Origin of the sequence: Pedobacter frigidisoli (assembly GCF_004331675.1) — a bacterium.
Taxonomy (GTDB): Bacteria; Bacteroidota; Bacteroidia; order Sphingobacteriales; family Sphingobacteriaceae; genus Pedobacter; species Pedobacter frigidisoli.
Map to the genome: position 1 here is coordinate 1 of NZ_SJSN01000002.1, position 115,343 is coordinate 115,343.

A 115,343-nucleotide genomic window follows, 5' to 3' on the forward strand; every position below is an offset into this window, starting at 1 on the left:
ACTACTACGTCGATAGGCTACAGATGTAAAGGTGGCGACACCATAGTCGAGTAGTACTAATCATCCGAGGCTTTCAAAGGCAACATACTGTTGTTTGCTCCTCTAACTAACTTCTTCCAATAATATGTCATTTAAGCTGATAAGCTTATCTAAAGAAATTTAGGTGCCTATATCGGTGGTGTCCACCTCTTCCCATTCCGAACAGAGAAGTTAAGCCCACCAGAGCCGATGGTACTGCGGTAACACGTGGGAGAGTAGGTCGGTGCCAAATCTTAAAAGCCCAAGAGGCGTTTAACAAGAGCCCCGTCAGCAACAGCTGATGGGGTTTCTTCGTATATAAGGGTTTTTTAAGGCTCCCACGTATTATCTTATAGGGCGCCCACGACATGGATGGTAGCTCACGTCCCGGCCAACCAGGCCCGATGGGACGGAAATCCCTTTTGTTGTGCGAGCCATTCCTCCCACCACCTGCTATCCACAAAAGGTTGGAGGTACAGCGGGACAGGACTCAAAAACATGCTACTGATAGTGCCCTTCACATCAATGGCTAATATTTGTTCTTTTATATGGAGAAAGTACTTGTATAACCCTAACTTCGGCCTACATAAATTATTGGCAGCTGTGCAAACGTTTATAATTTACATGACTGAGACTCTCTTAGAGAACAGCTTATTACTTACCTGCCTTACTAAAAGATTAAAAGGCAGTATAGCAGGAACTAAATGCTTACGGTTTATTGGACGCCATAAATAGTAGCCCAATTTATCTCTAGTTAATTCAGTTGATTAGTAAGAAGACAGTTTTTATAAGAAAATTGCAACGGTAAGATTAAAACTCTTATGGAATAATAAGAGTATTTCGAGCTAACCAAACGGAATATTTACACCCTTATAAAAAATATTTAAACAAAAAAGCCATCATTTCTGATGGCTTTAGTTAGATTTTTTGAAGTACTCGGGGCGGGAATCGAACCCGCACGCCTTTGAAAGCACAGGATTTTAAGTCCTGCGTGTCTACCAGTTCCACCACCCGAGCATTAGTCTAATCCGAATGTTCGGTAAGATTAATGTTTAAAATAAATGCTTTCTGGTAGGAAAGCATTTAGAGCGAAAGACGAGATTCGAACTCGCGACCCCGACCTTGGCAAGGTCGTGCTCTACCAACTGAGCTACTTTCGCAATTTAATACATAAACTGTATTCCTTTTGGGATTGCAAATATAGAAAATTAAGTTTCTATATCAAAAAATATTTGAAACTATTTTAATGTTAAGTTTACTTCATTCTTATTACTAATTATTGAGTCCCTGTATCGAAATTAGCCAAAGTATAAAAATAATGTCAAAATAATCAGCACAAACCGTCTAATATAATATATGGTATATAATTGAAAGGATGCCGATATATCATTAATTCACGTTTTTTATTAAAGCATTTAACTTTTTATTTGATCTTTCATAAGCAGTTAATTGAATTTATTACAGGCGAGCCTGCTTTTTTTTATTCAGTATTAAATTTGTTTAATAAGCATTTTACTCTAAAAACTCGTTTTTGAAAGCTAACAGAAAAAGCCATCATTTCTGATGGCTTTAGTTCGATTTTTTGAAGTACTCGGGGCGGGAATCGAACCCGCACGCCTTTGAAAGCACAGGATTTTAAGTCCTGCGTGTCTACCAGTTCCACCACCCGAGCATTAGTCTATTCCGAATGTTCGGTAAGATTAATGTTTTAAAACAAATGCTTTCTGGTAGGAAAGCATTTAGAGCGAAAGACGAGATTCGAACTCGCGACCCCGACCTTGGCAAGGTCGTGCTCTACCAACTGAGCTACTTTCGCAATAACAAACAGATATGCCGTTTCGTTTTGGTGATGCAAATATAGACAGATTTATATTTTTGTCAAGGGATTTCTTATTAAAAATTTAATATTTAGTTTAAATTGCTGGCTTTCAGTGCAAGTAAAATTAAATCATTTTCAAATCCTCTTCCCTGAAGATAGGTCATCAGCTTATATTTTCTTTTTAATGGATTCGATTCGGTTAAAGTGTTGTCCTTTTTTATCGCAAGATTTTCTAAAGTTTGCATGTAATCATCATCATCCAAACTGTATAGCGCTTTTTGCAAAATCCTATCGGGAACGCCCTTCAATTTCAAACCTTGTTTTATCTTAACACGGCCCCACTTTTTAATGTTGAATTTGCCTGAAGCATAAGATTTCGCAAAACGTTCTTCATTAAGGAAATTGTTCGTAATCAAGTCTGATAAAATCTCTTCGAGTTCATCGCCTCGCATTCCCCATTCCACCAATTTGTAACGAACTTCCTTTTGCGAGCGCTCCTGATAAACACAAAAACTTTCTGCTTTGGCTAAAGCCTGTTTTTTATCTAATATTGCGCCCTCTTGTTTACCACTTTTCATAATTAATTACTGAAATTCGTAAAAATAAAAACGATTACCGTATTTTTCTGAATATAATAAAATGCAGAACCCCATATATACCATTTCTAAGATTGCTGAAATTTTAAATGCTGATGCCAGATTAGTTCATAAACAGGTTATTATTCAATATTTAGTGATTGATAGTCGCTCAGTTTTGGTGCCAGAAAATTCTTTGTTTTTTGCATTGTCTTCGCATCGCGACGGGCACGAATTTATTAAAGATGCATATAGTAAGGATATTCGGAATTTCGTTATTACAGAAGAAAAATACATTAATGAATGTCCTGACTGCAATTTTATAATCGTTGATAATGCATTAGCTGCTTTGCAAAAATTGGCAATTGAACATCGAAATCATTTTAATTTAAAAACGATTGGCATCACGGGAAGTAACGGGAAAACAATTGTTAAGGAATGGCTATATCAGCTTTTAGCAGCAGATTATAATATCGTTCGCAGTCCGAAAAGCTACAATTCACAAATTGGAGTGCCGCTTTCTGTTTGGCAAATTGATGCTGATAATACATTAGCCATTTTCGAGGCCGGCATTTCTGCAGTGAACGAAATGGAAACCCTAGCTGAAATCATTCATCCTCAGATTGGTATTTTAACCAATATTGGTGAAGCTCATGCGGAGGGTTTCACTAGTAAAAGAGAAAAACTCACTGAAAAGTTAAAATTATTTAAAGGCTCGGATTTGTTTATTTATTCTCCGGATTATGTGACTGAAATCAATTTCAAAGATTTACCCGGGAAAAAGCAGTTTAGCTGGAGCAGTAAACAAGGCGCTGATTTACGAATTATCGCAGTTGAGCCCATTGAGGGAAATTGTTATTTACGGGCAATTTATGAGGATATGGAAATAGAATGCATGTTGCCTTTTAAGGATAAGGCATCAATAGAAAACGGAATGATTTGTTGGGCAACATTGCTGGCTCTGGGTTATTCGGCAGAAGAGGCAGATTTACGTTTAGAAAAATTGAGCCATGTAAGTATGCGACTGGAACTCAAAAATGGCATTAATCAATGTTCTATCATTGATGATTCTTACAGCGCAGATATTTCTTCTCTGGCTATCGCCTTGGATTTTTTAAACCAACAAAATCAACATCCTAAGAAAACCGTAATTCTATCCGAGCTATTTGAAACCGGACAAGATGATTTGGATTTGTACACCGAAATTGCAGATTTGCTGGCGCAGAAGAAAGTAAATCGCTTAATAGGAATTGGAACTCATATTGCTAAATATGCTCAACTTTTCAAATTCGAAACTCAATTTTTTGAGGATACAAATGCTTTTATGGAGGCTTTCCCGGGCTTGCAATTTAGCCACGAAACTATTTTGGTAAAAGGAGCTAGGCGTTTTGAATTTGGAAGAATCAGTAAACTTTTAACCCAAAAAATTCATGATACGGTTTTAGAAATCGACCTAAATGCAATGGTTGGGAACTTGCAGTTCTATCGTTCCAAAATTAAACCCGGCGTAAAAATTATGGCGATGGTTAAGGCTTTTTCTTATGGAAGCGGCAGCTTTGAAATTGCGAATTTATTGCAATTTCACAAGGTAGATTATTTGGCGGTAGCCTATGCGGATGAGGGCATCGCCCTGCGAAAAGCCGGCATTACTTTGCCCATTATGGTGATGAGTCCTGAAGAATCTGCGTTTGAAGCGATTATCACACATAATTTAGAACCCGAAATTTATAGTTTGGAGATTTTGAATAGTTTCATAAACGCACTTTCAGATTATGATTTTGATTATCCAATCCATATTAAAATCGACAGTGGTATGCACCGTTTGGGTTTTGATAATGGTGAAATTGATGAATTATCAGAACTATTAAAAGATTCTCAACGTGTAAAGGTTCAGAGTATATTTTCGCATCTGGTAGCCAGCGGAGAGGCCGAACATGACGGCTTTACGCTGCACCAAATCGTAAAATTTAAAATCATTGCAAACGAATTAATAGATGTTTTAGGTTACAAACCAATCCTCCATATTGCGAACACTTCAGGTATTAGTCGTTGGCCCGACGGACAAATGGATATGGTGCGTTTAGGAATTGGATTGTATGGCTTCGATTCTGCCTTGGCAAATAACCGCGGACTACAAACTACAATGGTATTAAAAACGACAGTTACGCAAGTTAAAACATTGGATGCAGGAGAAACTGTTGGCTACAGCAGGAGAGGTGTAATGCCTAACGGTGGTAAAATTGCAACGGTTAAAATCGGCTACGCAGATGGTTACAATCGTGCTTTCGGAAATGGTGTCGGTAAAATGCTCATTAATGGTAACTTAGTTCCAACCATTGGCTCCATTTGTATGGATATGACAATGCTGGACATTAACGGTATTGATGTAAAGCCAGGCGATGAGGCAATCGTTTTTAATCAGGAACATAATATTATGGAATTGGCTAAACAAATCAATACCATTCCATACGAAATCCTGACAAACATTTCTCAAAGGGTAAAGAGGGTTTATTTTTATGAATAAAACAATTGCTAAATTGTCATATTGCTGAATTGCCGGCGATGCTTATAGAATTTATTGATATTTAAATATTAAACAATTGAGCCATCAAACAATTTAACAATTCTAATCTATTAGCCTTATTTTTCATAAGTTTGCAGCATGAACAAAGTCGGGAAAGCTATTTTAAACTATTTAATTAAAGGTTTATTAATTGTTGTACCCATTGCTGTGAGTATTTTTATTGTAGTTTGGGCAGTTACTACTGTAGATAGCTGGTTAAATGTCAATAATATACTTGGTGTAAATCCTCTAACTGGTGAAAGCAGAAACATTCCCGGTTTAGGCCTGCTTACCGTTTTAACCATCATTTTATTAGCCGGAATCTTCGTAACTAATTTAGTTACCGAGCCGATGTACAATTGGTTTCAGCGAATCATGCATCGTTTGCCATTACTTAATTTTATCTATTCATCTATAAAAGATTTAACTGAGGCTTTTGTAGGCGATGAAAAAAAATTTAATCATCCGGTGATCGTAGAAGTGGAGGGAGGCCTAAGAAAAATTGGTTTCCTCACGCAAAATGATTTACATAAACTCGATTTGCCTGACGATGTAGCGGTGTACTTTCCGCTTTCTTATTCCTTTGCAGGTCAGCTTTGTATCGTAAAACGAGATAAGGTTAAAGATTTAAATATGAGTGCTGCAGATGCGATGAAATTAGTCGTAAGTGGTGGGGTGAGTGGACTTTAAATTATTCGTCTTTCAGTATAGCTTTTGTTTTTGTCTTGGCCAGACGGGCTTTTTTCTTTTTGACAACAAAAAGAAACAAAAATTGCCGGCTGAAAATTTTTCTATTAAAGTCAGTAGTTCGGCTTGGACCGTATATCCCGAAAAATTTGTTAGGCCGGATTGGAGTTAAACGTAGATGGAATGGTAAGGCTTTTTTGGGTGGATATGCAAAGTTGGAAATTTACATGGACTTTATTTTTTGCTCCATGCTTTCCCTCTTTGGAGGGGGCAGGGGGAGGATTTTGATCTATTGCTCATTTTGACCTCTTGCTATTTTGCGTTAACGATGAAAGTGGCATCCTTTTTGGCTTTTTCTGCCAAAAAGATAAAACGGACAGCGTGTAAAAACGCCCAAATAATGCTAAAAAATCCCCCTACCCGTAAATAATATAAACATCAAAATAACAAATGCGAAAAGTATTCTGGTGTAATATTCTCTGATAAATAAACCCGTCAAAATCAAAACATCATCATCAACATTGCTATGAATCAAGCCATTTCCTGTTGAAGAATTATAAATAACTTGTTTGTCTTTATGATTATTTATCGACCAGCGGCTTAACCAGCTATTTTGAAAACTCCAATCGAATTCCTCACCTGAAGTGAAAAATATTTTTGCCTTAAAACTTAACCAATCGTAGCGGATTATTGCCAAAACTTCGTTTTTATTATTGAGGATTTTGGTCTCTGGATTTGAGTATCCCTCGCTTTTTAAAAGATAAATTCCACCCTGTGTTGTAGCTATTGCCGAGTTTTTAAGCGAACTAAAATTGATAGAAAATTTCAGCAATGAATTGCCAATTACTTGATAATTGCTATCAAATAAACCTTTTCTCCAATTTAGTGTTTGCTCCATATTTTCAGGATGTTTGAATTTTATCTTTTGAACTTCTTATAAACAAAAAAGAGCGATTTTGTTTTGTAGTGGTTAGAGTTAAGTATTCAATACATGTTACAGCCAAATTATAAGCGTACAAAAAAAGTGCTTACGTAAACAAGCACTTTTTTGGAATTATTGAATTTTAAATAATTGATTTATTGAATGAAAACCCAAAGGTAAAATCTAATAATTATGGTTTAACTTTTTTAACCTGCTAAATCCTGACAATCTTATAATCCTTTAATCCTGTTTAAAATCCTTTAATCCTGGTCTAATCCTGGTTAAAAATTCGGTTTAAGTACATACTTATCATAGAACCTGAAGATATGTTCTGCGGCCTCTTCAGCGGTATCTACAAGGCGGAATAAATTCAAATCTTCTTCATGAATGTTATGTTCTTTCTGCAACATAGTTCCTTTAATCCAATCGATTAATCCGCTCCAGTAATCTTTACCTAAAAGAACAATCGGGAAACGGGCAATTTTACCGGTTTGAATTAACGTCAGCGCCTCAAAAAGTTCATCCATTGTTCCAAAACCTCCAGGTAAAACCACAAAACCCTGACTATATTTCATAAACATTACCTTACGAACAAAGAAATAATCGAACTCCAACAATTTATTATGGTCAATATATTTATTGTGGAATTGTTCAAAAGGCAATTCGATATTTAAACCTACCGATTTACCGCCGTTGGTATAAGCGCCTTTGTTTCCGGCCTCCATTATACCTGGACCACCGCCTGTAATCACTCCGTAACCACGGTCTGTAAGTAATTTACCACACTGTTCTGCTAACTGATAGTACCTGTTTGTTTCTGCTGTACGGGCAGAACCGTAAATGGTAACACAAGGGCCAATTTTTGCTAGTTTTTCAAAACCATCTACAAATTCGGCCATTATTTTAAAAATCTGCCAGGAATCTGTTACTTTAATTTCTTGCCAATCTTTATTTTCAAAAGCACTTCTAATTTTTTCTTCACTCGTCATATATACTGTATTCTAATATTAAAATTTGGTTTGCGCATCAGTTTTTTTGCTGATGAGAAGCAAGCCGATAAATGTGATTAAACCGTTAATTAAAATCAGTTCAACACTAAAAACATAGCCGCCCAATATTTCTTTGGAATAGCTTGAAAGCAAGTAACATAAAAAAGGCGATAAAATGCAAACTATCGGCACTAATTTATCATGTAAACCACGCTTTTTTACAAACAAACCAAAACTGTAAAGGCCTAAAAGTGGTCCGTAGGTGTAGGAGGCGATGGTAAAAATTAAACTCACCACCGATGAACTGTTCAGCGCATTAATTACAATGATGACCAAAAACATCAAAATAGAGAAAGCAACGTGAACCGTGTGGCGCTTTTTAACGGCGTCTTTTGCATCAATATTTTCTTTCTTTGCCATCCCTAAAAAGTCCACACAAAATGAGGTTGTTAAAGCCGTTAGGGCCGAATCTGTCGTAGCGAAAGTTGCAGCCGTTAAACCTAACATAAAAATTATTGCCGGCACTGCGCCTAAATTATTTAATGCAATTTCGGGGAATAGTAAATCTGTTCTCGGCTTTCCCGTGATGTGGTCTAATGGAATATCGATACCATTTTTAGCTGCGAAAATGTATAATAAAGCACCTACACTTAAAAAGAAAACATTTAAAATAACAAACACACCCGTAAAGGTGAACATGTTTTTTTGCGCCTCTTTAATAGTGCCCATGCTCAGGTTTTTCTGCATTAAATCCTGGTCTAAACCTGTCATGGCAATGGTTACAAAAATACCACCGATAAATTGTTTACTGAAATACCATTTGTTGGTTAAGAAATCATCCCAAAAGAAAATCTTCGAATAACTACTGCTTTTGATGGTTTCAAATGCCTGAGGGATATTTAAATCCAAACTGCTGCAGATAAAATAAATGGATAAGAAAACCGATAAAACCAGGAAAAACGTTTGCAAAGTATCGGTAATGATAATGGTTTTTAAGCCGCCTTTAAACGTGTACGACCAAATTAAGGCTAAAGAAATTAATACGGTTAACCAAAACGGAACGCCATAATTATCGAAGATAAAACGCTGTAAAACGATTACCACCAGGTACAATCTGGTTGCCGAACCCAATGTTCTGCTCAGCAAAAATATCGATGCTGCTGTTTTGTAACTGTAATGCCCTAAACGTTGCTCAATGTAACTGTAAATGGATGTTAATTTCATCCGATAATAGAGCGGCAGTAAAACGGTACAGATGATTATGAAACCGACGGCATTCCCTAAAACGAACTGAAAATATTGAAATTGGTTGCCTGCAGGTGCACCAACTTCTCCCGGTACAGAAATAAAGGTTACGCCCGAAAGTGCAGTTCCAATCATTCCAAAGGCCACTAAATACCATTTGGAGTTCCTATTTGCAACGAAAAACGAGTTGTTATCCGATGAATCTTTCGAGGTTACAAATGAAATAATTATCAGCACTAAAAAGTATCCGATTAAAAAGCACAAGAGGATGGTTGGCGACATAGTTTTGTTTTAAGCTGCTAAATGTAAAGAAAACGATTTTTATAATCAATATTTTGATTTGGAAATCAGGTTTCGGTTTCCATCGGTTAATTAGCCCCGTCATTCGCTTTACTCACCCGAAAAAACCTGTAACAAGCAAGCATACCTATGAAAATAAAGAAAGATGCTTAAATCGGGTTTCGTGCCCGCTGCTGCCGGGTTTAGATTAATCGGTTTGCCTTACTATTTTAAACCTGACAGGAGCGGAAATACTTTTGGTTGCAACAACCTTGAATGTGCTGTCATGCTGAGGCACGAAGCATCTGCCACCGATGAAACAGATTATTCATTCTAGATTGTTGTTTTCATAGGAATTCATTCTTGCTTCGCAGGTCTTCGTTCCTCAGAATGACAATGTTTAACAAAAGATTGTAGCAAATGGCAGGACTGATATAGCCGAAGAACTACTAATACTGCTTTCCAAAAAATAAATTTGTCTTGTTTTCAGGAACAATTTTTATCAACCATTTTGCATATTTTTGCATCATGAATTTTTCATCCAAACTGCTTGAAGATGCAGTAAACGAATTCTCGAAATTACCTGGTGTTGGGCAAAAGACGGCGTTAAGATTGGTATTACACCTTTTAAATAAGGAACAGGAGGAGGTTAACCAGTTTGGAAATACTTTAATAAAACTGAAACAGAACATTAAAAACTGCAGTATTTGCTATAACATTTCCGACCACAGCATTTGCGAAATTTGTACTTCGCACAAGCGAGATAAGGAAACCATTTGCGTGGTGGAAGATACCCGCGATGTAATGGCGATTGAAAATACAAGCCAATATTTCGGCGTTTACCATGTTTTAGGAGGGTTAATTTCGCCAATGGACGGCATCGGGCCAGCAGATTTATACATCGATGGTTTGGTTCAAAGGGTTTCTATGGGCGAAATTAAAGAAGTGATTTTAGCATTGAGTCCGAATATGGAGGGCGATACGACATTGTTTTATCTGTACAAAAGACTGAAAGAATTTAACATTCCCATCACGACAATTGCCAGAGGAATTGCTTTTGGCGGCGAACTGGAATATACCGATGAGATTACTTTGGGCCGTTCGATTATTACCCGAGTGCCTTACGAAACTGCAATGATGAAGTAAATGAGCAAGAAGATTTTTATTTTCGGTTGGTTAATGATTTTTGCTTTTGCCTTAAATGCGCAAGTCAAAATTCATTCTCATAATGATTATACCCATCAAAAACCTTTTTATGAGGCCGTTGCAAACAAAGTTTTTTCAATTGAGGCCGATGTTTTTGTAGTTGGCGATTCCTTAAGTGTTGCGCACAGCAGAAAGGAAATTAAATCCGGAAATACTTTGGAGAATCTTTACCTAAAGCCTATTGCGGCTTTATCTAAAACCAAAGCGTTTTACAGTTTTCAGTTGATGATTGATTTTAAAGACAGCTGGACGTCAACTTATCCGATTTTACAACGAGCCTTAAAATCTTATCAAAAGTATTTTTCCAAAGAAAATAAAAAGGTAACCATCGTCATCAGCCGCAACCGACCGGCAGATTCCACTTTTCATACTTTTAAAGATGTAAGTTTTGATGGCTTACCGAATGTAAATTACGCTCCCGAAGATTTGAATAAAGTAACGATGATTAGCGATAATTTTGCGATATATTCAAAATGGAAAGGTTTTGGCGAGATTTCGGAAGCAGATAAAACTAAATTAAAGACCTTGATTGATAATGCCCACAAAATCGGGAAACCTTTTCGTTTTTGGGGTGCACCGGATACTGAGACTAGTTGGAAGTTGTTGCATGATTTAGGCGCCGATATCATCAATACTGATAAAGTTACGGAGGCTACAACATATTTTAAAACAAATTAGATGGCATCAAGTCTTGATATTTGATTCTCTATACTCAATACTAAAAATGAACTTAAAAGATAAAGTTGTCATCATCACAGGCGCATCAAGCGGAATTGGAAAAGCCTGTGCTGAAGAATTTGCGAAACGTGGTGCAAATTTGGTTTTGGCTGCCCGTCAATATGTTACGCTTTGCGAAATCACAGCCGATTTAGAACAGAGATATAATATCAGAGCCGTTGCAGTACAGGCCGATGTGAGTAAAGAAGCAGATTGTGAGTTGATTATCAAGCAAACTTTGGTTTCTTTTCAGAAGATTGATATTCTAGTGAATAATGCAGGTTTATCTATGCGTGCTCTGTTCAATGATTTAGACTTATCGGTGCTTAAAAATTTGATGGATGTGAATTTCTGGGGGACGGTTTATTGCACAAAATATGCTTTGCCTGAGATTTTAAAAACCAAAGGAACGGTTGTTGGGATTTCTTCAATAGCCGGCTACCGTGGTTTACCAGGGAGGACGGGTTATTCTGCATCAAAATTTGCGATGAATGGTTTCATGGAATCGTTACGCACTGAACTTTTAAAAACAGGTGTTAACGTTTTAGTCGCTTGTCCGGGTTTTACAACTTCAAACATTCGTGTTGCAGCTTTGGCAAAAGATGGCGTTGCACATGGCGAAACGAGTATGGAAGAGGGAAAAATGATGACATCGGAAGAAGTGGCAAGCATCATTGCTGATGGCATTGAAAAACGTAAACGTACTTTGATTATGACAGGGCAAGGGAAATTAGCGGTATGGATGAATAAATTGTTTCCTGCTTTTGTAGATAAAAAGGTTTTCGATTTGTTTGCGAAAGAAAAGAATCCGCTGATGGAGAAGTAAAATGTAAGAGGGATGATGGAAAATGGGAGGGAAGATGTAATTTCATCGAAAGTCAATAGGCATTTTGAACCATCATCCATTTTACATCATCCATCTTCCATCCTTAACAAATCCACCACCCCAACAATTTCGTTTGTTTACTGTTGAATGGATAAGCCATTTTGAATATGATAAAATACCTCGTTTTTGTGATGCTCTTGTTTCAAACGATTATATCTTCAGCGCAGGTAAAAACAGCGAAAAACATTAATTATGCCGGCAATACTGAGGAAAAAAACACCCTTAATATTTTTTATAAAAATGATTCGGTAAAAAATAAGCCCGTTATAATTTTCATTCATGGCGGTTCATGGAGTAGTGGGAAGAAAGAAACTTATTGGTGGTTGGGTAGAAACTTTGCAAGGAAAGGCATCGTTACCGTAATTATAAATTATCCATTAGCACCAAATGCGCAATATGAAAAAATGGCCGATGATTGTGCGCTCGCTGTAAAATGGGTTAAGAATAATATTGCAAACTATACTGCAAGTGCTGATAAAATTTTTGTAATGGGTCATTCTGCAGGTGCACATTTGGGAGAACTTATTAATGCCGACCCGAAATATTTTCAGCATGCAGGAATTAAAAATCCAATTAAGGGAATGATTCTAAACGACCCTTTCGGATTAGATTTATATGAATATTTAATGGAAGCTGAAAAGGATGATTACTATTACGATTTCTTAAGAACGTTTACGGATAAACCTGAAGTTTGGAAATTAGCCTCTCCGTTGGATTATGTAAATAATATTAAAAATCCGCATTTATTTTTTTATGGAAGCAAAACTTATGGTGCCATTAAGTTGCAAACACCTAGATTGTACGAAAAGTTAAAGGCCAACAATATTCCTGTAGAAATAAGGGAAATTAAAGGTAAAAGCCATGTTCCTATGATTAGTCAGATGATATTTGGTGGGAATGACTTGTATAAGGATATTGTGGAGTTTATTAATAAGTTTAATTGAAGCTATAAGGTTTTTAAAACCTTATAGGATTGGAACAATCGTTTTCTAAACTAATCAATCATCATTTTTTCGGTATGGTCAAACAGACTAAAGTCCATAACCGTTTTGCCCTCTTCGTTATGGTAATGCATGATTTTAAATTTAGCATTCCACTCGATGTCTTCATCCTGGTAGCTCGTTCTGGTGTGGATGGTTTGTGCAAAAGTATCGTCAAAAGCTCTTAAGATTACAAAAATCTCCACTTCGGCAACTTTTAGTTCGTCTAACGTTTTCTCAAACATCGGGCTATCTTCTGTAATGGGATGTACTAATGTCCAGTTTAAAGAAAGCACACTGATTTTACTGCGTTCTAATTCCAAAGGATAAAAGCTGCGTTTGAGTTTGCCGTCAATAGTTTCGTTAAAAGTCATGAACATTTGGGCTTCCACATCAATTAAGGAGTTCTTCCTCAAATTCGCCAAGCGACACATCAACCCCGTGCGACCTTGATATGGCGCTATAACCATACGCTTACTAAAAGTAACTTTCGAAGTTGGTCTGCTAAAACGGCCATATAGTAATCCCGTTGCCAAAGCAAAAGCCAATAAACCCAGCATACTTTCAAATGCAGCCAGAATACTGGTAACGAAACCTTGCGGTGAAATGTGACCGTAACCAACTGTAGAAATGGTTTGTGCTGAAAAGAAAAACGCATCGAAAAATTGGTCGCGGAGGGTTGTGCCCTTAGCGCCATCTAAGTTTTCAATACCCACAAGGTTATAAGCAACGGCAAATAGCGTGTTCACAATGAGATAAGTGATTAAAATGACCATAAAGAAACGAGGCCAGCTCATGGTCACCAATCGGGTATAAGTATCATCAAACTTAAACCAAGGCAAGCCCGTCCGCTCTATATTCGGTGTTCCGTCGGTATTCAAAACACGTTGATTTTTGAGTACGGGAGCGGAGCCGAAACCCAAATCATCATTAAACTGTACTTTTCTCTTAAAGAAAGCCATATATTTTTAGAAAGATTTTGGAATTATAAAAAAGTATATCAATATTTGTTCTGTACAAACATGATAATTAAAAACTTAAATAACAATTGGTGGTGGCATAACGAAATTCGTTAGGCAAATTCTGTTGTTATATATTTTAAAATATTTTATAAACGATGAAAAGGATTGCCCAAAAAGCAATCCTTTTTTTTTATCACGCTTTTTTGCATCGAGCAAATTATTAACCACAGATGGAAAGGATGAACACAGATAAATAATAAACATGCGAAAATCTGTTTTTATATGTGGTAAGAAAAAAAGGAACATAAGGAGATATTATCGCATCGAAACGAAATGATAATTGGTCCGTGGAGACACGAACCAAGGCTTGAAGAAAATGATTAACCACAGATGGGAAGGATGAACACATATAAAATATTTAAAAAAATCTTTGTGTATCTGTGTTCATCTGTGGTTAAAATAAAAGGAAAATGAAAAGATACTATCGCATCGGTTCGTGTCATCACGAAACGAAATGATAATGGGTTCGTGGAGAAACGAACCAAGGCTTGAAAACATCAATATGAAAAGAATATTAAACCATTTATTTGAAAATAAGAGTTTCAGCAGGGAAGAGGCAAAGAATATCCTGATTTCTATTACACAGGGCGAATTCAATTCTTCCCAAATTGCTGCTTTTATTACGGCTTACGCCATGCGAAACATCACAGTTGATGAGTTACAGGGTTTCCGTGATGCGATGTTGGATTTAGGTATTAAAGTAGATTTCTCTGACTTCGAACTAATCGACCTTTGCGGTACCGGGGGCGATGGAAAAGATACTTTTAACATTTCTACACTTTCTTCTTTTGTAGTGGCAGGGGCAGGGCATAAAGTGGCCAAGCATGGAAATTATGGTGTTTCTTCAGGTTGCGGTTCATCAAATGTGATGGAATATTTGGGTTATAATTTCACAAACGACCAGGATATTTTAAAACGTAATCTAGATAATGCGGGGATTTGCTTTTTACATGCGCCTTTGTTCAACCCCGCGATGAAGATTGTAGCACCGATTCGTAAAGACTTGGGTATCAAAACATTCTTCAATATGTTAGGGCCAATGGTAAATCCATCTCAACCTAAATATCAAATGGTTGGTGTTTTTAGCTTAGAACTGGCTCGTTTGTACAATTACCTATATCAGAATACGACTAAAAATTACACCATCGTGCATGCCCTTGAGGGTTACGATGAAATCTCTCTTACTTGCGATGTGAAAACTTTCAACAATAAAGGCGAAAGTATTTTAACGCTGAATGATATGGGTTTTGAAAAGGTTGCTACCAATGATATCAAGGGCGGCGATACGGTAGAATCATCAGCGAAAATCTTTATGGATGTGCTAAACGGAGAGGCAACTGATGTTCAAAATAATGTGGTGCTTTGTAATTCGGCTTTGGCAATTAAAACCATAAAACCAACGGCAAGTTTTGCAGATTGTTTTTACGAGGCTGAAGAATCTTTATCAAGCAAAAAAGCTTTAGAAAGTTTTAAAAAGTTGGTTGCATAATGAAAGACCTAAAATTAAAAGTTTGCGGAATGAAGTTGGCAGCAAATATTGCTGCGGTTGCAAGCTTACAACCTGATTATTTGGGTTTTATTTTTTATGAGAAATCGCCAAGGTTTATCAGCGATGTTTCAGCAGAGCTGATTAAATATATTCCGTCAGAAATTAAAACGGTAGGTGTTTTTGTTGATGAGGATTTGGAAACTGTTAGCAAAAAAGTAAATCTATATCAGTTAAAAGCTGTTCAGTTACATGGAAACGAATCGCCAGAATATTGTGCAGCATTGAAAACTTCGTTTAATAGTTTGGAAGTGATTAAGGCTTTCGGTGTAGATGAAGATTTTGATTTTGCCGCATTGAATGATTATTTGAGTGTAGTGGATTACTTTTTGTTCGATACCAAAACGAAAGCGCATGGTGGTTCTGGAAAAACATTTGATTGGGCGATTTTGGATAGTTATGAATTGGATAAGCCTTACTTTTTAAGTGGCGGAATTGATTTGGAACATGCAGCAGCAATATCAAAAATAGATGATTTTAGATTATATGCATTAGATATTAATAGCAGGTTTGAAATTGAACCTGGAGTAAAGGATGCGGAGAAGATAAGGGAGTTTGTAGCGAAGCTTGGTAACTAGTTTTTGCAGCATGCAATTCCCCTCTTTTAGAGGGGTGTCCGAAGGACGGGGTGTTACCTTTGTCCTGGCCGGACGGGCTCTTTTCTTTTGACCGCAAAAGAAACAAAACTCCCGGCTCAAAATTTTTCTTTTGAAGTTAGTGGTTTGGCTTGGACTGGCTAACCCGAAAAATTTGTTAGGCCGGATTGGAGTAGAACGTAGGTGGAGTGGTGAGGCTTTGTTAGATGGAATAATAAGTGGCGAAGAAATAAAAGCATAAATAAAGGATTCATTGGCGTCGGTTTCAACCGACGGATTGATAAAAAATATTATGAAATACAAAGTAAACGAAAAAGGATATTACGGAGATTTTGGTGGAGCGTACATCCCGGAGATGCTTTACCCGAACGTAGAGGAATTGCGTCAAAACTATTTAAAGATTATTGATGATGCCGATTTTCAAAAAGAATTTCATCAATTATTAAAAGATTATGTTGGGCGCCCGTCGCCACTATATTTGGCTAAAAGATTATCTGAAAGGTATGGCGCAAACATTTTCCTGAAAAGGGAGGATTTAAACCATACCGGAGCACATAAAATTAACAATACCATCGGACAAATTCTTTTGGCCGAAAAGCTAGGTAAAAAAAGAATCATCGCCGAAACAGGGGCAGGTCAGCATGGCGTTGCAACGGCTACCGTTTGCGCTTTGCGTAATCTGGAGTGTGTAATTTACATGGGCGAAGTGGATATCGAGCGACAAGCACCAAATGTTGCCCGCATGAAAATGTTGGGTGCAAAGGTTGTTCCTGCAAGTTCGGGAAGTAAAACCTTAAAAGATGCCACTAATGAGGCTATGCGTGATTGGATAAACAATCCTGTTGATACGCATTACATTATCGGTTCGGTGGTTGGTCCGCATCCTTATCCCGATATGGTTGCTTTATTTCAGTCCATTATTTCAGAAGAAACTAAAAAACAGTTAATAGAACAAACCGGTAGCGACCAACCTGACTATGTTTTGGCTTGTGTAGGTGGTGGAAGTAACGCCATGGGTATGTTCTATCATTTCATGGATGACGAAAATGTTAAGCTTATAGCTGTGGAGGCTGCGGGTAAAGGCGTTTCAAGTGGATTCTCTGCCGCAACAACTTACCTAGGTAAAGAGGGCGTTTTACACGGCAGCAGAAGTATCTTAATGCAGACTGAGGATGGTCAAGTTGTAGAACCGCATTCAGTTTCTGCCGGTTTAGATTACCCCGGAATTGGCCCTCAACATGCACATTTGTTTAAAACCGGTCGCGGGCAATACGTTTCTATTACCGATGAAGAAAGTTTAGATGCCGGTTTATTACTAACTCAATTGGAGGGAATTATTCCTGCAATTGAAAGCGCTCACGCTTTAGCCTACTTAGAGAAAATGGAATTTAAACAAGGCGAAAATGTGGTAGTTTGCTTGTCGGGCAGGGGCGATAAGGACTTAGATACTTATATAAAATATTTTAATTTATAACCTCTAAATCCCCTAAAAGGGACTTTGAGGTAATTTTTTACACAATTAATAAAGCCCCTTTAGGGGTTTGGGGTATGAATAGAATCAAACAACTCTTCCAAGAGAAGATAAATATATTATCAATTTATTACACAGCCGGTTATCCAAATATTGGCGATACGATTCAAGTTGCCGAGGCTTTAGAAAAATCTGGTGCGGATATGCTAGAGATTGGTTTCCCATATTCAGACCCTGTGGCTGATGGTCCAGTGATTCAGGCAAGCAGCAAGAAATCTTTAGACCAGGGCATGACACTTAAACTGCTCTTTGAACAATTGAAAGATTTGCGTAAAAACGTTACCATTCCTGTTTTATTGATGGGTTATGTAAATCCTGTTTTGCAATTCGGTGTAGAGAATTTTTGTAAAGCCTGTGCTGAAGTTGGCGTTGATGGTTGCATTGTTCCGGATTTACCAATGGTAGAATATGAGGAGTTTTACAAAGGTTGTTTTGAGGAACACAATTTAAGTAATGTGTTTTTAATTACGCCTCAAACAGCTGATGAACGTATTCATAAGATTGACGGATTAACCAATGGATTTATTTATCTGCTTTCTTCTTCTGCAACAACAGGTAAAAACTTGGAAGTTGGTGATACTACAGAAACTTATTTCAGCAGAATTAAAAATATGAATCTTAAAAACCCAACGATGATTGGTTTTGGTATTAGTGATAAACAAACTTTTGATAAAGCTTGTTCTTATGCCAATGGAGCAATTATTGGAACTGCTTTCGTAAGAGCAATTGAGAATGGCAATATTGAGGAAAGGGTAAGTGAGTTTATGAATAAGTTTAAAGGTTAAGCATGTACCGCAAAGCACACAAATTTTTTTGTAAAGAACGGTAAGTTTTAAAAAAGCAGAATTAAGCATGCAAAAGATAGATAGAGATAAAGAAGTTCTCATTGATTATTCTATCAATATGGCAAAAGTTTTTATAAGAGAATGCCAAGAATTTTATCCGTTTGCAGCAACAATAGGAATTGATGGTGAACTTATCCCATTACTTAATTACGATGGAAATGAGTTTTCCTCAAGCGTAGATGTACTTTTGGATTTAAACAACCTATTGAATTCGCAGTTAGGAAACACAAAAAGAGCTTATGCTTTAGCATATGATGTTTCGATAACAAAGAATGAAAAGAAAAGCGATGCTCTTGCTGTCAAAATAAAGCATTTAGAATCAGAAGAAGTTGTAATATATTATTTTAGCTATGTTTCAGGAGCGGATAATAATGTTGAGATTTTAGATTCATGGGGAGAGATACAATAGTTTAAAAACTAAGGAATATCCAATTCTAGTCGTAGCGCCTCGCTACGACTTTTTTTTATTGTGTCCTGGCCGGACTGGCTTTTTTCTTTTGACCACAAAAGAAACAAAACTCCCGGCTGAAAATTTTTCTTTTGAAGTTAGTGGTTTAGCTTGGATAAGCTAACCCGAAAAATTTGTTAGGCCGGATTAAAGTAGAACGGGGATGATGTGGTGAGGCTTAGCTGGATGGAAAGGTAAGGTGTACGAGCAAATTGTGATAAATCGTCATTTCGACCGAAGCGGAGAATCTTTAAATAAACTTGGCACAAGGTCAAAGATTACTCAATTGCGCTGCGCTTCATTCGAAATGACGACTTGTTGCATTTTTATCTTACCCAATTCTCATAACTCATTTTAAACTTTACTTCGCTTTTATTTACCATTCCGACACTTTTCCACCTTTTTTTTTGTAAAACTTTTCTGCTCTGGTATTCGAGGCAGTTCCTAGCCAAACAGTTTGTTTTGTTTGACTGAAGTACCAATCCATCATCAATCGATGCAGCGCTTTGCCGACGCCTTTGCCCTCAAATTCCGGTCTTAAAAATAAAGCCCAGATATCGTTCTCTCCCAAATCCACGATAGAGAAGACTACGATTGCACCATCGATTTCACAAACCCAGCCTTTGCCACGTTGAATGATAAACTCCTCGCAGTCTGTATCCGTTACGAGCACAGGGTTAGACAAGTTGTTTTCTTTGACTGTATGTCTGACGATTTGGATTTGTGGTATATCCGATATTTCTGCCTGGCGGTAAATCATAAAACTAAAATATTAAATGTATTTTCATTATCGTCATTTCGACCGTAGCGGAGAAATCTTTGTCTTAGTGATTGGTGTCTCACTAACCACGGATTAATGAGCGTTTCGGTTGGTGAGAAACCAACCTATAGAAAAATGTTTATTAGCGATTTGTAGCTCCCTTTTTATTTCAAGTTGCATTGATGGTTTATTTGTTCCTTGCAATTACCCAATTTTTCTAAACCCGACCGACATGGAAATACTTTTTATTGAAGCTACTTTGAATATGCTGTCATGCTGAGGTACGAAGCATCTGCAACCGATGAGACAGATGCTTCATTCTTCAGCACGACAGAAGTTAAAAAGATTGTAATAAAGGGCGGGACTGCTGTTTCAAAAGAACTACAGGCATTGCTTTCCAAAAAAGAAAAAATGTCTGCTTGTCACAATTTTTGTGAGCGACTAAAATCTTTCAAAAAAATAATCATTCTTAAAATCTTGCTTAAAAGTGCCTATAGTCTACATTTAGTACTGACCAAATTTCATTTGACAATTCGATGATTGTTGATTTCTGAAATGGTTCTACATTTGCTTAACGGTGTTAGATTATTTACACTTAATAAATTCCGTCATGGGAAGTAAAGAAAGAATTCTACGTTTAAAAGATGAAACCAGAACAAACATTCTGGATGCTGCCTTGAACATTGTTCAAACTGAGGGTTGGCAGGCATTGAGTATGCGTAAAATTGCCGACCAGATTGAATACACCGCACCGATAATTTACGAATACTTTTCGAACAAAGAGGGAATTTTGCTTGAATTAACAAGAAGAGGTTACCTGATTTTGGCGAAAGATATTCGTGAAGCCAGAGACAAACATGAATCTGCTGAAGATAAAATGGAAGCCATGTGGGTTGCTTACTGGAACTTTGCTTTTGCCAACAAAGAATTTTATCAACTGATGTACGGCGTTGACATGGTTTGCTGCAATGTGAAAAGTGCAATGCCTGAAGCAGAAAATGTTGGCTCAATGTTAGGCGATGTAATTGAATCTTTGTTCGTGAAAAAACCGGTTTCTGAAGATGATATCTGCATGAAGTATTATACCTATTGGTCGATTATTCATGGTTTGATTTCCATTAATCTGGTTCGCCCTAATGGAAGAACAACCGATGAGCTTAATCAACAAATTTTAAAAGATGCCATTAAAGGTATCACACTATCTATAAACAATTAAAATTTTTTTACCCGATAATTTAACACTGTTAGATTATTTATACACTTTAAATCCACTATAATTTTTAATCATATGAATGCTATCCATCGTCTTTTTATTTTACTTAACAGTGTTAAACAGTTTAACCAAGTTAAGTCACTGTTAATTATTACTACATTATCCATAATTTTGGTGAGCTGTAAATCATCTCCAGACCAAACTGCTGCAGCGCCACCACCGCCGGTTTTGCCTGTAAGCCTTGTTAATGAAAGCACAGAAACTACATTTATCGAATATCCTGCATCGATACAAGGTGCGGTTGATATCGATGTTCGTCCGCAGGTTAGCGGCTATTTGCAAAGTGTTTTGGTTAATGAGGGTGCTTATGTATCTGCCGGACAAACACTTTTCAAAATCAATGAAAATTCTTATCGTGAGGCTTTAAATAATGCCAAAGCAAGTTTACATGCTGCCGAAGCTGCCATTTTAAATGCTCAGTTGGAAGTTGATAAATTAACACCATTGGTTCAAAATAAGGTTGTTTCTGAGTTTCAATTGAAGACTGCAAAAACCGCTTACAAAATTGCTCAAGCCAATGCCGAGCAAGCCAAAGCAAGTGTTGCATCGGCTCAAATTAACTTAGGTTATACCAATGTTAAAGCAACAGTAAGCGGCTATATCGGTCGTATACCTAAGAAACAGGGAAGTTTGGTTTCGCCAACTGACCAAATTGCTTTAACTCAATTATCTGATATCCACGAAGTGCATGTTTACTTCGCTTTAGCGGAAAATGATTTTAACAGTTTCAATGCGAATTATCCGGGTAAAAGTCCTGCAGATAGAATTAAACATCTTCCGGCAGTTGAATTGGTTTTGGCCGATAATTCCATCTATCCAATCAAAGGTAAAATTGATATGATTGACGGTCAGTTCGATAAAAATACCGGTGCCATTACTTTGAGAGCAAGTTTTCCTAATGCTAGTGGAACTTTACGTTCGGGAAATACAGGTAAACTTCGCTTAGGTTTAAAACATGATGATGCCATTTTAATTCCTCAATCGGCAACCGTTGAAATGCAGGATAAAGTTTTCGTATTCGCACTGAGCAAAGGCAACAAAGTGAGCAAAATGCCAATCACGGTTGTAGGTAAAAGCGGAAATAATTACCTGGTTAAAGATGGTGTTAAATCGGGCGACCAAATCGTGCTGAGCGGTTTAGACCGTTTGCAAGAGGGTCAAGTAATTACACCTGAGAAAGCGACAGATAAGGCAGCTCAAGTAGTTCATAAATAGAAAGAAGTCCGAAGTCAGAAGAGAGATTAAAGACCAAAGTTGAAAGACTAAAGCTTAAATACCAAAGACTAAAGCAGAAAGACTAAAGCTGAAAGACCAAAGCCTAAACTTTAAGGACCAGGGAGTTGAAAGCTTAAAGTTAAAAGAAAATAAAATTAAGTAATAGGTTATGCGTTCTGCGCTCCCTCCCCTCTGGGGAGGGTTGGGGTGGGGCTTAAATAAAAAAAAATGTTCAAGATATTTATACAAAGGCCCGTATTGGCAACCGTTATCTCCATATTGTTGGTGATATTGGGGGTACTTGGTCTAACAAAATTGCCTTTACAACAGTTCCCTGATATTGCGCCGCCATCAGTTTTGGTTACGGCTGTTTATCCGGGAGCAAATGCCGAAACGGTTTTACGTTCGGTAGCGCCATCGCTTGAAGAATCGATAAATGGTGTAGAAAACATGACTTACATGAGTTCTACTGCAAGTAATGATGGTTCGTTAGCGATTACAGTGTTCTTCAAATTGGGTACAAATGCCGACCAGGCTGCAGTTAACGTTCAAAATCGTGTGGCGCAAGCGACAAGTCAGTTACCTGCAGAAGTGGTGCAGCAAGGGGTAACCACTGCCAAACAACAGAACAGTTTCATCATGGCTATTGGTTTATACACGGAAGATGAGGCGAAATACGACCAAACTTTCGTAGCCAACTACGCCCAAATCAATATTATTCCTGAAATCAAACGTATTCCAGGGGTAGGTTCAGCATCAATTTTTGGTGGCGTAAAAGATTATTCGATGCGTGTATGGTTAAATCCAACGCAAATGGCAACTTATCAGGTTACGCCAAACGAAATCATGCGGGCCATTCAGGATAAAAGTTTGGAGGCTGCTCCGGGTAAATTCGGAGAGAAAAGTAAAGAAGTTTTCGAATACGTAATCAAATATAAAGGTAAACTAACCAAACCTGAAGAATATGAAAATATTGCTATACGCTCCAATGCCGACGGTTCTATCCTGCACCTGAAAGATGTTGCAAGAATTGAACTTGGTGCTTATTCTTACAACAGTATTACCCGTATCAATGGCAAAAAAGCCATTGTAATTGGTATTATTCAGTTGGCAGGTTCCAATTCGAACGATATCCAGGTGGCGATTAATAAACTGATGGAAAAGCAAGAAAAGACTTTTCCGGCGGGCATTAAAAAGAATATTTTCTATAGTACAAAAGTTTCTTTAGACCAATCGATTGAACAAGTTGAGCATACTTTGGTGGAAGCCTTTATTTTGGTTTTCATCGTGGTGTTCTTGTTTCTGCAAGATTTCAGGTCGACATTAATTCCTGCAATTGCCGTTCCTGTAGCCATTTTGGGTACATTCTTCTTTATGCAATTGTTCGGATTCTCCATCAATTTATTAACCTTATTCGCTTTAATTCTGGCGATTGGTATTGTGGTGGATGATGCGATTGTGGTCGTCGAGGCGGTACATGCCAAGATGGAGCACAAACATTTAGGCCCGAAAGCGGCTACCCACGAGGCGATGCACGAAATTACTGGTGCCATTATTTCCATCACATTGGTTATGGCAGCGGTATTCTTACCGGTTGGTTTTATGGAGGGTTCGACAGGGGTTTTCTACCGTCAGTTTGCCTTTACCATGGCGATTGCGATTGTAATTTCAGCGGTTAACGCATTGACTTTAAGTCCGGCGCTCGCAGCCTTATTCTTAAAAGACAATCACTCTAATCATAATGGAAAACCTGAGGAGAAACCAAACTTTAAACAACGCTTCTTCAACGGATTCAACCACAGTTTCAACTCTTTAACCAACCGTTATGTTGGCGGCTTAAAGTTTTTGGTTCGCCACAAATGGTTGAGTATGGGTGGCTTGGCTTTAATTACTTTGGCTACAGTTTTCATGGTGAAAACTACACCTGCAGGCTTTATTCCAACGGAAGACCAGGGCTTTATTGCTATTGCAGTGAATACACCATCGGGAACATCGCTAGACGGAACACAAAAAGTAATGACGCAGGCAGAAGATGTGTTGAGCAAACTAGATGCATCAAGAGACGTAATCGCAGTTTCGGGTTTCAACTTGCTGACCAATTCTACCAGTCCGTCATCAGCTGTTGTTTTTGTATTGCTTAAACCAAACGAAGAACGAGGCGCCGTGAAGAACATTGAGGAAATCATGAATCAAGTGCGTGGAAAATTAGGGGCCATTTCTGGCGGTAGTTTCTTTGTATTTAGTTTTCCAACAGTTCCGGGTTTCAGTAATGTGGAGGCTTTGGATATGGTTTTACAAGATAAAACAGGCGGTAAGCTGGATAAATTTAGTGGAATCTCTCAACAATTTATAGGCGAGTTGATGAAACGCCCAGAAATTGCCGTGGCCTTTACCAGTTTCAAAGCAGATTATCCGCAGTTACAATTGGATATCAACGATGAAAAAGCAGACCAATTGGGTGTAAATGTGAAAGACATTCTGCAAACGATGCAGACTTATTTTGGTAGCGCACAGGCTTCGGATTTCAATCGTTTCGGTAAATATTATCGTGTGGTTGTTCAGGCTGATGTTCAGGACAGGGCAGACCCATCATCAATCGACCGGGTATTTGTAAAAAGCAATCGTGGTGAAATGGTACCTTTGAATACTTTGGTAAAACTGAGTCGTATTTATGGTTCGGAAACGGCATCAAGGTATAATCTTTTCAATTCGATTTCCATCAATGCGATTCCAAAACCAGGCTTTAGTTCTGGTCAGGCCATTAAAGCGATTGAAGAAGTGGCTGAAAAACAATTGCCAGCAGGATATAGTTACGAATTTTCAGGTCAAACACGCGAAGAAATTTCTTCAGGTGGACAATCGACCGTGATATTCTTATTGTGTTTGGTATTCGTTTACTTCCTGCTATCTGCACAGTATGAAAGTTATATCTTACCATTGGCGGTAATTTTATCTATCCCTGCCGGAATATTTGGCGTATTCGTTGCCATCGGTTTAACAGGAATTCAAAACAATATTTATGTTCAGGTGGCACTGATTATGCTTATCGGTTTGCTTGCTAAAAATGCGATTCTGATTGTAGAATTTGCGGTGCAGAGAAGAAAAGCGGGACAACCTCTGGTTTCATCAGCTTTGGAAGCTGCAAAATCGAGGTTACGACCGATTATCATGACTTCATTGGCTTTCATCGTAGGTTTAATCCCGATGATGGGGGCAACAGGACCGTCGGCTCAAGGTAACCACTCCATTAGTATTGGTGCTGCAGGTGGTATGATTTCAGGTGTAATTTTAGGATTGTTCTTCATTCCGGTACTCTTTGTCATCTTCCAATCTATCCAAGAAAAATTATCAAAAAAATCACAAGAGGTTGTTCAACATTATCATGAGGAAGAACCTGTAAATCACGTTGTATATGAAACGGTTTAATAGTATTACCATCTTGCTCCTTGCCTTAATCTGGAGCGGATGTTCGGTTTCTAAAGATTTATCCTTGCCTAATGTTGTGCCGGGATTGTTTAGAAACACTACACCTAAAGACTCATCGAGCATTGGCACCTTGCCCTTAAAAAGCTTTATCAGTGACCTTACGGTTCAGAATTTAATCGATACCGCATTGCTGAAAAATTACGATATGCAAATTGCGTTGAAGAATATCGATGCGGCGGAAGTGTTGTTCAAACAATCAAAATTGGGTTATTTACCTGAACTAAAGTTGCAAGTTGCGGCAAGTTCAAGTCGCCCATCTGATAACAGTTTAAACGGATTAAGCTTGAATTCATTTACAGGTTCTACCCATATCGAGGATTATACCGCAAACCTTGGTGTGTTTTGGGAGGCCGATATCTGGGGGAAAATCCGCAATCAAAAAGCTGGCGCTTTAGCCAGTTTTTTGCAGACCGAAGAGGCTCGTAAAGCAGTTCAAACCCGTTTAGTTGCTAACGTTGCACAAGGTTATTATAATCTTTTGATGCTTGATGCGCAATTAGAAATCGCAAAGAAAAACTTAAAGCTAAACGATAGTACGCTTAGGATTATCAATTTACAGTTTGATGCTGGTCAGGTGACTTCCTTGGCGATACAACAAGCGGAAGCGCAACAATTGATTGCCGCCGGATTGGTTCCTCGCCTGGAGCAAAATGTAACCTTACAGGAGAATGCTTTGAGTGTTTTAATCGGTACCTTGCCTAAGGCAATAACCCGCACTAGTCGTTTGGATAAAATGAATCTACCGACAGATTTGAATGCCGGTTTTCCATCGGCTTTGCTAAGTCGCAGGCCGGATATTAAATCTGCTGAACTGGCACTGAACGTAGCTAATGCTAAAGTTGGTGTGGCAAAAGCAAGTTTATATCCGTCGTTAATCATCACCGCAAGCGGCGGCGTAAACTCATTCAAAGCCAGCAATTGGTTTAGCATGCCGGCATCGTTGTTTGGTTTGGTTTCTGGAGGCATTACACAGCCAATTTTTCAAAGAGGCCAGCTGAAATCTAATTTAGAACTGGCTAAAATCGATAGAGAGAAAACGGTAATTCAATTTCGTCAATCGGTAATCAATGCAGTAGGAGAGGTTTCTGATGAATTAACCAAAGTGGAGAAATTGAAAACACAATATAGCATTGCCGCTAAAAGAGCGCAAACTTTACAGCAAGCATCTAAAAATGCAAGTTTGTTGTTTAAAAGCGGCATGGCGAACTATTTAGAGGTGATTACCGCTCAAGGGAATTTATTGCAAAGCGAACTGGAACTAACTACGATTAAAACAGAGCAGCTGAATGCGGTTGTTGGGTTGTATCGATCGTTAGGTGGAGGTTGGAACTAAATTCCCCATTACAGCCTTCCAAAGTAGAAGAAAGAATTATTCGATAGGAAACACGCAGATAAACACTTTGCTCTAGTTAATAATTAATGTTTAAACTAAAAGTTAGAAAGGCTACGAAACAGAAGAGGCAGATTAATCTCTGTCTCTTCTGTTTCATTAGAAGATGAAGCCTACTTTATAACTGCCTCAAATGGCATTCTGGCTTGAATTCCTGAGCTGGAAATTACTTTTTTCATTTGTTGATAAAGCATATAATTGTCGCCTAATTCCTGTTTGGTGTAATAGGTTTTAATTCTGTCAGTACTTTCATCCATAAAAGATTTCAATGGATCTATTACGTCAGGATATTCTACAACTTTATACTCTTTCAGTTTTGCCTTTTTTGCTGCGGCTTTAATTGCATCGTTAAAACTTCCTATTCTGTCTGCCAATCCAATCTGAACGGCATCAGTTCCAATCCAAACATGGCCGCCACCAATGCTATCAATATAAGCCTTGCTTTTCTTTCTTCCATCAGCCACGCGACTAACAAAACCACTGTAAATTCTGTTCAATTCATTTTGGATAATAAATCTTTCACCTGCTGTCATCGGACGATTTGTGGCCATTATATCCGCATATTTACCTGTCTTAACGCCATCAAAAGTAATACCTAATTTATTGGTCATTAGGTTTTGGAAATTCGGAATAATTCCGAACACACCAATCGAGCCTGTTATGGTATTTGGCTGAACAAAAATACTATCTGCCGCACAGCCAATGTAATAACCGCCTGATGCAGCAACATCGCCAAAGGATGCAATAACTGGCTTCTCTTTTTTAGTTAAAACAATCTCTCTCCAAATCACATCAGATGCCAAAGCACTACCACCTGGAGAATTAACACGGATTACAATCGCTTTAATATCATCATCTAAGCGTGCTTTTCTAATTGCCCTCGAAATACGTTCCGATCCAATTTGATTATCAGATCCCTCGCCACCGCTAATTTCGCCATTGGCGTAAATTATGGCAATTTTATCTTTGCCAGAACCAGTGTCTGTATTGTTTTTTGCGTAATCGTTAATGGTAACCGAGCGAATATTTTCGCCTTTGGTTCTGCCCGATAAGCCTTTTAATTCTTCTAAAATCTGATCTTTATATTTCAATCCATCAATCATTTTAAAATTAACGGCATCTTGTGGTTGCTGAACTTTATAATTATCGGCAATGTTATATAAACTGTCTTTTTGAATATCCCTACTTTGAGCAATATCGGTTAAAAATGTATTGTACAAACCGCCAACATAGGCAGTAACCTGCTTTCGGTTATAATCACTCATTTTATCAAGAATGTATGGCTCTACGGCACTTTTGTAATTTCCTACACGGATAACCTGCATCTCAACCCCAACTTTTTCAAGTGTTCCCTTAAAAAAAGTAAGCTCAGAACTAAAGCCCTTAAATTCTAGGGCACCTTCGGGGTTCAGGTAAATCTTATCAGCAACTGAAGCTAAATAATACGCCCCTTGCGTATAAACTTCGCTGTAGGCAATAATTTTCTTGTGTGATTTTTTAAAATCGATTAAAGCATTTCTAACCTCACGCATGGTTGCAAAACCCGCATTTGGGCTGCTTACATTCAGGAATATACATTTAATATTATCGTCTGCTTTGGCTCTCTGTAGCGATTTCAATAAATCGTTTAGTCCAATTCCCTCTTTTTCCTCGCCACCAATAATAGGAATGTTACCAAAAGGATTTTTTGGTGTACGTTCTGTTATCGCCTGATCAAGATTTAAAAATAGAACTGAATTGTTTGTTACGGTTACTGTTTTATCGCTATCTATCGAAGAAATTGCACCTACTATAACTACAAAAATTATAATTACAATAATAATGGATGATAGGAAAAAGCCTAGCATGGATGCAAATAGATACTTAAAAAAATCTTTCATTTAAATGTTTTAGTTTTGTAGGGTAAAGATATAAAAATACCCGATGCTTAATATGGCTTTAGAGTACACAACTGCTTATTTGTTACTAGGTGGTAATTTGGGTAATAGGGAAGAGAGCTTGCTCAGCGCAATTAAGCTAATAAACGATAATATTGGGGAAATTGAGACAACTTCTTCCTTGTATGAAACTGCAGCTTGGGGTAAAACAAACCAACCATCATTCCTAAATCAAGCTGTTGCGGTAAGAACAAAATTACCAGCTATGGAGGTGTTGGATAAAGCTTTGGAAATTGAACAAATTTTGGGCAGAATTAGAAAAGATAAATGGGGCGAAAGGTTAATAGACATCGATTTGATACTGTTTGGCAATGAGGTTATTAACATCGAAAATAAACTCCAGGTGCCACACCCACACATGCAAAGCCGTAAATTTGTAATGATACCGCTGTATGAAATCGCACCAAATGTAATACACCCAATTTTGGGGAAAACTATTGGGGAAATCTGCAAAAATATTACAGACAATTTGGTCGTTAAGAAATTGTAAATTACTAGCTTTGTTTTATGCAAGATGAAAATGATAATCATCCCTTAGATTTATCATATCTTACAGAAATGGTTGGTCATAATCCAGAATTTATGATCGAAATTTTTGATACGTTTATTGAACAAACTCCTTTCTATTTAGCAGAATTGGAAGATGCTTTATCCATCGAAAACTGGGATAAGGTTGGCAATTGTGTGCACAAAATTAAGCCTACGTTTAGTTATGTGGGGCGTAATGATGTCAAAGATTTTGTTCAATCAATAGAAAATAATGCCCGCAACGAAATTGCTGTAGAGCAAATTCCGGCAGATGTAGAGCGATTGAAAGAAATTTTGGTGGAGATTTACGCCCAATTGGAAGTGGCAAAAAAAGACATTCAATCAAAATTATAGATTGTTTTTTCGAAAAGCGGGGGTCGGTTTCAATGGGTTATTGCGGTCCTGCTTTGCACTATATCTTTTTTGTAGATAAGTAATAATAGTCATCCCATGAATATTGGCTACAGGCATATCTTCATCGGAAGACTACAATACGGAAACAAAAAAGTATATCGCTACAATCAGGCTTATTTTACTCAATTTTCTGCGACTATTAAAGCCTAACCAGCGTTTCTTGCTATCCCTCTAAAATGTAATATTGATAGCGCTATATAAAGCACCAAAACAAAAGGAATTGCCGCAAATTGTAAAACTGCAATTAAAATTGCTGATAACATCAAAAAGATAAACTTGATTTTATTTTTCGCCCAGCTTAAATCGCTAAACTTTAGAGAGAAAATTTTTATTTCGCTTACTAATAGAAAACTCGTAATTGCTATGATCGCAATAAGTAAAATAGTAGAGCCAATTACTTGAGGATAATCTGTAGCAATAAACGGCAATGAACAAATAAATAACGTATTCATCGGTGTATTTAAACCAATAAAATCATCTGTCTGTCTTAAATCGTTATTAAATTTCGCTAAACGAAGAGCAGAAAAAACAGTAATGAGGAAGCCTAAATATGGCAGATATTCTGAAGAATAATCACTAACTTTTAACAACTGAAACATAATTACTCCAGGCAAAAAGCCAAAGCTTACCATATCAGCCAACGAATCTAAATCTTTTCCAATTGCCGATTTTACATTTAATAAACGGGCAACCATCCCATCAAAAAAATCGAAAATACCGGAAAGAATTACGAAGTATGCTGCGGTTTCTAATTCGCCTTTAAATGCAAAAACGATTCCAATACAACCAGAAAATAAGTTTGCACAGGTAATCGCATTAGGGATATGCCTTTTCATATATGGAAGATGGAAGAGGGAAGATGGAATGGAATACTTTTTCCATTTACCATCTTCCATTTTACCTAGTTAGCTGTTCATCGAAATTAAAAATTCTTCGTTGCTTTTTGTGCCTTTTATTTGTGCTTGTACAAACTCCATTGCCTCTTGACTATTCATATCTGCAAGGTGATTACGTAAAATCCAAACACGTTGTAAAGTATCTCTATCAAGCAATAAATCATCTCTACGTGTACTCGATGCTATAATATCAATTGCAGGGAAGATACGTTTGTTCGATAATTTACGATCTAATTGTAACTCCATGTTACCTGTACCTTTAAATTCTTCGAAAATAACCTCATCCATTTTCGAACCTGTATCGGTTAAGGCCGTTGCTAAAATAGTTAATGAACCGCCGTTTTCGATGTTACGAGCCGCACCAAAGAAACGTTTAGGTTTATGTAAAGCATTGGCATCAACACCACCCGATAATATTTTACCCGAAGCCGGAGCTGTTGTATTGTAAGCTCTCGCTAACCTGGTAATCGAATCTAAAAGGATAACCACATCATGACCACTTTCTACCAATCGTTTTGCTTTTTCAAGAACGATGTTGGCAATTTTTACGTGGCGCTCAGCTGGTTCGTCAAAAGTAGAGGCAATAACCTCAGCTCTTACGCTACGGGCCATATCTGTTACCTCTTCTGGACGCTCATCAATTAAAAGGATAATTAAATAAACCTCTGGATGGTTTTTAGCAATGGCATTGGCAACTTCTTTAAGCAAATTAGTTTTACCTGTTTTCGGTTGCGCAACAATTAAACCACGTTGTCCTTTACCAATCGGGGTAAATAAATCCATAATACGGGTAGAGTAGTTGCTGTTATCCGTAAATAAATTTAATTTCTCCGTAGGGAAAAGTGGTGTCAAATAATCAAATGGAACACGGTCACGAACTTCAGCAGGGATTCGTCCGTTGATGGTTTCTACACGAACCAAAGGAAAATATTTTTCACCCTCTTTCGGCGGACGAATACTACCCTTTACTGTATCACCCGTTTTTAAGCCAAAAAGTTTAATTTGAGACTGAGATACATAAATATCATCAGGAGAAGTTAAGTAATTATAATCTGCAGAGCGTAAGAAACCGTAACCATCAGGCATAATTTCTAAAACACCCTCATTTGTGATTACATTATCGAAATCTAAGTTAGAATAACTGTTTTCATTTTTATGATGATTGCCGCCGCTTGGTTGCTTTTGTTGCCTATTATCTTCGCGTTGAGGCTTTTCTTGTTTTTCTCTTGGCTCTTGTTTTTGTCTCGGAGCAACTGATACAGGTTCTGCACTTTCTTCAATCAAAGCAGAAATTGGTTTACTGCTGCCTTCTTCCGATTCAATAATTCTGTCTGGCTGTTTTTCAGCTTGTTGCTGCTGATGTTGGGGTTCATCAAACAAAGTAACCGAATCTCTTCTTCTTTCGATTGGAGCTGCTGGTTCATCTTTACTTAACCTCGCCCTTTTTTTAACTGGTTTCTCCGCGGCTGAAGTCGGAGCAGCTGATGCGACAACCTTTGGTGGTTTTTCTGCCTTTGGAGCTTTTGCCTTTGAAACTGGCACAGCAGCAATTTCAGTTTCAACAATTTCAGTTTCGCTATAAGGGTCTGCACCTGCTTTAGCGGCATTTATAATTTCTTGCTGATGTAAAAGCACTTCAACAAGATCGATTTTTCTAAGAGAGTCGGCAGCTTCAATGCCATAGCTTTTTGCTAGCTCACGTAATTCTGGTGTGAGCTTATCATTTAATTCTGTTTTACTAAACATTCTAAATATATATGTTTCAAGAAATTTTTCATTTGTTTATAACGGATGTTTCCTGCTATAAATCTGCACAGACCTAAATATTTGTGTTAGTGTTAGCCTGGCTTTCATTGTGTATAAATTCTTATGGTTATAAAACTAAAATGAGTGGATTAATGGAATACTCAAAATGTTTCATATTGTTTACGTACTGAATAAAAACGATAAATCGCATTTAGAAAATGGTAACAAAAAACAAGTCTTGATAAAATTTTTCTGGGATATTCAGATAAACGATTGAGAAATTATGTTGCAATTGTATGTATTTGAAACGTAAACTGCAAACAAAAGTTTAAAATGTTTATAAAAACATTTAATGTGAAGATTATTTTGTCGCTCTAAAAAATTAAAAAACCTCATATTTGCAGCAAATAAGCCCTTATATGACTAAGCAACAACTTTTCGAGCAGATACAAAAAAAGCGTTCATTTTTATGTGTTGGATTGGATTCTTCGTTAGATAAAATCCCAAAACACCTGTTAAAGTATGAAAATCCAATTTTGGAATTCAACAAACAGATTATCGATGCCACAAAAGATTTATGTGTTGCTTATAAACCGAACACCGCTTTTTATGAGTGTTATGGTAAAAAAGGTTGGGAAACTTTAATCGAAACCTGGAAATATATTCCAAAGGATATTTTTTCAATCGCTGATGCAAAACGTGGCGATATTGGTAATACTTCTGCGATGTATGCTGAAACTTTTTTCAATGCGCAGTCATCAGAAATGAGTTTCGATTCAGTTACGGTTGCGCCTTATATGGGCAGCGATTCGGTTACGCCTTTTTTAACTTTTAAAGATAAATGGGTCATTCTGTTAGCCTTGACTTCAAATACCGGTCATTCTGACTTTCAATTACAAGAAATCGGAGGGGATAAACTTTTCGAAAAAGTATTAAAAACATCACAAAAATGGGCTAACGACGAACAAATGATGTATGTTGTTGGTGCAACTCGTGGCTCTGCCTTTGCTGATGTTCGAAAGTTAGCCCCAAATCATTTTCTCTTAGTTCCCGGCATTGGCGCACAAGGTGGCGATTTGCAGGAAGTTTGTAAGTACGGATTGAATTCGCAATGTGGATTATTAATTAACTCTTCTCGTGGAATTATTTATGCAGGCCAAGGAGAGGATTTTGCAGAAAAGGCTAGGGAAGAGGCTTTGAAGCTGAAAAAGGAAATGGAGAGGATTTTGGTTGGAGCCGAACTTGTATAATTGTGTTAAACCACAAAGACACGGAGAACACTAAGGGATAATAGTGACTTTGTGCTCTTTGAGTCCTTTGTGGTCAAACTTCATTTCTTTGCGTAAAGCATAGCGTCCTTTGCGGTTAAACTCACCAGCCATGAAATCCAAAATAGATTTAAAACTTATACTCGCATTAACAGGAGTTGCCCTGATTTGGGGAACAACCTACTTGGGTATTCGAGTTGCAGTAGAAAGCATTCCGGCTTGGTACGTAACCGCCATTCGCCAAACCATCGCGTCATTAATTATTTTAGTGATTCTAATTAAACAAAAAGAATTAAAATGGATTGGATGGAGCAGTTTTAAGCGACAAATATTGCTTTCTATTTTAATGGTGGTTATTGCGAACGGTATGACAACCGTTGCCGAAAAAACCATTCCGAGTGGTTTAACATCTTTAATTAATGCAACTTCACCATTATTGGTTTTTTTAGGATGTGTTTTCCTCGGAATCCAGAAACCAACTTTGAAAGGTTTTGTAGGTGTATTTATCGGTTTCCTGGGGATTGTCTTTATTTTTAGAGATGGCATAAGCGATTTAATGGAACCAAATTACCGCAATGGGATTTTATCATTAGTTATAGCCGTTTCGGGTTGGACAATCGGTACGATTTATTCTAAAAAACACAGCGGAAAACCTCAATATATATTTCTGAATCTTTTCTATCAATTTGTGTTTTCTGCGATTGTTCAATTCGGTCTGGCTTTAATTTTTTCAGGCAAAGCTGATGTAAGTTCATGGAAAACTGAAAGTATTTTTGCGGCAGTTTACTTGGCGATATTTGGTTCTGTTTTAGGCTACTTCTGTTATCATTACGCATTGAAGAAAGTTTCTGCATCAGAAGTTTCTATTCTTACCTACTTCAATACCATTATTGCGATATTTTTAGGCTGGCTAATTCTAAACGAACACGTTGATATGGATTTAATCGTGGCAACAGTTTTGATTATTGCAGGGGTTTTTATCACGAATTATAAGAAGAAAGTGGAAGTAGATTAAAATTATTATATTTAATTGAAGTTTCAGGTATCAAAATATTTTAAAATATGAACTTTCACTCACTTATTGAGCACATTAAGCAGTTATCTCAATCAGATAAGAATAAGATTATGGCAATTTTAAAGGAGAATAGCCTGCCTGTAGTCGAAGAAGAACATGCTACTTATTTAAAAACTTCAACTAAAAAAGATGATTTTGAGCAGAAATGGAGGAAAAGTTTAACTGCCGAACAATTTAAAGAGGCAGTGGTTCAACATATCGATACTTTACCTTGGAAGTAATTGTAAATTTCCATCCCTCTGTTTTAAAATATTTTAATGATTTAATTGATACATTATTCTATGAAAATTATTTCTCTACAGAGACAGTGCTGTAGAGTATGTTGCTAAGTTAATTTTTCATGTTGAAAACCAAATTCATAAAAAGAAACATAATATATGTCCGTTATTAGTTTCTGTTCATGGCAATTATTTTGTAAGCTTCAATCTTAACGCTAAGACGACATGGTATTTCGTATTTGATAAGATAGATAATCGTTATCTTATTACATATGTTTTTAATAATTATTCCAAAGAGGCAAAAAAAATAAACCAAAACCTTTAGGAATATTTGTTTATCTTCAAGAATGAACTTTCCGGAAGATTTTCTTCATTACGTTTGGCAATTTAGGTCGTTTGATAACAACGACTTAAGAACTGCTGATGGTGAAGATTTGAAAATTATCCATCAGGGTTTTCTAAATAAAAATGCTGGTCCCGATTTTAATAACTCGAAAATTCAAATTGGCGAAACCGTTTGGGCTGGAAATGTAGAAATTCATATAAAATCTTCCGATTGGTTAAAACACAATCATCAAAGTGATGCCAGTTATGAAAACGTAATTCTTCATGTGGTTTATGAAAACGATGTTGAAATTAAAAGAATTGATGGTTCGATTTTGCCTGTTTTGGAACTTAAAAACCGAATTGCGGATGAGTTGATTCAGAAATATGAAACGCTGTTTTTCACATTAACTGATTTCCCCTGCATCGCTCAAATTCAACATGTAGATAGGTTAATTGTAGATTCTTTTTTATCCAGAACTTTAATTGAAAGGTTTGAGCAAAAATCTCAAGTGGTAGTTGAAACACTCAGCGAATTAAATGGCAATTGGGATGAAACTTTTTACCGTTTTATGGCTCGTAATTTTGGTTTCAAAGTAAATGCTTTGCCTTTCGAGCTTTTTGCAAAAGCAATTCCGCAACAGATTTATGGAAAACATAAAGATAATTCCTTACAAATTGAGGCCTTGGTTTTTGGTTCTGCTGGTTTTTTAAATGATAACTTTGAAGAGGAATATCCAGCGGAGCTGAAAAAGGAATTTCAATTTTTGCAGAAAAAATACAACATCAAACCCATCGAAGTTTCCATTTGGAAATTTATGAGGATGCGTCCACAGAACTTTCCAACCTTACGATTGGCGCAGTTTGCAGCATTAATTCTCAAAGCAAATCATTTGTTCTCAAAAGTGATGGAAATAAGTAGAGTTGCAGAATTACGCAGATTGTTTGAGAATTTGCCTGTTAACGATTTTTGGAAAACACATTATCACTTCAAGAAAGAAACAACAGAGGTAAGCACTCAAATAGGAAAAACATCAGTAGATAATATCTTGTTGAATACAGTTGCTTTATTTTTATTTGCTTATGGCAGACACACAGGGACACCATTTTACATCAGCAGAGCAATAAAGTTGTTGGAAAGTTTGCCTGCAGAGCAAAACGCCATAACTGATAAATTTACCTCAGCGGGCGTAGTAATGGATAATGCGTTTTCATCGCAAGGCATTTTGCAATTGAAAAAGCAATATTGCGATGAGAAAAAATGTCTATCTTGTGGGATAGGTATTAAGATTTTAAAACAAGCTTAAATTACACCAAACTTTCTACCCATTAATCGGTTTTGATAATTATGGAATTTCCACACGAACTTAAAGAACTTTATCCCGATAAAATTGTCGAGGTTAGAGGAAATGCTGATGCTTTAACGGTGATTTTGAATATTGGCGTTGATATAGAAAAGTTTAAAAATGAATTGAAGAAAAAATATTCAGGTTTGGAAGACCCACAAACGCTCTTTATAAAACACGAAAATAAGCAGGATTTTGAGAAACTGATTTTGGAGTAAAATGCTTCACCATTCAACGTAATTTTTTGTTTAGAAGTTTTAACCGAATATTATCCCTAAATTAGAGTTTGAAAAAGACTAATTATTCCGCTTTCTTTAATTTATATTGAAATTAAGATTTAAATAAGCTTACAATGTTCCAGAGAATTATAACTTATTTCGAGCAACAGAGTTTTGGGGTTTCTACGTATTTGGCAAATAAGTTGAATATGAGCACCGCAAAAGTTCGTTTATTCTTTATCTATTCATCATTTCTGGCAGTCGGTTTCCCGATATTATTTTACTTTTTAGCCGCCGTAGTTTTGGATATCAGAACTTATATGAAGAAGATGCGGTTGAGGATTTGGGAGTAAAATGTAAGATGTATAATGTGAAATGGAAAATGTGCTTCCAAGACTCACGACTAAATACTCCGAACTCACGACTAAATTAATCTTCTCTCAAAATCTCTGCAATTTCATTAAAGCCTTTTTCTGCGGCTAAATCTGCTGGGAGTTTTCCGCCCTCCATACGCAAACTAACTTCTGCGCCGTGCTCCAAAAGCAGAATGATTAATTCTATGTTTCCTAATTGTGCGGCGGTGTGTAAAGGTGCTAAACCTGCTTTTTGGCAAACATTTGGGTAAGCGCCATTATCTAAAAGCATTTTGGTGATATTAATATTATTTGCCGCAACGGCCGAATGAATAGGGAAAACATTAAATCCGTTTTTCGATGCCAAGTTCACATCAGCGCCTTTTAGCACTAAAAATCTGGCTAAATCTTCATGTCCGAAATAACAGGCTAGCCCTAACGGCGTAAAACCATCTTCAGAGAAATCGTTAATACTATCTGGTTTTTGGAAAATAAGTAAAGTAGCGGTATCGAATTTTCCAACTGCGCAAGCTTCAAATAATGTTAAATCATCTGTGAATTCTGAAATTAAGTTGGCAATATCCTGCTTTTTGTAGTAGCAGGCTAAAAGTAATGGAGAAATATTGTGCGAAGTATTATTATTGGCTAATTTTGGATTTTGAACCAAAATCTCTTTTACTGCCTGTAAATTTCCTGCCTCAATCTGTTCCTCGAGTTGCGCTATACTCATACGTTTGATTTTATTTCAAATAATCGATTTAAATTAACAAAAAATTAATAGTGTTTAGAAATTTTTACTGAAATATATAGATTGTAAAGCAATTTGCACAGAAAATATCGCTTACAAGAACTGGATTTTCGAAATAGCTTAGAACCTTAGTTAAATAAACCCGACAGAAGCGGAAATACTTTTTCGTTGTTACAACCTTGAATATGCTGTCATTCTGAGGTACGAAGAATCTGCAAGCTATGAAATAGATTCTTTGTACCTCAGAATGACAGAAGTTTGAAAAAGATTGGAGCAAATGGCGGGGCTACAGAACCTAAAAATTACAAAACATACATTTTCCAAATAAAAAAATCCCGTTTTACCTCTCCAGATAAAACGGGATTAAAACCTAAAACAAAATCCGTTTCATTTGACAAAACGTACAACTTGTGTGTTGTTAAGATAATAGACGATATTTTCTGTTTAAGGTTTAATGTGCGATGAATAATTTTTAATTTGAGGCAACTTATAAAAACTGATTAGATACAACTATATATTTTATATTTGTTGTTTAATATATTATAGAATAGAAAATGGCGGTAAGGGGAAACCAATTTAAAACCAACACATTCAGAGATAAAGGTGCTGAAAATGCATCGGGTAGGCCGTCTTCGAGTCGCCAACCGAAAGAAAAAAGAGAATATTTGCCAAGTTTCGACTTGCAGGATGGACGTGCAATTAAAATTGTAGGTCTGTTTTTTGTTATACTGTCACTTTACTTTTTAATTGCTTTTACGTCGTATTTATTTACCTGGCAAGATGACCAGAGCTATGTAATTGATGCAAATGGGGGTTGGGGCAATTTGTTTAAAACTGCTGAAGAGTTAAAGGATTCGGGCGTAATTATTCCCGTGGTACAAAACTGGTTAGGTAAATTTGGTGCTTTGTTATCGCACCAGTTTATTTATGAATGGTTTGGTATTGCATCATTTCTGTTCGTTTTGGCATTCTTTATTATCGGTTACAGATTATTATTTAAAGTTAAAATCCTTTCAATTTCTAAAACTTTAGGTTATAGCTTTTTCTTTCTATTATTTATCTCATTAACCTTTGGATTTGCACACAGTTTTTGGGCAGAATCGCCACATTATTTAGAGGGAGAATTTGGTTATTGGAGCAATAAATTATTGGGTGCACAAATTGGTGCTGCAGGTGTTGCAGGTTTAATAGCTTTTGCAGGCTTAACGATTTTAATTATTGCTTACAACATCGATTTTAAATTTCCAGAACGTAAAGAAAAGGAGGTTTATTTAGATAATGAAACGCCGGATTTTGTAAATGAGGTAAGGGAAAAATTTGCGCAGAATAAAGAAGTTGAAGAAAGAACAGAATCGATTGAATTTCCTGTTCGTGATAAACCACCTTTAAATAACGAACGCAGACAGCAAAATGTAGTCATTCAGCCAAGCCGTTACGAGGGAAAAGAAGAAGAAGACGAGGTTATTGCACCTGTTACTTTATCGCCTTTGGCTACAAATTTACCAATGGCAGCTTCTTCAGTAGCTTCGGCAATGCCTTTAGTTGTAGAGCCCACCATTCAGGATGAAGAAGTAGAAAAGGAACCTAGTTTTACCATTCAAAAAACGGAAGAAGATAAAAAATCGGAAGACTTGGTTGAGCAATTTGGCAACTATGATGAAAAGCTGGATTTAGCAGGGTACAAATATCCAACCATTGATTTATTAGAAAATTACGGCACCAATAAAATTTCTGTAAATGCAGAAGAATTAGAGGCCAACAAAAATAAAATTGTAGAAACGCTTAATCATTACAATATCGAAATCGATAAGATTAAGGCTACAATTGGTCCAACGGTTACACTTTACGAGATTATTCCGGCACCTGGTGTAAGGATTTCGAAAATTAAAAACTTGGAAGATGATATCGCACTTTCTTTAGCGGCTTTGGGTATTCGTATCATTGCGCCAATGCCGGGAAAGGGAACAATTGGTATTGAGGTTCCGAATCAACACCCAGAAATGGTGCCAATGCGTAGCATTTTGAATACTGAAAAGTGGACTCAAAATACCATGGATTTGCCAATTGCTTTGGGTAAAACCATCAGTAATGAAGTTTTTATCGCAGATTTGGCTAAAATGCCTCACTTATTGGTTGCGGGGGCAACCGGTCAGGGTAAATCGGTTGGTATTAATGCGATTTTGGTCTCCTTGTTATTTAAGAAACATCCGGCGCAGTTGAAATTTGTATTGGTCGATCCGAAAAAGGTAGAACTAACTTTATTCAATAGGATAGAGCGCCACTTTTTGGCAAAACTTCCAGGAGAGGCTGATGCAATTATTACCGATACTAAAAAGGTGGTAAACACCTTAAACTCTTTATGTATCGAAATGGACCAGCGCTACGATTTATTGAAAGATGCACAGGTTCGTAACTTAAAAGAGTACAACGAAAAATTCATTAAGCGTAAGCTTAACCCAAACAACGGACACCGGTTTTTGCCATTCATTGTTTTAGTGGTAGATGAGTTTGCCGATTTAATGATGACGGCCGGTAAAGAAGTTGAAGCGCCGATTGCTCGTTTAGCGCAGTTGGCTCGTGCCATCGGAATTCACTTGGTTTTGGCTACCCAGCGTCCGTCTGTTAACATTATTACAGGTACTATTAAGGCCAACTTCCCAGCGAGATTAGCCTTTAGGGTTTTATCGAAAATCGATTCGAGGACTATTTTGGATAGTGGTGGTGCCGACCAGTTGATTGGTCGTGGAGATATGCTTTTATCTACAGGCAGCGACTTAATCAGGCTACAGTGTGCTTTCGTTGATACACCAGAGGTGGATAGAATTTCTGAATATATTGGCAACCAGCGTGGCTATTCTGATGCTTATCAACTACCTGAATATGTAGATGAGGCAGGCGAGGGAAGTAAGGCAGATTTCGACCCGAATGAGCGTGATAAGTTTTTTGAAGATGCTGCCAGACTGATTGTTATGCATCAACAAGGTTCTACTTCGCTAATACAACGTAAATTGAAGCTTGGCTATAATAGGGCAGGTAGAATTATCGACCAATTAGAGGCTGCGGGTATTGTTGGTCCATTTGAGGGAAGTAAAGCCCGTGAAGTTTTATATCCTGATGAATATTCTTTGGAACAGTTCTTGAATAGCATGAATAGCAAGGATTAGATTAAACCAATATGAAAAAATCTACTCTAACGTTTCAAAAGAAAATTTAAAAAAGACAAGATGAAGAAATTATTTTCAGCATTAATGGTTGTAGTTGCTTTTACGACATCAACCTATGCTCAAACTGATGCGAAAGCTAAAGCAATTTTAGCTGATGTAAGTAAGAAATATAAATCGTACAATATTGTAAAAACCGATTTCACTTTCACTTTAGATAATCCAAAAGCTAAGGTTAAGGAAACTCAACAAGGCACTTTATATGTTAAAGCCAACTCAAATAAATACAAAGTGGCGATGACCAATCAAGAGTTGTTTAGCGATGGTAAAAGCCAGTGGACTTACTTAAAAAAAGATAAAGAGGTTCAGGTAAGCAATGTAGATAATAGTGGTGATGCCATTAATCCTGCTAAAATTTTTACTGTTTATGAAAAAGGCTTTAAATACATTTACACAGGCGAAGAGAAAGTTGGTGCTAAAACTTACCAAATGATTGATTTAACACCAGTTGATGCAAAAAAATCAATCTTTAAAGTTCGTTTAAGTATCGATAAGGCTGCTAAACAAATTGCAAACGTAGTTTTGTTTGATAAAAATGGAAATAAATACACTTACAATGTGAAAACTTTTTCACCAAATGTAAATGTACCGGAAACTACTTTTGCATTCGATGCTAAGAAATATCCTGGTGTTGAGGTGGTAGATTTAAGATAATTTTCTTTTTCGCTTGGCGGGATAAGATTTTTAAAGGTTCAGTTGGATACAGCTGAACCTTTTTTGTTGATGCCATATTGCCGTTGCGTTCATTTTAGAATCTTAAATTATAATAACTATTTTTTTGAAAAGCAGTTGCCATAATTCTTTTGTCAAATCAGTCCCGCCATTCGCTTCAATCTTTTAAACTTCTGTCATGCTGAGGTACGAAGCATTTGTTTCATCGGTTGCAGATGCTTCGTGCCTCAGCATGACGGTTAGTTCAAGGTTGCTGCAATTTAAAAGTATTTCCGCTTTTGTCGGGTTTAGTTTGAAATTTTTGTAAAAAGAACTTCGTCAGTTTAGCGATTGTAAAGATTCACCAACTAAGAAATATAAAATTATTTAAGCTCGATACAATTACTAGGTTTTTTTATGTTTTAAAATATGCTTAAATGGCTAACGTGGTAAAAAAATCATGCTTGTATTTATGATTGATGCTTAGATTTCTCTAAGTTTGTTTTAATGTCATTGCCACTAACAAACCATACCTTAGAGAAATTAGAGCAATTGCTTTTTGCAATGGGTTTTAAGGTTCGTTACGAGAAAGGTAACTTTAAAACAGGTTCATGCCTGCTTGAGCATAATAAAATCATCGTGGTAAATAAATTTTCTAATTTAGAGGGTAAAATTGCCGCTTTAGTCACTTTAGTTAAGCAAACGAATCCCGATGAAAATATGTTAGATGAAAAGCAACGTCAATTTTTTCACTCTTTACAACAAACCGAATTATTTTAATGCAGATACAAATAGTAGATTACATAGATAGAAAGGACAATTTTTTACGATGAAAGTTACTTTTTTAGGTACAGGTACATCACAAGGCGTTCCTGTAATTGCATGTAATTGTGAAGTTTGTATTTCTACAGATAAGAGAAACAATCGATTAAGAACTTCTATTTTAATTGAAACTGATGATAAGACCATCGTAGTAGATAGCGGTCCTGATTTTCGTTATCAACTTTTGCGAGAAAAGGTAAAAGATTTAGATGCAGTTCTTTTTACTCATGAACACAAAGACCATATTGCAGGTTTGGATGATATTCGTCCATTTAATTATTTGCTACATAAAGTTATAAATGTTTACGCAACAGAGCGTGTTCAAACCGCTTTAAAGAGGGAGTTTTACTATATTTTTGCCGAAACTAAATATCATGGTTTGCCACAAATTCAACTTCATACTGTAAATAATGGAGAGGATTTCAAAGTAGGGGAGACCACCATCATTCCATTTGAAGTGATGCATCATTTGCTGCCGATTACAGGTTATAGAATTGGCGATTTCACTTACATAACCGATGCCAAAACCATTTCTGAGTCAAGCTTCGAGAGAATTATAGGGACAAAAATATTGGTAATCAATGCATTGCAAAAGGAACCACATATTTCACATTTTACCTTAAAAGAAGCAATAGAATTTGCACAAAAAATTGGTGCAGAAACCACTTATTTGACACATATCAGTCACAATTTAGGTTTACATACAGAAGTAGAAAAGGATTTGCCTGCAAACATCAGGTTAGCTTATGATGGTTTAAAAATTGAATTGTAAATCACTGGTTGCTTAATCCAAAATTAAATTATATTTGCAACATAAACTCAGGTGGCGAAATTGGTAGACGCACCAGCTTGAGGGGCTGGCGCCTGTATGGGTGTGGGAGTTCGAATCTCCTCTTGAGTACTAAAAAAATTTTAGTTCGAATTCAAAGGCTTGAGTGAAAACTCAGGCCTTTGTTATTTATTTAAATTTCTATATTCTTTTAGTTATATAGAAATTCGTTTGCTTTTTAAATACGTATTAATTTATCAATGAATTTCATATCGGATCTGGTAAAGGTAATTAATTCAATTAGTGAGCTTTATTCACCCTTTATTTGGGATATGATGTTTGAAACATTCTATTACAGGCCAAGTATTATACAAGAAAAACTTGGGGCGGATCGTCAGGATGAATATCCTTTTTTGGAAATCTGCTTAGGGTAATTGGTTTTCCATTCAAAAAAGAAAACTTACCAAATCCCTAAGGCTTACAATTTTTAATGTAGAATGGCTACGAAAGTCTAGCACATCACCACTTTAATCATTTAAAGAATTATCTATAACGGATACCAAATCAGAAAGTTACAACGCCACTATTCTAATTTATTTTTAAGGTGTTCAGAAGCATTTTTTTTGCAATTGAACACCTTGATTTTTATAGTTCATTAAGGGAATTAATATTGACTTTTTCTTCTAGTCATCATCATCCTTTTTCTTCTTCTCCAGAATAACAAAAGCACTTCTCTTAGGTGCTGGCATAACCGAATTTTCACCTTTAACAGATTTCCATACTACTTCATTTAAATCCAAATCAGGGGCAGAATCTTCTTTTGCAAAATTGAAAAATTCTGAACGTCTACTGCTTTCATTTACGGCAACATTTCGGTTGTTTAAATTTATAGCTGGTTTTATTGCGTTATAAGGTGTAAAATCTGGTTTATTGGTAAAGCACTCAAATAATGGAACTGCTGCAGCATCGTATTGGCTCATTGGGGGCAAACCCAAAATAAGTTCCATTGTTCTTAAAAAACCGGATGTAGAATACATGGTATGCACAGCTGTGTTCCTTTTTACATAAGGGCCAACAACATAAGCTGGAGAGCGGTGTGCATCAACATGGTCAGGGCCGTTTTGGGCATCATCTTCTAAAATAAATACAACAGACTCCTTCCATACTGCGCTCTGTGATAGTTTCTCGAGTATTCGACCAACAGCAAGATCATTATCTGCTACGGCAGATTGTGGAGATACTTTTCCTTTTTTCTGTCCGCTGGTATGATCATTCGAAACCCTTAACGTACTAAATTGTGGAACTGCATTGGCAACTAATAAGGAATCAAAATCCTTAATCCAAGCATCGGCTCGTACCTGATCGGTAATATCCATATCAAAGCCTGGAGAGTTTGTGCACATGTGGCCCTGCAAAGATTTAATATTCGCTTTTGCGTAATCACCAAATTCACCATAACTGCGATAAGAAACACCAGCACGCTGGCAATAATCCCAAATGAAGCCACCTTTTGGATAAGTTACTGGTCTGCCACCTTCGTAATTTGTTGTTCCACCACGGGCACCGTAACTTGTTGGCCAGGTTTTTTCGACCACATCTGTTGCATAGGCCGCCATACTCCAATTGTGTCCATCGGCGCTAACCTCGGCATCAACATAGAAATTATCTAGTAGCACATAATTCTCTGCAAAAGCATGCTGATTGGGCGTAATGCGTTTTCCAAAAAGCGTTAAAGAAGAATCACCATTTCCTTTTGGCATGTCGCCAAGTACCTGATCGTAAGTTCGGTTTTCTTTAATGATATAAAAGACATGTTTAATGGGCGATTTTTCACCTAGCTTACGTGGAATTGGGTTGCCCTCCTCACCATCTGCGGTAATGGCCTTTTTATCGGAAAAGGGTGTATTTGCGTAAACTTGGCTAGTATATGTTTTTAATTGCTCAGGCTTTGGCACATCTATAAACGAGATCGAACCCTTAAATAAACCTGCAATATACTGTAGTCTATTATTGGCTGTACTTCCCATTTGGTAGCCACTATTATCGGCTTTTGAAATTGGCTGCGGGCCTTTTGGATTTGCCAAAGAAGTATTTCCTTTTCCGTTGGTAACCATAATTTTGGAACCAATAACCTTAACACTTGTAGGATACCAGCCAACTGGAATAAAGCCTTGACTTTGACTTGTGCCTGGCTTGCTCACATCAAAAACCGCCAAGCAGTTATTATCGGCATTGGCAATATATAGCGTTTTTTCATTAATACTTAGCGCCAACCCATTTGTAGTTGATCCAGTAAGCTGGGTTGCATAAAGTGTTGTAGCGATGGTTTCTATAACCTTATTATTTGTTGTATTAATTACCGAAACCGTATTGTCATTTGCATTTGCAACAAAAAGATAATTGCCTTTTTTATTCAATAGAAGCTCATTCGGGTGATCGCCAACTGGGATAGAGGCAATTATCTTTTCTTCTGCTATGTTTACGATAGCAACTGCTCTACCGCCCCAAAGAGAGATGTATAGTTGTGTTTCGTCAGGAGAAAGCGCACAACTATAGGCAATTGCAGGCAGCTGAATTTTTTTTAATATTGTCTTTTTCGTTGGATCTATAATGTAGAGGCTGCTATCCTCTTTCGTTACCGTAAACAGTTTTGTGTTGTTTTTGTTAACTGCAATTCCAGCTGGGCTTATTTTACCTTTGGGCCAAACCAAGCCTAGTTTGATGGTATCGCTTTCCGCTAGTTTATTCTCACGGATATTGAAGTTGATAATGAGGTTATCGTTTCCTCCAGAAACATACAGGTGTTTTTCATCTTTGCTAAAAGCGAGACCGTACCAAGATTTCTTCAAAATTTTCTCATCTAAAATTTGTTCTGTTTTAGAATCAATTAGCTGGATCGACTGTGTACTTTGACCGTTATTGGTAACTGCAATAAATTTCCCTGAAGCACTAACTTGCATGTTTAAAGGCAGATCGCCTAATTGTAGAGAATGGCCAGCAGGACTTAACTTCCAGCCATTTGGCAAGAGAATTTGTTTGGTACTTTCGATCTTTCCCGGCCATTGTGCAGATACACTTTGAAAGGCAAGAATGAACATCGATACGAATAAATATTTTTTCATTTTAGAATATTTTATTTTAACGTAAATCAAAATTAACTAAAGCACGGATGGTATATCCGTTTCCAGAAGCTACAGATCCAATTTCACGAATGGCTTCTGAAGGGATTACTGAACTTCGTGTTGCATAAAAGACTGGTCCTCCCGATAAGGAAAAAGCTAGTTTCGAATGATTTGGTGATAAGTTAATTGAGGGGCCGATCATTACCTTTGCACCACCTTCTGCTTCATCTTTCTCCCAAAAACCCTCCAAATCCTGTCCAATGGCTTCAAATCCTAAATACCATTCATCGCTAAGGCGATGTTGAAATCCCATTGCAGAAATAAAATCAAGTTTATCGCGAGATTTATCAAATGCTTTTTCAAAACGTAAGTTACCAACTAATCTCCAGTTTTGCTTATCAAAGGAAACCGTTATTCGGCTAATTGCAGCGCCTACGTTAGACCAATCTCTACTAAGGCCAAGTCCTGCGCCTAATCTAAAACCATAGGCATCCTTTCCTCCAATAAGGTCTCTAATAACTTCTGCCTGTTGCGCAGAGCTTATTCCACCACCATTTGCAAAACCAACAGAGGCTGTTGCATATAAGGTAAACCTACTTCCCAGGTAACCTTTTACTCCAAACTGTTGGCCAAGACCATTATAACCAAATTGGCCTGATGCATGCTCGGCATAACTTCCCGAGTAATGAATGTTCCATTTCTGGTTTTCAGAAGTTAGCGTATTCACTGAAAATAAAAAGGGTTGGGCAGTTTGCGATGATGAAGAAACAGACGGCTGAAGAACCGTTTTATTCTGGGCTTCGGAAAAGAAAAAGCTGAAGAAACCAATTGCAGTTAATAGTGTTTTTTTCATGTTGTAATGAATGCTAAACCTTTAAGGTTGATAATCGCCCAAAAATAAGTTTGCTACATTAAGTTAATATTAATATGAACTACTGAACATAAATATTACACAGCCATATTTTTATCATATGTTGAGGTGCTTTCTTTATTAATTTACAGATTTTTTTATAGACTACATGTAATATAGGTTTCAACGGATAGGAGATTGTTTCATATTTCGCTTTGTTACTTAATTAGGCTATTCTGTGAATTTTGTTCCTAGCTAACTGCCTGAAACTTTCACGCTGAAACATTAACCTAAAGACTTTAATAGCTTAACACAAGCATTGAAATAAAAGATAACCTTTGTGCCAATGAAAAATCAGGATATGAATAACGAGCAGGCACAAATTAATAAAGATTTACAAACGTTTATAGAGAAATTCGACCCACGAAAGTATAAGATGACTAAAGCTGGTGTAGAAATTAGAGGTATTATTGATATGTATAGAAATTTAACTCATGCAAGAATGATCATTACAAATCTAGAACTTAATCTTACTGTTATACATACTGCCGACATGCTCAGCTATGGCGGTTTTCAGGTAAATGTAAATTAGGGCGAGGATTTTATTTTCGCTGACTAGCTATCATACCATAAGTATAATTGGGCATTGTTAAATTAATGTTATTTTAGATTTAACCTTAACATATCAATAATTTAACATTGAGGTTTGAATTGGCTAACTTCGTGGCGTGAATTTCCCTTTATACATCTATTACGAGCTTTTGATCCGTTTATCTGCTATTGATTCCGAATTAGGAGAATATTTATCAACCTCTCAAAACCAAAATGTTTGCATTCTAAGAACCACTAATGGAACAATTCTAGTTCCTACGGCGATTTTAATAAAACAATTTGAGTCTCCCGATCTAATTACGACTAATGAACTTGTGGAGTTGGCATCTGGTTTTAAGGCAAATTACCTCTAAGCAACGAAATATTAACAATAGTTTAATTTTCTAATTATATCAGCCGCTTAACTTTGTGATGTAAATATTTGGTTAATATTACAGGTTTAGTTAGTTGATGAGAATAAGCTATAATGGATTTTATGGCTTATTTTGTTTAAAAGGTAAAAAAAATCGGATTGAAAGTTTGCGATAAATCCCTCAACAGAAAATATAAAGCCGTATTAAATCGATATGTATTAATCATGTAATACCAAAATAGCCTTAACTGATCTATTCATCACCTGATTTACCGTACTGCTTGTAAAAAGGCGATAGATAATGTTGTGATGATGTTTAACGAGGCACAAAATATCGGTATGGTTGTTTTTAATAAAATCAATTATGCCATTTGGGGCACTATTATCTCTAATGTAATTAAATTCTATTTCTGTATGAGGAAGCAATTCCCTAATTCTTTTCTCACCAGTTTGTATGTGCAAATCATCCGATTTTTCTGCAACATAAAGCACCTGCATTTTTTTGGTGCCCGATGCTCTTAGCATTTCATTTAATGCGTTTACATCTTTATTGGATAATTTTGTCTCATAATCCGTTGCCAATGTAATAATAGGTGAGCTTGGGGAATTACTTTCCAATGGAACGATTAACGTTGGTATTCTCATTTTTGTTACCACACTACTTGCGTTGCTGCCTACAATACCACTAATTCCTGTTGAACCAGTAATGCCCATAACTAGTAATTCGACTGGTTTATCTTCTATATATTTTGTGATAACAGTCTTTAAAAATCCAACATCACAAATGGTTGTTGTTTTAATTTCTGCTAAATCTTGTCTTGCAGCGATATTCTCTGTCCATGCCTTTAAGGCCGCTCTTTTATTGTTGTAGTAAGAATCTATAAATATTGCGTTATATGTGCTGTTGTTAATTCCTTCGGTAGGGTGAATGGCATGAATGGCTACAACTTCCATATTTAAGATTTTCGCCATGGCCAGTGCATAACAAAGCGCATTATCTGCACTAAGCGAAAAATCTGTTGCTACGAGTATTTGTTTCATTTTTTTGGATTACTAAATTTATCTAAAACTATTTAAACAAACAGATGGAAAAGCATGAATAACAATATTGCCAAAACTATCGATACGGGTAAGGTTAAAACCCATGCAAGTCCAATGTTTTTTAAGGTATTGCTGTTAAGGTTTCCTTTTCCGCCAGATGCTACCATTGCGCCGGCAATGCCGCTTGATAGAACGTGGGTAGTGCTAACTGGTAATCCAAATGCTGTACTTAACCCAATTGTTGATGCAGCAACGATTTCGGAAGTGGCACCCTGCGCATAATTTAAATGTTCGTTTCCGATTTTTTCGCCGATGGTAACTACTATTCTTTTCCATCCTATCATGGTGCCAAGGCCGAGGGATATCGATATAAGTAAAACAACCCAAAGTGGCGCAAACTCCACTAATTTGGATAATTCATGCATATTTTTAGAAAGTATTTCCTCATCAGCTTTGTTCAGGATTATTGTTTTATCTTCCTTAACCGTTTTTATAGATGAGATTACCTCTTCAATCTGTTTGCGGAATTTATAAGTATTGTGCTTATCTGTCTCGTTTTTTAAACCGAGATGGAATTTAGCTTTCTCTATTTTGCTCGTGAAAGATTTGATATTGATCTTTTTGCCCTGATTTAATACCGCAACTTTTTGAAGAACCTGTTCGGTTTGATTAAGTTGTAAAAGTACCTTATCGTTAGCGATGGAATGGTTTACGGCAAACCTTGCTGGTAAAAACGCAATTAAAATTAACATTAGCAATCCAACGCCTTTCTGTCCATCATTACTTCCGTGGAAGAAACTTACTAGCGTACAGGTTGTGATTAAGATTCCTCGGATAATTAATGGAGGTCTATCGTTTTCGCCATGTGGAATATGAAATAGTGCATGATATTTTATTACATGTTTAAGAAAGTACATTAATAACATAGCGAGGCCAAATCCAATAATGGGTGATAATATTAAGGATAGACCAATTTCTTCGGCTTTGCCCCAATTTACTCCGTTTCCACCATAGTACCAGGTAAAAGCTAAACCAGCACCAATCATTGCACCAATCATGGTATGTGAACTAGAACAGGGGATACCTAAATACCATGTGCCGAGGTTCCACGCAATGGATGCCAATAATACGGCAAGAACCATACAAGCGCCGACACCAGTTGGTAAATTCATTAATGCATCGAGGGGAACGAGTTTTAAAATTCCCATCGCAACAGCAATACCTCCAGTAAAAACACCCATAAAATTCCAAAAACCCGACCATGGAATGGCTATAACTGGCTTAAGCGCTTTGGTATATATAACCGTTGCTACGGCATTGGCGGTATCGTGAAAGCCGTTTACGAATTCAAAGCCGACTACTGCAATTAAACAAACAATAAATATTATTAGTAAGGGTGTACTTAAATCGGTGTTACCAATAAAAGGGAGGGCTGTGCAAAAAAGCGGCATAATAACTGTTGAATATCCTATACAAAAAATGGTAGTTGTATTTACCAAATAACAGTATTAGTACTCGTTTAAAAGTATGTTTTATGTTAACTAATTGTTATCATATTTATTGCTTTTAATTCGGTTTACTATTTTAAAGGTGTGATGAAATAGAAAGCTAAAATCAATTATAGATTAAATATATAAAGGCGCCATCATTCTCCAATAATGAGGTCGATGGGCATTGCTACCCCAGGTGTGAAATTGGTTTGAAACACCTTTACTCCAGAGTAAATTACTTAAATGCTGATTGCCATTTAAAAATGGATCTGTTTCTCCTACGGCAAGAATAATTTCAAGATTTTTAGTAGATGTTAATAATTCCTGATCATTAAGATTAGCGATGTATTGGGCGGGCATATTGAAATAAACTTCATCGCTCCTAAAGCCACTAAGCAAATCCTTAAAGTCTCCTGGTGCATCCGTAAGATCGTATCTTCCGCTAATGCCTACTGCTTTTTTAAATAACCAAGGGTGTTTTAACGCCAAATTCATTGCATGGTAAGCGCCCATACTACAGCCTGCTGTTTCTATAAAACCTCCAGTATTCTTCGATTGGATAAATGGAATTACTTCTTCAAGTATGTATTTCTCATAACTTAAATGGCGATCGATTCGAACAGATGGGAATGCATTCTCGTTGTAGAAACTTTCTGCATCGATGCTATCTACGCAAAATAATTGAATTTCTCCATTGTTGATTTGCGTACCGAGCGATTCCACAATGCCCCAATTTTCATAATCATAAAACCTTGCCATTCGTGTGGGAAAAAAAAGAACTGCCCTGCCTTGATGACCAAAAATAAGCAGCTCCATGTCTCTTTGTAGGCTATTGCTAAACCACTTGTGGTATTCCCTATTCATTAATTTAAACTTTATGGAAAATTAATAATTTAATGTTAGTATGATATTAATTTCTGGTAATGATTAAAGCAGTTTTTGATTGACGATTTTACGCCAAAGTTGATAACCTTCTTTACTTAAATGGAGTCCGTCATGATCATAATAAGCTGGATTTGGCTTTCCCGATTTATCAAGCATTTTTTTAAATACATCGATAAATCTCCAATTTCCATTTAACTTAATGATCTCACTTTCGATTAAATTATTAGTGTATTTGAATTGATCAGCCATGTGCCAACGCAATAAACTTGGTTTTAGGGAAATAAAAAAACAGGGGATGTCTCCAAATCGTAAGTTCACTTTAGCTAATAACTGCTGAAAAAATATAAAAATTTCTTCAGGGTTCCTACCATCTCCCAAATCATTGTCTCCTGCATATACAACAAGCATTTTGGGTTTATAACCTATCATAATACGTTCAAAAAACCATACACAAGCCTCTAATGTCGATCCGCCGAAAGCAAGGTTAGTTACTTTTCTGTCTGTAAAATCTTCTTCGAGCGTATTCCATAACCTGATGGATGAACTGCCGTAAAATATAATTCCAGGGTTTGCTCTCTCTTGTTCATTTCTTTTTTCGAGTGCTTTCACCTCTTCTTCGTACCAAAACATATTGTTAAAGATAAATAAGATATGGACTTGTTAAAATGCACTTTAAGTTAAGTTTTTGTAAGCTCATTTATTTGGTTATAAGAGAGCGACATAAGGTGCTTTGTTAAGTTAATGGTTTCTGAATAGTTGTTGGACACAAAATCGCTTAACATTTTATTAAACTAAGGCACCTTTTTTAACAATTAAATAATCCTATCTAACCAAATTCCTAACGCACTCGGTACATCTTTGTGGCGCATTCTAAATGCTGGAATAATTTGCTAAGAATGTGTTTCCAAACAATCATAACTAATCATTCATGAAAAAAAATTACAAATTCAATTATTTGTCTTTGATCGGAAGGTGGCAATTTCTGGCCATTTTTCTACTTGCCTGCTCATTAAACGTTTTGGCCCAAGGGAGCAAAACAATAACCGGTAAGGTTATCGATGAAACCAATCAACCTGTTCCAGGGGTTACTATCAGAATTAAGGGCGTTAATGGCGGTACATCAACCAACTCAGATGGTATTTACAATATTCAGGCTAAAAATGGCGATGTTCTTGTTTATTCCATGCTTGGTGGTATTAGTAAGGAGATTATAGTTACCAATCAAACTACAATTAACGTAACGTTAATGCCTGATAATCAAACCCTAAAGGATGTAGTTGTTATTGGTTACGGTACAGCTAATAAAAAGGATTTAACAGGGGCGGTTACCTCCATTAAATCAGAAGAGTTTAATCAAGGTGTTATGGTTAATCCAGCTCAACTCTTACAAGGTAAAGTAGCGGGTTTAAATGTTACTAAAAGCGGCGATCCAAATGCTAAACCCTCAACCATTTTGCGTGGTCCATCAACTTTAAGGGAGGGCGCTGCACAAGAGCCTTTTTACGTTATTGATGGTGTTCCAGGTGCATCAATTGATTTACTTGCACCTTCTGATATTGAAAACATCGATATATTAAAAGATGCATCATCAACAGCAATCTATGGTTCGAGAGCTGCAAATGGTGTAATTATCGTAACAACAAAACGCTCGAAGAATGGCCAGGCCCGTTTATCTTACAATGGATATGCGGCAGTTGAAAAGGTATCAAAAAAATACGATATGTTATCTGCGCCAGAATTAAGACAATATCTTGCCGATAATAAACAAATCTTAAACGCAGTTGATGATGATGGTTCTGACACCAATTGGCAATCACTTTTAGAGCGTACAGGTTATACTCAAAACCATAATCTTTCTTATGGTGGCGCTGGTTTGGCATCAGATTATGGTGCGAGTGTTAATTATTTGGATAACCAAGGGATTCTTAAAAACACCTCATTAAAGCGTACGATAGTAAGGGGTTACATCAATCAAAAGTTTTTTAACGATCGATTAAAACTTGGTTTAACCATCACCAATAGCAATTCGAAAAGCTCGGATATTTATCAATCACAGGCGCTTCCGAACATGCTTTTCTATTTACCAACCGTAAGCCCGTTTAATACAGACGGCACATACAAGGAAAACTATAATCGTACGGGAAGTGGTACACGTAACCCTTTATCAATAGTAGATAATAATCGCATTGATAACCTGAATAACAAAACTTTGATAAATGGAATGGCACAGCTAAATATTCTTGATGGACTAAGATTTACGGCGAGTGTTTCCTCACAAAGAGATCAAAATAATTACAGTACTTATTTAAACAGCCAATCTGGTTTGGCGAGGGGTGTAAACGGACAGGCACAAAAAGTTGATGTCTTAAATAAAAGCCAAGTGCTTGAGGGTTACTTTAATTACGATAAAACCTTTGGAAAACACAGTTTAAAGTTACTAGCAGGTTATTCGTGGCAAGAAGATAGAACAAATGATGGTTTTGGCGTTACCACACAGAATTTCTCTAATGATAATTTAGGATATAACAACCTATTTCTTTCTAACCCAACCTTACTGTCGCAAATTGCCTTTACTAATGCACCAATCTCTACTTTGAGGTTAATTTCATATTATGGTAGGGTTCAGTATAATTATAATGAGAAATATCTATTTCAGGCATCTTTAAGAGATGATGGTTCTTCGGCTTTTGGTAGAAATAATCGTTGGGGCTTATTCCCTGCGGTATCTGCCGGATGGAGAATTATTGGTGAGGATTTTATGAAAGCTGTACCGGTTATCAGTGATTTAAAGCTTCGTGCAGGTTACGGTGTTTCGGGTAACAGTTTAGGTTTCGATGCCTTTTCTTCTCTACTGATTTACGGCACACTTTCGGGTAGCAATAAGTTCTTAAACAATGGCAACATCAGTAATGCCATCGGTCCTGTTAGAAATGAAAACCCCGATTTAAAATGGGAAAGCACTGCAACCACCAACATTGGGCTGGATTTTGGATTATTTAAGGATAGAATTACTGGATCGATTGATTTTTATATCAAACAAACGTCTGATTTGATTTACGATCGTTACGAAGTTTCTACCACTCAGTTCTTCTTGCCAACCATTACTGCAAATGTTGGTAAAATCAAGAATACTGGTGTAGAGTTCGCTTTAAATGCGGTTGTAGTGAAAACCGATGATTTCAAATGGACAACTTCGCCAAATATTGCGCACAATAAAAATGAGGTAGAAACCTTATCAGATGATTTCTACAAAATTGCAGCCATTCAAACCGCACAACTTGGGGGTAAGGGCCAATCTGGAAACTACAGTCAGCTTATTCAGCCAGGTTATGCATTGGGTACCTTTAACTTATGGAATTATGCAGGTAAAAATGCCGCAGGTGTAAGTACCTACATTAATGCTGCGGGACAAACAATTGCAACGCAACCATTAACAACCGATGCCAAGATTGCAGGCGATGCACAGCCAAAATTAATTTACGGCTGGGCGAATAGCTTCAGCTACAAAAATTGGGATTTGAACTTCCTTGTTCGTGGCGTATTGGGAAATAAAATATTGAATGCAACAGCCGCATCGTTAAATAATCCTGCTGATGCTAAGTTGCAAAACATACCTAGGTTTACCATAGGCGAATCTTTCAGTGATATCAACGCTTACTTAATTTCCGATCGTTTTCTGGAAAGTGGCTCATATTTGCGTTTAGATAATGCAACGCTTGGATATTCGATCAAGCCCAAAACAATATCGATTAAGGCAATTAGATTATATGTTACGGCTAACAATCTTTTTGTAATTACTAATTATACGGGTATCGATCCAGAAATTAATATTGGAGGTTTAACGCCAGGTATCGATAACAATAATTATTATCCAAAAACAAGAACATTCAGTTTTGGTGTAAGTGCATCATTCTAAAAAATAAAAAATGAAACCAGCAGGAACGTACCAGTAAATAACAGCAAAATATGTTCATGCTAGCCTCATCATCTTTAAAAAAAAATAATATACTGATGAAAAAATTTATAATCTTATTAAATATTCTTGCTTGCCTGATTGTTCTTGAATCTTGTAGCAAGCTTGATGTTGATGTAGAATCGCAATATGTAAAGGATAATTTTCCTATCACCAATTCCGATTATGCTGCGCTTTTTGGTACCATGTATTCTAATCTTTCTTCTCAATACGGAGTGCCTTATTGGAGAATGCAGGAACTTTCTACCGATGCGGCAATTATCCCAGCACGTGATGGAAATTTTGATGATGGAGGTCAATATCGTCAGCTTCATTACCATACATGGACGATCGATCATCCAAATGTTAGGGATATCTGGCAGTGGGGTTTTGGTGGTATCAACAATTGTAATCGTTTAATAAACCTTACCAACGAATCTTCAGTTTCTGAAGCCGCAAAAACAAGTAGTCTGGCAGAAGTAAAAGCAATGAGGGCTTTGTACTATTACTTTATGATGGATTTATATGGTAATGTGCCAATCATCGACACTTTTCCGGTAAGCACACTTCCGGGAAATCAAACCCGCGAAAAAGTATTCGAATTTATTGAAAGAGAACTTTTAGCAGTGGTTACACAATTGCCTGTAAAAGATAATAACAACCGTATTTTGGTTTACGGCAGACCAACACAGGCTATGGCTTATGCCTTATTGGAGAAAATGTATTTAAATGCAGAGGTTTACACAGGGAAAGCAAGGTATGCTGATGCGGTTATAATGGCCGATAACATTTTGAAAAATACCAATTACGCTTTAGACACAAAATACAGCGATATTTTTGACGTAAATAACGGCCCACAGATTAACGAAACGATTTTTGCAATTCCTTACGATCAGCAGATTCCTGGAAATCAAATTACAAGATTTGGGTTTTATCCTGCTTTAGCACCTGCTTATGGAATAAATGTAGGTTTCAGTATTGCAATGAGCACTACACCAGATTATTATAACCGATTTAATTTAACCAACGATATTCGCAATAGCTTTTGGCTTATTGGAAAGCAATATGCGCCAGATGCTAACCGCAAGCCAGATTTAACTAAACCAATTTTAGTTGCCGGGACAACTAACCAAATTGAGATTACACCAGATTTGATTTTGAAACCTGGTAAGCCAATGGATTTAGGTAACACTGTAGCCGACCAGGCAAAAGGGGTACGTTCTGTAAAATATTGGCCTGATGTAAATGCCATTCAAACAACCAGATTAAATGGGAATGACATGCCAGTTTTACGCTTGGCCGATGTAATGTTAATGAAAGCAGAAGCGATTTTAAGAGGTGCAGCAGCAACAACCGTTAATAGCGAATTACAAACTCCTTTAGTTTTATTGAATAAAATAAGAAGTCGTGCGGGTGCCACAGCAGCAACAACGGTTACCTTAAGTGCCTTGCTTGATGAAAGAGCTCGCGAATTTAGTTGGGAAGCTTGGAGAAGAAATGATTTGATCCGTTTCGGACAATTTGAGATTGAGTATCCATTACCGAACGATGTGCTTACCATGAACAAGGATATAACGAAGCGAATTTATCCAATTCCTGCCAATGAGTTAAAGTTAAACGCAAACTTAAAACAGAATCCTGGCTATTAATTTCATCCAAAACGAAAAATATGAGACTGATTACCTGTGTTGGTTTATTGCTGGTTTTGCCTGCCATTGCCTTAATTTCTAAAAAGGAAGATTTGCCGATAAATCAAATTCAGGTTATCGGTTCGCACAACAGCTATAAACAAGCTATCGATCCGGCTTTATTCCGAGTAATTAAAGCTTCTGATTCTGCAGCAGCAGCTAGTTTGGATTATGAACACATCCCCATGGCTGAGCAGCTGAACATGGGTTTGCGTAACCTAGAAATTGATGTTTATGCTGATGAAAATGGAGGTAAATACGCACATCCAAGGGGTTTTGAGCAGGTTAAAGGTCAGCCAGAGTTTGATAAGCAGGCCGAAATGGAGCAACCGGGTTTTAAGGTTTTACATGTTCCCGATATAGATTTTCGGTCTTCGGCGCTTACTTTCAAATCCGCATTGCAGCAATTAAAAAAATGGTCGGAAGCTAATCCTGAACACTCGCCGGTTTTCATCACCCTGGAGGCAAAAGATGATTCGATAAAACGAAAGGGATTTACCCAGTCGGAAGTATTTACCACTAAAATTTTTGATAAACTGGATGCCGTAATTCTTGAATATCTGGGTAAGGAACATATTATTATGCCCGATGTGGTTAAGGGTAAATTCAAAACACTAGAAGATGGTGTTTTGAATCAAAATTGGCCTAAACTGAGCAAAGCAAGTGGGAAATTTGTTTTTGTTTTGGATGCGACTGGTAGAAAGCGCTCCACTTATATAGAAGATCATCCATCATTAACTGGAAGGGTAATGTTTACCAATGCAGAGGCTGGAACACCCGAAGCCGCACTAATGATTAGAAATAATCCAAAAGATACCCAAATTCCTGAACTCGTGAAAAAAGGTTATATCATTAGAACCAGAGCTGATGCAGATACCAAGCAAGCCAGAAGAAATGATCGGAGTGATTTTGAGGCGGCATGTAAATCCGGTGCTCAAATTATTACCACAGATTATTATAAAAGGAGTACGCACTTTAAATCAGATTATGCCATCAGCTTTGCCGATGAAAAATACTTTAGAGCGAATCCCTTATTCAAAAAATAAGAAGACACATGAATAGAAGATCGTTGTTAAAAGGAGGTTTGTTAACCGGTTTAGGTTTGCCTTTTGTAGGCCTAAAAGATGTTGCTGCCTTACCACTTGGTGGAGCTAAAAAAGCCAAGAATATAATTATGATGGTGAGCGATGGCATGAGTATTGGCACGTTAAATTTGGCCGATTTATATGCTAACCGTACTTTTGGTAAAAGCAGTAAGTGGCTTGGCTTATATAGAGATAATAAAGCCGTGCGGGCATTAATGGATACCGCTTCTGCAAATTCTATGGTTACCGATTCTGCTGCTGCAAGTTCATCTTGGGGTGGGGGTATGCGGGTAAAAAACGGTTCGCTTAATGTTGGCGTCAATGGCGAAAAGCCTCAGCCAATACTTCAAAAATTTAAGGAAAAAGGTAAGAAAGTGGGTTGCGTAACTACGGTGCCAATTACCCATGCAACACCCGCAGGTTTTTGTGTTAACATTAATAGTCGCGGCGGGCAAGATATCATTGCCGAAATGTATCTCGCTCTTAAATTCGATGTGATGATGGGCGGAGGACATAAATATTTTGGGGAGAAAAGAGCAGGCGGAAATCTGATTCCGAAATATTTAACACAAGGTTATAAAGTTGTAGAGAACAGAACGGAGATGCTTGCTTTGGATAAATCAAAGCCTGTTTTGGGTTTATTTGCCGAGGATGGTATGCCTTATGAGGTTGATCGCCTACATGATCAGGAGCTTATAAAAAGCACACCAACCTTAGCCGAGATGACAATGAAAGCCATCGAACTAATGAAAGATAATAAAGATGGCTTTGCATTGCAGGTGGAGGGTGGTAAAGTTGATTGGGCTGCACATTCTAATGATTTAAGTGGTTTGATTTTCGATCAGCTTGCTTTTGATGAAGCGGTTGGAAAAGTAATAGAATTTGCCGAGAAAGATGGTGAAACATTAGTAATCATCACTACTGATCATGGTAATTCTAATCCGGGTTTATTTTATGCAGATGAAGCAAATAAAAAATTCGATAGTCTTCAAAATTTTAAACACAGCAACACTTGGCTTTTGGCGCAACTAAATCAATCTTTCAGTGAGCAAAAAATAATTGATTTAATCAAGGAAAATCAAGGTTTTGAGATGAAGTCTGAAGATGTAAAATCGCTTATCGTACACTTTAAGGAAATAGTACCCGGGCAACTTTACAATGAGTCGAATCTTCCATTTTATGAATACGGGAAAATTTTAGGCAAATACACCGATGTGCAGTGGGCAGGCATGAACCACACAGGTGACTATGTGGAATTGACCATGTTTGGGCCCGGTTCAGAAAATTTAAGGCCTTTTGTTAAAAACTACGAACTGCATAATTTTATGCTCAAAGCTGCAGAAATGCCAGAAGCATTTCTTGTAAAATCTTAATTAGCCACACAACAACAAATAAATAATTAAGCGCTTGCTCATGGCAGGCGTTTTTTCTAACATCAAATTTCAAAAGTTGATAATGCATTCCCGATCAAAATATTTTTTCGTATTAATTTCCATTGTTTTCTGTTTGAATGTTAATTATGCCCGTGGGCAAGAAAACAATGATATACAACCCATTAAACCAGCAGCAGGAATTTGGCTAAAAGGCGATTTGCATGTACATTCTAGGCATAGTACAGAATCATCAAATAATTCCATTTTAAAGATTATCAATTTTTCAAAATCTGTAAAAATGGATTATTTATGCATTACCGATCACGATAATCATGTGGATGGCGATGTCGCCCATCATACCTGGGCAGATCCAGAATTTAAATCAGATTCATTGCTTTTGCTTTACGGTGCGGAATGGACAACAACCAGAGGACATGGCAATGTTTTTTCTGCTAAACCATATAATCATCAAAATTTGTTCGATGTGAGAGATCAACGTGATGTAAATATTGGAAAAGTTAAAAATTCGCTGGGTGTGCATTTGTCAGCCAACCACCCCAGTGGAAAAGATAATTTTGGTTTTTCTTATGATTTGGTAAAATCTATAGAAATCTGGAATTCAGCTGTTTGGCCTAAAAATGCAAATGCCATTATGATTTGGGATGATATGCTTTCTTCAGGAAGAATGATTACTGGCAGGGGAGGAAGTGATACACACCATGGTACGCCAACAGCATCAGAAAAACCAAGTGCCAATACCTATCAGGCAGAATTTAATTACGTTGGAACGCCAACTACCTGGGTTTTTGCAAAAGAGCGTAGTTTAAAAGCAATTATTGATGCCTTGGATTATGGCAAGGTTTCCGTAAGTTCAAATCCTTTTGCTCCACGTGTAGAATTTTATGCCGATACTAAGGAGAATGGAAAGTTTGAGATGATGATGGGCGACAACAGGATTTCAACCGGAAAGCCTGTTAAATTTCGAGTTCAGTTGATTGGGAATACGCTATTTGATACAAATTATACCGTTACAGTTATAAAAAACGGAAAAAAAATTAATTCGTATCAGGTTAGCGGTAAGGTGCCTGCTGTCGAATTTACCGATACACCAGATGTAAAAGTTCGTACCTATTATCGTGTAACTGTAGAAGGAACGAACACGGCTTATCCTCAAGTACCAAAATCTGTTGCATTGAGCGAAAATATGGTTGGTTTATCAAATCCGATTTACTTTAATTTTGATCCGAAGTTTTAACCTTATATTTTAAATGCACTTATTAAATATTTGCTAACAGCACTGTTAATATTGAGGTAAAATTGCTTTTTTAACTTTAGGAAAATTTTATTCACTACCATCCAATGAAAATTTTAATCAACATTTTAGTTGCTTCAATAGTATTTCCCTTAACACTATGGGCACAAACAAATACTGTTAGTCGCGGCCATAGTCATAACGATTACCATCAAAATATTCCATTGTTGCAGGCTTACTATTCTGGAATGGGCTCTGTAGAGGCAGATGTTTTTTTAAAGAACGGCGAACTCTTTGTAGCACACGAAAGTGCAGAGATTAAAGCAAGCCGAACTTTAACCAAGTTGTATCTATTACCGCTTGCTTCCTTGTTTAAAGAAAATGGCAATCAGGCCTTTAAAAACAGCAACCAAAAGCTTCAATTGGTTATTGATATTAAGGAAGACCATTTGAATGTGCTCAATAAACTCATTTCAGAATTGAAGCAATTTGGAGATGTATTTAATTCAATTACTAATTCTAATGTAATTAAAATTGTGATTAGTGGCGATATGCCTATACCGGCAAATTTTAAGAGTTGGCCAAATTATATTTATTTTGATGGCAGACCGGAAATCAAATATACACCTGAAGAGTTAAAGCGCATTGCAATGATAAGTCAGGATATAAAGAAATATTCTGCTTGGAATGGAAAAGGGATGCCAACTCCAACAGATTTAGCTAAACTGAAGAAAGTTGTTGATGATGCGCACCAGGCCGGCAAACCGTTTAGGTTTTGGGCAACAGTGGATAACGCTAATACCTGGATTGTGCTAAGTCGTTTAGGTGCCGATTGGATAAATACCGACCATCCTGCGCAGCTGGCTGAATTTTATTCACATCAGGAGAAGTTAACCTATACTAACCCTAATCCGTATCCGGTTTACACGCCGAATTATAAATCTGATGGCATAAATAAAAAGGTTAAGAATGTAATTTTATTAATTGGCGATGGAATGGGGCTTGCACAAATTCATGCAGGGTTGGTTGCTAATCATGGAGATTTAAATATCAGTAGAATTAAGAATATTGGTTTTTCGCAAACGGCTGCTGCAAATTCAGATAATACGGATTCTGCTGCAGGAGCTACAGCAATGGCGACTGGAGAGAAAACTAACAACCGTTATATCGGCATGGGAACCGATAATAAAAACAGGACAAACCTTGTAGATACACTAAGTGGCTTTGGTATTAAGAGTGGCATTATCAGTGTTGGCGATATTACTGATGCCACACCAGCTGCTTTTTATTCACACCAAACCGAGCGAACAATGAGTAATGAAATTGCAGCTGATTTGCTAACATCCAAAACAGATATTTTAGTTGGCTCAAATCAAACAGCTTTTTTAAGTAATAAAAAAGATGCTGGCCTAATGGATAAATTAATAAAATCGGGCTTTACGCTGAACAAGAATTTTGCAGATTTTTCTAAACAAACCTCTGGCAAACAATTGGTTTTGATGGAGAATGATGAAACTCGCTCCATGTTGAAAGGTCGCGGAGATATTTTAAGGCAATCTCTCTTAAAAAGCGTTGAAATACTTAATAAAAACCCCAAAGGGTTTTTCATAATGGCAGAAGGTGCACAAATAGATCACGGAGGGCATTCGAATGATTTGCCTTATGTAGTTACTGAGATGCATGATTTCGATAAAACGATTGAATCTGCATTACGTTTTGCTGATCAAAACGAAGAGACACTGGTAATCATCACCGCAGACCATGAAACAGGGGGCTTGACCCTTTTGGATGCTGAAACCAAGAGCGGAAAAATTACTGGCCATTTTAGTACCGATGATCACACCAATATTATGGTGCCAGTATTTGCATATGGTCCACAATCTGGCGAATTCCGAGGGATGTATCCAAATACAGATATCTTTAAGAAGATAATGATGCTTCTAACGAAATCTAAATAGTCCATCAAATTCATATTTGAAGATACCCGATTCTAAAATTAAATACACAGTACGTTTTCCAACAAATGCCTATTTTACCTCAAATTTAGGTTGTGAAAAGCTTCGGGCATCTCATAAAGTTAAACTGAAAACATTCCAGTTTTGCATAAGGAATATTATCATTTATTTACACAAACACAATAACGAACGTTCTTGGTTTATAAAGTCTATCTGCTGATATAGATTTTTTAGTGGGTTAATGATCATTATACATCTTTATGGCCTCGGTTTTTTTTAAGAATTCTCTTTTATAAAAGATGTTTATTTTAGCTTATTGTTGATAAATGTCAATTATAGAGGTGCTTTTTGCTCTTCAGTTTTAAACTCGCTTGTAAAAAAGGGTGTGATTTGTGATATTGCGCTTCATTCAACTAAGCTAAATTATCCCATTATGCCAGTCTCTCAACACGGAAAATTTGTTCGCGTACAAAACACCTATATTAAAATTGATAGTATTGTAATTGTAAGGCCAAAGGATTTGGTTCAATATGATCATGAAGATCGAATATTAAGCAAGGATTTTCCAGAGATACACATTGAAACTACAAAAGGCTCGTTTCCGTTTTTATTTCAAGAATTCGATCAACGGGATCTAGCGTTAGATACACTCTTAGGCATCATAACAAATTCAGAAGATCTTTAGCTGAATTACTACTATCAGTTGTATTTTAAGTTTATTTATTCTTAACATATCAGCACCAACAACTCCAAATACTAAACCGGTTTGGCAACAATTTAGAGCCAATCCTTGTTATGGGTTAAATGCCGAATATGGAAACTAGGATCAATAATTATTATACCGGCACAAGTGGCTTGCTCTTACCAGTGCCAAATAAACAGTTTTATCCCGAAGAATTTAAGGAGAAATCGAGGCTCTGTTATTATGCTTCTTTGGTGAATAGTATTGAGATTAATAGTTCCTTTTACAAAATTCCACAAGCAACTACGTTAAGGAAATGGGCAGGTGATGTGCCAGAAAATTTTCGTTTTACATTTAAGCTTTTTAAGGAGATAACGCATACTCCTGATCTACGTTTCGATGCCTCGCTCTTAAATAAGTTTATGGAAACCATTGCAGCAGTTGGAGGAAAGAAAGGTTGTCTTTTGGTTCAGTTTCCACCAAGCATACGAATTAATCATTTGCCTCAAATATCCAATCTTGCAGCGATGTTAAGGGATAATGATCCATTAAAAGAATGGAGTATAGCAATGGAATTTAGGCATTCATCGCTTTATGTAAGTCAGCTTCGAGAACTTTTAGCTGCTTTCGATATAGCAAGCGTAATCCATGATAAGGGAACGGCCAGCAGTCCGATGGACATGAGCGATGCCGATTTTGTTTACCTTAGATTTCATGGGCCTGACGGAAATTACAAAGGCAGTTATTCAGCCGATATTCTCGCAGAATACGCCAGCTATATTGTCGATTGGATGATAGAGGGAAAAAAAGTCTATGCCTATTTCAACAATACTATGGGCAATGCACATGGCAATCTTAATACCTTATGTGGTTTTGTTAAAACAGGACTTTCCAATGAGGATTAGGTATAAAATCTAGATAGTATTAAGATCACCTCGATTTTAAGGTAGATTTTTATGTTCTCGAATTGTGTTTTAGTTAGGATGCTATTTTTCTGCCACCAACAAAACTTGTGTTTCTAAGTTTATATCGATAGCATCAAATAAGCAAAACTATTGCAAAAACTTTAGGTTGTATAAATACTACAAACTAGAGAACATACCATGAAAACAAAAGAAAGTGGAAGCGATGCAAAATTTGCGACCAAAACAACCTCGAAAGAATCTCCAGCCTTAAGTGCACTTTTTAAGGATTCGATCGCAGACCTATATTGGGCTGAAAATCATTTGGTAAAGGCACTCCCTAAAATGATTTCTGCAGCAACTGCACCAGAACTTAAAAATGCAATCGAATCGCACCTTGCGGAAACAAAAGTACATGTGGAAAGGCTAGAGCAGATTTTTGAACTTTTAGGCGAGAAAGTAGTAGCAAAAAAATGCGACGCAATGGAAGGGATTACCAAAGAAGCAGAAGGTATTGTTGAAGAAACCGAGCCAGGAACCGCCACCAGAGATGTCGGGATTATTTTAGCCTCACAAAAGGTAGAACATTATGAAATCGCTAGCTACGGTGGGCTATACCAACTGGCTACCACTTTAGGTTTACCCGAGGTTGCCGAACTTTTGGAACAAACGCTTGCAGAAGAAAAACTTGCTGATATCAAATTAACCGATATCGCAGAAAATGAAATTAATTATAAAGCAGCTGAAGAAGCTTAAACGTAAAGATATGGCAAAGAAAACTTCTGAAAAAAGTGCTGCTCCTGCACAACAGGAAAACGATAAAACAACAAAACTAAAATCATTTGTTGCAAATTCAAATGGTGAGTTTATGACTACTAACCACGGTTTGAGGATTAACGATGATCAGAATTCATTAAAAGCAGGGGAAAGAGGTGCAACGTTGCTCGAAGATTTTATCCTAAGGGAAAAAATTACCCACTTCGATCATGAGCGGATTCCAGAACGTATTGTTCATGCAAGAGGTTCGGCTGCCCACGGTACTTTCCAGGTGTATAAAGATATGTCGGAAATAACACGTGCCGCATTTTTGTGTGATCCAGGAGCCGAAACACCTGTTTTTGTAAGATTTTCAACGGTAGCAGGATCTAGGGGATCGAGTGATTTGGCTCGTGACGTTCGTGGTTTTGCCGTGAAATTCTATACGCAAGAAGGAAATTTCGATCTTGTAGGCAACAATATGCCTGTATTCTTTATCCAAGATGCCATTAAGTTTCCAGATTTAATACATGCGGTAAAGCCTGAGCCAGATAACGAAATGCCACAGGCAGCATCTGCACATGATACCTTTTGGGATTTTATCTCTCAAATGCCAGAATCATCTCACATGATGATGTGGGCAATGAGCGATCGTGCCCTGCCAAGAAGTTACCGAATGATGGAGGGCTTCGGTGTGCATACCTTTAGATTTGTTAACGCGAAGGGTGTAGCCAGTTTCGTTAAATTTCATTGGAAACCATTATTAGGTGTGCATGCTGTTGCTTGGGATGAGGCGCAGAACATTTCTGGTAAAGACCCTGATTTTCACCGTAGAGATTTGTGGGATGCAATTGAGGCCGGTGCCTTTCCAGAATGGGAATTGGGTGTGCAAATTATACCTGAAGAGGATGAGTTTAAGTTTGAATTCGATCTCTTAGATCCAACTAAACTCATTCCTGAAGAACTTGTGCCTGTACAACGTATTGGTAAAATGACGCTTAACCGAAACCCAGATAACTTTTTTGCCGAAACCGAGCAAGTAGCTTTTCATGTTGGGCATGTAGTACCGGGAATAGATTTTAGTAATGATCCACTATTGCAAGGCCGACTTTTTTCTTACACGGATACACAATTAATTCGCCTTGGTGGACCTAATTTTCACGAAATACCAATTAATAGGCCTGTTGTTCTCGTACATAATAATCAAAGGGATGGCCACATGCGCCAAACCATAAATAGAGGCAAAACGAGTTATGGGCCGAATGATATTGCGGCAAATGATCCACAGCAGGCAAAGGCTTCTGATGGCGGTTTTGTAAGTTATAACGAACGAATTGATGCGAAAAAAATTAGAGCAAGAAGTAGAAGCTTTTTTGATCATTTTTCTCAGGCAAGATTATTCTTTAATTCTCAAAGCGATCCAGAGAAGAATCACATTATCGATGCCTTAAGCTTTGAGTTGGGTAAGGTTAAGGCAATTTCTATTCGAGAACGGATGTTGGCAATACTCTCTCAAATAGATAAGGGTTTAGCTGCAGAAGTGGCTTTTGCCTTAGGTCTTCATATTCCAAAAATTCCGCTCGAAGAACTAAATAACAGCATTCCTGCAGATGGAAATAGAGCTGATTATGCTTCGAAAAATCCAGAGGGAAGTTTAGCTAAATCGGATGCATTAAGTATGCTAGGTACTGTTAAAGATACCATTAAAACTAGAAAAATAGCCATTCTAGCGGCTGATGGTGTGGACGAAGTATCATTGAGTAAGGTTAAGGATTTGCTAATTGCCAATGGTGCGGTTGTACATATTATTGCTCCAAAGCTTGGTAATATTATCGCTAAGGGTGATACAAAAATCAAAGTTGATGAGAGCTTCCTTACCGCGGCATCTGTACTTTACGACGCTGTTTATGTGCCTGGAGGTGGAAATTCAGTTGCAACTTTAGAAGCTGAGGCTAATGCAGTTCACTTTTTAAATGAAGCGTTTAAGCATTGTAAGGCAATTGCAGCTGACGATGAAGCAATTCAGGTACTAGAATCGACCTATTTCTTTAAAAAACTTCCTGCAGAATATTCAACAGAGACGGTTTTGAGAGAAGGCATCTTAGTTTCTGGCGACATTAAAAAACTGGGTAATACCTTTGTGCAGATGATTGCCATGCACCGCTTTTGGGAAAGGGAAAATCCAAGGAAAATTCCGGCATAGGATTACAAAACATAAATTAGTGAAAGTCGTTTGGCTTTCACTTTTTAAATTTTTTGATATGGAAGAAGAAAAAGGATATTTAGCTACAGTGCCTTTACAGCTTACTGGCAGCCAAATGGATATTGTTGAAAAACGTTATGCAAGTTCTGATAGTGAAGCTATTGATCTTTTTAAAAGAGCATCTTCACGATTATTAACAGTAAATAAGTGGGGAGATTATGCTGGAATATCCTCTTTTCTATTGATGGATGCTCACGGGATTCGAGTCGATCGACCTGCGCAAAAAGAAGATTATATCAGAATTGATATTCCAGGGCCTGGAACCGAAGCTGGAATGGGCTACGATTGGGTAAAAATTGAGGACATAACGAATACACATGAAGAGAATAGGCAAGTACTTTCTATGACGGTAAGACCTTGCAGTCACCCAATTTCTGAAAAGGAAGAAATTGCACATTTTCTTAAAAGTGAGGCAACTTCCACCTTTGTAATTACCCTAAGTGATTTATGTATTTCTGCTGAGGAGCATGGAAGAAACGAAATGCCAAACACAAGTAATGGTAGTTTTTTTGATAAGGGTAGAAATTACGTAGTTGGAATGGCAGCTAAACTTGGCTTATCTTACCCGCAATGGAAGAGTTTGGTTAAGGCGCTTTTGCAAGACTAAGTTGATTTGTTGCCGCTTGTAATAAATCTATTCCTTTTTCATTTCCTTGCATTGCGGCAAAATCGATCGCCATTTGTCCGCGAATATCTTTTAAATCAAGGTTAGCACCACTTTCAATTAACAATTTTAACACATCATTTCTACCAAACATTGCGGCGAACATTAGTGCCGTTCCACCATTTCCATGTTGAAGATTAAGCGCTGCCCCTTTATCAATTAATAGTTTTGCGATTTCTAAATAGCCTTTAAAGGATACACCCATCAAAGCTGTATTCCCTCCTTTATCGGCTGCATTGATTTCTGCACCAGCTTCTAATAGTAGCTTTGCAGCCTCAATCTGATTATTGTAACAGGCGATAATTAATGGAGTATAACCCTTTTCATCTCTGTAATTAAGATCAACATTTCTACGGATTAGTTCTTTTATTACCGCTATTTCTCCTTTTCTTGCTGCTGGGATGATTAACTCATTTATGTTCTCCATGAATACACAACTGTTTTTTGATGAGAAAGTTTTCTTAAAGGATGGAACATTATATTAATCTCTATTTATGGTTTAAATTATATTCAGAATCTGTATATCGGAATTTTAGTTCAACCACATTTGCATCATAAAACTAAAAACAGATCCTTTTCCAACCTCACTATCAACCCATATCTTTCCCCCATGCCTTTGTATAATTTCGTGGCAAAGGTAAAGCCCAATTCCAAAGCCCGAAACTGTTCCAGACATGTTTGATTCTATTCGGTAATATCGCTGAAATACTTTCTCAAAATCTTCAGGTTTAATTCCTATCCCATGGTCAGTAACACTTAATTTTACCTCATTTCCTACTTGTATGCAGGCAACATTTATGGTGCTACCGGCAGGAGAATATTTTACGGCGTTACTTATTAAATTGCCAATTACCTGTGCAATTTTGTCGCGGTCGGCATTTACCATGGTAAATTCTACTGGCTCAAAAATAATGTGGTGACGAGTAATGGTAGGCGTAATATCTGCACTTATCTCGGTTAGTAGTTCCGCCATGTCAAAAGGCTGTTTCTCAACGCTGATTTTACCCGATTCGAGCCTCGATACATTAAGAAAACCATTAATCATCTTATTCATCTTCCTAACCTGGTTTATAGCCTTATCCATAATAAGCGTACCCGAATTATCGCCTTTACTGTTTGCGGTTTTTTGTAGTAGTTGAACGTAAGCACCTATCGAAGTTAAAGGTGTTTTAAGTTCGTGGCTAACCATTCCTATAAAGTCATTTTTTCGTTGCTCATCTTTCTTAAACTCCGAAACATCCATAACAACGCCGGTGAACGATGAAAATTGTCCTGATGGATCAGTTTTAAGGTTTCCAATTGCCCTCAACCACCTCATTTGATTATCGTGAAAACCAACTACAGGATAGGTAACATCGTAATTTCCACCTCCGTATATTGCTTTTTCAAGTTTTTGGGATACGAATGATCTATATTCCTCAGTAATTTGCGCTAAAGCTTGTTCAATTGTTATTTCTTCGTCGGCACGATACCCAAAAAGCTCACGTAACCGAACAGATGTGATAAATTCTCTGGTAACCGAATTAATATGCCATGTGCCAAAATCTGCTGCTTCAATAGCTAACCTTAAGGCAACCTCGCTATCTTCAAGCATATGGAAAATTTTTTCCATTTCTTTTTTCGATTCTTCAATATCCTCATTTGCTGCGCTTAACTCCTCATTTGCTGCTGTCAATTCCTCGTTTACGGCACCGAGCGAATCGGTTAGCTCTTGCTTTTCAATCTCAACAAGCTTTCGCTCTGTGATATCCATCATTACGCCAGCAAATATTGTAAAGCCCTTATTTCCGCTAACGCTGCCTACGGCCCGTAACCATCTTTTAATCCCATCATAATGCCCTGTAACCATATAAGTTAAATCGGAAGTGCCACCTTCGAGCATGGTTTTATTGATCGATTCAAGAATCGATTTTCTGTACTCAGGATTAATTTGTTCAATTACATCTGTTAAGGTAATTTCTTCATCAGGATAAAATCCAAATAAAACCTTTAATCTATCTGAAGCGATAAGCGTTTGGGTTTGGGTATCTATAGTCCAGGTGCCAAAATTAGCGGCATCTACTGCTAGTTGAAGTTTTTGTTCAGTTTCTTGCAGCCTAAGGTTCGATTCAACCTTATCTGTTACGTCTGTTGCGGTATGGAGTATGCTATTGATGTTTCCATTCGCATCAAAAATGGGTCTGTAAATAAAATCATAATAGGAAACTTTCATTTCGTTGTCGATAAAAAATTCGGCCAACTCATCTTTTCCCGTATAAATTTCGGCAGTTTCCCAAACTCGTTTGAGTATATTAAGAAAAGGTTGATTAACCAGTTCGGGTACAGCCTCTCTAAGCGGTTTGCCAATAACAGATCTATTTTTACCCCAAAAACGAAGCATTGCATCATTGGCAGCTTGGATGATTGTGTTTTCGCCAGTGTATATAGCCGTGGCATTTTCAGAGAGTGCCAACACATCTAACAACTGATCACTGGTGAACCTTAATTTTTCTAAATCCATAATTCGATACCGCCAAACGCTATAGGAAGATAAAAAAGAAAACAAGGTTTAAATTAAAATGTTTGATTGTTTAAACAAACTGAGCAAATAAATGTGCTTGAGTTTTTATAATTATCTTGCTCACGAATAGAATCAATGTATATTTCTTAAATTGATTTAGTTGGAAGATCGATATTCATTTGGCGAAACACCAACATGCTGTTTAAACGAACGACTAAAATGTTGCGGATATTTAAAACCCAGTTCATAAGCGATCTCACTAACGGATTTTCTTATGTCGAACATTTTTTCCTTAGCAATATCCATTAGTTTTAACTGAATATATTCCTGTGCCGATTTTCCTGTGTCTTTTTTAATCAGATCACCGAAGTAATTTGCCGAGAGGTTCAACTGTTCTGCACAATAGCCAACAGAGGGCAATCCAAGCAATTGGGGTTTATCTGATAAAAAATATGAATCGATCAGGTGCTCGAATCGCTCCAATACACCTTGATGAGCAGTTTCTCGGGTGAGGAATTGACGATCATAAAAACGGATGCAATAATTCAAAAACAATTCCATGTTGCTCACAATTAGGGTTTTGCTATGCTTATCAATAGATTGAGATAATTCATATTGGATTTTTGAAAGACAATCTAAAACCAATTCCTTCTCTTTCTTTGATAGGTGTAGTGCTTCGTTTACATCATAAGAAAAGAACGAATAATCTTGAATATGTTTTCCAAGGGTTGTTCCCTTAATTAGTGCCGGGTCAAAAAGTAAAGCCCACCCTTTTGGCTCGAAATGCTTAACATTAGGTTGTATGCCAAGAACTTGCCCCGGACCGATAAACACTAATGTTCCTTCTTGATAATCGTAATGATTTCGACCATATTTCAATTCACCACAGTCAAGTTCTTTCATAAAAATGGCGTACAAACCAAAATGAAATGTTTGTGCTAGCATGGCCTTTGCCTTGGCCAAATCAATAACCGTAATTAAAGGATGTAAGGTTTCTACACCTCGCATATTATTGTACTGGTTAACGCTTTCTATGCTCACGATTGTTTCCATAATAAATTGATTGATCTGTTGATACAAAAATAAACATTAGTAAGCAGTTGATATCATTCTTGTAATCAGATCAGTAATAATGGTATTATAAGCAGTAATCCGTATAACATTTTCCTTAAACGCTATATCGACCTTTGTAATATTGAAAGGCTTAAGTGATGTTGCTGAACTCAGGTTTCTAAAGATTTAACCTTATGCTACTGTAAAATAAAAATGATAGATAATAATGATTTGGATATACTTAATCTCACGCGTAAATTAACAAGGTTGATGATTGAAAAGGATATAGTAGAGATGAGTAAGATTTTGGATGCTCATTTCACACTCACACATATTACAGGTTTCGTTCAGCCAAGGGAAGAATGGCTTAAGGAAATAGAAAGTGAGCAGATGAAATATTTCTCATACCAAGAAATAAAAACTTCAATAGAAATAGCTGGAGACAAAGCGACTTTCATAGGTCAGAATCTTCTTGATGCCAAAATTTGGGGTGCCAGAAATAACTGGCGTTTGCAACAGACCATCTATCTCGAAAAGCGCATTGAAAAATGGATTATCATCAAATCTGTAGCAACAATATTTTAAAAGAAAGAATTATGAAAACAAGAAAATTAGGAAATAGCGGATTAGAAGTATCTGCCCTAGGATTAGGTTGCATGGGTTTAAGTTTTGGCTACGGACCAGCAACCGATAAAAAAGCAGCTATTAAATTGCTACATGCAGCAGTTGAAGCTGGTGTTACATTTTTCGATACGGCAGAATGTTATGGTCCTTTTACCAATGAAGAATTATTAGGCGAAGCATTTGCTCCATTTCGTAATAAAGTGGTAATCGCTACTAAATTTGGATTTGAAGATGGAGACTCTAAAAAGGGCTTGGATAGCAGTCCCGCAAAAATTAGACAAGCCGTAGAAGCTTCTTTAAAAAGATTAAAGACAGATTATATTGATTTGCTTTATCAACATCGTGTAGATCCAAATGTGCCAATGGAAGATGTTGCTGGTACTGTAAAGGATTTAATAGCTGAAGGTAAAGTGAAATATTTTGGTTTATCAGAAGCTGGAGTTGTTAGCATTCGCAAAGCACATGCTGTACAGCCATTAACTGCTCTGCAAAGCGAATATTCTTTATGGTGGCGTGAGCCAGAAAAAGAGATTTTACCCACTTTGGAAGAATTGGGGATTGGTTTTGTTCCGTTTAGTCCATTAGGTAAAGGATTTTTAACAGGAGCGATTACGGCAAATACCGCGTTTGATAGCACTGACTTTAGAAACACGGTTCCCCGTTTTTCTGAAGAAAATAGAAATGCAAATCAGGTGTTGGTCGATTTATTGAAAAGCATCTCAATTGAAAAGGAAGCAATGCCCGCACAAGTTGCGCTTGCTTGGCTATTGGCCCAAAAATCTTGGATTGCTCCAATTCCTGGTACCACGAAACTGCACCGTTTGGAAGAAAATATTGGCGCTGCTGCTATCGAATTAACAGCTGATGATTTGAGTAAGATAGAAAATGCTGCATCAAAAATTGAGGTTCAGGGAGCAAGATACCCTGAGCATTTACAAAATAGAGTTGGGAAATAAGCGCTATGCAAAATCATTAATTTCTAGAATAATACGCTTAAAATCAGAGCAGAAAACGAAACACAAAAACAAATTAACATGGAAAATCAAAATCGCAGAAATTTTTTAAAAGCCAGTTCCGCTTTAAGCGGTGCTTTATTGCTTCCTCCAGCCTTAAGTTTTGCCATACCACCAGCGCAAGGGAAAGAAAGGGCAAACCCAAGCAATCCTCCAAATTTGCAAAGTCGCCGTTTGGGTACTGGAAAAAATAGTGTTGAAGTCTCTGCATTAGGTTTAGGTTGCATGGGCATGTCATGGAATAGAAGTTTTATTCCGGATCGAAAATATATGATCGAAACCATTCGCAAGGCTTATGATATGGGGGTAAATCTTTTCGATACTGCCGAGGCTTATGGTCCATTTATAAACGAACAATTGGTTGGTGAGGCCATAAAACCTTTTCGAAAAAAGATTGCTCTTTGCAGCAAGTTTGGATTTGATATTCAAAACGGAAAGTTTGTTTCGGGTTCGTTAAATAGCAAACCTGCACACATTAGAGAAGTGGTTGAGCAATCCTTAAAACGACTGAATACCGATGTAATAGATCTTCTCTATCAACATAGGGTTGATCCAAATGTACCGATGGAAGATGTTGCAGGAACCATTAAGGACTTGATTAATGAGGGAAAAGTAAAGCATTTTGGACTATCTGAGGCTGGAGCTGACGACATAAGAAAGGCACATGCAATACAACCGCTTACTGCTATACAAACAGAATATTCATTAATTTCTAGAGATCCTGAGAAAGAAATATTTCCAGTTTGTGAAGAGTTAGGTATTGGCTTTGTTCCATATAGTCCACTCTGTAGAGCATATTTAACTGGATACATTAATGAGCGTACAAAATATGTTAATGGTAACGATAATCGCGGCGCTTTGCCGCGTTACGCACCATATGCGGTAAAGGCAAACTGGGCGATAATTGATGTGCTTGCAGCATTTGGAAATGAGAGGGGGCTTACAGTTGCGCAAGTATCTTTAGCGTGGCTATTGGCTCAAAAACCTTGGATTGTACCAATTCCGGGAACTACTAAATTAGCCCACCTTCAAGAAAATCTTTGGTCTATTGATTATAAGTTTAGTCCTGAAGAATTAGCCAAACTTACCAGTGCTGTATCTAACATCGATATTGTAGGAAATAGGTTAGCAACTCCCCAAACAAAGTAATCACTTATTAAAAGCAAGTTAAATTCTATGATGAAATGCCAATAAAGTTCATTCCATTTTTGGTAGTGATTTATCTTTTATCAAATTGATCATTTTTAAAGCCCCATCCTTAAAAGTTCGGGCTTTTTTATGCGTTAAACTTTTGAACTACAGGAATTTATAAGCCACAATTGAGAATCCTTAAGGAAATTAGCAGCAAACCGTAATATAATTTTTAACTTATTAAATTATATTTAGCCTCAGTGATTAATCGATAGGTCCATTTATATTTAGAATTGTCAGTGCAAATAAATATTAGTGAAAGAATAAAATATAATCAAAATTATCAAGCATTCTAAGTTTTCCTTTTTTTATTGTCGAGATTGCTTTATTTATAGATGCTCCAATAACTTAACTAAAATAATACTCAGAGAATTGAAATAGTTACCTAATTTAAGAACATGAAATTTACCAACTTTTACAAAAATGTTTTAATAGTGCTGATAATGATTTTTCCACTAGGATTAATGGCTCAGATAACGGATTTCAAAGCTTCAAAACCTCTAAATCAGTTACAACAGAAATTCGTAGATCTGCGCTTTGGAATGTTTATCCACTACAATATTCCAACTTATGTAAATGCAGATTGGCCAGACCCTGAAGCTTCGCCAAAACTTTTTAATCCCAAGCATTTAAATGCCGATCAATGGGCGAAAGCTGCAAAATCGGCAAATATGAGTTATGGTTGCCTAACCACAAAACACCATTCTGGGTTTTGTATTTGGGATACTAAAAGTACCGATTACAATGTGATGAATAGTCCTTACGGAAAGGATGTGGTAAAACAATTTGCTGATGCTTTTCGTGCCAACGGACTTAAGGTAATGTTGTATTATTCGATTTTAGATACGCACCACAAACTAAGGCCAAATCAGATTACGCCACAACATATTGATATGGTGAAGCAGCAAATTACAGAGCTTTTAACTAAATATGGCAAAATCGAAGCCTTAATTATTGATGGATGGGATGCACCATGGTCTAGAATTTCTTATGATGATGTTCCCTTTGAGGATATTTATAATTTAATCAAAACCTTACAGCCAGATTGTTTAGTAATGGATTTGAATGGAGCGAAATATCCTGCAGAGGGCTTGTATTATACAGATATAAAAACCTACGAAATGGGAGCAGGGCAGCGTATGCCAAAAGATAGTAAGGTAATGCCAACTTTAGCTTGTTTGCCCATTAATACATCATGGTTTTGGAAAACAGATTTCCCGACTGTTCCAGTTAGAAAGCCGCAAGAAATTGTTGATGGATTGATTAAGCCCCTAAATGATGCGAGCTGTAATTTTATCTTGAATGTAGCACCAAATAGAGACGGCTTAATTGATGATAATGCCATCGCAGCCTTAAAAGAAGTTGGTGTTTTATGGAAAAATACGGGTTCAACAAAACAGCTTCCTCCATTGGCATTGCCCATAATTTCGAGCAATATTGCGATAAATAAGCCTGCGAATTCAAGCTGGAGCGATGATATGAACATTATGGATTTCGCTAATGATGATAATTACGGAACATCATGGCAATCGAATGGTGCAGTTGAAAAGCCATGGTTCGAAGTCAACTTAAAAAACGAACAAGCCGTAAACATGATTGTAGTTGCTGAGGGTAAATCGAACATCGAAACTTATGCCTTGGAATATTGGAATGGCGTTGATTGGAAAAAGATTTTCGATGGGAAAAATGAAGACCGCATCAAAATCCATCGGTTTGATCGGATTTGGGCCAGTAAGCTTCGGATTAGAATTGGAAAATCAAAGGAAACTGCATCAATTGCCGAATTTCAAGTCTTTAATGAAAGAAGATAAACTTATTAGAACCTAAGCTTTTTTGTAAATTATTTAAAATCACCTAAATGGTGATTTTTTGTTTATCGATTTTCCTATTGATTAGTTTTTTTTTGGTAAAAGACAACTTTAAGCAACAAATGATAAATTTTCATCACTATCATCCGATGAATTTGTGAAATAAGCGTCAAATCGATTTATAATACAATGAATTTTTCCAACACAAAATAAAACTGCTAATAATCAAGACGTTTAGTTACTTTCTTATCTCTCCAAATGATGATTCTAGCTCTGGAATCAAGACCGACTTCATTATAACTTCATAATTCTATAGTTATTTCGTGCCAAAATTAATCAACAGATAGTCCTAATCTATCGAAGTTGTTATATCTGTTTATACGGATATACTCTTTTTAGATCAGCCATCTGGGAAATTAATTTAACCAAAAATTAAATCAGATAACTATCAGTATGAAAATGAAGAGAAATTTCATGTTCCTTGGCCTGTGTGCTTTACTCTACTTAACAGGTTGTACCGAGAAAAAAGAAGAAAAAGAAGAAGTAGTTACTTATGCGGTTACATCACCGCTAGAAATCGATACTTCTTTCACAAAGGAGTATGTTTCGCAGATTAAATCTGTTAGAAATATCGAAATCAGAGCCTTGGAAAAAGGTTACCTACAAAACATTTATGTAGATGAAGGCCAGCATGTACACGCAGGCCAGTTATTGTTTAGGATAAGACCTAATATGCTTCAGGCAGAATTATTAAAGGCACAAGCAGAAACTAAATCTGCAGAAATTGAATTAGAAAACACAAAATTATTGACTGATAAAAATGTAGTTTCTAAAAATGAACTCGCCATGGCGAAAGCAAAATTGCAAGCTGCAAATGCAGAAACATCTATGGCTAAAATGCATTTAGGTTTTACCGAAATTAAGGCACCTTTCGATGGAACAATTGATCGAATCCCTTTCAAATTAGGAAGTGTGGTAGATGAAGGAGCGCTGTTAACAAGCCTTTCGGATAACAGTCAGGTTTTTGCTTACTTCAATGTTTCAGAGCCAGAATATTTAAGCTACCAATCTGCAGTGAAAGTAAAAGGCCAGCAAGAAGTGAACTTACTTTTGGCAAATAACGAATTACTCAAATCGAAAGGTAAAGTAGAGGTTATCGAAAGCGAGTTTAACAATGAAACAGGAAATATTGCTTTCCGTGCCCGATTTAGCAATGCTGATAACTTACTAAGAAACGGTGAAACGGGCAAGATCCAAATGGTTGTGCCGCTAAAAAATGCCATTGTTATTCCGCAGAAAGCCACTTATGATATTCAGGATAAGACTTACGTTTTTGTTGTTGATAGCAAGAATAAAGTACACTCAAGGCCGATTACGATTGCCAGTGAAATCCCTGATTTATATGTGATTAGCGATGGTTTAGCAATTGGCGATAAGATCTTATTGGAAGGCGTTCAAAACGTGAAGGACGATGATAAGATTACTTATAAATTTCAAAATCCGCAAGAAGTGATCAAACAATTAAGATTGAAAACCGAATAATCTAAATCCCTCAATACTTATTTTATGTTTAGCAAATTCATACAAAGGCCCGTCCTTTCTATCGTTATATCGCTGGTTATTGTGTTCTTGGGTTTCTTAGCGATGAGCTATCTGCCGGTAACACAATTTCCATCTATTTCTCCACCGAAAGTAAATATCACGGCAGAATACCCGGGTGCCAATAACGAATTATTAATTAAATCGGTTGTTATTCCGTTAGAACGTGCCTTAAATGGTGTGCCAGGAATGAAATATATTGCATCTGATGCCGGTAACGATGGTGAAGCTTCTATCCAAGTGGTGTTTAACCTTGGAACAGACCCAAATCAGGCCTCATTAAATGTTCAGAACCGTGTAGCTGCGGTAACCAATAAGCTTCCGCCTTTAGTAGTTCGTGAAGGGGTAAAGATTACCCGTGAGGAATCTAACATGTTGATGTACATTAACTTGTATAGTAAAGACCCTAAAATGAACCAAAATTTCCTTTACAACTTTGCAGATATCAATTTGCTTTCTGAACTGAAAAGGGTAGATGGTGTAGGTTTCGCGGATATTTTAGGTGATAGAGATTATGCTATGCGTATTTGGTTAAAACCAGATCGAATGCAGGCTTATAAAATTTCTGTTGATGAAGTAATGAAATCGCTTGATGAACAAAGTTTAGAGGCATCGCCAGGTAAAACGGGCGAAAGTTCTGGACAAAGATCTCAAGCATTTGAGTATGTTTTAAAATACTCAGGCCGTTTCAACACAAAAGAGGAATACGGTAATATTGTGCTAAGAGCAAATGCAAATGGCGAAATGTTACGTTTAAAAGACGTTGCCGATGTTGATTTTAGCGCTGCTGCTTACAACTTATATTCTACCTTAAATGGCAAAGCTTCAGCTGCGATTGTGCTAAAACAATCTTACGGAAGTAACGCTAGTCAGGTAATTAAAGATGTTAAAGCGAAGATGGCTGAGATTAAAGCCAGCTCTTTTCCTAAAGGTTTGGATTATGAAGTAAGTTATGATGTTTCGAAATTCCTTGATGCATCAATTGAAAAGGTAATCCATACGCTTGTAGAAGCCTTTATTTTGGTAGGCTTAGTTGTATTTCTTTTTCTAGGCGATTGGCGCTCGACTGTTATTCCGGCGATTGCAGTACCCGTTTCCCTCATCGGAACGTTTGTATTCATGTCGTTTTTTGGCATCACGCTCAACTTGATTACTTTGTTTGCTTTGGTGCTCGCCATTGGAGTTGTGGTAGATGATGCGATTGTGGTAATCGAAGCCGTGCATGCAAAAATGGAGCACGATCGAAAAATGTCGGTGCTCCGTGCTACGCAAGAAGCGATGAAAGAAATCAGCGGAGCAATTATAGCGATCACCTTTTTAATGGCTTCGGTGTTTATTCCGGTAACCTTTATGTCTGGACCAGTTGGTATTTTCTACCGCCAGTTTTCCATCACCATGGCAACAGCAATTATCCTTTCGGGTATAGTGGCCTTAACACTTACGCCAGCTTTGTGTGCCATCATGCTGAAAAACAATCATGGAAAACCTAAAAAGAAAACCATAGTAGATAAGTTTTTAGATGGTTTTAACAATGGTTTTACAAAGCTTTCAGGTAAATACGAAATCGTATTAACGAAAGTTGTAAGTCGTAGATTAGTAACCTTTGGCGTATTGATTTTGTTCTGTTTGGGTATTTGGGGTTTGAGTGGAAGTGTTCCATCAGGTTTCATTCCTAATGAAGATCAAGGGATGGTTTATGCCATTATTCAAACGCCTCCAGGTTCTACGTTAGAGCGTACCGACCAGATTGCGGAAAGACTTCAGGAATTATGTGAAAATATTGATGGCGTAAAATCGGTTTCATCATTAGCAGGTTACGAAATCCTTACAGAAGGTACAGGTTCAAATTCGGGAACATGTTTAATTAACCTAAAGGATTGGGATGAACGTAAAAGCTCTGCTCAAGAAATAATCAAGGAACTAGAGGAGAAATCCAAATCAATCCCAGGGGCAGCAATAGAATTCTTTCAACCACCAGCAATTCCTGGTTATGGTGCAGCAGGCGGTTTCGAGCTTCGTTTATTGGATAAGGCAGGAAGCGGTGACTATAAAAAAATGGAAACCGTGGCAAATGATTTCGTTAGGGCACTAAATAAGCGTAAAGAACTCTCATCTGTATTTACTTTTTACAGTGCCAGTTTTCCTCAATATATGTTGAAGATTGACAACGATATCGCACAGCAAAAAGGCATAACTATCGATAATGCGATGAACACGCTTTCTACTTTTGTGGGTAGTAATTACGAAACCAGTTTTATTAAATACGATCGCCAATATAAAGTTATGGTGCAGGCGTTGCCGCAGTATAGGGCTTTGCCAGAAGATATTTTAAAATTATTTGTTAAAAATGATAAAGATGAAATGGTTCCTTTTTCTGCCTTTATGAAAATGGAAAAGGTATACGGTCTATCAGAAATTACAAGGCATAACATGTACAATGCTTCCGAAATTAGTGGTCAATCTGCTACAGGTTACAGTTCTGGCGAGGCGATTGCAGCCATTACAGATGTAGCGAAGAAAACATTACCTAGAGGTTTTGGTATCGATTGGGCAGGTATTTCTAAAGATGAGGTTTCAAGAGGTAATGAGGCAATTTATATCTTCTTAATCTGTTTAGGTTTCGTTTACTTAGTATTGGCAGCTCAATACGAAAGTTTCATTTTGCCACTCTCGGTAATCCTTTCATTGCCTGTTGGTATTTTTGGTGCATTTCTTTTCTTAAAGCTTTTAGGTTTAGAGAATAATATATACGCACAAGTTGCAATGGTAATGCTAATTGGCTTACTCGGGAAGAATGCCGTGCTAATTGTAGAGTTTGCTACACAAAGGCATGCTCAGGGTGCAACTGTTCTTAAAGCCGCAATGGAAGGAGCAAGTGTGCGTTTCCGTCCAATATTAATGACTTCATTTGCATTTATTGCAGGTTTAATTCCGCTGATGATTGCATCTGGGCCAGGTAAAATTGGGAATAGAACGATTGGTTCTGCGGCTGCGGGAGGTATGCTTTTCGGTACCATTTTCGGGGTAATCATTATTCCTGGATTGTATTACATATTCGGAACAATAGCAGCCAGACATAAGCTGATTAAAATTGAAGAAGAACATCCGTTAACTGAAGAAATAGAAGATAATGTTTAGAAAAGATATTTATAAATACGTTGGTTTGGTGTTGATATGTACTGCATATTCGGCCTGTAAAGTGCCAGAGTTTGCCCAACGCAACGAAAATAAAAATGTTCCTGCAGGTTTTAATAATTCACAGGATAGCACAAATACAGCAAAGGTGCAATGGCGTCAGTTTTTTACCGACCCAAATTTGGTTAGCCTGATTGATACTGCGTTGAAGAACAATCAGGAACTAAATGTGACTTTGCAGGAAATCGAAATTGCGAAGAACGAAATTAAGGCTAGAAAGGGAGAACTTTTACCTACCGTGGGTTATAGAGTAGGAGCAGGATTAGAAAAAGTGGGTCGTTATACTAGCTCGGGCGCTGGAGATGCATCAACAGATATTACGCCAGGTAAGGAAGTGCCTGATGTGTTACCAGATTACGCTTTCGGTTTACAAGCCAATTGGGAGGCTGATATTTGGCATAAATTGCGTAATTCTAAAAAGGCTGCTGTGAGTCGTTATCTATCGACGGTTGAAGGTAAAAACTTCGTTGTAACCAACCTTGTTGCCGAAGTTGCCAATTCATACTATGAGTTATTGGCGCTCGATAATCAGTTGGCTATTGTGAAACAAAATATCGCTTTACAAAGTAATGCTTTAGAGCTGATGAGGATTCAGAAGCAGGCTACCAGAGTTACAGAACTTGCAGTTAGGAAATTTGAGGCTGAAGTATTGAATTCTAAAAGTTTGGAATTCGATATTCAGCAGAACATAACGGAGAGCGAAAACAAAATTAATTTCTTGTTAGGTCGCTATCCGCAAACTATTCTAAGAGATAAAGGCAGTTTTACCGATCTAGTTCCGCCCACAGTTCAGGTGGGTTTGCCTTCACAATTATTGGCGAATCGCCCAGATATTAAACAAGCAGAATTAGATTTAGCAGCAGCAAAATTAGATGTTAATGTGGCGAAGGCACAATTTTATCCATCGTTGGGTATTTCTGCTACAATTGGTTACCAGGCTTTTAATCCCTCTTATTTATTAAGAACGCCAGAATCTTTAGCTTATTCATTAGCGGGAGATTTAGCTGGGCCACTTATTAATCGCAATGCGATAAAAGCGGAATATTTAACAGCCAATTCAAAGCAGCTGCAAGCGGTATTTAACTATGAGAAAACGATTTTAAATGGTTATATCGAGGTTGCCAATCAGTTATCGAACATCACTAATCTTCAAAAAAGCTACGATTTAAAATCAAAACAGGTGGTGGCACTTACGCAATCAATAGATATTTCTAACGATTTATTTAAAGCGGCAAGGGCAGATTATTTTGAAGTATTGATGACACAGCGTGATGCGCTGCAATCTAAATTAGAACTGATAGAAACAAAAAAACAACAACTTAATGCGGTGGTAAATATATACCATGCTTTAGGAGGTGGCTGGAATTAGAGATTTTTTCTTTGTTTTTTTTAAACAAAATTAAGTGCTATTCAATAAATGGGTAGCACTTTTTTAATGAATTTTTTTAAAAGCAATCGTTTACGAAAACTAATTTTTAGTTTATTAATTTATAGCGTAAGTTTGCATCACTAACTGAATATTTTATGAGCAACATCTCTAATCCGAAACCGGCGAAAAAGGGCGATAGGATGGACAATGACCATAATAACTTTAACGAGCCTTACAACCATAATTCAAAACACAAGTTTGAAGGTTGGCCGATATTGTGGATCTTGATAGCGATATTTTTAATTTCTGCAATAATTTGGTATACGGGAACTGCATCCTACCTACTTAGGTGGATTGGGAACTAAACAAAATTTATAGAAAATAATTATCCTCAAAGACGTTTGACTTCGATAGTGTTTAAAAAATTAAGCAGGTGTTTATTGTTGTTGAGAGGTTAATCTAGATAAGATTAAATAAGATCATAATTTAAAATTTTTCGTCATCGCTGGGAATCTGCTCAGCGGAGAAATAGCAATATAACATAAGTCCAAAGGATACGATATAGAATGCTGCTGTGATGGTTAGGAAAGTGCTCATAAATCTAATATTTGGTTAGTGTAATTATAACGTTAAGTTATCCTTAATTATATATGTGAACGTATGAATTTTAAATAAATTATTAACATTTTTTATTTTATTGTTGATAACTATCAGTATAGTTGTTTTTAAGGCCAATGTGCTGAATTATCTCGCCTGAAATTTATCTCTATACTGAGTAGGCGTCATCCCAACAGCTTTCCTAAAAACCTTTCTAAATGCCTTTGGATCATTATATCCTGAATTATATATGATCTCTGTCATTTGCTGTGCTGTTTGTTCGAGTAATTTCTTTGCCGCTGCAATCCGGGTTTGTTGTAGGTATTCTATAGGTGTAATCCCCGTAACTTGCTTAAAACGCCTCACAATATTTCTCCTGCTTGAAGGAATATCCTTAATCATTTCTTCAATTGTGGCCACATCCTGATAATTGCTTTCTATTTTTTCTTGTGCTGATGCGACCAAGTCATCGTTATGATGCCTTGTTGGTTGGAAAGAGCTAAAATAAGATTGGTTATGACGATCCATGTCTATTGCGAAAATTTTTGCGGCCTTAATGGCAATGTCTTTCCCACAATGATTTTGCAACAAGTGTAAAAGCAAATGGAATGATGAAGTAGCTCCACCACTGGTGTACAACTTTCCATCTTGGGTAACTGTTTTATCCGATTTTAAGTTTACCGCAGGAAATGCATTTGCGAAAGCGCCACAAGCATCTACATGTGTAGTTGCAGCTTTTCCATCTAATAAGCCAGTTGCACCCAATAAAAATGCCCCTGTACAAACCGTTGCAATTTCTGCCTCCTGTTGATATTGTTTTATCAGCCAAGGGATGAATGCAATGTTTTGACCTATTGCGCTTTTAATGTCTTCGGTAGTAAATGCAGGTATTAAAATTAAGTTGTATGTATCTTCAGTACTAATGTTTTTTGATTCGTAGCTACTAAATGAACCATCGTTTTTCTCATCAAAACTCAGTAAGGTTAAATGATAGGGCGCTTCTTGTGCTGTTGAAGTATGGAATTTGTTCGCCGTTTCAAAAACATCTAAAATGGCTGCAACGCTCAATAATTTATATTGTTTAGTCAACAGAATGCCTACTTGTATCATTTGGTTAAAATTTTAGGTTTTGTAAATATAAAGAAAAACTTGTCTGAAATGCCCCCTAATATTGACTTCTCCAGCATCAACTTTGAATGGTTTTATACACTAACTTTATAATCAGTTAATCAATCTATAAAAACAAAAGATATGAAAACTCAACCAACAAGTAATAGAATGTACGGAATTATTGTTCTTTACGAAATGCAAACCGATTTTTTAAAAAAAGCGTTGGATGGAATTGATGATGCCGATGCCCAAAAAAGATTGGATACAAAAGCAAACCACATTTCATGGATTACTGGGAGTGTAGTTTCTGGAAGATATTATTTGGCGAAATCCTTTGGTGTCGATGCATCATCTTCAACGGGAGAATTATTTAAGGATAATAAGGGCATTGTAGATAATGCAACTTATCCAACCTTGGCTGAATTTAAAAAAGACTGGGATAAAATTTCACCATTGTTGCAAGAGGCATTAACAAATGCTACCGAAGAAAAATTGAATGAGAAAATTGAAATGCCTGGAATGGAAATGACCCTTTTCGATATGATCAGTTTTACAAGTTATAGAGAGGCAAACTGCATTGGACAAATTGCGCTTTGGCGTAGATTATTGGGCTATGCAGCAATGAATTACATGTAGGCTATGGAAAAAATAATTAATGAAGCAAAAGATGCGCTAGGTGGATTAAAAAATCTTCTTTCAAAAATTGAGGAAAGTGATATCAATAAAATTCCATTTGAAGGAAGTTGGACGGCAGGTCAGCTTGCCGAACACATGGCTCTATCTAATGCTGGTTTTGTTGAAATGATTAATGGGCCAGTTAAGGAAACCAATAAACCAGCAGATTTAATGGTGGTAAAACTCAAGGAAATCTTCCTCAATTTTAACACGAAGATGGATTCTCCAGCCTTTATTTTTCCAGCCGATAAAGTATATGATAAAAATGAATTACTCGATAGGTTTGAATCTATTCAGAAAGATTTAGTGAAATCAGTAAACGAATTAGATTTAACCAAAACCTGTACTTCATTCGAGTTGCCAAACATGGGCTTCTTAACACGTTTGGAGGCTGTATATTTCGTAATTTATCATACTCAAAGGCATACCCATCAATTAAAGAATATTTATTTAAATTTAAATTGAGGAAACCCACAAGCATGAGCAAATCGAAACTGCAATTATTAGCGCCTTATATTGGGGTTTGGAAAACACAAGGTACAACAGGAAATGGCGATTTGCTTAGTGGAACGGATATTTACGAATGGGTTGAAGGTGGCTTTTTTCTATTGCATAAGGTAGATGTAGAGCTCAATGGTAAGGAAATCAAATCGTTGGAAATTACTCATTACGATGAATTGGAAGATGTTTTTAGGTCGCAATCTTTTGATGATGAAGGAAATATATCAATATCAACCTTAAAAATTTATGATGATATAATTTTGATATTTTCTGATAACGAAAGATTTAAAGGGAATTTTAAGGAAAGCACCATAGAGGGAACTTGGGAGCGATGTGATGGCAAAAAATGGTCGCATTGGATGAAAATAACGTTGACTAAACTAGTTGGTGAGTAAAATTGAGATTGGAAAACTAAAGCTTCTATGGCGATTAAAAAAAATCAAGTTTCTGGTGAGGATCAGGTAGATGAATACATGGCAATTCTAGACCATCCTTACAAAGCCGAAATAGAAAAATTAAGGTCAATCATTATTAATGCGAATAGTAAGCTTGCCGAGCGGATAAAATGGAATGCACCAAGTTTTTACTATGTGAAAGATTTTGCGGCATTTAACTTAAGGGCAAAAGGTTTTATCCAAATCATATTTATTTTTTACGATGGAAACATGATAGAGGATTCAACTTTATTGCAAGGAAATTGGAAAGATAGGCGAGAAGCTAGGTTTTATGGCTTGGAGAATATTGAAACAAAGAAGACTGTCTTAGAGCAATTTATAAACAATTGGATAGCACTCACCGAACAAACAAATAATAATTAACAGCTAAACAAAGGCATAGCAAAACAAATTATGGCAACACTAAACACGTATTTAAATTTTAATGGTAACACCGAAGAAGTTTTCAACTTTTATAAGTCAGTTTTTGGAGGCGAATTTATAGTCGTTCAGCGTTTCGCTGATGCGCCTGGTTGTGAGGGAATGAAACTTGAGGATAAAGAGAAAATCATGCATATCGCTTTGCCAATTGGCGGCAATATCTTAATGGGAACCGATATTACCGATCCAATGCCGCCTTCAACCTTTGGTACAGGAATTTCATTATCTGTAGATGCGGAAAGTGAAGACGATGCCAAGAAACTATTCGAGAGTTTATCAGCAGGAGGAAAAGTTACTATGGCGCTAGACAAAATGTTTTGGGGAGCGCTTTTCGGTATGGCTACAGATAAATTTGGTATCCAATGGATGGTAAATTACGATTATAACAAATAAAATAAGCGCTAAAAAGCGTAAGAAAATTCATGCTTTTTATTATTTTTAGCTAAACCAAACCAAATCACATGAAAATTGCACTAATCATCATCAGGGTTTTATTAGGAGGAATGTATTTATTTGCATCTGTTCCCTTTTTCTTGAATATATCAATGGGTGATATGCCTAAGATGACAGCAGACCAAACCACATTTATGACAGGTGTTATGGCCGCAAAATATTTAATGCCGCTAATTAAAGGAACAGAATTAATATCAGGTATCTTGTTGTTAATTGGTAGAACAGCACCATTGGCTGCAATTATGATTTTCCCTATAACACTAAACATATTTTTATATCATGCCTTTTTAGGTCCTAAAGATTTGCCAATGGTTGCAGTAATGTTATTGTTCAATCTGTTCCTGTTTTATGCTTACCGCCAAAAATATATGCCTATGGTTTCAAAGTAAAATTTTATAATTTAAAACATTCTCATACTTTTTCTCTTTATTTAGAGTTTCGATATAAAAGTCAAATAACTATATTTAAAAACTAACTAGAAATAAAAATATGAGAAAACTTCCATTTTTAATGCTACTGTTTGTGGCGGTATCATTTTCAGCACTGGCACAAAGTAAAGATGCTGTTGTGGGCAAATGGCTTAACCCATCAGGAGAAGGACAAATTGAAATTTATAAGAAAGGCGACAAATATTATGGCAAATTAGCCTGGATGAAAGAACCAAATCTAAACGGAAAACCAAAGTTAGATGCGAAAAATCCAGATGGGAAATTGCAAAAAAGAGCGCTCCTTAATTTGGAAATTTTAAAGGATTTTGTTTACGATGATGGTAAATGGACAGATGGAACAATCTACGACCCAAAGAGTGGAAAAGACTACAGCTGTAACATGACTTTGAAAGGCAACGATGTTTTAAACGTGAGGGGTTATGTTGGTATCTCTCTTTTGGGCCGATCGGAAACATTTAGACGCGTTAAATAATAAACATGAAGAATTTAATATGGTGCCTTTTAATGGCACCTTTTTTTTGCGCAGCACAATCGTATACTTTTAAGCCCCTAAACGAAAAGACTAAAACGAGTTTACGCGGTTTAAGTGTGGTTTCTGATCAAGTTACCTGGGTGAGTGGAAATAACGGCTCCATTGGTAAAACAATAGATGGCGGTTTAACCTGGACATGGATAAAACCCCAAGGCTACGAAAAGCTCGATTTTAGGGATATTGAGGCTTTTGATGATAAAAATGCAATTGTGGTAAATGCAGGTTCTCCAGCATATATTTTAAAAACTGTAGATGGTGGCGCCACTTGGACCGAGCATTACAAAAATTTAGATTCTGCTATTTTTCTCGACGGTCTTGGTGCTTGGGATAAAAACAAAGCGATTATTTTTGGCGATCCGATAAAAGATAAAATGCAGTTGCTGAAAACTGTCGATGCTGGTAAAACATGGTCGGATATTTCTGAAAACCTTAAATTTCCGTTATCGAAAGGAGAAGCTGGTTTTGCTGCAAGTGGTACAACCATAAAAACCTTACCAGGTGGAAAGGTTTGGGTTTCTAGTGGAGGAACGGTATCAAACATTTATTATTCTGCCGATTATGGTAAAACTTGGGAAGTGTACAAATGCCCAATTTGGCAAGGTGAAAGTACCACAGGTCCATTTTCTGTGGATTTTTACGATAGTAAGAATGGGGTAGTGGTTGGCGGTAACTACATTAAGGATAAGGAAAATAGCAATAATGTGCTTTTTACTAAAGATGGAGGAAAAACGTGGCAAAAACCCATCAATCCAGTTTCGGGCTTTCGTTCAGGTATAGCCTATATTAACGCTAAAACATTGGTGGCAACCGGCACTTCAGGTACAGATATCTCAATTGATGGTGGACTAAACTGGAAACATATTTCTGATAAAAGCTTTAATGCAGTGCAAAGAGCTAAAAAAGGAAGCCAAATTCTCTTAGCTGGCGAAAAGGGCAATATTTACCAACTGCTGCTAAATTAATTTAGGATAAGCTGTAACAGAAACCCCGTTATTAATTCCAAAGATTATAATAAAATTTTCTCAAGGGTTTTTTCATTCAGATAATTTTGTTTCTTTGTTCAAACTAAATTTTTAATTAAACAAAACAACTCTCATTATGGATTTCTTGCACACTATTTTAGGTGATGACATACAGGCCGGACTACTAATTATATTAAACCTAATCGTAATAGAAAGTCTACTTTCTGTTGATAATGCTGCTGTATTGGCAACTATGGTAATGGATTTACCTAAAAGCCAAAGGGATAAGGCGCTTAAATATGGTATTATTGGTGCCTACGTTTTTAGAGGTATTTGTTTATTCTTGGCCGCTTGGTTGGTTACAATTTGGTGGTTAAAACCTTTAGGTGGATTGTATTTATTGTGGTTAGCTTTTGATTATTTTAGAAAAAAGAATGCGAAGAATAACGAAGCCGAAGAAGAAGTAGATAAAAGCAAAAGCTGGATTTATAAATCAACAGTAGGTTTGGTTGGCACATTTTGGGCCACTGTTGCACTTGTTGAAGTAATGGATTTAGCATTTTCTATTGATAACGTATTCGCTGCGGTGGCATTTACCGATCACATTTGGTTAATTTACATTGGCGTTTTCATTGGTATTTTGGCTATGCGATTCGTAGCACAAGCTTTTGTTAAGCTAATGGAAAAATTTACTTTCTTAGAAACTGTAGCATTTATCGTTATTGGTGTTTTAGGTATAAAACTTACATCATCGTTGTTTACCCATTTTTATCCAGAATCTCCAATTTCCCATGTTATTGAGGGTGAAAAAACAGATTTATTTGTTTCGATATTTACTGTAGCAATATTCATTTTGCCTGTTGTAAGTTCCCTATTGTTTAACTATCCCAAAAAGAATATAGGCGAGGCCGAGGTAGCGGAAAAAGCTGAAGATGTACTCGAAAAATCGTAAAGTGTAGGGTTTACTTATAATAAAACTTACATTGAAATATTTCTAATTCTACGTCCAATTTTGTAGTATTAGGATTTAATAGAACAGATTAGGAAATAGGTGCAATGGCTTATTATAAACATTATTCATTCGATCTTTGGTTAACATTAATAAAATCGAACCCTACTTTTAAGCTCGAAAGAACGAAGTATTTTTACGAAAGGTTTAATTCGAAGCATAAGAGTATTGATGAAATTGCAGTTATCTTTCGTCAGGTAGATTTAATGGTTAATGCCATCAATGAGAAAACAGGTAAAAACGTTGATGCCGATGAAATGTACCTTATGGTGATTAGCATGATCAATGATTTTAGTTTTGAGTTTCAGAACCTTGATTTAGAAGCTTTGTACAATGAAATGGAGGAACTGATTTTTGCTCACATGCCATTACTTTATTGCGATAATTGTCTGCCTGTTTTAGCGAAAATTAAGAAGCCAGAATTAAGCACGACCAATATTTTAAGCAATACAGGTTTTATCAAGGGTAAAACATTAAGAAAGGTGATTAATCATTTGGGCATTGATGAGTTTATCGATTTTCAACTGTACTCTGACGAAGTTCGAATGTCGAAACCAAACCCTAATTTTTTTGAGTTGATGTTAAATACGATCGACCGAGAAAAACATCCCGAATTAATCTTAAATAATGTTATTCATGTTGGAGATAATCCTCATGCTGATATTCGAGGCGCTGAAGCATTGGGTATTAAAAGTATGTTGATCAATTCCAACAATCAATCTATTTTACAGCTACTTTCATGATACCATATACATACTCTCTTCATAAAATTGATAATACGACAGATTTCGGTTTTGATCCAGATCATTACAGCCGATTTAAATTTGGCGATGACTTAATTGCCCGCTCTTTCGGAAAGGATTTAGCTGATGGTTTTATTAAATATTATCTAGCAGATAATTTAATAATCGATCAAATCGTCGTGATTTCGAGCCCTTACAGCTTTATTCCTACTGCAACTTTTGCGATGAAAAACTACTTCGTTTCTCAATTAAATCGATGGTTGGTAGAAAATGGTGGCTTATCTGTGCAAGAAACCAAGGTGCATAGGACGGTAACCTATAAGGAAGATTATGGCGAATTAAGTGCTGAAGAACGCTTAACTTTAATTGGAAATGATTCCTTCCATATTGATAAGGAATTTTTGGTCGGCAAAACCTTATTGTTTCTTGATGATATTAAAATCACTGGAAGCCACGAAAGAATGATTTTGAAAATGGCCAAGGCTTACGGATTATCAAACGAAATGCACATGCTTTATTTTGCGGAACTGGTTAACAAGAGTATTCATCCTAATGTGGAGAATTTTCTAAACTACCATCAAATAAAGTCTATTTTTGATTTGGAGGAAATCATCGATAGTGGTAATTTTTGTTTCAATACCAGAATTGTTAAGTATATTTTAAATACAGCTTCGAGCAGCTTTACCATATTTTTAGAGCGCAGAAATACCGATTTTATTAATCAGCTATACGATTTATCTTTGGGAAATGGTTATCACACTATAGAGGCGTACAGTAAAAATTTACATCTAATAAAGGATTACATAAAAAATAACAATTATAAATTAATTTAAAATATGGCTATTAATTTGCAAAAGGGGCAAAGAGAAAATATCGATGCTCCAAAATTCACGATAGGTTTAGGCTGGGATACCAACAGCTCTTCTACAGGTACGGCATTCGATTTAGATGCTTCAATTTTCATTTTAAATGATCAGAAAAAATTGGTTTCTGATGAGAGTTTTGTTTTTTACAACAATTTGGTTTCTCCTGATGGTGCTGTAGAGCATACTGGAGATAATTTAACTGGCGATGGAGATGGAGATGATGAACAAATCAAGGTAGATTTAACCAAAATTGATTCAAAAGTAAGTGAAATTTGTGTAGTGGTTACCATTCACGACGCCGAAAACAGAAGACAGAATTTCGGTCAGGTTAGAAACTCTTTTGTTCGTATTTTTGATGCTACAACCAATGAAGTAATTTTGAAATACGAATTGGAAGAAGATTTCTCGATTGAAACTGCTGTAGAGTTTGGAAGAATTTACAAACGCGAAGGCAAATGGAAATTTGAGGCGGTTGGAATGGGAATGAAAGGTGGTTTACAGGATTACTTAAACAAATATCAATAATAAATTATGGCAATCAATCTTCAAAAAGGACAGCGCATCAGTCTGGAAAAAACCAACGGCAGTAAACTACAAAACATTTGCGTAGGCATTAACTGGGGCGCTATCGAAAAGAAAGGAATGTTCGGTTTTGGTTCATCAAAAGAAGCTGTAGATTTAGACGGAAGTTGTGTATTATATAATGATAACAAACAACTTTTAGAGGTGGTGTACTTCGGTAACCTAAAATCGAAAAATGGTTCTGTAAAGCACAGTGGCGACGATTTAACTGGTGATATGGGTGGCGACGATGGGTTGGATAATGAGGTAATTACCTTAGATCTTTCTCAGTTGGATGCCAACGTAGGTTACGTTGCTTTTGTTCTAAATAGCTTTAGAGGTCATGATTTTGGAACCATTCCTTTTGCCTCCATCCGCATTTACGAAGGTACGAGCAAACGCGTAAATGAGGTTTTTGCTAAGTATGATATTGCCAACGAAGCTGCATTTAAAGGTTCTGTATCTATGGTAATGGGTGTTTTCTACAAGAAAAATGGCGAATGGAAATTCAATGCTATTGGAGAACCAACGAAAGATAAAAAATTAGAAGATACGGTTAAAACGGTAACTCAAAACTATTTATAGCTTAATGGCTAAAAATTAAAACTATGGAAACTAACCCTAACGTTACGCAAAGTCTTACGCCAGTAAAACTGGATAAGGATGGAAACGTAAATCTCGAAGTAATTACCAGTGAAGAAACCGCAAAATATAAAGAGATCGGTAAATCTTTAGAACCATCTGATGTTAATTCGATCCTGAATTATGGTAGCGAAGCTCAAAACTCTATGGAGAAATACAGTAACGATTTTTTATCGTCTGTAAGAACCTACAATAGTGGCGAGGTTGGTGGCTTAATTAATGAATTACTCACAGAGCTTAATTATATCGATGTTTCTGAATTGGAACAGAGTGGTTTTAAGAGTTTTATATCGAAAATACCTTTCTTAAAAAGCCTTGTTGTTGATGTTAAGAAGCTTTTCCAAAAGTATGATGTTGTGGTGAATAATATCGATAAGATCACCAACAAAATTAAGGCAGGCAGGTTAAATTCGATCAAGGATAACAGCTCGTTGCAAACCATGTTCGATAGCAATATTGGCTACATTCACCAAATGGAAGAGTTAATTATCTCCGGACAATTAAAATACAGCGAATTGCAACTTAAGCTTGCTGAAATGGAGGGAAGACCTGCAGATTATCAAGATTATGAAATTGCAGATTTGAGAGATTACACCAGTCGTTTAGATAAGCGTTTGGCCGATATGAAGATTGTGCGTTTCATCATGCTTCAATCTTTGGCGCAAATTAGGGTTGTTCAAAACAACAATACTTCAATAGCCGAGAAAGCACAATCTATTGTTTCTACAACGATTCCCGTTTGGAAAAACCAGTTGACGATTGCTGTGGCGTTGCAGAGGCAAAAAGCCAATGTAGAAATGCAGAAGAAGATTTCTGATACAACCAATACGATTTTGCAGAAAAACGCAGAAATGCTGAAACAAAATAGTATTGATGTTGCTAAAGAGAATGAGAAAACTGTTGTTTCTTTGGAGACTTTAAAAATTACGACTTCATCATTAATTGAAACATTAAACGAGGTTAAACAAATACACGAAGCTGGTGCGCAAAGTAGAAAAGTGCTAGATGGTGAATTGAAAACTTTAGAGGCTGAGTTGAAAAAGAATGTGACCAGGGTGAGCTAGCTAAACAATGGATGAATACCGCTTAAATATTTTAAAAAAATCGAACACAGAGATCAACCGCTTGCAGTTGCTCTCTGTGTTTTTTGATGATGAGGTGATTTACAAAATATACTTAAGAACCCAGGTTATTCACCAATTATTTGCCAACAATGAAGATCTTGATATCGAAAAACTGGATCTTTTTCATCTTCAATTTACCGATAGTGTTGTAGCTTTACTGCGGAAAATTAAAACCAGTAATGAGAAAAATGTTTCATTAATTTATGATGAAATAGATTTAAACGAAGCACTTGTCGATAAAATTGGTAGTTCTTTTGTTGATCAGAAAAGCTTTAACCAAGAAAAGCAAAGGCAATCGTTAAAGATCAATCTATCGCTCAGAAAGCTGTTTAGTGTGCTTTCAGAATTGAGTAACGAATTTCCATTCTCCCGAAACATTAATGTTTTCAGTTCCAAATACGCCAACGAATTTTATTTCGATTTAACTACTGATCAGCTATCAAAGTTGATCGATTATCAAGGTAAGAGTGTTTATGCCAATAGCTACGCCATCATTGAAAAAAAACTAATGGGCAGGCTTTGCAAATTCGATTTCAGAACAGAGTTTTATCTGGGCTTAAAGTCTGGTGAATTGATTATTGAGCTTTATAAATTTTTGGATCAAGATGCTTATTACTTGTTTTTTCCAAGTAGAAACTTGTTTCTGCTTTGCGATTTGGCAATTTTAAAAGATCTAGATACTTCGAACAACCTTTCGGAAAGAGAAAAAATTGTTCAAGAGCTTCAATACAAAAATGATAAACTTAAGAGCAATGCGGCTGTGCTAAAAACCGATATTTCTAAAGAAGTAATCACTTTATTGGAAAGCAGTTATCAGAAAATATCTGATATAAATTTCCTGAATCACCTCAATAACTTTGATGTTCAATCCAATATCTTAAAGGAAATGCTCCGAACTGATCTTTTCTAATTACCGCGTTAATATTGCCAATTCTTTTTTAAATAAATCCATAGTTCGCTGCCAAGCTAGTTTTGCCGCCGCTTCATTGTATCTGGTAGGAGAGGTGTTGTTGTTAAAGGCATGGTTTACGCCATCGTAGATGTAAATTTTATAATCGATTTTATTTTCCTTTAAAGCTTTTTCATAAGCCGGAATTCCCGCGTTAATGCGTTCATCCAAACCTCCATAGTGGCACATTACGCTTGCTTTTATTTTGGATACATCTGCCGCATTAGGCTGCGCACCGTAATAGGCAACAGCAGCCTGTAACTTTGGATCGTTGACGGCCAATTTATTTGCCATTCCGCCGCCCCAACAAAAACCCATACAACCAACTTTACCGTTGCCATCTTTTCTGTTTCTCAGGTATTCCAAGCCTTTTAAATAATTTTGGAGATTCTTTTCTGGATCTAACTTTCCAATTAGCTCACGACCTTTGTCCTCATCTGCTGGCGTACCTCCAAGTGGCGAAAGTGCATCGACACCTAATGCCAAATAACCCTCGGCTGCAACTCTTTTGGTCACATCAATAATATGAGGATTTAACCCACGATTCTCGTGAATAACCAACACACAGCCCAAATTCTTTTTCCCGTTTGGTTTCGCCAGAACAGCTTTCATGTCGCCCTCAACGCCAGGATAAGTGATGTTTTCGACTTCAATATCATCGCTGATGAAATCTGCTGCTGCAGCATAATTATTCTCCAGCATTGGTAGAATAGTCATTGCTAGTGCCGTGCTCCCCACCAGGATGGCCAGCTTTTTCATAAAATCTTTTCTGCTTACCTGGCTATGCGTGTACTCATCATACAAGGTGATTATTTTCTGATCCATTAATGGGTTGATTTTTGTTAATACAATATAAACAAGCTAATGGACTATAGTGATGGCGTTACTTAAAAGTTACAATACAGTTTCTCCCATTTTCTTCGAATCTGGAAATTGTTATCTACCTAAACTTGTCTTAATAGCAGTTTTTAGATCGGGTATGGCCAATCTAGAAAATCCTGCAACGGCATATTTAATAACATAGTTTTTATCAGAAACAATGTATGCCGGATATCCTGTAATTTGGTATGCATCAGCTATTGCTTTTCCTGAGCTTATTAGTTCAGCATTACGTAAGGGCATTTCCTTAAGTTTCTTTTTGGCGACATCTTGATTGTCGTTGGTAACTAACAAAACGAGTAGGTCTTTTGGGTCGCCTAAAGATTTAAAAAACTCACTTAGTTCGGCAAAGAAATCAGTACATGTACTACAGTTCGCATACCAAAAAATTTGTACAATTACCTTATTATCTAACTTATCTTGTTCGTAAAAGGCAGTTAAGGGTGCTGCATCAAGCTTTTTCGTTTCGTAAACATATTGATTCTTAATCTTAGTATTTTCTCTAATTAAAGTATTGTATTTATTCAGTTGCTCCTCACTTAATTTTGTGATTACTTGCTTCCGCGGTAAAGATTTATCTTCACTTAATTTTATGGTGTATAATCCTGTACTTAATATCTTGTTATATTGATAATAGCGTAAAGCTTTTCCCTTTTCATCGTATAAAACCTGATTGGTATCTGGCTTAGGAATCATATCAGCCCGCATCGAAATTACACCGCTAACCGTTCTGGTAACTTTTGTACTATCCTGCGCTTTGGTGTAAATGCAATTTAAAACGAGAACTAGCGCAAGGATGTATTTCATAATATTTGGTTTGAAATCGCAATTTAACATTTAGTTTTAAGATTATCGACGAATAAAGACTACCTTATTCGCTTTAGGCATTCTGTTTAGGAATTAATCATCATTAATTGGAAAAAATATTTGATTGCCTTATCGATAGTTATATTGATAACCAAGTTGGTGTCACCGAGAATTTTTTGAGCATTTCACTTTCAGCTCATTTAAAAGATAACCTCATTAGTTTATTTCAGAACAAGAAGCTTGTCAACGCTGGCGTTGGAAATAAAATAATTGTTAATCAGGATAAATTAATTAGAAGTGATGTTATTTACTGGTTAGATCGAAAGCATAATAATCAATACGAAAATGATTTTTTTGATTTGATGGATAACTTTGTGCTTCATTTAAACAGTACCTGCTACACCGGAATTACGGGTTACGAATTTCATTATACCCTTTATGAAACAGGGTCTTTCTACAAGAAACACATCGATCAATTTAAGAATAATGGAAGCCGCCAATATTCTATGATTATGTATCTAAATGCGAATTGGAAGATTGAAGATGGGGGAGAACTCCGTATCTATCATGAAGATACCGAGCAAGATATATCGCCAAGTAATGGAAAGAGTGTGTTTTTTAAAAGTTCTGCATTAGCACACGAGGTTTTGGTTACCAATAAACAACGGATGAGTATTACGGGATGGTTGAAGATTTAAGGTTTGATTACTGTTCCATCGTGCATTTCTTCGGTTAGAGAAATGAGCCTTGGTTAATTTTGGTTAAGATTAAATTGTGTCTTTTGTGGTTAGCAAATGACCACAAAAGACACAAAAGAAAACAAAAATACTTTTAATATTAGTTGTTGTGCTGGATTAAAAAAAAGTGGTTGATGCTTTCGACTATTTATCTAAGCTGATTCTACTAATTTTTTATAATTATTTAAAATGGCTTGCCAACCACCTCGTTGGAGTTCAATTGTATTGATATTTTCTGGATCGAATGTTTCGATAATGTGCGTTTTTCCATCGGTTTCCTCAAAAGTTATTTTAACTTTTCTGTCATCTTCCAAAGTATATTCTATCAATTTGTTTACTATCACGCTGGTATAAGTTCCGCCGAAATCGAAGCTCATGCTACCATCTTTTGCAGCCATGGTTGTGGTAAATTTTCCGTCAACACGTAAATCATTTTCTGCATGAGGTGCATGCCAGCCATCAGAAGCAAACGCCCAATTTTTAATGTGTTCCGGATTATTCCAAAATTCCCAGGCTTTTTCAACTGGTGCGTTAACAATGGTATCAATGGTTATCGGAGTGCTTTTTTCAGTTTCCATAGCTCATATTTTTTATAGAATAAAGATATTAGAAGATTTTATAAATCAAAAAGGGTAAACGCGACAAGTTTAGGGGGCGGATTTACAATTTAAGCTAATAATTAATAATTTGTTCGTTCAAAATTTACTCACTACCAAACATCAAAAACCTATTCCAGAGGGCTATAAATCAAATAAATTAAAACAATTTAATTTGTTAGCAGTTAACTAACTATAAGATTAGAATTAAATTAGCGTAAGGGGTAAATTAATAATATCATAATGGGAAAAAGGGTTTGTGTGCTAGAAGATGATCCGGGAATTAGAGAAATTATAGAATTTTTGCTGAGCGAAGAAAATTATGAGGTATCTGGGTATTCAAACATAAACGATTTTATGTTAAATGCTAAAAACGCTGCTCCCGATTTATTCCTATTAGATGTAATGCTCCCTGATGGTAGTGGACTTGATGTTTGCAGTTTACTCAAGTCTTCCGCATCAACCAAGAATATTCCAGTTTTAATGATGAGTGCCCATGCAGGGCTAAGCGAGATTAAGAATAACTGCCAAGCTCAAGGTTTTATAGCAAAACCGTTTGATATTTATGATTTGCTTAAAAGAGTTGATCAACAATTACAAGCCTAAAGATTGATATATCAAGCCTGTTGCGAGAAATTAATTCATACAACTTTTAGCAATAATTAGAAAGGCTATATCACGTATAAATACGATACCTTTACAATCAACTTAAATTTAAGGAATCACTTAGTAATGGAGAATAAAGATATGTTAGGAAGTGATGGAATCTCCAATGAACAGCACGCTCAATACCCCATTTTACTTAATGAAATAGATCGCTTAGATGCGCTACAATCTTACCATATTTTAGATTCGGCAGAAGAAGATGATTTCGACGAACTAACTACCTTAGCCGCGGCTATTTGCAAAACACCTATTGCACTTGTTAGTCTTGTAGACCGAGATCGACAATGGTTTAAATCGCACACTGGACTTAATGCAACAGAAACTCCCAGAGATTTTTCATTTTGCGCTCACGCCATAGCCAAACCTAATGATGCCTTTTTAATTTCGAACGCCAGGCTAGATCCTCGTTTTTCTAAAAATCCTTTAGTAACCGGCGAAACAAATATTGTTTTCTATGCGGGTATTCCATTAGTCAATAGTGATGGCTTTGCGATGGGCTCACTCTGTGTAATCGATCACGAAAGTAGGGAATTGGATAATGCCCAGCTTGAGGCCTTAAAGGTTTTGGCCAAGCAGGTAATGGCTAAGTTAGAGCTTAGGCGTAAAGTTTATGAACTCGAAAATAGCCATAATGCTGTTAAAGAAAGCAATGAACGATTCGAACTTGCCCTTAGCGATGGCAAACTTGGTTCTTACGATATTGATTTACAAACCACAATCATAACAGCTACACCGATTTATTATTCGAACTTTGGCTTAATACATCATGAGATTTTAAAAACTGTCGATTTATTTAACCTTATGCTTCCTGAATATAGGGATTATGTTAAGCGCCAGTTTGATGCTGCAATTGATCAAAATGCTACATACTTTGCCGAATATCAAATCGCTTGGCCCGATGGCACCAAACATTGGGTATCTGATTCTGGCAAACCAAAATTTGATTTAGAAGGTAATGCAGTTAAAATGGTTGGCGTAACCAAGGATATTACCAATCGGAAAGAATTCGATCAACATAAAGACGATTTTCTAAGTATTGCCAGCCACGAACTTAAAACGCCAATTACAACCTTAAAGGCTAACCTGCAACTTTTAGATCGAATAAAGAATAATCCATCTCACCCGATGTTGGGGAAATTAATTGAATCTGCATGTAGGAGCATGGATAAAATTAATAGCCTCGTTGATGAACTTCTGAATGTGAATCGTTTTACCGAGGGCGAGTTGAGTTTAAATAAAACCCATTTTTCTGCTTGGGATATGTTGAATAACTGCTGCAGCCATGTGCGCCTTGAGGGTAAATATGAGTTGGAGGTTGTTGGCGATGAGGGATTAATGATGTACGGAGATGAGCATAGAATTGATCAGGTAGTTATTAATCTTGTAAATAATGCCGTTAAATATGCCTCAGCATCTAAAACGATTGTACTCAAGATAGAAAAGGTAGGTGAATTTGCCAAAATTTCTGTTCAAGATTTTGGAGATGGAATATCGGCAGAGCAGTTGCCACATTTATTTCAACGTTATTGGCGGGCAAACCATGCGGGTAAACAATATTCGGGTTTGGGACTTGGTTTATACATCTGTGCCGAGATTATAAAAAGGCATGGCGGCGAAATTGGTGCAACCAGCGAAATAGGAGCGGGCAGTACTTTTTGGTTTACCATTCCAATGAAATAACAATTGGTTTTATAGGGGTAGGCTAAAATAAAATGTACTTCCAACATTTTCCTTACTTTCTACCCAAATCCTACCATCGTGTCTTTCGATTATTTCAGCGCTTAAATAAAGCCCTATTCCAAAACCTGAAATAGTATGGTTAGAGCCTACTCGATAATACCTCTGAAAAAGTTTGGCGCTATCTTCGGCACTAATGCCTATTCCCTGATCTTTAACGCTAACAATAGCGTTTTGCTCATCTGTGTAGCAATTAATATCGATCACTGTTCCTGCATTTGAGTATTTTACGGCATTACTAAGTAAATTTGAGATTACACTTCCAATCTTATCTCTATCTGCATTGATGATGATGGGTTCCTTGATTGATAAATCGATGGAATGAGAATATTGAATAAGGTCACTTTCCTCCACCATTTCCCTTAATAGATCATTGAGGCTGAAATCTATTTTTTGGATCGATAATTTGCCCGATTCCAATCGTGAAACATTTAAGAAACCATTAATCATGGTGGTCATTTTTTTTATCTGGTTGTGGGTTTTACCCAGCGCATTGCCGTAATATTCATCTTGCGTTTTTCTTGCCCTGCTTTGTAAAACCTGCACAAAACCGTTAATTGCAGTTAGCGGCGTTTTCAGCTCATGGCTAACCATGCCGATAAAATCATTTTTTCTTTGCTCATCCTTTTTCAGTTCCGTAATGTCTACACAAGTGCTAATGTAACCTACAAATAAGCCATTAGTGTTAAATCGTGGCGGGCTTTTGGCTAAAAGCCATCTGTATTCGCCCTCTTTATTTAAAATTCTAAATTCGCTGGTAAAAGGAATTTTCTGATCAAAGGCATTAAGCTGAATGGAATTGTAACGTTCTTTATCATCGGGATGAATTAAATCAACCCATCCCAATTGGAGTAGATTTTCCATTGATCGCCCTGTTAACTTGAACCAGGCATCATTAAAATAAGTAAACATATTGGTTTCATCACCTACGGCAATAAGCACATCAGTTCCTTCGGCCATGGTACGAAACCGCTTTTCACTATCCTCAATCTTTTGTCGATCATCGATCTCTTTAGTGATATCGATGATAACCCCAATAAACTTGGCGGCCTTTGTTTTGGAGTTCTCGGTACTTTTTCCTACCACCCTTATCCAGCGTAGCTCACCATTCGATTTTTGGATAATTGGATACTGCACATCATAGGGTAAGCCTTTAATTAAGGCTTTATTTCGAGCTTTTTCGATGATTGGAAGGTAACTTGGTACCACCGTAGCTACCACGTCACCCCAAAAAATATCTCCAGTTTCTGCCAGTCCATAAAATTCCCTCGCCCGATTAGAGATTTCGAATTTTCTGGATACGAGATCTACACTGTACGTTCCCAAGTTTCCAGATTCTAACGCCAAACCCAAATTTTCCTCAGCATCTGCAAGCTCCTCATTTTTTAGAAATAAGCTGTCTTGCGATTCTTGTAATTCTTCGTTTGTGGTGGCTAATTCTTCGTTTGTTGCGGCAAGTTCCTCGTTAGAAGCTGCAAGCTCTTCGATAGTAAACTGAAGAGCTACCTTGCTTTCCTCAAGCTTTTTTCTGCTTTCCACACTTTCAGTAATATCCATAACTGTGGCCAGGATATAGACCACTTTTCCCTTCCCATCAAAAATAGGGTCGTAAGAAAAGTTAACATAAATTTGTTTGATATTGCCTTCTTTGGATGATATATCAACAACAACCTCAGGCATTGCAATCTTTTGGCCTGTTTCAAAAACGTTGGCTAGTAATTTTGGAAATTGCTGACCTTTCAATTCAGGGAAAACATCAATAATACTTTTTCCCACAGTTTCGCCCCATGTTCTCTGCCAAATATTTAACATTGGTGGGTTTGGGTGCTCAATAATCAAGCTGCCACCAACCAACAAAGTCATTGCTACAGGTGTGGTTTGTATAATGCTTTGCAGCAAATGCCTATTAAATTCCAAGTCGTTTGTACGTCTTAAAATTCTTTCCTCCAACTGGATATTCAGTGATTCTAAATCGTGTCTCGATTTACTCAGCGCATGATTAGAAGTTAATAATTCCTCAATACTTGCCTGAAGTTCCTCATTAGAAGCAGCCAATTGTTCGTGTGTATCGGCGAGTTTACGACTTAGATCTTCTTCCCTCTGTACTGAGGAATCAAAATTTCTTTCCCTTAAAACGAGAGCAGTAATGTTATGGGTAGTGGTTAATAAAAATTCTGTCTTGCCATCGTTTCCGGGTATTGGCATAATTTCGAGCTGCCACCAACTCTCTTGCGTTTCTGTTGGGTCATTATCTGGGATTTTGTATTCGAAAACAGGAAGTTTAGTGGCTTGTTTTGTTTCTAGGGCCAGCATTAATCCATCCGCCAACACTTTTTTTCCGATCAAAGATTCCTCTCCAGGGTAGGCTTGCCACAGCGACATGCCGCTAATTTCTCTATTATTGTTGTTTGTTGCTACCTTATATGCCTCATTGTAGGCTAAAATCGTAAAATCTGGCGCATTGGCTTTTAGTACAATTCGAGGTGCGTTGGTATCAAAGAGGGCCTTAAATAGAGGTGAATCTAAATGGTTCATTAATGGGATGATGCGAATAAATAATTTTAACGAATATAACATCTTAAAGCATATAAATGCCAATTGGATGAATCAGGATTATTCCTAAAGTTAAAACCAGAGGTTTTATAATTTATTAATTTGACTATTTGTAGGTAAATTTCCCTACTTAAAATCCAAGACCAAAGAATATACGTATGTTGTATTAAATCCGGTAAATGGATTTGCCTTGAAGAACCTTAAACTAAAGAAAAATGTTAAATACAACAATCGCAGCAATCCTTGGTGGACCAGAGATGATCATTCTAGCCATAGCAATCCTTTTATTATTTGGTGGAAAGAAAATTCCAGAATTGATGAGGGGGCTAGGCAAGGGAATTAAAGAATTTAAAAACGGACAAGATGGTACTGATGAACCAAAAGTTCAGAAAGAAGCCCAGTTGTAATAACAAAATATTTACCCTGAATTACAATACAATCTACAGAAAAACGTTTAGCCTTGGATTTACATCTGAGGCTTTTTTATTTTCCAAAGATTTTGTTCTAATATGAGTTATTGTAAAAAAAAAACACGAAAAATTAACTTTTAGATTACATGAAGCATATTGACTTAGCCTACTTTTGAGCATTCTTTCCATTACCGATTAAAGGGAAAGCCAAAAAACAAATGAAATATTTAGTTAAAGAAATAAGTGAAGGGAATTGCGACATCACTTTGTTGCCAGAAAATCTGAACGATAGGAATCTTTTAGCCGAAACTGCAAAGCATTTAAAGGAAGATTTTCAGAAAGAAATTCAATTTTATTATGAAGATGCCTTAAAAAATGAGCTCAGTGGAAATGCCACTTTTGTATCATTAAATTTTGAGGAAAGTAATTATCCGAAGCGGGTAAATGTGAATTATCAGATTGTTCAAAATTGATTTAACTAAAGGTTTTTTCCGATGAGGAAAAAACTTTTTTATTTAGGCTTAGGTGGAAATGTACATAATATTTCCATTTTTTATTTAAAGCAAAAGTTGTTAACCTTTCCACATTTTTACCGATAAAGATTACTTCAATACACATCTTTTAACCTTTTCAGAATCCAAACAAAAATAGATATAGCTGTTGGTTGTAAGTAAATAGTTGATCGAGATCAACATTACAGAAAATTAGCTAGAAGTAAAAACACGTAAAATATTGTATAAACGATGATTTAATCAAATTGAGATCAAATAATTATCAACTTGTATAATTAATGCTACGCATTTAAGGTTGTGCTGCGATGAAACACTAGTATTAATTATATCTTTGCAAAAAAAGTGTGACAAAGTTTATCAAAAATATCCATGAGATAAATATTTAGCTGTTTTTAAAACCAGTGGTTTTGAAATTACGTAAGTAGTTTTCGAACTGAAACTTAGCTATTACAAACTTGCATCATCCCCATTGTTGCAGATCTTCTTATCGTCCCGTGTATGAATAAAATTCTACTCTCTTCGTGTGGCTTCACGCGAAATTATTCTCGTGTTAACAGTTATTTAACGAAGAACTTCGTTAAATGTTTTGGTCGCGTATTAATTTTTGTTGCATTATTTATTCTTTCTCATCTCGGAACGGCTTTTGGTCAAACCTATAAAACGCATTACATTGCTCCGGCTCCATGGCAATATTGGACTTCTGCTAATGAAATTGTTATCACCACAAACACTGCCAATACTACCGTTACAATTAAGAAAAGCGATGGTACATTAGTCACTTCACTATCTCCAACTCCAACAGCACCAGCCGTATATCGTTTTGTGGGCGCAGCAAATGGAACTCCGTTAAATACCTTGAATACAATACTTTCTGATAGAGGAATGATTGTAGAGGGGAATAACCCCATAACGGTTAATATTCGAAATGTAGCATCTGATGCGATTGGTGGAGGAGGTGATAGTTTTATCAAAGGTAATGCCGCTTTATTTAGTTTTGGTGATGCTGCAATTGGTACTGCATTCCGTGTAGGTTACTACCGTGATGGAGAGCTAAACGGTACAACTCAAAGGCCAAGGTATAGCGTAATGGCCACAGAAAATAATACCACCGTTAAGTTAAATGGTACGGCACTAGTTACACTAAATGCTGGTCAAAGCTATTTGTTTCAAACCACAATGGGATCTTTGGTAGAAACATCTGCTCCTGCAGTAATGAATTCGGGTGCACATATTGATGCGCCTTTAGGTTGTAGCGATGGTGTGTATAATCCTGTTCCACCTATAACTTCCTTAGGGAATGAATACATTGTAATCAGGAGTGCGGGAAATAATGTTGCTGAACAAACTACTATTATTGCAACCTTACCCAATACAACAGTTAGTGTAACCAATTATAATTTAAATGGAACGTTAGCATCTACAAATAGTTACACCTTAGTCGCTGCAGGCAGTTTTGTAACGATAAGTAACGGTATTGCAGGGACTGGGACTGGGTCAGGGCAGACTGGCGTTCAATACTCTAGTTCAAAAATCACTGCAACAAAAAATGTAGTAGCCTACTCTGGTACTGCAGATGGTTGTGAAGTGGATATGCTTACCTTGGCTCCAATTGCCAATTGTGGGGGGAGTTTAATCGCAAAAACTTATAAATTTCGTAATAATAGTGAAGGGGATCTCCCATATTTTGGATACATTACCACAAAGAGTGCCACAGAAAAAATTTTATTAACTACCACAGGTGGCACGGTTACTTATACAAATCGTGATCTAGAAACAGTTCCAGGAGTTGGCGTAAGAAGGCAATTGGGAAGTACTGGTTTATATCTAATAGATTTTACTAATACAGAGCTTGGCACTCCAGCAGCCATAACTTTTACAAGTGGCTCTAGGGTAAATGCAGTTCTCGTGCAAAACGGTGGAGGTTTCTCCATGTCTAACTTCATTACGCCATTACCAGAGCAGGCTATCAAGCCCATTTTAACTCAACCAACTTGTTCAGGAGCTACACTTTCCGCAGATGCATCTGCGGTGGGTCCTTTTCAATGGTACCTAAATGGGAACATTATTGCAGGGGCAACAAATAGAACTTTTTCACCAACAGAATCTGGATCATACACCTTAACCTCTATCCTTGGTTGCGGAATTAGTGCGCAATCTGTGCCGGTAACTGTGGCGTTGTGTAATGTAGAAAGAAGTATTGTGAAAACGGTAGATGACCCAGCTCCACCTATTAACGGAACGGTTCGTTTTACGGTGACGGCATCAAATACAGGAGTAGGTGTTGCTCTTGGGGTTTCAGTAACCGATTTGTTGCCCTCAGGTTATACTTTTATCAGTAGTTCAGCTTCAACAGGAACTTCTTACAGCGGAACAACGGGTTTATGGAATATTGGGTCTTTAGGTGCAAACGGTGTGGCAACATTAGTCATAACCGCAAAAGTAAATGCATCTGGTAATTATACAAATACAGCGACGATTACAGGTTCGCAGACGGACTCAAACGCGGCTAACGACGTAAGTTCGGTAAGTACTGCACCCATAGCATCAATATCCTTAACATCGTCAACTACGCCACCAAGTGATGCCCAAACTGTTTGTATAAATACTGCCATTACCAATATTACTTATGCTATAGGCGGTACAGCAACCGGTGCAACTGTTGCAGGGTTGCCCACCGGTGTAACAGCAGCTTACAATTCAGGAACGAGAATCTTGACAATTTCTGGAACGCCAACTGTGATTACTGCTGGTCCGAAAAGTTATACCGTAACCACAACGGGAGGAAATCCAAACGTTGCTGCAACTGGAACTATCCAAGTTAATGGCGTTGTTGCAACACCTGTATTTGCGGCAGGTGCCAATTCAACAAGGTGCCAAGGCGCAGGCACACAGATTTACAACGCTACTGCTACAAATGCTACAGGAATTACCTACAGCATCAATACAACAAATACTCAAGCCGTTATAGATGCTGCAACTGGAGAGGTTACCTTTTCTCCTTTATTCTCGGGTACAGCCATAATTACTGCAACAGCAGCAGGTTGTTCGCCAAAAACAGCAACACACACCATTAACATTACCACTACTGGTACAATAACTGGTGCAGCAAACATCTGTAGCGGAAGTGCTGGTACTTTAACTTTAGGTGGTACCACAGCAAGTGTAGTACGGTGGGAATATTCTATAGATGGTGGTACAAACTGGATCACCTATGTTCCTGCAAATACTACAAATACTTTAAGTTATACAAATTTAGCTGTTACAACTACTTTTAGAGCCATTGTTACTGGCGGTGGTTGTTCGGCAGCCCCATCTTCGCCTTTTACGGTAAGTGTTACCCAGAGACCATCAATAGCAAACACTACCTACAATTTCTGTGTATTTGGAACATTTAATTTTCAGCCAGTTGATGCTCCTGCAGGAACTACTTATACTTGGAGTGCTCCAACCATTGCTGGTGGCACAGTTACGGGTTCTACATTAGGTACGAATGCCGCTTCGGTTAGTCAATCTCTTACAAATACAGGAACCACCACAGCAACAGTTACTTATTCGGTTACCCCAACTAACGGAATTTGCTCAGGAAATCCTTTTACCATAACTGTAATTATTGGTCCAAATATTACTGCTTCTGCATCTAATCCTGCAGCAATTTGTAGTGGTAGTTCTTTCTCAGTTACACCAACTACCTCAAATACAAACCTAAAATATACTTGGACAGCTAGCATATTAAGCGGTACAGGTGTTACAGGATTTAGCAATCAAGCAACTTCAGTTTTAGCCCCAATTAGTCAAACATTAACAAATGGTTCAGCAGCAAATGCAGTAGTAAGATATGTGGTAACCCCAGTTTTAGATAACTGTTCTGGTACGGCCTTTAATATTGATGTTACTGTTCAAGGTGTAATTACTGCTGGAACAATTGCCGCCAATCAAACTATTTGCGCAAATACAACAGCTGCGCCAATAACTTCAACAGCCAATGGTACTGGTGGCGGAATAACATCTTACATCTGGGAAAGTTCTACTAATGGAACTAGCTGGACAATTATTTCTGGAGCAAACTTAGCAACCTATTCGCCAGGTATTTTAACTCAAACTACACAATACCGTAGAACAACTGTTTCAACAGTGGGAGCGGTAACTTGTCAATCTGCAACAACTACCCCTGTAGTAATTACTGTTGGTACGGCAAGTACAATTTCAACACAACCAGTTAACCAAAACGTAAGGGCTTTAAGTAATGTTACCATAACTGTAGCAGCAACTGGCGGCTCTGGTACTCGCCAAATTCAATGGCAAGTAAGTACTGATAACGGAGCGAATTTTACCAATATAGCCAATAATACAATCTATAGTGGCGCAACAACGGTATCATTAACCATCACCAAGGTTAATCAAACTATGGAAGGTTACAAATACAGGGCATCTATCACTCAATCTGATAATGCATGTGCTGCTATAACTTCAACCGCTGTTAACCTAACTATAGATTCAGATAGAGATGGGGTGCCAGATACAATTGACCTTGATGATGATAATGATGGCATAACAGATACTGTTGAAGGTGTTACCGATAAAGATGGTGATGGTATTCCAAATTACTTAGATGTAGATTCTGATAATGATGGTATTGTAGACGCGATTGAATCAAATGGAAATCCTGCAAATGACACCAATAAAGATGGACGATTTGGAGTAGGAACATTTGTTGATGTAAATGGAAATGGCTTATTAGATTCATTAGACCCAGCAGCTGGAGGAACAGCATTGGTTATTCAAGACAAAGACAAAGATGGTAAACCGAATTACTTAGACCTTGATTCTGATGCTGATGGTATTCCTGATAATTATGAGGCTGCTTTCTACATTGTAGATGGAGATAATGATGGAGTTATTGGAACTGGACCTATTGTAGATGCTGATGGAGATGGTTTATCAGATTTAAACGACCCAGATTTTGTAGCATTAAGTAGTTTATTTAATCAAGATCGAGACTTTGATGGCCTTTCTAATTACTTGGATATCGATTCAGATAATGATGGTATTATAGATAACATTGAAGGCTTACCGACAACAGTATATGTGGCGCCAACTGGCATAGATACAGATGGTGATGGTATAGATAATGCTTATGATGTTAATAATGGCGGGGTAGCTTCTGGCTATTCGAATATTGATGGGGGTAGTGCGCCTGATTATGTAGATACTGATGCAGAAAATGATGGCTTTAGAGATTGGTTAGAAAATGCGGTGGTTAGTCCGTTAGAAGTAGATGTTAAGAACAACCAAACTGGTGCAAATGGTGCTGATGGAATAATGGATGTATTGCCAGATGCTGATAATGATGGTTTGGCAGATATTTATGACAATGATAATGGAAATTCAAATGTAACTAGGTATGCTACAAATGGTGGTCAAACACCTGCAAGTATGCCAAATACGCAAATTCCAGGTGGTGAAAAGGATTGGAGGGCATCAACAGATTATGATAAAGATGGTGTGCCAGATGGAATAGATTTAGATGATGACAATGATGGAATATTAGATACGGTAGATGGAATGTTGGATACTGGCGGCAGAGATGGTTTGCCAAATTACCATGACCTTGATTCAGATGGTGATGGTATTCCAGATGTAATTGAAGCTGGTGGTTCAGACCCAGATAATAATGGCTTGCCAGGAATTGGCTTAGTAGGAACTAAGGTAGACGCAAACGGAATTCCTTTAGCTGCAAATGGTGGTTATACACCGAGAGATAAAGATGGTGATGGTACACCAGATTTCTTTGACCTAGATTCTGATAATGATGATATAAATGATGTAATTGAAAATGGCGGACCAGATCCTGATGGTGATGGAAAAGCTGGTATCGGTTTTACCAATGATTTTGATAATGACGGAATCAACGATTTGGTTGATGATTATAATAACAATACAGGAAGTTTAACTGGCGATCCCTCTGGAACACCAATGACAGTGAAAGATGCAGATGGTGATGGTATGCCGAATTATTTAGATATCGATTCTGATAATGATGGTATTTTGGATTCTGTTGAAGGAGTTGGCGACCTTGATGGAGATGGAGTCCCTAATTTCTTAGATCTAGATTCTGATGGTGATGGAATTCCAGATAATATCGAAGTACAAGCTACCGCAAACTATATCGTTCCAACTGGAATTGACTCAGATGGTGATGGTTTGGATAATGCTTATGAAGCTACCAATGGTTTAACTCCAATAAATACTGATGGTACAGACCAACCAGATTATTTAGACTTAGATTCTGATAATGATGGAGAAAGCGATACGCTAGAAGCATACGATACAGACAATGACGGCGTGGCAAATATTGTGGCAGCAGGAGCTGATGCGGATAAAGATGGTTTAGATAATAATTTCGATAATAACTATGCTGCTTTTAATCCAACTAACGGACAAACGCCAACATCATTCCCTAATTTAGATACACCAAGCACACCAGAAAGAGATTGGAGAGAAGACTATAACATCGCTCCGGTAGCAACTGTACCTGCAACAATTGTATTAACAGAAGACACGCCAAAAACAATTACTGGAATTAGTTTTGTAGATCGTGATGCTGGTAATGCATCAGTTACTGCAACATTGAGTGTTCCTGTTAACCAGGGTACTTTTGCATCAACAAGTGAAACAGGAATTGTAATTGGAGGTTCTGGTACCAGATCAATAACAATCTCTGGAAGTATCGCAAACATCAATGCATTTATTGCTGCCAACAAGGTAACATTTACTCCATTTGCTAACCTTAATGGAAATGTAACCTTAACTACGTTGATAAATGATTTGGGCAACATGGGTGGTGCGCCTTTAACAGATACCAAAACTACAACATTAACCATTCAGTCAGTAAATGATATTCCAGTTGTTGCAAACATCAACAAAACAGGAACTGAAGATACAACTGTTCCATTTACAGCTGCTGATTTTACCAATCAATTTACCGATGTAGATGGTACATTGGCTAAAGTAAGGATTATTAATTTACCAACACCAGCTCAAGGTTTATTGAAATTAAATGGTGTAAATATTACTGTAAATCAAGAAATATCTGTTGCCGATTTAGCGCTTATTACATTTGTTCCAACAGCCAACTTCAATGGGAATGTATCATTTAGTTATAATGGAAGTGATGGTGTAGACTATGCGGCATCACCAGCAAATATCAACATCGCCATAGCTGCCGTAAATGATAAGCCAGTTGTAGGGGTTGTGGGTAAAACAGGAGCCGAGGATGTAACATTAACCTTTACAGCAACAGACTTTACCAATCAATTTACCGATGCAGATGGAGATGCACTGACTAAAATAAGAATAGAAACTTTGCCTCCTAATACACAAGGAGTTTTAAAACTGAATGGAGTTGCAGTTACTGTAAATCAAGAAATCCCATTGGCTAATTTAGGTCAACTTACTTTTGAACCATTTGCCAATTACAATGGATCGGTAACCTTTAAGTGGAATGGAAATGATGGAACCGAATATGCAGCAACCAATAATAACGTAAATATCGTATTAACTTCAGTAAACGATTTACCAACACTTTCTCCAATTAGTAAAACTACTGCCGAAGATGTTCAAATTGCATTTACATTAAATGATTTTACCAATAATTATTCAGATCCAGAGGGTGATGCTTTAAGTAAAATCCAGATTAGTAATTTACCTCCAACAGCACAAGGTGTATTATTGTTAAATGGTTCATTGGTTACCGCTGGACAAGAAATACAAGCAGCAGATATACCTAATTTGGTATTTGTACCAGGTACTAATTTTAATGGAAGTACTTCTTTCCGTTGGAATGCCAATGATGGAACTGGATATACTACACCCGCTAATGTTAATATTACGGTTACTCCAGTAAATGATCCGCCAGTAGTAACAAGCATCTCAAAATCTGGAAATGAAGACACAACGATTGGATTTACTGCTACAGATTTTACAAATAGTTTCACAGATGTTGATGGTAATACTTTAACTAAAATCCAAATTGTAACGTTGCCTGCAAACGGATTATTGAAATTAAGTGGTGTTAATATCACCGCTGGTCAAGAAATCGCTTTGGTAGATTTAGCTAACATCACTTTTGTGCCAAATGCTAACTATAACGGGGCGGCAACCTTTAAATGGACCGGATTTGATGGAACAACCTATGCAACAGCAAGCGATAATGTAAACATTACCATCAACCCGGTTAATGATGCACCGGTTGCGGCAAATGATATTGCCACAGTGGTGGAAGATAATACGTTAAATGTTGCTTCAGGAGCAGGTCTATTAGCTAATGATACTGATGTTGATGCAGGAACAACCTTAACCGTTACTGGATTTACTTATCCAGGTATAGTAGGCACACCAACTATTGGTGCACCATTCTCTATTCCTAGCGTTGGCTCAATTACCATTAATGCAAACGGAAGTTATGTATTTACACCATTAGCAAATTATAGTGGCGCTGTGCCAGTTATAACTTACACTATTAGTGATGGAAATGGGGGTTCGGCTACAGCAAGTTTAACCATTTCAATTACCGCTGTGAACGATGCTCCAGTTGCAGTTAATGATACAAATTCATTGGCCGAGGATGCAACGTTAACAGTTACAGCATCTCCAACAACAGGTTTATTAGCAAATGACACAGATGTTGATGGAAATACCTTAACAATTACTGGCTATACTATTGCTGGTATTACAGGTACACAAGCTTTAAGTACACCAGTTAATATTCCAAATGTTGGTACAATCAATATCTCAACAAATGGAGGATATAGTTTTACACCAGTAGCAAATTATAACGGAACAGTTCCGTTGATAAATTATACGGTATCAGATGGGTCATTAAGCACAACAGCAACCTTAACTTTAACGGTTACACCTGTAAATGATAATCCAATTGCTGCTAATGATGCAGCTACAATTTTAGAAGATGCAACGCTTACTAGAACAGCGGTTAACGGATTGTTATCAAACGATAGTGATGTTGATGCAGGAACGAATTTAACAGTTACAGGCTTTACTTATTCTGGAATTGTTGGTACACCAGCTATTGGTTCTGCGTTTACTATTCCTGCTGAGGGCAGTATTACGATTAATGCAAACGGTAGTTATACTTTTGCTCCGCTTGCCAACTTTAATGGATCGGTTCCAGTAATTACTTATACGATAAATGATGGTAATGGTGGAACAGCAACGGCAACTTTAACCATTACGGTTACTCCGGTAAATGACCCACCAATGGTTACCGATGTTCCTAAATCAGGGGTAGAAGATGCAACCATTACTTTTGTGGCAACAGATTTTACAAGCAAGTACACAGATGTTGAAGGTAACGCACTTACTAAAATTAAAATTATAAGCTTACCAGCTAATGGTGAGTTGAAATTATCGGGTACTAACGTTACGGTTAATCAAGAGATAAATCTTGCGGATTTGGCTTCAATAACTTTTGTGCCTACTGCCAATTTTAACGGCAATGCTACTTTTAAATGGAATGGCTTTGATGTTACAACCTATGCGGATATAGATGCAAATGTAAACATTACCATTACTCCAGTAAATGATGCGCCAATTGCGGGTAATGATGTGGCCAGTATTAAACAAGGTGAACAATTAACCATTGCGACGCCAGGCTTACTATCAAATGATATTGATGTAGACGGACAAACCCTAACCATTAGTGGTTATACAATTGCTGGGGTAGCTGGTACGCAAACACCAGGAAACGCAGTAGTAATTCCAGGGGTGGGTAATATAACTATCAATACAAATGGAAGTTTAATGTTTATGGCATTACCAGGTTACAGTGGTGCTGTTCCATTGATTACCTATACCGTAACTGATGGTTCACTATCAAATACAGCTACGCTTTCTATTTCTGTGGCTGTAGATAATCAGGCTCCAATTGCAACAAACAATACAAAAACCACAAATGAAGATGTAGTGGCAAATGGAAATGTGAGAACAGATGGTACACCAGATTCTGACCTAGACAATGACCCAATTTCAGTTAAAAACTTTAGTATAGATGGTAATCCGACAGTTTATTTAGCAGGTAACACCGCTACAATTGCTAACGTTGGACAAATTGTAGTAAATGCTGATGGAAGTTATACTTTCACGCCATTACTTAATTTCAATGGAATAGTACCTACCATAACTTATACGTTGGTAGATAATCCATTGCCAAGAAATGCATCAGCTACCGCTGCAGAAACAGCGGCGACTTTAAAAATTACGGTAACTCCTGTAAATGATACGCCAGTTGTTGTAGGCGAAACTGAAACAACCAATGAAGATTCGCCAGGTATTGCTAAAAATTTATTGGCTAATGATAGCGATGTTGATGCTGGAACAACACTAATTATAACCAGCTTTGTAGTCAACGGAAGTACAATTCCTGTTTCAGGAACTCCTGGAACATTTGCTATTCCAAATTTTGGGGTAATTACAGTTAATCAAAATGGTAACTATACCTTCGTGCCAGATGCCAACAAAAATGGAACTGCACCAACAATAACTTATACAGTTAACGACCAAAGTGGAGCAGGAAATGCAACAGCAACTGGAACATTAAATATTACAATTAATGCAGTTAATGATGCGCCAATTGTGACAAATTTGGCTAAATCTGGTTTAGAAGATGTGACGATCGCTTTTGCTGCTTCAGATTTCACCACTCAGTTTAGCGATATTGATACTGATCCATTGGCAAAAATTAAGATTGTAACCTTGCCCGCAAATGGTATCTTAAAATTAAATGGAGTAGCAGTATTAGCAAATGATGAAATTACTGCAGCAAACTTAGCTAACCTTACTTTTGAGCCAAATGCCAATTTTAATGGTTCAACAAGCTTTAAATGGAATGGTTCTGATGGTACGTTGTATGCCGTTGTTGAGGCAAATGTGAATATCAATATCACACCTGTTAATGACCAACCTTTGGTTAACAACGAAGTCGAAACCATTTTAGAGGACTCAAATCCTGGTTTGGTTAAAACTGCTGCCAACGGACTCTTAGCTAACGATAGTGATGTTGATGGTAATTCACTTTCGATAACTGGATATACAATTGCTGGTAACCCAGGAACTGGAACACCTACTTTGGCAGCACCATTTGTTATTCCTGGTGTGGGAACAATTAACATAAGTGGCGATGGAAGTTATTCGTTTATACCAGCTGCTAATTTCAATGGTGTAGTTCCTGTCATGACTTATACGGTAAGCGATGGTCAAGGTCAGACTAATTCTACCAAAACTGGTACATTAACTATTAACATAACTGCTGTAAATGATGCACCTATTGCCAACAATGATACTGGCAATATTGATGAAGATGCTATCTTAACAGTAAATGCAGCTAATGGTTTAATAGCGAATGATACAGATATTGATGGTCCAACAAATACCATTACCGCGTATTCAGTTTCTGGTGCTGCTGGAACGCCAATTATCGGTACTCCATTTTTAATTCCAAATGGGGGTAACATCACCATAAATGCAAATGGTAGTTATGTATTTGCCCCATTAACAAATTACAGTGGCGCAGTTCCAG

Annotated in this window: 94 protein-coding genes, 5 tRNA genes and 1 rRNA gene (1 of these 100 running past the window's edge); 72 read left to right on the forward strand and 28 right to left on the reverse strand. The window is 36.9% G+C overall.

The window, feature by feature from the left end; genetic code table 11:
• Nucleotides 1-159 precede the first annotated feature (159 nt).
• A 5S ribosomal RNA gene (rrf, locus tag EZ449_RS02875) occupies nucleotides 160-271 on the forward strand.
• 680 nt (nucleotides 272-951) lie between these two features.
• Here rrf and EZ449_RS02880 read toward each other — a convergent pair.
• From EZ449_RS02880 to EZ449_RS02900, 5 genes are all read right to left on the reverse strand, one after another.
• A tRNA-Leu gene (locus EZ449_RS02880) sits at nucleotides 952-1,035 on the reverse strand.
• 70 nt (nucleotides 1,036-1,105) lie between these two features.
• Nucleotides 1,106-1,178, reverse strand: a tRNA-Gly gene (locus EZ449_RS02885).
• A 428-nt stretch (nucleotides 1,179-1,606) separates the two neighbouring features.
• A tRNA-Leu gene (locus EZ449_RS02890) sits at nucleotides 1,607-1,690 on the reverse strand.
• A gap of 71 nt (nucleotides 1,691-1,761) precedes the next feature.
• Nucleotides 1,762-1,834: transfer RNA gene (locus tag EZ449_RS02895), tRNA-Gly, on the reverse strand.
• A 92-nt stretch (nucleotides 1,835-1,926) separates the two neighbouring features.
• Nucleotides 1,927-2,415 (reverse strand): regulatory protein RecX, encoded by a 489-nt coding sequence (locus EZ449_RS02900; RefSeq protein ID WP_131556474.1) that lies wholly within the window; start codon nucleotides 2,413-2,415, stop codon nucleotides 1,927-1,929.
• 61 nt (nucleotides 2,416-2,476) lie between these two features.
• On the opposite strand from EZ449_RS02900, the gene EZ449_RS02905 reads away from it, so the two are divergent.
• The gene (locus tag EZ449_RS02905; RefSeq protein WP_131556475.1) at nucleotides 2,477-4,936 is read left to right on the forward strand and encodes a bifunctional UDP-N-acetylmuramoyl-tripeptide:D-alanyl-D-alanine ligase/alanine racemase; all 2,460 of its coding nucleotides are present in this window, start codon (nucleotides 2,477-2,479) and stop codon (nucleotides 4,934-4,936) included.
• A gap of 138 nt (nucleotides 4,937-5,074) precedes the next feature.
• Nucleotides 5,075-5,665 (forward strand): DUF502 domain-containing protein, encoded by a 591-nt coding sequence (locus tag EZ449_RS02910; protein ID WP_131556476.1) that lies wholly within the window; start codon nucleotides 5,075-5,077, stop codon nucleotides 5,663-5,665.
• A 400-nt stretch (nucleotides 5,666-6,065) separates the two neighbouring features.
• Here EZ449_RS02910 and EZ449_RS02915 read toward each other — a convergent pair whose 3' ends face one another.
• The 3 genes from EZ449_RS02915 to EZ449_RS02925 all read right to left on the reverse strand — a co-directional run bounded on the left by EZ449_RS02915 (nucleotide 6,066) and on the right by EZ449_RS02925 (nucleotide 9,100).
• The gene (locus tag EZ449_RS02915; protein WP_131556477.1) at nucleotides 6,066-6,560 is read right to left on the reverse strand and encodes a hypothetical protein; all 495 of its coding nucleotides are present in this window, start codon (nucleotides 6,558-6,560) and stop codon (nucleotides 6,066-6,068) included.
• Nucleotides 6,561-6,865: 305 nt separating this feature from the next.
• Entirely contained in the window at nucleotides 6,866-7,573 is a 708-nt protein-coding gene (locus EZ449_RS02920; RefSeq protein ID WP_131556478.1) for an LOG family protein, read from the reverse strand.
• A gap of 18 nt (nucleotides 7,574-7,591) precedes the next feature.
• Nucleotides 7,592-9,100, reverse strand: coding sequence for a sodium:solute symporter (locus EZ449_RS02925; protein ID WP_131556479.1), 1,509 nt, complete (start codon nucleotides 9,098-9,100; stop codon nucleotides 7,592-7,594).
• A 525-nt stretch (nucleotides 9,101-9,625) separates the two neighbouring features.
• Here EZ449_RS02925 and recR point away from each other — a divergent pair.
• From recR to EZ449_RS02945, 4 genes are all read left to right on the forward strand, one after another.
• Entirely contained in the window at nucleotides 9,626-10,243 is a 618-nt protein-coding gene (gene recR, locus EZ449_RS02930) for a recombination mediator RecR (protein ID WP_131556480.1), read from the forward strand.
• The gene (locus EZ449_RS02935) at nucleotides 10,244-10,981 is read left to right on the forward strand and encodes a PI-PLC domain-containing protein (protein WP_131556481.1); all 738 of its coding nucleotides are present in this window, start codon (nucleotides 10,244-10,246) and stop codon (nucleotides 10,979-10,981) included. It begins immediately after the preceding gene.
• A 46-nt stretch (nucleotides 10,982-11,027) separates the two neighbouring features.
• A complete protein-coding gene (locus EZ449_RS02940) occupies nucleotides 11,028-11,846 on the forward strand; it encodes an SDR family oxidoreductase (protein WP_131556482.1) in 819 nt (272 codons plus the stop codon).
• Nucleotides 11,847-12,013: 167 nt separating this feature from the next.
• Nucleotides 12,014-12,850 (forward strand): alpha/beta hydrolase, encoded by an 837-nt coding sequence (locus EZ449_RS02945; protein WP_131556483.1) that lies wholly within the window; start codon nucleotides 12,014-12,016, stop codon nucleotides 12,848-12,850.
• A 50-nt stretch (nucleotides 12,851-12,900) separates the two neighbouring features.
• Here EZ449_RS02945 and EZ449_RS02950 read toward each other — a convergent pair whose 3' ends face one another.
• Nucleotides 12,901-13,848: an ion channel gene (locus tag EZ449_RS02950; protein ID WP_131556484.1), complete on the reverse strand. Its 948-nt coding sequence runs from the start codon at nucleotides 13,846-13,848 to the stop codon at nucleotides 12,901-12,903.
• Between the two features lie 562 nt (nucleotides 13,849-14,410).
• Here EZ449_RS02950 and trpD point away from each other — a divergent pair.
• The 6 genes from trpD to EZ449_RS02975 all read left to right on the forward strand — a co-directional run bounded on the left by trpD (nucleotide 14,411) and on the right by EZ449_RS02975 (nucleotide 18,835).
• On the forward strand, nucleotides 14,411-15,397 hold the full coding sequence (gene trpD, locus EZ449_RS02955) for an anthranilate phosphoribosyltransferase (protein WP_131556485.1): 987 nt from the start codon (nucleotides 14,411-14,413) through the stop codon (nucleotides 15,395-15,397).
• Nucleotides 15,397-16,032 (forward strand): phosphoribosylanthranilate isomerase, encoded by a 636-nt coding sequence (locus EZ449_RS02960; RefSeq protein WP_131556486.1) that lies wholly within the window; start codon nucleotides 15,397-15,399, stop codon nucleotides 16,030-16,032. The genes trpD and EZ449_RS02960 overlap by 1 nt, the downstream gene beginning before the upstream one ends.
• Before the next feature lie 130 nt (nucleotides 16,033-16,162).
• Nucleotides 16,163-16,291: a hypothetical protein gene (locus EZ449_RS23255; RefSeq protein WP_262711101.1), complete on the forward strand. Its 129-nt coding sequence runs from the start codon at nucleotides 16,163-16,165 to the stop codon at nucleotides 16,289-16,291.
• A 51-nt stretch (nucleotides 16,292-16,342) separates the two neighbouring features.
• Nucleotides 16,343-17,524: a tryptophan synthase subunit beta gene (trpB, locus tag EZ449_RS02965; protein WP_205942932.1), complete on the forward strand. Its 1,182-nt coding sequence runs from the start codon at nucleotides 16,343-16,345 to the stop codon at nucleotides 17,522-17,524.
• A gap of 74 nt (nucleotides 17,525-17,598) precedes the next feature.
• A complete protein-coding gene (gene trpA, locus EZ449_RS02970; RefSeq protein WP_131556487.1) occupies nucleotides 17,599-18,366 on the forward strand; it encodes a tryptophan synthase subunit alpha in 768 nt (255 codons plus the stop codon).
• A gap of 67 nt (nucleotides 18,367-18,433) precedes the next feature.
• Entirely contained in the window at nucleotides 18,434-18,835 is a 402-nt protein-coding gene (locus EZ449_RS02975; protein WP_131556488.1) for a hypothetical protein, read from the forward strand.
• Between the two features lie 415 nt (nucleotides 18,836-19,250).
• On the opposite strand, the gene EZ449_RS02980 is transcribed toward EZ449_RS02975, so the two are convergent.
• A complete protein-coding gene (locus tag EZ449_RS02980) occupies nucleotides 19,251-19,634 on the reverse strand; it encodes a GNAT family N-acetyltransferase (RefSeq protein ID WP_225872210.1) in 384 nt (127 codons plus the stop codon).
• A 610-nt stretch (nucleotides 19,635-20,244) separates the two neighbouring features.
• Between EZ449_RS02980 and EZ449_RS02985 the strand changes: the two genes are divergently transcribed.
• The 4 genes from EZ449_RS02985 to EZ449_RS03000 all read left to right on the forward strand — a co-directional run bounded on the left by EZ449_RS02985 (nucleotide 20,245) and on the right by EZ449_RS03000 (nucleotide 26,941).
• Nucleotides 20,245-20,850 carry a TetR/AcrR family transcriptional regulator gene (locus EZ449_RS02985; RefSeq protein WP_131556489.1) on the forward strand — a complete coding sequence of 202 codons (606 nt, stop codon included), beginning with the start codon at nucleotides 20,245-20,247 and terminating at the stop codon, nucleotides 20,848-20,850.
• A gap of 72 nt (nucleotides 20,851-20,922) precedes the next feature.
• Complete coding sequence (locus tag EZ449_RS02990) at nucleotides 20,923-22,122, forward strand: efflux RND transporter periplasmic adaptor subunit (RefSeq protein ID WP_131556490.1); 1,200 nt, start codon at nucleotides 20,923-20,925, stop codon at nucleotides 22,120-22,122.
• A gap of 228 nt (nucleotides 22,123-22,350) precedes the next feature.
• On the forward strand, nucleotides 22,351-25,548 hold the full coding sequence (locus tag EZ449_RS02995; protein WP_131556491.1) for an efflux RND transporter permease subunit: 3,198 nt from the start codon (nucleotides 22,351-22,353) through the stop codon (nucleotides 25,546-25,548).
• A complete protein-coding gene (locus EZ449_RS03000) occupies nucleotides 25,535-26,941 on the forward strand; it encodes a TolC family protein (RefSeq protein WP_131556492.1) in 1,407 nt (468 codons plus the stop codon). Before EZ449_RS02995 ends, EZ449_RS03000 begins: the two co-directional genes overlap by 14 nt.
• A 170-nt stretch (nucleotides 26,942-27,111) precedes the next feature.
• Here EZ449_RS03000 and sppA read toward each other — a convergent pair whose 3' ends face one another.
• Nucleotides 27,112-28,878 carry a signal peptide peptidase SppA gene (sppA, locus tag EZ449_RS03005; RefSeq protein ID WP_131556493.1) on the reverse strand — a complete coding sequence of 589 codons (1,767 nt, stop codon included), beginning with the start codon at nucleotides 28,876-28,878 and terminating at the stop codon, nucleotides 27,112-27,114.
• 52 nt (nucleotides 28,879-28,930) lie between these two features.
• Between sppA and folK the strand changes: the two genes are divergently transcribed.
• Together folK and EZ449_RS03015 are read left to right on the forward strand one after the other, a co-directional pair.
• A complete protein-coding gene (folK, locus tag EZ449_RS03010) occupies nucleotides 28,931-29,425 on the forward strand; it encodes a 2-amino-4-hydroxy-6-hydroxymethyldihydropteridine diphosphokinase (protein WP_131556494.1) in 495 nt (164 codons plus the stop codon).
• 17 nt (nucleotides 29,426-29,442) lie between these two features.
• Nucleotides 29,443-29,817 (forward strand): Hpt domain-containing protein, encoded by a 375-nt coding sequence (locus tag EZ449_RS03015; RefSeq protein ID WP_131556495.1) that lies wholly within the window; start codon nucleotides 29,443-29,445, stop codon nucleotides 29,815-29,817.
• A gap of 206 nt (nucleotides 29,818-30,023) precedes the next feature.
• On the opposite strand, the gene pssA is transcribed toward EZ449_RS03015, so the two are convergent.
• Nucleotides 30,024-30,773, reverse strand: a complete 750-nt coding sequence (gene pssA, locus EZ449_RS03020) for a CDP-diacylglycerol--serine O-phosphatidyltransferase (protein ID WP_225872211.1) — start codon at nucleotides 30,771-30,773, stop codon at nucleotides 30,024-30,026.
• Between the two features lie 9 nt (nucleotides 30,774-30,782).
• Nucleotides 30,783-32,519, reverse strand: a complete 1,737-nt coding sequence (gene rho, locus EZ449_RS03025) for a transcription termination factor Rho (RefSeq protein WP_131556496.1) — start codon at nucleotides 32,517-32,519, stop codon at nucleotides 30,783-30,785.
• Nucleotides 32,520-32,938: 419 nt separating this feature from the next.
• Here rho and pyrF point away from each other — a divergent pair, with 419 nt between their 5' ends.
• The 6 genes from pyrF to EZ449_RS03055 all read left to right on the forward strand — a co-directional run bounded on the left by pyrF (nucleotide 32,939) and on the right by EZ449_RS03055 (nucleotide 37,321).
• Nucleotides 32,939-33,769, forward strand: coding sequence for an orotidine-5'-phosphate decarboxylase (gene pyrF / locus EZ449_RS03030; protein WP_131556497.1), 831 nt, complete (start codon nucleotides 32,939-32,941; stop codon nucleotides 33,767-33,769).
• 130 nt (nucleotides 33,770-33,899) lie between these two features.
• Complete coding sequence (locus tag EZ449_RS03035; protein ID WP_131556498.1) at nucleotides 33,900-34,802, forward strand: DMT family transporter; 903 nt, start codon at nucleotides 33,900-33,902, stop codon at nucleotides 34,800-34,802.
• 47 nt (nucleotides 34,803-34,849) lie between these two features.
• Nucleotides 34,850-35,083, forward strand: a complete 234-nt coding sequence (locus EZ449_RS03040) for a hypothetical protein (RefSeq protein ID WP_131556499.1) — start codon at nucleotides 34,850-34,852, stop codon at nucleotides 35,081-35,083.
• 344 nt (nucleotides 35,084-35,427) lie between these two features.
• Nucleotides 35,428-36,711 (forward strand): DUF2851 family protein, encoded by a 1,284-nt coding sequence (locus EZ449_RS03045; protein WP_131556500.1) that lies wholly within the window; start codon nucleotides 35,428-35,430, stop codon nucleotides 36,709-36,711.
• Between the two features lie 41 nt (nucleotides 36,712-36,752).
• Nucleotides 36,753-36,968: a hypothetical protein gene (locus EZ449_RS03050; RefSeq protein WP_131556501.1), complete on the forward strand. Its 216-nt coding sequence runs from the start codon at nucleotides 36,753-36,755 to the stop codon at nucleotides 36,966-36,968.
• 134 nt (nucleotides 36,969-37,102) lie between these two features.
• The gene (locus EZ449_RS03055; RefSeq protein ID WP_010601800.1) at nucleotides 37,103-37,321 is read left to right on the forward strand and encodes a PspC domain-containing protein; all 219 of its coding nucleotides are present in this window, start codon (nucleotides 37,103-37,105) and stop codon (nucleotides 37,319-37,321) included.
• A gap of 76 nt (nucleotides 37,322-37,397) precedes the next feature.
• On the opposite strand, the gene EZ449_RS03060 is transcribed toward EZ449_RS03055, so the two are convergent.
• Nucleotides 37,398-38,051, reverse strand: a complete 654-nt coding sequence (locus EZ449_RS03060; RefSeq protein ID WP_131556502.1) for an ankyrin repeat domain-containing protein — start codon at nucleotides 38,049-38,051, stop codon at nucleotides 37,398-37,400.
• 572 nt (nucleotides 38,052-38,623) lie between these two features.
• On the opposite strand from EZ449_RS03060, the gene EZ449_RS03065 reads away from it, so the two are divergent.
• The 5 genes from EZ449_RS03065 to EZ449_RS03085 all read left to right on the forward strand — a co-directional run bounded on the left by EZ449_RS03065 (nucleotide 38,624) and on the right by EZ449_RS03085 (nucleotide 43,664).
• Nucleotides 38,624-41,233 carry an FtsK/SpoIIIE family DNA translocase gene (locus EZ449_RS03065; RefSeq protein ID WP_131556503.1) on the forward strand — a complete coding sequence of 870 codons (2,610 nt, stop codon included), beginning with the start codon at nucleotides 38,624-38,626 and terminating at the stop codon, nucleotides 41,231-41,233.
• 60 nt (nucleotides 41,234-41,293) lie between these two features.
• Nucleotides 41,294-41,944, forward strand: a complete 651-nt coding sequence (locus tag EZ449_RS03070) for a LolA family protein (protein ID WP_131556504.1) — start codon at nucleotides 41,294-41,296, stop codon at nucleotides 41,942-41,944.
• A 504-nt stretch (nucleotides 41,945-42,448) separates the two neighbouring features.
• A complete protein-coding gene (locus tag EZ449_RS03075) occupies nucleotides 42,449-42,721 on the forward strand; it encodes a hypothetical protein (protein ID WP_131556505.1) in 273 nt (90 codons plus the stop codon).
• Between the two features lie 49 nt (nucleotides 42,722-42,770).
• On the forward strand, nucleotides 42,771-43,535 hold the full coding sequence (locus tag EZ449_RS03080; RefSeq protein WP_131556506.1) for an MBL fold metallo-hydrolase: 765 nt from the start codon (nucleotides 42,771-42,773) through the stop codon (nucleotides 43,533-43,535).
• A 45-nt stretch (nucleotides 43,536-43,580) separates the two neighbouring features.
• A tRNA-Leu gene (locus tag EZ449_RS03085) sits at nucleotides 43,581-43,664 on the forward strand.
• A 551-nt stretch (nucleotides 43,665-44,215) separates the two neighbouring features.
• Here the strand turns inward: EZ449_RS03085 and EZ449_RS03090 are convergent.
• Together EZ449_RS03090 and EZ449_RS03095 are read right to left on the reverse strand one after the other, a co-directional pair.
• Nucleotides 44,216-46,654 carry a bifunctional YncE family protein/alkaline phosphatase family protein gene (locus tag EZ449_RS03090; RefSeq protein ID WP_131556507.1) on the reverse strand — a complete coding sequence of 813 codons (2,439 nt, stop codon included), beginning with the start codon at nucleotides 46,652-46,654 and terminating at the stop codon, nucleotides 44,216-44,218.
• Nucleotides 46,655-46,670: 16 nt separating this feature from the next.
• The gene (locus EZ449_RS03095) at nucleotides 46,671-47,507 is read right to left on the reverse strand and encodes a hypothetical protein (protein WP_131556508.1); all 837 of its coding nucleotides are present in this window, start codon (nucleotides 47,505-47,507) and stop codon (nucleotides 46,671-46,673) included.
• 343 nt (nucleotides 47,508-47,850) lie between these two features.
• Between EZ449_RS03095 and EZ449_RS03100 the strand changes: the two genes are divergently transcribed.
• Nucleotides 47,851-48,096: a hypothetical protein gene (locus tag EZ449_RS03100; RefSeq protein ID WP_225872212.1), complete on the forward strand. Its 246-nt coding sequence runs from the start codon at nucleotides 47,851-47,853 to the stop codon at nucleotides 48,094-48,096.
• 136 nt (nucleotides 48,097-48,232) lie between these two features.
• Complete coding sequence (locus EZ449_RS03105; protein ID WP_131556509.1) at nucleotides 48,233-48,469, forward strand: hypothetical protein; 237 nt, start codon at nucleotides 48,233-48,235, stop codon at nucleotides 48,467-48,469.
• A gap of 218 nt (nucleotides 48,470-48,687) precedes the next feature.
• Here the strand turns inward: EZ449_RS03105 and EZ449_RS03110 are convergent, their stop codons facing one another.
• The 4 genes from EZ449_RS03110 to EZ449_RS03125 all read right to left on the reverse strand — a co-directional run bounded on the left by EZ449_RS03110 (nucleotide 48,688) and on the right by EZ449_RS03125 (nucleotide 52,514).
• Nucleotides 48,688-49,509 carry a universal stress protein gene (locus EZ449_RS03110; protein ID WP_131556510.1) on the reverse strand — a complete coding sequence of 274 codons (822 nt, stop codon included), beginning with the start codon at nucleotides 49,507-49,509 and terminating at the stop codon, nucleotides 48,688-48,690.
• A 32-nt stretch (nucleotides 49,510-49,541) separates the two neighbouring features.
• Entirely contained in the window at nucleotides 49,542-50,960 is a 1,419-nt protein-coding gene (locus tag EZ449_RS03115; protein ID WP_131556511.1) for an inorganic phosphate transporter, read from the reverse strand.
• 174 nt (nucleotides 50,961-51,134) lie between these two features.
• Nucleotides 51,135-51,863, reverse strand: a complete 729-nt coding sequence (locus EZ449_RS03120; protein ID WP_165499679.1) for an esterase family protein — start codon at nucleotides 51,861-51,863, stop codon at nucleotides 51,135-51,137.
• 63 nt (nucleotides 51,864-51,926) lie between these two features.
• Complete coding sequence (locus EZ449_RS03125) at nucleotides 51,927-52,514, reverse strand: SGNH/GDSL hydrolase family protein (protein WP_131556512.1); 588 nt, start codon at nucleotides 52,512-52,514, stop codon at nucleotides 51,927-51,929.
• A 298-nt stretch (nucleotides 52,515-52,812) separates the two neighbouring features.
• Between EZ449_RS03125 and EZ449_RS03130 the strand changes: the two genes are divergently transcribed.
• The 11 genes from EZ449_RS03130 to EZ449_RS03180 all read left to right on the forward strand — a co-directional run bounded on the left by EZ449_RS03130 (nucleotide 52,813) and on the right by EZ449_RS03180 (nucleotide 68,399).
• Nucleotides 52,813-55,800 carry a SusC/RagA family TonB-linked outer membrane protein gene (locus EZ449_RS03130; RefSeq protein WP_131556513.1) on the forward strand — a complete coding sequence of 996 codons (2,988 nt, stop codon included), beginning with the start codon at nucleotides 52,813-52,815 and terminating at the stop codon, nucleotides 55,798-55,800.
• A 95-nt stretch (nucleotides 55,801-55,895) separates the two neighbouring features.
• Nucleotides 55,896-57,485 carry a RagB/SusD family nutrient uptake outer membrane protein gene (locus tag EZ449_RS03135; RefSeq protein ID WP_165499680.1) on the forward strand — a complete coding sequence of 530 codons (1,590 nt, stop codon included), beginning with the start codon at nucleotides 55,896-55,898 and terminating at the stop codon, nucleotides 57,483-57,485.
• A 20-nt stretch (nucleotides 57,486-57,505) separates the two neighbouring features.
• Nucleotides 57,506-58,570, forward strand: coding sequence for a phosphatidylinositol-specific phospholipase C1-like protein (locus EZ449_RS03140; protein ID WP_131556514.1), 1,065 nt, complete (start codon nucleotides 57,506-57,508; stop codon nucleotides 58,568-58,570).
• Between the two features lie 8 nt (nucleotides 58,571-58,578).
• Nucleotides 58,579-59,982, forward strand: a complete 1,404-nt coding sequence (locus EZ449_RS03145) for an alkaline phosphatase (protein WP_131556515.1) — start codon at nucleotides 58,579-58,581, stop codon at nucleotides 59,980-59,982.
• Between the two features lie 133 nt (nucleotides 59,983-60,115).
• Nucleotides 60,116-61,237 (forward strand): CehA/McbA family metallohydrolase, encoded by a 1,122-nt coding sequence (locus tag EZ449_RS03150; RefSeq protein WP_225872213.1) that lies wholly within the window; start codon nucleotides 60,116-60,118, stop codon nucleotides 61,235-61,237.
• Between the two features lie 104 nt (nucleotides 61,238-61,341).
• Complete coding sequence (locus tag EZ449_RS03155) at nucleotides 61,342-63,192, forward strand: alkaline phosphatase (RefSeq protein ID WP_225872214.1); 1,851 nt, start codon at nucleotides 61,342-61,344, stop codon at nucleotides 63,190-63,192.
• Between the two features lie 430 nt (nucleotides 63,193-63,622).
• On the forward strand, nucleotides 63,623-63,874 hold the full coding sequence (locus tag EZ449_RS03160) for a hypothetical protein (protein ID WP_131556517.1): 252 nt from the start codon (nucleotides 63,623-63,625) through the stop codon (nucleotides 63,872-63,874).
• Between the two features lie 128 nt (nucleotides 63,875-64,002).
• Nucleotides 64,003-64,776, forward strand: a complete 774-nt coding sequence (locus tag EZ449_RS03165; protein ID WP_165499681.1) for a DUF72 domain-containing protein — start codon at nucleotides 64,003-64,005, stop codon at nucleotides 64,774-64,776.
• 198 nt (nucleotides 64,777-64,974) lie between these two features.
• Nucleotides 64,975-65,529: a YciE/YciF ferroxidase family protein gene (locus EZ449_RS03170; RefSeq protein ID WP_131556518.1), complete on the forward strand. Its 555-nt coding sequence runs from the start codon at nucleotides 64,975-64,977 to the stop codon at nucleotides 65,527-65,529.
• Between the two features lie 10 nt (nucleotides 65,530-65,539).
• On the forward strand, nucleotides 65,540-67,732 hold the full coding sequence (locus EZ449_RS03175) for a catalase (RefSeq protein ID WP_131556707.1): 2,193 nt from the start codon (nucleotides 65,540-65,542) through the stop codon (nucleotides 67,730-67,732).
• Between the two features lie 58 nt (nucleotides 67,733-67,790).
• Nucleotides 67,791-68,399, forward strand: coding sequence for a hypothetical protein (locus tag EZ449_RS03180; protein ID WP_131556519.1), 609 nt, complete (start codon nucleotides 67,791-67,793; stop codon nucleotides 68,397-68,399).
• On the opposite strand, the gene EZ449_RS03185 is transcribed toward EZ449_RS03180, so the two are convergent.
• From EZ449_RS03185 to EZ449_RS03195, 3 genes are all read right to left on the reverse strand, one after another.
• Nucleotides 68,377-68,883 (reverse strand): ankyrin repeat domain-containing protein, encoded by a 507-nt coding sequence (locus EZ449_RS03185; protein ID WP_131556520.1) that lies wholly within the window; start codon nucleotides 68,881-68,883, stop codon nucleotides 68,377-68,379. The genes EZ449_RS03180 and EZ449_RS03185 overlap by 23 nt on opposite strands.
• A 105-nt stretch (nucleotides 68,884-68,988) precedes the next feature.
• Nucleotides 68,989-70,956 carry a PAS domain-containing sensor histidine kinase gene (locus EZ449_RS03190; RefSeq protein WP_131556521.1) on the reverse strand — a complete coding sequence of 656 codons (1,968 nt, stop codon included), beginning with the start codon at nucleotides 70,954-70,956 and terminating at the stop codon, nucleotides 68,989-68,991.
• Between the two features lie 156 nt (nucleotides 70,957-71,112).
• Entirely contained in the window at nucleotides 71,113-72,009 is an 897-nt protein-coding gene (locus tag EZ449_RS03195; protein ID WP_131556522.1) for a helix-turn-helix domain-containing protein, read from the reverse strand.
• Nucleotides 72,010-72,222: 213 nt separating this feature from the next.
• Between EZ449_RS03195 and EZ449_RS03200 the strand changes: the two genes are divergently transcribed.
• The 8 genes from EZ449_RS03200 to EZ449_RS03235 all read left to right on the forward strand — a co-directional run bounded on the left by EZ449_RS03200 (nucleotide 72,223) and on the right by EZ449_RS03235 (nucleotide 83,173).
• Complete coding sequence (locus tag EZ449_RS03200; RefSeq protein ID WP_131556523.1) at nucleotides 72,223-72,594, forward strand: nuclear transport factor 2 family protein; 372 nt, start codon at nucleotides 72,223-72,225, stop codon at nucleotides 72,592-72,594.
• A gap of 11 nt (nucleotides 72,595-72,605) precedes the next feature.
• On the forward strand, nucleotides 72,606-73,589 hold the full coding sequence (locus EZ449_RS03205) for an aldo/keto reductase (protein ID WP_131556524.1): 984 nt from the start codon (nucleotides 72,606-72,608) through the stop codon (nucleotides 73,587-73,589).
• Between the two features lie 78 nt (nucleotides 73,590-73,667).
• Nucleotides 73,668-74,795: an aldo/keto reductase gene (locus tag EZ449_RS03210; protein WP_131556525.1), complete on the forward strand. Its 1,128-nt coding sequence runs from the start codon at nucleotides 73,668-73,670 to the stop codon at nucleotides 74,793-74,795.
• Between the two features lie 440 nt (nucleotides 74,796-75,235).
• On the forward strand, nucleotides 75,236-76,648 hold the full coding sequence (locus EZ449_RS03215) for an alpha-L-fucosidase (protein WP_131556526.1): 1,413 nt from the start codon (nucleotides 75,236-75,238) through the stop codon (nucleotides 76,646-76,648).
• Nucleotides 76,649-77,104: 456 nt separating this feature from the next.
• Nucleotides 77,105-78,187, forward strand: a complete 1,083-nt coding sequence (locus tag EZ449_RS03220; protein WP_131556527.1) for an efflux RND transporter periplasmic adaptor subunit — start codon at nucleotides 77,105-77,107, stop codon at nucleotides 78,185-78,187.
• Nucleotides 78,188-78,211: 24 nt separating this feature from the next.
• Complete coding sequence (locus tag EZ449_RS03225; RefSeq protein WP_131556528.1) at nucleotides 78,212-81,382, forward strand: efflux RND transporter permease subunit; 3,171 nt, start codon at nucleotides 78,212-78,214, stop codon at nucleotides 81,380-81,382.
• The gene (locus EZ449_RS03230) at nucleotides 81,375-82,808 is read left to right on the forward strand and encodes a TolC family protein (RefSeq protein WP_131556529.1); all 1,434 of its coding nucleotides are present in this window, start codon (nucleotides 81,375-81,377) and stop codon (nucleotides 82,806-82,808) included. Before EZ449_RS03225 ends, EZ449_RS03230 begins: the two co-directional genes overlap by 8 nt.
• A gap of 155 nt (nucleotides 82,809-82,963) precedes the next feature.
• On the forward strand, nucleotides 82,964-83,173 hold the full coding sequence (locus EZ449_RS03235; RefSeq protein WP_131556530.1) for a hypothetical protein: 210 nt from the start codon (nucleotides 82,964-82,966) through the stop codon (nucleotides 83,171-83,173).
• A 379-nt stretch (nucleotides 83,174-83,552) separates the two neighbouring features.
• Here EZ449_RS03235 and EZ449_RS03240 read toward each other — a convergent pair whose 3' ends face one another.
• Nucleotides 83,553-84,515: a GlxA family transcriptional regulator gene (locus EZ449_RS03240; protein ID WP_131556531.1), complete on the reverse strand. Its 963-nt coding sequence runs from the start codon at nucleotides 84,513-84,515 to the stop codon at nucleotides 83,553-83,555.
• Between the two features lie 141 nt (nucleotides 84,516-84,656).
• On the opposite strand from EZ449_RS03240, the gene EZ449_RS03245 reads away from it, so the two are divergent.
• The 15 genes from EZ449_RS03245 (at nucleotide 84,657) to EZ449_RS03315 (ending at nucleotide 94,817) form a co-directional block, all read left to right on the forward strand.
• Nucleotides 84,657-85,151, forward strand: coding sequence for a DinB family protein (locus EZ449_RS03245; RefSeq protein WP_131556532.1), 495 nt, complete (start codon nucleotides 84,657-84,659; stop codon nucleotides 85,149-85,151).
• Nucleotides 85,152-85,154: 3 nt separating this feature from the next.
• The gene (locus EZ449_RS03250) at nucleotides 85,155-85,655 is read left to right on the forward strand and encodes a DinB family protein (protein ID WP_131556533.1); all 501 of its coding nucleotides are present in this window, start codon (nucleotides 85,155-85,157) and stop codon (nucleotides 85,653-85,655) included.
• Between the two features lie 14 nt (nucleotides 85,656-85,669).
• Nucleotides 85,670-86,086 carry a hypothetical protein gene (locus EZ449_RS03255; RefSeq protein WP_131556534.1) on the forward strand — a complete coding sequence of 139 codons (417 nt, stop codon included), beginning with the start codon at nucleotides 85,670-85,672 and terminating at the stop codon, nucleotides 86,084-86,086.
• Nucleotides 86,087-86,113: 27 nt separating this feature from the next.
• A complete protein-coding gene (locus EZ449_RS03260) occupies nucleotides 86,114-86,509 on the forward strand; it encodes a DUF1801 domain-containing protein (RefSeq protein WP_131556535.1) in 396 nt (131 codons plus the stop codon).
• A 30-nt stretch (nucleotides 86,510-86,539) separates the two neighbouring features.
• The gene (locus EZ449_RS03265; RefSeq protein ID WP_131556536.1) at nucleotides 86,540-86,959 is read left to right on the forward strand and encodes a VOC family protein; all 420 of its coding nucleotides are present in this window, start codon (nucleotides 86,540-86,542) and stop codon (nucleotides 86,957-86,959) included.
• A gap of 68 nt (nucleotides 86,960-87,027) precedes the next feature.
• Complete coding sequence (locus EZ449_RS03270; RefSeq protein WP_131556537.1) at nucleotides 87,028-87,408, forward strand: DoxX family membrane protein; 381 nt, start codon at nucleotides 87,028-87,030, stop codon at nucleotides 87,406-87,408.
• A gap of 100 nt (nucleotides 87,409-87,508) precedes the next feature.
• Nucleotides 87,509-87,940: a DUF2147 domain-containing protein gene (locus tag EZ449_RS03275; protein ID WP_131556538.1), complete on the forward strand. Its 432-nt coding sequence runs from the start codon at nucleotides 87,509-87,511 to the stop codon at nucleotides 87,938-87,940.
• 5 nt (nucleotides 87,941-87,945) lie between these two features.
• A complete protein-coding gene (locus EZ449_RS03280; protein ID WP_131556539.1) occupies nucleotides 87,946-88,962 on the forward strand; it encodes a WD40/YVTN/BNR-like repeat-containing protein in 1,017 nt (338 codons plus the stop codon).
• A 136-nt stretch (nucleotides 88,963-89,098) separates the two neighbouring features.
• Nucleotides 89,099-89,914, forward strand: a complete 816-nt coding sequence (locus tag EZ449_RS03285; protein WP_131556540.1) for a TerC family protein — start codon at nucleotides 89,099-89,101, stop codon at nucleotides 89,912-89,914.
• A 104-nt stretch (nucleotides 89,915-90,018) separates the two neighbouring features.
• Nucleotides 90,019-90,714, forward strand: coding sequence for an HAD family hydrolase (locus EZ449_RS03290; RefSeq protein ID WP_131556541.1), 696 nt, complete (start codon nucleotides 90,019-90,021; stop codon nucleotides 90,712-90,714).
• Nucleotides 90,711-91,547 (forward strand): phosphoribosyltransferase family protein, encoded by an 837-nt coding sequence (locus EZ449_RS03295; protein WP_131556542.1) that lies wholly within the window; start codon nucleotides 90,711-90,713, stop codon nucleotides 91,545-91,547. The genes EZ449_RS03290 and EZ449_RS03295 overlap by 4 nt, the downstream gene beginning before the upstream one ends.
• Nucleotides 91,548-91,550: 3 nt before the next feature.
• Complete coding sequence (locus tag EZ449_RS03300) at nucleotides 91,551-92,105, forward strand: TerD family protein (RefSeq protein ID WP_131556543.1); 555 nt, start codon at nucleotides 91,551-91,553, stop codon at nucleotides 92,103-92,105.
• A 6-nt stretch (nucleotides 92,106-92,111) separates the two neighbouring features.
• Nucleotides 92,112-92,726: a TerD family protein gene (locus EZ449_RS03305; protein ID WP_131556544.1), complete on the forward strand. Its 615-nt coding sequence runs from the start codon at nucleotides 92,112-92,114 to the stop codon at nucleotides 92,724-92,726.
• 23 nt (nucleotides 92,727-92,749) lie between these two features.
• Nucleotides 92,750-93,847, forward strand: a complete 1,098-nt coding sequence (locus EZ449_RS03310) for a toxic anion resistance protein (protein ID WP_131556545.1) — start codon at nucleotides 92,750-92,752, stop codon at nucleotides 93,845-93,847.
• A 7-nt stretch (nucleotides 93,848-93,854) separates the two neighbouring features.
• Nucleotides 93,855-94,817, forward strand: a complete 963-nt coding sequence (locus EZ449_RS03315; protein ID WP_131556546.1) for a hypothetical protein — start codon at nucleotides 93,855-93,857, stop codon at nucleotides 94,815-94,817.
• Here EZ449_RS03315 and EZ449_RS03320 read toward each other — a convergent pair whose 3' ends face one another.
• Both EZ449_RS03320 and EZ449_RS03325 read right to left on the reverse strand, forming a co-directional pair.
• Complete coding sequence (locus EZ449_RS03320) at nucleotides 94,818-95,681, reverse strand: dienelactone hydrolase family protein (protein ID WP_131556547.1); 864 nt, start codon at nucleotides 95,679-95,681, stop codon at nucleotides 94,818-94,820.
• A gap of 111 nt (nucleotides 95,682-95,792) precedes the next feature.
• Nucleotides 95,793-96,542 carry a TlpA family protein disulfide reductase gene (locus EZ449_RS03325; RefSeq protein WP_165499682.1) on the reverse strand — a complete coding sequence of 250 codons (750 nt, stop codon included), beginning with the start codon at nucleotides 96,540-96,542 and terminating at the stop codon, nucleotides 95,793-95,795.
• A 107-nt stretch (nucleotides 96,543-96,649) separates the two neighbouring features.
• On the opposite strand from EZ449_RS03325, the gene EZ449_RS03330 reads away from it, so the two are divergent.
• Nucleotides 96,650-97,240: a 2OG-Fe(II) oxygenase gene (locus EZ449_RS03330; RefSeq protein WP_131556549.1), complete on the forward strand. Its 591-nt coding sequence runs from the start codon at nucleotides 96,650-96,652 to the stop codon at nucleotides 97,238-97,240.
• Nucleotides 97,241-97,431: 191 nt separating this feature from the next.
• On the opposite strand, the gene EZ449_RS03335 is transcribed toward EZ449_RS03330, so the two are convergent.
• Complete coding sequence (locus EZ449_RS03335) at nucleotides 97,432-97,857, reverse strand: SRPBCC family protein (RefSeq protein WP_131556550.1); 426 nt, start codon at nucleotides 97,855-97,857, stop codon at nucleotides 97,432-97,434.
• A gap of 261 nt (nucleotides 97,858-98,118) precedes the next feature.
• Here EZ449_RS03335 and EZ449_RS03340 point away from each other — a divergent pair, with 261 nt between their 5' ends.
• Both EZ449_RS03340 and EZ449_RS03345 read left to right on the forward strand, forming a co-directional pair.
• Nucleotides 98,119-98,481, forward strand: coding sequence for a response regulator transcription factor (locus EZ449_RS03340; protein WP_131556551.1), 363 nt, complete (start codon nucleotides 98,119-98,121; stop codon nucleotides 98,479-98,481).
• Nucleotides 98,482-98,607: 126 nt separating this feature from the next.
• Nucleotides 98,608-100,221 carry a GAF domain-containing sensor histidine kinase gene (locus tag EZ449_RS03345; RefSeq protein WP_131556552.1) on the forward strand — a complete coding sequence of 538 codons (1,614 nt, stop codon included), beginning with the start codon at nucleotides 98,608-98,610 and terminating at the stop codon, nucleotides 100,219-100,221.
• Between the two features lie 9 nt (nucleotides 100,222-100,230).
• Here the strand turns inward: EZ449_RS03345 and EZ449_RS03350 are convergent, their stop codons facing one another.
• The gene (locus EZ449_RS03350; protein ID WP_165499683.1) at nucleotides 100,231-102,813 is read right to left on the reverse strand and encodes a PAS domain-containing sensor histidine kinase; all 2,583 of its coding nucleotides are present in this window, start codon (nucleotides 102,811-102,813) and stop codon (nucleotides 100,231-100,233) included.
• 233 nt (nucleotides 102,814-103,046) lie between these two features.
• Here EZ449_RS03350 and tatA point away from each other — a divergent pair, with 233 nt between their 5' ends.
• From tatA to EZ449_RS03365, 3 genes are all read left to right on the forward strand, one after another.
• Nucleotides 103,047-103,238: a twin-arginine translocase TatA/TatE family subunit gene (gene tatA, locus EZ449_RS03355; protein WP_131556554.1), complete on the forward strand. Its 192-nt coding sequence runs from the start codon at nucleotides 103,047-103,049 to the stop codon at nucleotides 103,236-103,238.
• Nucleotides 103,239-103,459: 221 nt separating this feature from the next.
• Nucleotides 103,460-103,714 carry a hypothetical protein gene (locus EZ449_RS03360; protein ID WP_131556555.1) on the forward strand — a complete coding sequence of 85 codons (255 nt, stop codon included), beginning with the start codon at nucleotides 103,460-103,462 and terminating at the stop codon, nucleotides 103,712-103,714.
• 537 nt (nucleotides 103,715-104,251) lie between these two features.
• A protein-coding gene (locus EZ449_RS03365) for a tandem-95 repeat protein (RefSeq protein ID WP_131556556.1) crosses the window boundary here: on the forward strand, nucleotides 104,252-115,343 show its 5' end (the start). 25,883 nt of this gene lie beyond the right edge of the window; 11,092 of the gene's 36,975 nt are visible here — the first part of the coding sequence; the start codon lies at nucleotides 104,252-104,254; its stop codon lies beyond the right edge, outside the window.

Excerpts from the sequence above, each read along its gene's own strand:
- EZ449_RS03040 (WP_131556499.1), top strand. The coding sequence starts at position 34,850 with ATGAACTTTCACTCACTTATTGAGCACATTAAGCAGTTATCTCAATCA.
- trpA (WP_131556487.1), top strand. The coding sequence starts at position 17,599 with ATGAATAGAATCAAACAACTCTTCCAAGAGAAGATAAATATATTATCA.
- EZ449_RS03255 (WP_131556534.1), top strand. The coding sequence starts at position 85,670 with ATGAGCAAATCGAAACTGCAATTATTAGCGCCTTATATTGGGGTTTGG.
- EZ449_RS03065 (WP_131556503.1), top strand. The coding sequence starts at position 38,624 with ATGGCGGTAAGGGGAAACCAATTTAAAACCAACACATTCAGAGATAAA.
- EZ449_RS03290 (WP_131556541.1), top strand. The coding sequence starts at position 90,019 with ATGGCTTATTATAAACATTATTCATTCGATCTTTGGTTAACATTAATA.
- EZ449_RS03225 (WP_131556528.1), top strand. The coding sequence starts at position 78,212 with ATGTTTAGCAAATTCATACAAAGGCCCGTCCTTTCTATCGTTATATCG.
- EZ449_RS03275 (WP_131556538.1), top strand. The coding sequence starts at position 87,509 with ATGAGAAAACTTCCATTTTTAATGCTACTGTTTGTGGCGGTATCATTT.
- EZ449_RS02990 (WP_131556490.1), top strand. The coding sequence starts at position 20,923 with ATGAATGCTATCCATCGTCTTTTTATTTTACTTAACAGTGTTAAACAG.
- EZ449_RS03160 (WP_131556517.1), top strand. The coding sequence starts at position 63,623 with ATGCCAGTCTCTCAACACGGAAAATTTGTTCGCGTACAAAACACCTAT.
- EZ449_RS03175 (WP_131556707.1), top strand. The coding sequence starts at position 65,540 with ATGGCAAAGAAAACTTCTGAAAAAAGTGCTGCTCCTGCACAACAGGAA.
- EZ449_RS03305 (WP_131556544.1), top strand. The coding sequence starts at position 92,112 with ATGGCAATCAATCTTCAAAAAGGACAGCGCATCAGTCTGGAAAAAACC.
- EZ449_RS03205 (WP_131556524.1), top strand. The coding sequence starts at position 72,606 with ATGAAAACAAGAAAATTAGGAAATAGCGGATTAGAAGTATCTGCCCTA.
- EZ449_RS03055 (WP_010601800.1), top strand. The coding sequence starts at position 37,103 with ATGTTCCAGAGAATTATAACTTATTTCGAGCAACAGAGTTTTGGGGTT.
- EZ449_RS03165 (WP_165499681.1), top strand. The coding sequence starts at position 64,003 with ATGGAAACTAGGATCAATAATTATTATACCGGCACAAGTGGCTTGCTC.
- EZ449_RS02985 (WP_131556489.1), top strand. The coding sequence starts at position 20,245 with ATGGGAAGTAAAGAAAGAATTCTACGTTTAAAAGATGAAACCAGAACA.
- EZ449_RS03320 (WP_131556547.1), bottom strand. The coding sequence starts at position 95,681 with ATGGATCAGAAAATAATCACCTTGTATGATGAGTACACGCATAGCCAG.
- EZ449_RS03295 (WP_131556542.1), top strand. The coding sequence starts at position 90,711 with ATGATACCATATACATACTCTCTTCATAAAATTGATAATACGACAGAT.
- EZ449_RS03310 (WP_131556545.1), top strand. The coding sequence starts at position 92,750 with ATGGAAACTAACCCTAACGTTACGCAAAGTCTTACGCCAGTAAAACTG.
- EZ449_RS03120 (WP_165499679.1), bottom strand. The coding sequence starts at position 51,863 with ATGAATAGGGAATACCACAAGTGGTTTAGCAATAGCCTACAAAGAGAC.
- EZ449_RS02925 (WP_131556479.1), bottom strand. The coding sequence starts at position 9,100 with ATGTCGCCAACCATCCTCTTGTGCTTTTTAATCGGATACTTTTTAGTG.
- EZ449_RS02915 (WP_131556477.1), bottom strand. The coding sequence starts at position 6,560 with ATGGAGCAAACACTAAATTGGAGAAAAGGTTTATTTGATAGCAATTAT.
- EZ449_RS03110 (WP_131556510.1), bottom strand. The coding sequence starts at position 49,509 with ATGAAACAAATACTCGTAGCAACAGATTTTTCGCTTAGTGCAGATAAT.
- EZ449_RS03145 (WP_131556515.1), top strand. The coding sequence starts at position 58,579 with ATGAATAGAAGATCGTTGTTAAAAGGAGGTTTGTTAACCGGTTTAGGT.
- folK (WP_131556494.1), top strand. The coding sequence starts at position 28,931 with ATGGCTTTAGAGTACACAACTGCTTATTTGTTACTAGGTGGTAATTTG.
- EZ449_RS03125 (WP_131556512.1), bottom strand. The coding sequence starts at position 52,514 with ATGTTTTGGTACGAAGAAGAGGTGAAAGCACTCGAAAAAAGAAATGAA.
- EZ449_RS02945 (WP_131556483.1), top strand. The coding sequence starts at position 12,014 with ATGATAAAATACCTCGTTTTTGTGATGCTCTTGTTTCAAACGATTATA.
- EZ449_RS03210 (WP_131556525.1), top strand. The coding sequence starts at position 73,668 with ATGGAAAATCAAAATCGCAGAAATTTTTTAAAAGCCAGTTCCGCTTTA.
- pyrF (WP_131556497.1), top strand. The coding sequence starts at position 32,939 with ATGACTAAGCAACAACTTTTCGAGCAGATACAAAAAAAGCGTTCATTT.
- EZ449_RS03265 (WP_131556536.1), top strand. The coding sequence starts at position 86,540 with ATGGCAACACTAAACACGTATTTAAATTTTAATGGTAACACCGAAGAA.
- EZ449_RS03360 (WP_131556555.1), top strand. The coding sequence starts at position 103,460 with ATGAAATATTTAGTTAAAGAAATAAGTGAAGGGAATTGCGACATCACT.
- rho (WP_131556496.1), bottom strand. The coding sequence starts at position 32,519 with ATGTTTAGTAAAACAGAATTAAATGATAAGCTCACACCAGAATTACGT.
- EZ449_RS02940 (WP_131556482.1), top strand. The coding sequence starts at position 11,028 with ATGAACTTAAAAGATAAAGTTGTCATCATCACAGGCGCATCAAGCGGA.
- EZ449_RS03185 (WP_131556520.1), bottom strand. The coding sequence starts at position 68,883 with ATGGAGAACATAAATGAGTTAATCATCCCAGCAGCAAGAAAAGGAGAA.
- EZ449_RS03340 (WP_131556551.1), top strand. The coding sequence starts at position 98,119 with ATGGGAAAAAGGGTTTGTGTGCTAGAAGATGATCCGGGAATTAGAGAA.
- EZ449_RS02900 (WP_131556474.1), bottom strand. The coding sequence starts at position 2,415 with ATGAAAAGTGGTAAACAAGAGGGCGCAATATTAGATAAAAAACAGGCT.
- EZ449_RS03100 (WP_225872212.1), top strand. The coding sequence starts at position 47,851 with ATGAAAAATCAGGATATGAATAACGAGCAGGCACAAATTAATAAAGAT.
- EZ449_RS03015 (WP_131556495.1), top strand. The coding sequence starts at position 29,443 with ATGCAAGATGAAAATGATAATCATCCCTTAGATTTATCATATCTTACA.
- EZ449_RS03115 (WP_131556511.1), bottom strand. The coding sequence starts at position 50,960 with ATGCCGCTTTTTTGCACAGCCCTCCCTTTTATTGGTAACACCGATTTA.
- pssA (WP_225872211.1), bottom strand. The coding sequence starts at position 30,773 with ATGGAAGATGGTAAATGGAAAAAGTATTCCATTCCATCTTCCCTCTTC.
- EZ449_RS03345 (WP_131556552.1), top strand. The coding sequence starts at position 98,608 with ATGGAGAATAAAGATATGTTAGGAAGTGATGGAATCTCCAATGAACAG.
- EZ449_RS03130 (WP_131556513.1), top strand. The coding sequence starts at position 52,813 with ATGAAAAAAAATTACAAATTCAATTATTTGTCTTTGATCGGAAGGTGG.
- recR (WP_131556480.1), top strand. The coding sequence starts at position 9,626 with ATGAATTTTTCATCCAAACTGCTTGAAGATGCAGTAAACGAATTCTCG.
- EZ449_RS03035 (WP_131556498.1), top strand. The coding sequence starts at position 33,900 with ATGAAATCCAAAATAGATTTAAAACTTATACTCGCATTAACAGGAGTT.
- EZ449_RS03260 (WP_131556535.1), top strand. The coding sequence starts at position 86,114 with ATGGCGATTAAAAAAAATCAAGTTTCTGGTGAGGATCAGGTAGATGAA.
- EZ449_RS03070 (WP_131556504.1), top strand. The coding sequence starts at position 41,294 with ATGAAGAAATTATTTTCAGCATTAATGGTTGTAGTTGCTTTTACGACA.
- EZ449_RS03250 (WP_131556533.1), top strand. The coding sequence starts at position 85,155 with ATGGAAAAAATAATTAATGAAGCAAAAGATGCGCTAGGTGGATTAAAA.
- EZ449_RS03215 (WP_131556526.1), top strand. The coding sequence starts at position 75,236 with ATGAAATTTACCAACTTTTACAAAAATGTTTTAATAGTGCTGATAATG.
- EZ449_RS02995 (WP_131556491.1), top strand. The coding sequence starts at position 22,351 with ATGTTCAAGATATTTATACAAAGGCCCGTATTGGCAACCGTTATCTCC.
- EZ449_RS03335 (WP_131556550.1), bottom strand. The coding sequence starts at position 97,857 with ATGGAAACTGAAAAAAGCACTCCGATAACCATTGATACCATTGTTAAC.
- EZ449_RS03075 (WP_131556505.1), top strand. The coding sequence starts at position 42,449 with ATGTCATTGCCACTAACAAACCATACCTTAGAGAAATTAGAGCAATTG.
- EZ449_RS03180 (WP_131556519.1), top strand. The coding sequence starts at position 67,791 with ATGGAAGAAGAAAAAGGATATTTAGCTACAGTGCCTTTACAGCTTACT.
- EZ449_RS03045 (WP_131556500.1), top strand. The coding sequence starts at position 35,428 with ATGAACTTTCCGGAAGATTTTCTTCATTACGTTTGGCAATTTAGGTCG.
- EZ449_RS02975 (WP_131556488.1), top strand. The coding sequence starts at position 18,434 with ATGCAAAAGATAGATAGAGATAAAGAAGTTCTCATTGATTATTCTATC.
- EZ449_RS03000 (WP_131556492.1), top strand. The coding sequence starts at position 25,535 with ATGAAACGGTTTAATAGTATTACCATCTTGCTCCTTGCCTTAATCTGG.
- EZ449_RS03270 (WP_131556537.1), top strand. The coding sequence starts at position 87,028 with ATGAAAATTGCACTAATCATCATCAGGGTTTTATTAGGAGGAATGTAT.
- EZ449_RS03220 (WP_131556527.1), top strand. The coding sequence starts at position 77,105 with ATGAAGAGAAATTTCATGTTCCTTGGCCTGTGTGCTTTACTCTACTTA.
- EZ449_RS03170 (WP_131556518.1), top strand. The coding sequence starts at position 64,975 with ATGAAAACAAAAGAAAGTGGAAGCGATGCAAAATTTGCGACCAAAACA.
- EZ449_RS02920 (WP_131556478.1), bottom strand. The coding sequence starts at position 7,573 with ATGACGAGTGAAGAAAAAATTAGAAGTGCTTTTGAAAATAAAGATTGG.
- EZ449_RS02980 (WP_225872210.1), bottom strand. The coding sequence starts at position 19,634 with ATGATTTACCGCCAGGCAGAAATATCGGATATACCACAAATCCAAATC.
- EZ449_RS03300 (WP_131556543.1), top strand. The coding sequence starts at position 91,551 with ATGGCTATTAATTTGCAAAAGGGGCAAAGAGAAAATATCGATGCTCCA.
- EZ449_RS03315 (WP_131556546.1), top strand. The coding sequence starts at position 93,855 with ATGGATGAATACCGCTTAAATATTTTAAAAAAATCGAACACAGAGATC.
- EZ449_RS02905 (WP_131556475.1), top strand. The coding sequence starts at position 2,477 with ATGCAGAACCCCATATATACCATTTCTAAGATTGCTGAAATTTTAAAT.
- EZ449_RS03350 (WP_165499683.1), bottom strand. The coding sequence starts at position 102,813 with ATGAACCATTTAGATTCACCTCTATTTAAGGCCCTCTTTGATACCAAC.
- EZ449_RS02950 (WP_131556484.1), bottom strand. The coding sequence starts at position 13,848 with ATGGCTTTCTTTAAGAGAAAAGTACAGTTTAATGATGATTTGGGTTTC.
- EZ449_RS03200 (WP_131556523.1), top strand. The coding sequence starts at position 72,223 with ATGATAGATAATAATGATTTGGATATACTTAATCTCACGCGTAAATTA.
- EZ449_RS03285 (WP_131556540.1), top strand. The coding sequence starts at position 89,099 with ATGGATTTCTTGCACACTATTTTAGGTGATGACATACAGGCCGGACTA.
- sppA (WP_131556493.1), bottom strand. The coding sequence starts at position 28,878 with ATGAAAGATTTTTTTAAGTATCTATTTGCATCCATGCTAGGCTTTTTC.
- EZ449_RS03240 (WP_131556531.1), bottom strand. The coding sequence starts at position 84,515 with ATGATACAAGTAGGCATTCTGTTGACTAAACAATATAAATTATTGAGC.
- EZ449_RS03230 (WP_131556529.1), top strand. The coding sequence starts at position 81,375 with ATGTTTAGAAAAGATATTTATAAATACGTTGGTTTGGTGTTGATATGT.
- EZ449_RS02960 (WP_131556486.1), top strand. The coding sequence starts at position 15,397 with ATGAAAGACCTAAAATTAAAAGTTTGCGGAATGAAGTTGGCAGCAAAT.
- EZ449_RS03190 (WP_131556521.1), bottom strand. The coding sequence starts at position 70,956 with ATGGATTTAGAAAAATTAAGGTTCACCAGTGATCAGTTGTTAGATGTG.
- EZ449_RS03060 (WP_131556502.1), bottom strand. The coding sequence starts at position 38,051 with ATGAGTATAGCGCAACTCGAGGAACAGATTGAGGCAGGAAATTTACAG.
- trpB (WP_205942932.1), top strand. The coding sequence starts at position 16,343 with ATGAAATACAAAGTAAACGAAAAAGGATATTACGGAGATTTTGGTGGA.
- EZ449_RS03135 (WP_165499680.1), top strand. The coding sequence starts at position 55,896 with ATGAAAAAATTTATAATCTTATTAAATATTCTTGCTTGCCTGATTGTT.
- EZ449_RS03080 (WP_131556506.1), top strand. The coding sequence starts at position 42,771 with ATGAAAGTTACTTTTTTAGGTACAGGTACATCACAAGGCGTTCCTGTA.
- EZ449_RS03155 (WP_225872214.1), top strand. The coding sequence starts at position 61,342 with ATGAAAATTTTAATCAACATTTTAGTTGCTTCAATAGTATTTCCCTTA.
- trpD (WP_131556485.1), top strand. The coding sequence starts at position 14,411 with ATGAAAAGAATATTAAACCATTTATTTGAAAATAAGAGTTTCAGCAGG.
- EZ449_RS03245 (WP_131556532.1), top strand. The coding sequence starts at position 84,657 with ATGAAAACTCAACCAACAAGTAATAGAATGTACGGAATTATTGTTCTT.
- EZ449_RS03095 (WP_131556508.1), bottom strand. The coding sequence starts at position 47,507 with ATGAAAAAAACACTATTAACTGCAATTGGTTTCTTCAGCTTTTTCTTT.
- EZ449_RS03280 (WP_131556539.1), top strand. The coding sequence starts at position 87,946 with ATGAAGAATTTAATATGGTGCCTTTTAATGGCACCTTTTTTTTGCGCA.
- EZ449_RS03140 (WP_131556514.1), top strand. The coding sequence starts at position 57,506 with ATGAGACTGATTACCTGTGTTGGTTTATTGCTGGTTTTGCCTGCCATT.
- EZ449_RS03050 (WP_131556501.1), top strand. The coding sequence starts at position 36,753 with ATGGAATTTCCACACGAACTTAAAGAACTTTATCCCGATAAAATTGTC.
- EZ449_RS03195 (WP_131556522.1), bottom strand. The coding sequence starts at position 72,009 with ATGGAAACAATCGTGAGCATAGAAAGCGTTAACCAGTACAATAATATG.
- EZ449_RS03325 (WP_165499682.1), bottom strand. The coding sequence starts at position 96,542 with ATGAAATACATCCTTGCGCTAGTTCTCGTTTTAAATTGCATTTACACC.
- tatA (WP_131556554.1), top strand. The coding sequence starts at position 103,047 with ATGTTAAATACAACAATCGCAGCAATCCTTGGTGGACCAGAGATGATC.
- EZ449_RS02910 (WP_131556476.1), top strand. The coding sequence starts at position 5,075 with ATGAACAAAGTCGGGAAAGCTATTTTAAACTATTTAATTAAAGGTTTA.
- EZ449_RS02935 (WP_131556481.1), top strand. The coding sequence starts at position 10,244 with ATGAGCAAGAAGATTTTTATTTTCGGTTGGTTAATGATTTTTGCTTTT.
- EZ449_RS03235 (WP_131556530.1), top strand. The coding sequence starts at position 82,964 with ATGAGCAACATCTCTAATCCGAAACCGGCGAAAAAGGGCGATAGGATG.
- EZ449_RS03090 (WP_131556507.1), bottom strand. The coding sequence starts at position 46,654 with ATGAAAAAATATTTATTCGTATCGATGTTCATTCTTGCCTTTCAAAGT.